Here is a 115,343-nt window from a genome sequence, read left to right as displayed (position 1 = left end):
CTCTGGTTAACGCATGCTCAATTGCCAACCTGGCAAGTGGGGGTGGTCAGTTCGTCTTATTTTACCGGTAACCTGTTGGGTACGCTGGTGGCGGGCAAACTGATCAAGCGGATTGGCTTTACCCGCAGCTATCATCTTGCCTGTTTGGTCTTTGCCTTCGCTACCATGGGTATGGTGCTGTCGCTGGACTTCTGGAGTTGGATCGGCTGGCGCTTCTTTGCCGGGGTAGGGTGTGCCTGGATTTGGGTGATCGTTGAAAGCGCACTGTTGCGCAGCGGCAATCTGAGTAACCGTGGTCAACTGCTGGCGGCGTATATGATAGTTTACTATCTCGGTACGGTTGCGGGGCAGTTGCTGCTAAGCAGTGTTTCAACCCAACTGCTTGATGTGGTGCCGTGGGTGACCGCCGTTGTGATGGCCGCCATGCTGCCGATGCTGTTTGCGCGGGTCAATAACCAGGATGACGAACCGCAGCAGGCCTCTATCTGGCAGATGTTTAAACGTCGTGACGCCCGGTTGGGCATCAACGGCTGTATTATCTCGGGAATTGTGCTGGGCTCACTGTACGGCCTGATGCCGCTGTATTTAAACCATCAGGGGATGAGTGATGCCAACGTGGGTTACTGGATGGCGCTGCTGGTCAGTTCCGGCATCGTGGGTCAGTGGCCGATAGGGCGCCTGGCCGATCGCTACGGTCGCCTGTTGGTACTGCGCATTCAGGTGTTTGTGGTGATCCTTGCCAGCATCGCGATGCTGGGTAACTATGCGATGGCCCCGGCGCTGTTTATCCTGGGCTGTGCTGGCTTTACCTTATACCCTGTGGCGATGTCCTGGGCCTGCGAAAAGGTGCTGCCGCATCAGTTGGTGGCGATGAACCAGACATTGTTGATGAGCTATACCGTCGGCAGCTTGCTCGGCCCATCGATGACGTCGATGCTGATGCAAAGCTACTCCGATCGGCTGCTGTTTGTGATGATTGCGGTAGTGGCGCTGGTTTATCTGGTGATGCTGCTGAAAAAGCCCGACCATCACCACACCCCGTTGGCCGCGGCCTGAAATAAAAAACCCGGCAGATGCGCCGGGTTTTTTGTTCGAGCAGGGAGAGGCTTAATAGATCACTTTATGGCCGTAGCTTTCCAGGATCCCCTTCACGCGATCCATGGTGTCGGCCTTCGGCGGATGGACGCCGTCCAGCTTGTATTCTTCACCCATCGCGATCCATTTGTGCTTGCCTAGCTCGTGGTAAGGCAACAGCTCGATCTTCTCGATATTGGTCATATCCTTGGTGAACTCACCGAGCAGATGCGTCGATTTATCATCATCAGACCAGCCCGGCACCACCACGTAGCGGATCCAGGTGCGTTGATTACGCTTGGCCAGATAACGGGCAAACTCCAGCGTGCGGTGGTTGGAAACTCCCACCAGGTTCTGGTGGATATCGTCATTCATCTGTTTCAGATCGAGCATCACCAGATCGGTGGTATCCAGCAGCTCATCAATCACCGGGTCGTAACGGCGGACAAAACCGTTGGTGTCCAGACAGGTGCTGATCCCTTCTTTGTGACAGGCGCGGAACCAGTCGCGAACAAATTCGGCCTGCAGGATCGCTTCGCCGCCGGACGCCGTTACGCCACCGCCGGAAGCGTTCATGAAGTGACGGTAGGCCACGGTATCGGTCATCAGCTCTTCAACCGTGACCTCTTTGCCGCCGTGGGTGTCCCAGGTATCGCGGTTATGGCAGTACAGGCAGCGCATCAGGCAACCCTGGAAGAACACGATAAAGCGGATACCTGGGCCATCAACGGTGCCACAGGATTCGAAAGAGTGGATGCGGCCTTTCAAGGACATTGCGGGTTTCTCCAAAATCGACTGTCAAACGCAGTCTAAAATAGGCTGGTAACCGCCAGGCAGGGATCAACGATGTGGCGAAAAAAGGCGCCAGGTAAAACGATTCCTGTTGGCCGGTTACGTACCGGATCACTGTTTTGCCAGATATCCATGCAGTATATACCCATCGCAGGCTAAGCAGCAGCGTAGATACCTGGCAAAACAGACTCAAGACCAGAGTCAGGGGGTAGTTAGTAAAAAGGCCGGAATATCCGGCCTTGGTAAGATTTGTTCTGCGGGGCAGAGCGATCCCGCCCCGGAGAAACCGCGATTAGATCGACTGGGTGAAAGTACGAGTAATCACGTCTTGTTGCTGTTCTTTGGTCAACGAGTTGAAGCGCACAGCGTAACCCGATACGCGGATGGTCAGCTGAGGATATTTCTCAGGGTTTTCCATCGCGTCCAGCAGCATTTCACGGTTCATCACGTTCACGTTCAGGTGCTGACCGCCTTCGATGGACGCTTCGTGGTGGAAGTAACCATCCATCAGACCCGCCAGGTTGGCTTTACGCACGTCGTCATCTTTACCCAACGCGTTAGGCACGATGGAGAAGGTGTAAGAGATACCATCTTTCGCATAGGCAAACGGCAGTTTGGCTACGGAGGTCAGAGAGGCTACAGCACCTTTCTGATCGCGGCCGTGCATTGGGTTGGCACCAGGACCAAATGGAGCGCCTGCACGACGACCATCTGGGGTGTTACCGGTTTTCTTACCATAAACCACGTTAGAGGTGATGGTCAGCACGGACTGAGTTGGTACCGCATTACGGTAGGTACGCAGTTTCTGAATTTTCTTCATGAAACGTTCTACCAGGTCACAAGCGATGTCATCTACGCGAGAATCGTTGTTACCGAACTGCGGATATTCACCTTCGATTTTGAAGTCGACAGCCAGGCCGTCTTCGTCACGGATGGTGGATACTTTGGCGTACTTGATGGCAGACAGGGAGTCGGCTGCTACGGACAGACCCGCGATACCACAAGCCATGGTGCGATAAACATCACGGTCATGCAGAGCCATCAGCGCAGCTTCATAGCTGTACTTGTCGTGCATGTAGTGAATGATGTTCAACGAGGTCACATACTGCTTGGCCAGCCAGTCCATGAAGTGGTCCATACGCTCCATGACTTTGTCATAGTCCAGCACGGTGTCCATCATTGGGGCTTCTTTCGGGCCAACCTGCATTTTCAGTTTTTCATCAACGCCGCCGTTGATTGCGTACAACATGGTTTTCGCCAGGTTGGCACGCGCACCGAAGAACTGCATTTGCTTACCGACAATCATCGGGCTGACGCAACAGGCGATGGCATAGTCATCGTTGTTGAAGTCTGGGCGCATCAGGTCGTCGTTTTCATACTGTACGGAGGAGGTGTCGATAGACACTTTCGCGGCGTATTTTTTGAAGTTCAACGGCAGTTTTTCAGACCACAGGATGGTCATGTTTGGCTCTGGAGATGGCCCCATGGTGTACAGCGTGTTCAGGAAGCGGAAGCTGTTTTTGGTTACCAGCGTACGACCATCAACACCCATACCTGCCAGAGATTCTGTTGCCCAGATTGGGTCACCAGAGAACAGCTCATCATACTCAGGGGTACGCAGGAAGCGAACCATACGCAGTTTCATAACCAGGTGGTCGATCAGTTCTTGCGCTTGCAGTTCGGTCAGTTTACCGGCCTTGATATCGCGCTCAATGAACACGTCCAGGAAGGTAGATACGCGGCCGAAGGACATGGCTGCACCGTTCTGGGATTTCACCGCGGCCAGGTAGCCGAAGTAGGTCCACTGTACGGCTTCTTGAGCGGTGCTGGCTGGGCCAGAAATGTCGTAGCCGTATTTGGCGGCCATTTCTTTAATCTGAGCCAGGGCACGGTGCTGTTCAGCAATTTCTTCGCGCAGCTGGATGGTCATTTCCAGATCTTCGCCATTTTCCAGACGGGTCTGCAGAGACTTGAACTGGTTCAGCTTGTCGGCCATCAGGAAGTCGATACCGTACAAAGCAACGCGACGGTAGTCACCGATGATACGGCCACGGCCATACGCATCTGGCAGACCGGTCAGCACGCCAGACTTACGGCAGTTCAGGATGTCTTTGGTGTAAACATCGAATACGCCCTGGTTGTGGGTTTTGCGGTATTCGGTGAACACTTTCTTCACTTGTGGATCCAGTTCACGGCCATAAACCTTGCATGAACCTTCAACCATCTTGATGCCGCCGAATGGGATCAGCGCGCGTTTCAGAGGAGCATCGGTCTGCAAACCAACGATGGTTTCCAGATCTTTGTTGATATAGCCCGCATCATGAGAAGTCACGGTGGAGACGACGTTGGTATCGAAATCAACTGGCGCATGGGTGCGGTTTTCCAGTTTGATCCCTTCCATAACCTTGTCCCACAGAGTGGTAGTGGCTTGACTTGCGCCAGCCAGGAAGGATTCATCACCCTCGTAAGGAGTGTAGTTTTTCTGGATGAAGTCACGTACGTTGACTTCTTTCTGCCAGTCACCTTCGCTGAAACCTTGCCAAGCGGTCGCTAACTTCTCGTTAAGTTCGGTCATTATACACCTACCTTCTAATGTGGATTTCTTTGTAAACCCGGCGCCGTGCCAGCCAACAGATTAGTGATTCTGTTTGCCGCCACGCAGATAAATTACCCAGTAAGTCAACCCAACCAGAAGACCACCGCCAATAATGTTACCGATGGTGACGGGGATCAGGTTGTCGATGATAAAGTTGCTTACGGTCAGATGAGCGAATTGCTCGGGTGCTGCCCCCACGGCTTGCCAAAACTCTGGCGTGGCAAAGTGCTTAACCACTATACCCATAGGGATCATAAACATGTTGGCGATACTGTGCTCAAAGCCGCTGGCGACGAACATGGCTACCGGCAGGATCATGGCGAACATCTTGTCCATCAGGCTGCGGCCGGAGTAGCTCATCCAGACGGCCAGGCAAACCATCAGGTTAGCCAGGATACCCAGACAGACGGCTTCTATAAAGGTGTGGTGCAGTTTATGGTCGGCGGTTTGCAATACGTTCAAACCCCACAGGCCATTGGCTGCCATATACTCGCCTGAGAACCAGATCAGCGCAACGAAGAACAGGGCACCAATCAGGTTGCCAATATAGACGTTTAACCAGTTAAGAGCCAGTTGCCCCCAGGTAATACGCCCGCTGGCTTTGGCAATCACGGTCAGTACGGTGGAGGTAAACAGGTCCGCTCCGCAGACGACGACCAGCATTAACCCCATGGAGAAGCAGATACCACCCACCAGCTTGGCGAGGCCGAAAGGAATGGCGGCGGTGCCGGTGGTCGCTGTGATATAAAAAACAAAGGCGATAGAAATGAACACACCTGCGGTGATCGCTAAATAAAAAGTCGTCAGCGGATGCTTGGTGGCTTTATAAACCCCCGCATCCTCGGCAACTTTCGCCATCGCGGCAGGTAACAGCATATCGAAGGGGTTGTCAGCTCTCACACTAACTCTCGCTCTTAAGGGTTATTACAACACACTGAGATACTAGCAAAGCAGTATAGGGTAAAAATTGACTTGGATCATAACGCGCGGAAGTAAAACGGCTTAAAACCGCAAAATTAGTAGGGTCTATTGACTTATATTATTGAATTTTATGCAAAAAATATTTTTTAATGTTTGCAAAAAATTTTGAAGTTAACGCTGTTTTGGGGTGCGGAGAGTTAAATTTTTGTACTTATTGTCGCTTTTTGATGAATAAGCATTAATTGATGGTTAATTAATATTTCACGCTGACGTAACAATTGGCGATTTAATTATCCTGTTGGCTGATAAGTGCGCTTTTGATAAAAACATTCAACGCCAAGGTTTGCCTGTTTTTTGATCGGCAACCGAATCAAGGCTGCTTCTTTGGGAGTAACGCCGGTAAGGTTCTACCGGCGTATCAATCAGGCTTAAGCCTGCGCCCAGTGACGGCGTTTGGCCGTTTGCAGCTTTTCGTAAGCCGCCAACAGCGCTTGATGGGCCGGCAGGGCTTTCAATTCACTGTCGATGGCAAACAGGCCGTTGAAGCGCTCTTCGCCGCTCATGGCCGCAGAGGCCGCGTCAACCGCATCCTGACCATACATCTTCACGAAGGCCGTGTGATATTGGGCTGGGTCGCGTTCTGGCTCCAACGCCAACAGCAGCAGTGTCTGCAGGCAACGATAGTAGTTGCTGCGCTCCGGGGTAAACAGCGAGGCGTTGAACTCCTGCGTCCACTCGGCCCAGATCAGTGCCTGCTCGAGATCGCCACCGGCCAATGCCAGCATGGATTTCAGTTCGCCAACGCGCAGGGTGTACCAGGCGTTGTCTTTACCAGAGGCAATGCCCAGCAATTCACGTACGCGGGTGAAATCGTCCAACCCTTCATCATCCAACTGCTGGATCAGAGCCAGGTATTCTTCTGTCTCCCATTCGCTGCCCGGCAGTTGCAGCAGGGTTTCACGCAGGTGCGCGCCCATGCTGTTGTTTGCCAATAGCAGGTCCTCTGCCGGATAGATGTCGGACATCCCCGGTACGATGATGCGGCAGGCGTACACGTCCAGGTGCTCGTAATCGGCGATGTACACTTCGGCATCTTCTTTATTAAAGATGCTCATCAGGGTGGCGAACTCTTCCTGCGTGCTGCCGCTGAAACTCCAGTCGACAAACGGATAGTCGGCATCCTGTTTGAACATATCCCAGGAGATCAGACCGCTGGAATCGATGAAGTGAGTTTCCAGGTTGGCGTGCTCGGCCACTTCTTCGTCGTCGAAGGTTGGGGCGGTAAACACATCCAGATCTTTCAAGCCGCGGCCTTGCAGCAGTTCGGTAACGGTACGCTCCAGCGCGACTCCGAAATCGGGGTGAGCGCCAAAGGAAGCAAAGCAGGTGCCGTTGGCGGGGTTGAACAACACCACGCAGATCACCGGATAGTTGCCACCTAACGAGGCATCATAAGAGAGGATCGGGAAGCCTTCGGCCTCCAGCTTGACGATCGCCTCAACCACGTCAGGATAGCGGTTCAGCACTTCGCTCGGGATTTCCGGCAGGCTGATGGACTCGGCGATGATGCGGTTTTTCACATAACGCTCGAACACCTCGGAGAGACCCTGAACCCGCGCTTCGTTGGCGGTATTGCCAGCGGACATGCCGTTGGACACATACAGGTTGCCGATGATGTTCATTGGAATATAAACGGTCTGCTGATCCGATTGGCGGGTGAATGGCAGGGCGCAGATGCCACGATCGCTATTGCCAGACTGCAGATCGATCAGATCGCTGGCAGTCAATTCCTGCTCTGGATCGTAGAAGGCGTGGGTACGCTCATCCAGGATACCTTGTGGCAACGAGTTGTCAGCCGGGATCGGGAACCATTTCTCATTGGGATAGTGAACGAAATCGCCTTCGGCAATCTGTTGACCCAAATAGAAATCGGCGAAGAAATAGTTGGTCGACAGGCGCTCGAAATATTCGCCCAGCGCGGACGCCAGCGCGGCCTTCTTGCTGGCACCCTTACCGTTGGTGAAGCACAGCGGGCAATCGCGATCGCGGATATGCACTGACCAGACGTGTGGCACCGGATTCAGCCAGGAGGCTTCTTCGATATTGAAACCCAGATCGGTTAATTTCTGCTGAAAACGGGCGATGGAGTCTTCCAGCGCAGCGTCTTTGCCAGGAATAAAAGTTTGCGTCATTGTCTTCACTTATGTGGCGTACTAAAAACGCGCAATGATACGGGGTTTTGTTCCCAAGCTCCACGTATTCCTAAAGCCGATCAGATGTCACAGTAATTATGTGGATAAAGACGATAATTCAGCGGGTTATCAATAACGGAGAAACGTAATGAAATCAGTGAAACTCAGCGTGTTGGCACTACTGTTAGCCGGGGTTTGCGGCTCGGCACTGGCGTTACCTAATATCACCTTGCTGGCCACCGGCGGTACTATCGCTGGCGGTGGCGACTCGGCCACCAAGTCCAACTACACCGCAGGTAAACTGGGCGTAGAGGCATTGGTGGATGCAGTGCCAGAGTTGAAAAAGGTTGCCAACGTCCAGGGCGAGCAGGTGGTCAACATCGGTTCCCAGGATATGAATGACGAAGTCTGGCTCAAGCTGGTCAAGAAGATTAATGCGGACTGCGCCAAAACCGATGGCTTCGTGATCACTCACGGTACCGACACGCTGGAGGAGACTGCCTATTTCCTGGATCTCACCGTCAAGTGCGATAAGCCGGTAGTGATTGTAGGGGCGATGCGCCCGGCAACGGCCATGAGTGCCGATGGCCCATTTAACTTGTATAACGCCGTTGTCACAGCCGCTGACCCTCAATCGGCCAAGCGTGGTGTGCTGGTGGTGATGAATGATACGGTGCTTGATGGCCGCGACGTAACCAAAACCAATACCACCGGCGTACAGACTTTCCAGTCGCCTAACTTTGGCCCGCTGGGGTATATCCATAACGGCAAAATCGACTACCAACGTTCGCCACAGCGCAAGCACACCAGCGAAACGCCGTTTAACGTCGACCAGATGAGTACGCTGCCGACGGTCGGTATTATCTATAACTACGCCAACGCATCGGATGCGCCCGCCAAGGCGCTGATCGCCGAAGGTTATCAAGGGATTGTCAGCGCCGGGGTGGGTAACGGCAACCTGTATAAAACCGTGTTTGATACGTTGGCCACGGCGGCCCATAACGGCGTAGCGGTAGTGCGTTCTTCCCGCGTGCCTACCGGCTCCACCACCGAAGATGCGGAAGTGGATGATACTAAACTCGGTTTTGTGGCAGCCGGAACGCTGAATCCGCAAAAAGCGAGAATTTTGCTGCAGCTGGCATTAACTCAAACCAAAGACGCCAAACAGATCCAGGCGATGTTTAATCAGTATTGATCCCTGACTCAAGTGGGGGCGTAATGCCCCCATTTTCCCCGCCCTGACTATGCTGTAGGAAATCTTTTTTCGCAGGAACGATTTCATGCAGGTATTTGATAGCCAAAGAATGGCATTTGACGAGACGATGGTGATGTACGTTTTTTCACCTGGTTGATGAATGGTTCGCGGCCCTGGCCCATAGCCGTGTTAGCTGAATACAGCACAAAAAACCGCGTTAACCCGCTGAATACCCCAGTGTCACAGCGTTTTATGGCATAAATAAACTCTGAGGCCGCAGAGCCTGTTATTTGCGGTCTCGCCAGTTTCCCACCCTTGGAACAATAAGCATTGCAGCCGGGTTACGTGAGTGATAAAACCGATAGAGTTGGTTAACATCAGCGTTAACTTCGGGCATATGTCGAAAGCCGGTTTTTACGGCGCACAGTGAATGTGGTGAGGGGAAATGACTCAGGTTTATAATTTTAGCTCAGGCCCGGCGATGCTGCCGGTTGAAGTGTTGCGTCGTGCGGAACAAGAACTGTGCAACTGGCACGGTCTTGGCACTTCGGTGATGGAAATCAGCCATCGCAGTAAAGAATTCATCGCCGTCGCCGAACAGTCCGAACAGGATCTGCGCGATCTGCTGAAAGTCCCCGCCAACTATAAAGTGCTGTTCTGCCACGGTGGTGCCCGCGCGCAATTCGCCGCGCTGCCACTGAACCTGTTGGGTGATAACACCACTGCCGACTATATCGATGGCGGTTACTGGGCGCACAGCGCAATCACCGAAGCGGAAAAATACTGCCAGCCGAAGGTGATCGACGTTAAAACCACCGTTGACGGCTTAAGCGGCATCAAGCCGATGAAAGAGTGGCAACTGAGCGATAACGCGGCTTACGTGCACTATTGCCCGAACGAAACCATCGACGGTGTGGCTATCGATGAAACGCCAGACTTTGGCGATAAAGTGGTGATTGGCGATTACTCTTCGACCATCCTTTCCCGCCCGTTGGACGTTAGCCGTTTCGGCGTTATCTATGCGGGCGCACAGAAAAATATTGGACCGGCTGGCCTGACGCTGGTGATCGTGCGTGATGATCTGCTGGGTAAAGCACGCCGTGAAGTCCCGTCGATCCTGGATTACACCGTGTTGGCAGAAAATGACTCGATGTTCAATACGCCGCCAACCTTCGCCTGGTATCTGTCTGGCCTGGTCTTCAAATGGCTGAAAGAGCAGGGCGGCCTGGTGGAAATGCAAAAGCGCAACCAGGCCAAGGCCGAGTTGCTGTATAGCACTATCGATCAGTCGGACTTCTACCGTAGCCGCGTGGCCATTGCCAACCGCTCCTGGATGAACGTGCCGTTCCAACTGGCCGATCCTGCGCTGGATAAAGTGTTCCTGAGTGAAGCAGAAGCCATTGGCCTGCAGGCGCTGAAGGGCCACCGCGTAGTAGGCGGCATGCGTGCTTCCATCTATAATGCGATGCCGCTGGCGGGCGTGAAGACCCTGACCGACTTTATGGTCGACTTTGAACGCCGCCATGGCTGATTGCCACCGCCCGCATTGAACGGGCGGTCGTACCGCTGTTGTCCTTTTGCATTAAAGCGGCTCCGGCATTATCCCGGGGCCGTTTCGTTTATCAGATTCTGGAGAGTTTTGTTCACATGGTGGATTCCCTGACGTTACAACCGGTTGCTTTGGTCGATGGCACCGTCAACTTACCCGGCTCCAAGAGCGTATCCAATCGGGCTTTGCTACTGGCTGCGCTGGCGCGGGGAACGACCCGGCTGACCAACCTGCTGGACAGCGACGACGTGCGTCATATGCTGAATGCCTTGCAAGCGCTGGGGGTGAGTTACCAACTCTCCGACGATCGCACCACCTGTTCCGTTGAGGGCAACGCAGGCCCGTTGGTTGCCACGCAGCCGTTGGAGCTGTTCCTCGGTAATGCCGGTACGGCAATGCGTCCATTAGCGGCGGCGCTGTGCCTGGGAGAGGGCGACGTGGTGTTGACCGGCGAACCGCGCATGAAAGAGCGCCCGATTGGCCATCTGGTGGATGCCTTACGCCAGGGCGGAGCGCAAATTGATTATCTTGAACAAACCGATTATCCACCTGTGCGCCTGCGTGGCGGTTTCCGTGGCGGCGACGTCAGCGTTGACGGCAGCGTATCCAGCCAGTTTCTGACCGCCTTGCTGATGATGGCACCGTTGGCGGCCCAAGACACCGCTATCCATATTTTGGGTGAGCTGGTTTCCAAGCCTTATATCGATATTACTCTGCACCTGATGAGTACTTTCGGCGTTGAAGTCACGCACGACAACTATCGCGTGTTCCATATCCGTGGGCAGCAGACTTACCGATCGCCAGGCGACTATCTGGTGGAGGGCGATGCCTCTTCGGCATCCTATTTCCTGGCCGCTGCGGCGATTAAGGGCGGCACCGTGCGTGTTACCGGTATCGGTAAGAAAAGCGTGCAGGGCGATACCAAATTTGCCGACGTGCTGGAAAAAATGGGCGCGCGCATCACCTGGGGCGATGACTTTATCGAGTGTAGCCGCGGCGAGCTCAAAGGCATCGATATGGACATGAACCACATTCCAGATGCGGCGATGACCATTGCCACCACCGCGCTGTTCGCGACCGGGCCGACCACCATCCGCAATATCTACAACTGGCGGGTAAAAGAAACCGACCGTCTGGCGGCGATGGCAACAGAACTGCGTAAAGTTGGCGCCGAGGTTGATGAAGGTGAGGATTATATTCACGTCGTGCCGCCAAGCAAGCTGCAGTTTGTCGAGATTGGTACCTACAACGATCACCGCATGGCGATGTGCTTCTCGCTGGTGGCGCTCTCCGATACACCGGTGACCATTCTGGATCCGAAGTGTACCGCCAAGACCTTCCCAGACTATTTTGAGCAGTTGGCGCGTATCAGCCAGTTGGCCTAATATTCTCCATATCCGTTATCGATGGGCCTCGTTTGAGGCCTTTTTTACGCATTGGTGGCCATCTTTTCGGCAATCAGACAGTTCGCGGTAACAGTAAACTTCACAGGCGCGTATAATACGCCCCCGAATCTGCTCCTACTTGGGCAGAGAGCAGGCGTGTTCCTGTGAGGTTTCTACCTGAAGGAGAGAGAAATGACGGCTACAGTTCCGGTGATAACCGTTGATGGACCAAGTGGTGCAGGCAAAGGCACGTTGTGCAAGGCGCTGGCAGAATCCCTTGGTTGGCGTTTGCTGGATTCCGGCGCGATTTATCGCGTACTGGCCCTGGCAGCGTTGCACCATCAGGTGGATATCACCTCTGAAGAGGCGTTAGTCCCCTTGGCCGCCCATCTCGACGTCCGCTTTGTTGCTCAGGACGGCAAGCTGCAGGTTATTTTGGAAGGTGAGGACGTCAGTAATGAGATCCGCACCGAAACCGTTGGCAATACGGCTTCGCAAACGGCCGCATTCCCACGGGTTCGTGAGGCGCTGCTGCGCCGCCAACGCGCATTTCGCGAGGCCCCGGGCCTGATCGCCGATGGCCGTGACATGGGTACGGTAGTGTTCCCGGATGCGCCGGTTAAAATTTTCCTTGACGCCAGTTCCGAAGAGCGTGCGCATCGTCGCATGCTACAGTTGCAGGAAAAGGGCTTTAATGTTAACTTTGAACGTCTTTTAGCCGAGATAAAGGAACGGGATGACCGTGACCGTAATCGGGCTATTGCGCCACTGGTACCGGCTCTCGATGCCCTCGTGTTGGATTCTACCAGCATGTCGATCGAGGAAGTGATCCAGCGGGCGTTGGCATATGCACATGAAGTTTTGGCGTTGCCGCAGCAATAAGCGCGGCGGCGTTTTTAGCTTTTTGTTATATTTGTCATCGTACTGCATAGCAGTAACTGAATATATCGGGTAAAATTTTACCCCTGTAACCTAAACCTTGTCGGCAGGAAGCCAATGGCAAGGTATGTGAAACAACCCCATTCGGCGGGACGCTAAATGGACGTTAAACTATAGAACCCTGAAGATTAAACATGACTGAATCTTTCGCTCAACTCTTTGAAGAATCCCTGAAAACAATCGAAACCCGTCCGGGTTCCATCGTTCGTGGTGTTGTTGTTGCTATCGATAAAGATGTCGTACTGGTTGACGCCGGTCTGAAATCTGAATCTGCCATCCCGGCTGAGCAATTCAAAAACGCCCAGGGCGAGCTGGAAATCCAGGTTGGTGACGAAGTTGACGTTGCGCTGGACGCTGTTGAAGATGGCTTCGGTGAAACTCTGCTGTCCCGTGAGAAAGCTAAGCGTCACGAAGCTTGGATCACGCTGGAAAAAGCTTACGAAGAAGCTGAAACTGTCGTCGGTGTTATCAACGGCAAAGTTAAGGGTGGCTTCACTGTAGAGCTGAACGGTATTCGTGCGTTCCTGCCAGGTTCCCTGGTTGACGTGCGTCCAGTTCGCGACACTCTGCACCTGGAAGGCAAAGAGCTTGAGTTCAAAGTCATCAAGCTGGATCAGAAGCGCAACAACGTTGTTGTTTCTCGTCGTGCAGTAATCGAATCTGAAAACAGCGCAGAGCGCGATCAACTGCTGGAAAACCTGCAGGAAGGCATGGAAGTTAAAGGTATCGTTAAGAACCTCACTGACTACGGTGCATTCGTGGATCTGGGCGGCGTTGACGGCCTGCTGCACATCACTGACATGGCTTGGAAACGCGTTAAGCACCCAAGCGAAATTGTCAACGTGGGCGACGAAATCACTGTCAAGGTGCTGAAGTTCGACCGCGAGCGTACTCGTGTATCTCTGGGCCTGAAGCAACTGGGCGAAGATCCATGGGTTGCTATCGCTAAACGTTACCCAGAAGGCACCAAGCTGACTGGCCGTGTTACCAACCTGACTGATTACGGCTGCTTCGTGGAAATCGAAGAAGGCGTTGAAGGTCTGGTACACGTTTCTGAAATGGATTGGACCAACAAAAACATCCATCCGTCCAAAGTTGTTAACGTGGGCGATGTAGTGGAAGTGATGGTTCTGGACATCGATGAAGAGCGTCGTCGTATCTCCCTGGGCCTGAAGCAGTGCAAAAACAACCCATGGCAGCAGTTCGCAGAAACCCACAACAAGGGCGACCGCGTTGAAGGTAAAATCAAGTCTATCACTGACTTCGGTATCTTCATCGGCCTGGACGGCGGCATCGACGGCCTGGTTCACCTGTCTGACATCTCCTGGAACGTTGCAGGCGAAGAAGCAGTTCGTGAATACAAGAAAGGCGACGAAATCGCAGCTGTGGTTCTGCAAGTTGACGCAGAGCGCGAGCGTATCTCCCTGGGCGTGAAGCAACTGGCTGAAGATCCGTTCAATAACTACCTGTCTATGAACAAGAAAGGTACTATTGTTACTGGTAAAGTCACTGCAGTTGACGCCAAAGGTGCTACAGTTGAATTAGCAGGCGGCGTAGAAGGTTACCTGCGTGCTTCTGAAGCCTCTCGCGACCGTATTGAAGACGCAACTCTGGTTCTGAACGTTGGTGACGAAGTTGAAGCTAAATTCACTGGCGTTGACCGTAAGAACCGCGTTGTAAGCCTGTCCGTCCGTGCGAAGGACGAAGCTGACGAGAAAGATGCAATTGCTACGGTTAACAACACCAAGCCGGAAGAAAGCAACTTCTCTAACGCTATGGCTGAAGCCTTCAAAGCGGCTAAAGGCGAGTAATGACGGGGGGCGGTTTTTGACCGCCCCGATACGGTAGTTTAGCTGCAAAGCTTGGAGGAACTATGACCAAGTCTGAACTTATTGAAAGACTTGCTGGCCAGCAATCTCATATTCCGGCGAAGGCCGTTGAGGATGCAGTGAAAGAGATGCTCGAACACATGGCAGCTACGCTAGCCGAGGGTGAGCGCATCGAGATCCGCGGATTCGGCAGTTTTTCTCTTCACTACCGTGCTCCGCGCGTCGGCCGTAACCCTAAAACGGGTGATAAAGTTGAGTTGGACGGCAAGTACGTTCCTCACTTCAAGCCAGGTAAAGAGTTACGTGACCGTGCCAATATCTATGGCTAGTCGCTGACCACCCATAGTGTTGTTGCTTGTAAAGAATATAAAACGGTGCCTTAGGGTGCCGTTTTTTTTCGCCTGTAAAACCTTCCATGCCTGCCAAAATTTGCGCTCCGTTACGCAGCTTTTCCTGCAAATGCCCAATAGCCAACCGATTGTTTACGACCTCCTTTCCTGAGTAGCAACCTGCAACTGGTGGTTATCCGTCTGAGAAGTCACATTTGTTGCAGGATAAACTTGGCAAGGAGCGCGGAAATCAGGATCTCACTGGATAGGGCCGCCATCGCTTTGGTGATGGGGATGCTGCCAATACTGTTTTTGCACCACTTACCGTCGTGGCCTTTATTGATGGGGCTAGCCGTCGCGGCTTTGTGGCTATGGCGATATAAACCGAATCCATGGAGTCAGACACTGTGCTGCTGCCTGCTGGGTTTTATCTACGCCACCGGCAGTGCCAGCCTGTTGATGCAGCAAGTCGCAACGTTGACGACCAGCGGCGATAAAACCGTGATTGCTTCCGTGCGTAGCATTTGGCTGAACGGGGCTGAAACGCCACAGGTGCAACTGCGTATCGAGCAGGTGAGTGGGCACTGGCTGGTGCCTGCGTTGTCCTTTACGGCAAACTGGCGCGGCGAAAAGCCCTGTGCAGGGCAACGTTGGGCGATGAAGGTTCGCTTTCGCCCGGTACACAGCAGCTTGAATGAAGGGGGCTTTGACGGGCAGCGTTGGGCCATTGCTAATCGGCAACCGCTACGTGGCTTTATACGTACCGCAACGGCACTGGATAAGGGCTGCAACTGGCGCCAGCAGATTGTCAAACGGATGGATCAATCGCTGGTGCCGCTGACGCAACGGCCGGTGTTGCTGGCGCTGGCGTTTGGCGAACGGACGCTGATGAGTAATGAGCTGCGTGGGCAACTGATGAAAACCGGTGTGGCCCACCTGATGGCGATTTCTGGCCTGCATATCTCGCTGGCCGCCGCCTTTGCCTGGGGGCTGGCGCGTGGCGTGCTGTTTTTATTGCCTGCGCGATATATCGGCTACCGTTTGCCGCTGATCGTCAGTTGGTTGATGGCGCTGTGCTATGTGTGGCTGGCAGGTGGGCAACCTCCGGCAATGAGGGCCTTTATTGCCTTGTCTCTGTGGCTCTGGTTGCGCCTCAAAGGCGTTTCCTGCACTTCCTGGCAAATCTGGCTGTGGTGTATCAGCCTGCTGTTGCTGTGCGATCCTATGTCGGTGCTTTCGGACAGCTTCTGGCTCTCTGCCCTGGCGGTTTCGGCCTTAATCTTTTGGTTTGAATGGGCGCCGTTGCCCAGGCGCTTCAGCACTTCTTGGGGCTGGGCACCTCTGCGTTGGCTACACATGCAACTAGGGATGACGCTGTTGCTGATGCCGTTACAATTTGGCCTGTTTCATGGCTTGAGCTGGACATCGTTACCCGCCAACCTTTGGGCTGTACCGATCGTTTCTCTGCTGTCGGTTCCGTTGATATTGTTGGCATTGATGCTGTTTTTTATTCCGCCGGTAAGCCACTGGTGTTGGCAATTGGCCGATCTTACCGTCAGTTGGGCCTTATGGCCGCTACCTGGGCTCGAGCAAGGGTGGCTACAGGTTGGGGCTGCCTTGCTGCAATTCAGCGTTCTTGGCTGGTTAGCCGTGGTTTGCTGGCGGTTCCGCTGGTGGTATCACTTTCCTGTTGGTTGTGCCGTTGTGGTGTTAGGTTGCCTGTTCTGGCGGGAAAGAACGGCAGATTATCGCTGGCGGGTCGATATGATCGACGTGGGGCACGGCCTGGCGGTAGTGATCGAGCGGGAAGGAAAGGCCGTCATCTTTGATACGGGCAACCGCTGGCAAGCCTCCAGCACGGCAGAGCGTAATATTTTGCCATTCCTGCGCTGGCGGCAGATTTCGCTGGAGCAAATCATTATCAGCCATAGCCATCTGGATCATATCGGCGGGTTACCGATACTAGCAGCGGTGTTTCCACAGGCCAGCGTGCGTACGCCGATCGTTAACGTAGGCCACCTGCCTTGCGTACAAGGGCAACGGTGGGTATGGCGAGAGCTAAACTTTCAGGTGTTGTGGCCACCAGCACGGGTGGATTATGCCGCTAACGATGACTCCTGCGTAGTGCGTGTCGATGATGGCAAGTTCAGCCTGTTGCTGACGGGTGATATTGAACGCCGGGCCGAACAGGCGCTGCTGAAACAACGTGCGAATTTACCTAGTACTATCCTTCAGGTGCCTCATCACGGCAGCAAGACATCTTCAACGCCGCCATTTTTGCGTGCCGTTGCCCCCGAGCTGGCGTTTGCCTCGGCATCCCGCTATAACGCGTGGCGGTTACCGGCAGCAAAAATAGTCAAACGCTATCGGGAAAATCACATTCCTTGGCGTGATACGGCCCGCTCAGGGCAGCTCAGCGTGTTTTTTTATCGTCATGATTGGCAAGTTAAAGGCTTTCGCGAACAACTAAATCCACGTTGGTATCATCAGCGGTTTGGCGTTGAGGGGGATAATGAGTAGAATGGGCCGCTATTTCTTCCGATGCTGGTATTTGCATGATGAATGATAAAGATCTCTCCACCTGGCAGACGTTCCGTCGCCTCTGGCCGATGATCACACCTTTTAAAACCGGTTTGGTAGTCGCTGCCGTGGCGCTGGTTTTAAACGCCGCCGGGGACACGTTAATGCTGTCCCTGCTCAAACCGTTATTAGACGACTTTGGTAAAGCCGATAGCCGAGTGTTGCATTGGATGCCGCTGGTCGTGATTGGCCTGATGCTGATGCGTGGCATCACCAGCTATGTCTCCAGCTATTGTATTTCCTGGGTGTCTGGCATGGTGGTGATGCAGATGCGCCGTCGTCTGTTCGGTCATATGATGCGAATGCCGGTGGCCTTTTTTGACCAGCAATCAACAGGAACTCTGCTTTCACGTATTACCTACGACTCGGAACAGGTAGCGTCATCCTCCTCCAGCGCGTTGGTTACCGTGGTGCGTGAAGGGGCCTCGATCATCGGCCTGTTCATCATGATGTTTTATTACAGCTGGCAGCTCTCGCTGATCCTGATCGTACTGGCACCGATCGTCTCCTTCGCGATCCGCCTGGTCTCCAAACGTTTCCGCAATATCAGTAAAAACATGCAAAACACCATGGGGCAGGTGACGACCAGTGCAGAACAGATGCTGAAAGGGCATAAAGAAGTGCTGATCTTTGGTGGTCAACAGGTGGAAACCGAGCGCTTCAACACCGTCAGTAACCGCATGCGTCAGCAGGGGATGAAGCTGGTTTCGGCTTCTTCTATTGCCGATCCCATTATTCAGTTGATCGCCTCATTGGCATTGGCGTTTGTGCTGTTTGCAGCAAGCTTCCCTAGCGTGATGGATACGCTGACAGCCGGTACCATTACCGTGGTGTTCTCCTCCATGATTGCCTTGATGCGTCCACTGAAATCCTTGACCAACGTGAATGCCCAGTTCCAGCGCGGGATGGCGGCTTGCCAGACGTTGTTCTCGATCCTGGATCTGGAACAGGAAAAGGATACCGGTACTCGTCAGGTTGAGCGTGCGAAAGGTGATATCGAATTCCGTCATGTGACCTTTGCCTATCCGGGGCGTGAGATCCCGGCGCTGCGTGATATCAATCTGAGCATTTCAGAAGGTAAAACGGTGGCGTTGGTTGGCCGTTCGGGTTCGGGTAAATCGACGATTGCCAACCTGTTGACGCGTTTCTACGACGTGCAGGAAGGGCAGATCCTGATGGATGGTCACGATCTGCGGGAATATACCCTGGCCTCGCTGCGCGATCAGGTTGCTCTGGTCTCACAGAACGTCCATCTGTTCAACGACACCATTGCCAACAACATTGCCTATGCTCGTGAAGAGCGCTACAGCCGTGAAGAAATTGAGAAAGCGGCGCGTATGGCCTATGCCACCGACTTCATTGATAAAATGGAGCATGGTCTGGATACGGTGATCGGTGAGAACGGCGTGATGCTTTCCGGTGGTCAGCGTCAGCGTATTGCCATCGCTCGTGCCTTGCTGCGAGATTGCCCAATCCTGATCCTGGATGAAGCCACCTCCGCGCTGGATACCGAATCCGAGCGTGCGATCCAGGCGGCCTTGGACGAACTGCAGAAAAACCGTACCTCATTGGTGATTGCCCACCGTCTGTCGACTATCGAGAAAGCCGATGAGATCCTGGTGGTTGAAGATGGGCGTATCGTTGAGCGTGGCCAGCATGCCGAGTTGATCGAGCAGAAAGGGGCTTACGCACAACTTCACCGCATGCAGTTTGGTCAGTAATGATAGAGCGCATCTGGTCCGGTAGTTCACTGGTTTACCTGCTGCTGTTACCGCTCTCCTGGCTGTATGGCCTGGTGAGCGGCCTGATCCGCCTTAGCTACCGCTGCGGCTTGCGCAAGAGTTGGCGTGCGCCAGTGCCGGTGGTTATCGTGGGGAACCTCACTGCGGGTGGCAACGGTAAAACACCGATGGTGATCTGGTTGGTTGAACAGCTGCAACAGCGTGGCTACCGGGTCGGCGTGGTTTCCAGAGGTTACGGCGGCAAGTCGGCGGTCTATCCGCTGGTGCTGGATGCTCAGACTACCACCCGGCAGGCCGGTGATGAACCCGTGCTGATCTATCAGCGAACCGGGGCGCCGGTGGCTATTTCGCCAAAACGTGCCGAAGCGGTGCAAGCCTTGTTGAATCAGGGCGAGCTTGATTTGATCATCACCGACGATGGCCTACAGCACTATGCTTTACAGCGTGATTTTGAGCTGGTGGTGATCGATGGCGTTCGTCGCTTCGGCAATGGTTGGTGGTTACCCGCTGGCCCGATGCGTGAGCGTGTGTCTCGCTTAAAGACGGTGGATGCCTGTGTGGCAAATGGCGGTGTTGCCCAACCGGGGGAAATCGCCATGAAGCTCCAGGCGCAGGATGCGGTGAATATCGCCAGCGGTGAACGCCGCCCGGCGATCGAATTACCTCACGTAGTGGCGATGGCAGGGATAGGTCATCCCCCAAGGTTTTTCGCCACGCTAGAAAAGTTGGGGGTTGAGGTCGAGCGCGAGGTGGCCTTTGCCGATCATCAGGAATACAACCACGGGCAGTTAGCCGCATTGGCGAGCCAAGGCCAAACGCTGCTGATGACCGAGAAGGATGCGGTGAAATGCCGTTCCTTTGCCCAGCCTGACTGGTGGTATCTGCCGGTTGAAGCGGTACTTCCCACCGAGCAGGCCGAGCAACTGTTGCAAGGGATCCAGAAGTTAATCAAATAATCTAAGCTTCCAAAGCGTGCAAGCCCAAGGCCTGCGCGCAAGCTTGCAGTGAGCGCTGCTGCGTTTGCTGATAAAGCGTCAATTCATCAATCACGCCTGCCCCTAATGCCTGTTCAAACGCCGCACGGCTCGATGACGCCGCGTATTGCGCATGGTGGCTCCCCCCCAGATTAGACTGAAAAATTCCAGCGGCGCTGACCGGCAGGAAATCCTCATACACCAACGGCTGGAAGCGGATGTAGTCCAGTGCGATGAGCTGTTCGAGCGTGCTGTGCTGCTCAACGGTCTCTTTAGCTGCCAGCCCGCATTCGGTAGGGAAATAGCGGAACCAGGCTAATTGCTGCACACGTAGTACATTGTAATCATCCGGGAAGGCCTGGAAATGTTCAGCCAGCAGTTGGTAATAGCGTGGAGCATTATCTTCCGTAGCCGGAACCTGTAATGCATCCTGCGCGGCCTGCAGCAGGCGATCGTAAAGCGCACGCCCTTTGGCGGTTAGGGCGACTCCCCGTTGCTCAATCTCACCGAAACGCGCGGTATGATGCCCCACAACCTGATGACCGTCAGGTTCGATAAACAGGACTTGTTCCTCTAACGCTTTGAAACTGGTCTGGCGTAACAGAATAGGGCAGTGGCGCGTAGGCGGGCCTTCGATCACCGCTTTGGGTGGGATCCCGCGTTCTGGCATTGCCGCCTGTACCCGATCGATATCCAGCGTTCTTGGCGTCAGATGGTTGATATGTGGCCCTTTGAAGGCAACGATATCGGCGATCAGGCGATGTTGATTGTGCAACTGTTGATATTCACTGGCGCTGACGGTGGCCAAACGGTGCCAACGGAAGGTTTCGAGCGCCTGGGCAACGAATTCTTGCGCCTGTTCGGCATCCAGCCCGCCCCGGATTTCATGTAACGCTATCAGCTCCAAAGCCCGCTCGGTAAAAATGCAGCGGCGATCCAGTAGCCGTTGTGCCAGCTCGCGCAGCGCCACATTCTCAATCAGTTCCAGTCGTAGCAACGAAGTAAATATGCGAAACGGGCTGACTTGCAGATCGGCTTCATGTACGGCCCGAAAGGCGGTGGAGTGGACGGGGACGCCAGCAGCTGTCAGATCGTAATAACCCACCGGAGACATGCCCATGACGGCAAACAGTCGTCGTAAGGTCTGCAATTCAGCTGCCGTGCCGACGCGGATAGCGCCGTGGCGCTCCATCGATAATCGACCGATTTCACCGGTAATCTGTAACCCATGGGCCAGGGCTGAATCTTTACTCAGCACCTCCCGGTTGGTTTCAGCGACCAGTTCGATCAAGTCACCGTACAGTGGCACCTCTTGTTGATACATGGCCGACATTGCCAGGGAAAATTTGGCGCGAATGTCATTCGGCGAGACGAAGTGCTGGTCGATCATACTGCTAGCTCCTTAGCTCAATAAAATCTGAAAAATGCGGCTTAGGCCGCCAATAGTGCTGGCTAGATGACCCCTCACCGTGTTTTTGACTCAAGTCTAGACAGTTGGTTCATGATTTGTTATCGATTGGCTAACGATATTAGTGTTTTATGCGTTGGCTCTCATTTGCAGGTATAACTCCAAGTGGTGAGTGATGAGCTAAATGCTCCCTCGATGAGTTTAAAATAAGCTAAATTTTAACTATTAAAATCAGTGCGATAGGAATATTCTGGGCGGATGTAGCTAAAAAGTGTGATAAACCTCTTGTCTTGATGATGAGTTTATGAGTAAATGCATACCGGCCTGTGATGCAGCGCTATTTATGTACGAGTATAGATTAAGTAGTTCCTCCCAAGACGTTATCATCTGATTCCGCTTCAAAGACGAACCTTCTAAGTACCTCCCATAAGTAATGATTCTGAAAAACGGCCAAATTGCCATAGGGCAGGTTTTTGTAAATATTTAAAAGGTAATAGTAATGTCTAAGAAGACTGGTCAGGTTAAGTGGTTCAACGAAAGTAAAGGTTTTGGTTTCATTGAACAACAAGATGGCGGCAAAGATGTATTCGTACACTTCTCTGCAATCATGACCGAAGGTTTCAAGACTCTGGCAGAAGGCCAGCGTGTTGAGTATACCATTCAGGACAGCCCGCGCGGGCCGGCTGCCGCCAACGTTGTTGCTCTGTAAGTTTACAGGGAATAGCGTATAGAGAGCTTAATACAACCATAATGACGCGTTTATGCTGAGTTATGCGGAAGATATTAAGCTCAACAAGCCCGCCGCAGTGCGGGTTTTTTAATTTTTGCTCACGAGAGGTTTGTTACGAAAAACTTTAGGATGGGCTGGTAGCGTCCACACAATAACAAAAATAACGTTGTGAAGGATGCTCAAGTGAAAGGATATAAAATATGTTTAAGAATACAATGCTAAAAATGGGCCAGGTAAAATGGTTTGATCAGGCTCAAGGCTATGGTGTTATTTCACCGGTCGATGGTAGTGACGAAATTTATGTTAGCCGTCGTGCTATCGCCAATACCAAAAATAAGTCATTAAACGAAGGTCAGAACGTCGAGTTCTCGATTTATCGTAGCTCTCACGGGCTGTCAGCGGCAGACGTTATCGCGTTCTGACCCAAACTTTCCTCGCCAGTGCCGGTGCCGCCACCCCATGCACTGGCGAAGAAAATTTCCCCAGGATCCTTTATCATCAGGCCATTGCTCAATGACCCTTGGATATCAGGATGCCAATCCCCGTTATTTCGCTTTCCTCTGCCCGCGCGCTTCATCTTGCCGCTCAAGGGCTGCTATCCCCAATTCAACGCCAGGCTTGCCCCGATGATGTGGTGACCGCCATCGATCGTATGGGCTTGCTGCAAATTGACACCATTAGCGTGGTGGCCCGCAGCCCTTACCTGGTGCTGTTCAGTCGCCTGGGCGATTATCGGCCAGAATGGCTGGAACAGGCGTTGGCTAGTCGCAAACTGTTTGAGTACTGGGCGCACGAAGCCTGTTTTCTCCCCATCGATGACTTTGGTCTGTTACGCCACCGTATGTTGCAACCGCAGGGAATGGGGTGGAAATACTCGCAGGAATGGGTGCAACAGCACCAACAGGCTATCGATGAACTGCTACAGCATATCGCGGTGCAGGGGCCGGTGCGTTCGGCCGATTTTAGCGCCGAAAAGAAAGGCGCTAACGGCTGGTGGGATTGGAAGCCGGAAAAGCGTCATCTGGAAATTCTGTTTACCTCTGGCAAGTTGATGGTGGCTGAACGCCGTAATTTTCACCGTGTCTACGATCTCACCGAACGTTTATTGCCGCAGTGGGATGATGATGTGCATGCTTTACCCGAGGCGATGGCGCAACAACAGATGCTCACCCGCAGTTGCCGCTATCTCGGCGTGTTTAAAGCCGAATGGCTGGCGGATTATTACCGATTGAAACGCGTCGCCCCCAAACCGTTGTTGGCAACGCTATTACAGCAGGGAGAGATCTCCCAGATCGCTATCGACGGGCTGGAAGGGGAATTTTATGTCCATCAGTCGCTGGCGGCCGAGTTGGCGCTGGCGGAACAAGGGAAGTTGAAATCCACGGTAACGGGGTTTCAGGGCCAATGATGTAAAAAACCACTCTAAGGAGATAATTTATTGTTTATGTTGAATTTGATGGCCCTAACAACTATCAGGACCGACTGCCATTGTCTCAGATTGCGTCCGAACTTCACGCTAACCTTTGCCCATAAGGTGCGGCCCGGTTCATTAACAGACGTATTCGCGGAATAGTCGAATCTGCTGTTTCCAGCAAGGTTAAGGTGTTCGCTATAGTCTTTGTTGAGCAGGTTATACTGTTATCACCTATGTTGATGAAGTTTCTTTTCCCTATCACATGTCGACTATTTCTGCTATCGGGAGCAGTTTGATACTGTAGGAGTTGCCTTAAAGAAAGCTTCAATCCCAGTATTTAAACCCATATTATATTGTAGCGATACTTATAATTTCAAAGAGGCTTCGCAATAAAAAGATCACCCATATTGTCTGTTTTTATCAATGAAAATACGACCCCATTAACAATGATTTCACTTCCATTACTGGTTAATTTCATAATAATAGTTATTGGAATAGGCGTATCCAAAGCATCATCACCCAATAAAGCTGAAAACAAAGAGGTCAATATTTCTAAAAGATTTCTATTGGAGTCTGATATTTCATCACCTGAAGTAATTATGGTCACCTTATTTAACATTCCAGTTTTCTTATCCACTCCTCCAATTAACCTATTATACTTGCTAAATCTAATCTCAAAGTATTTCCCGTTTCCTTCAAGCTTTAAGCTCACTAAAAATGAGCCTCCCATCTTCTTGAGGTTTTTATTAACTCTATTAACAAAAATCTGTGGGGTGATATTAAATGTTTTATTTTCCACACCAATATTACTAGTTGAACTTAATAATGAATCAGAGATATTAATGAAGGCATCACTCTTACTAAAACTGACTGCATATGGAGTTAATACAAACAGAAATAGAAGAAGGCTGCTTTTAATTATGATTGTAATTCTCGTAAAGATTTTATATCTTAAATTAACCTGGCTGAAAAATGAAGTAGTCATTTTAGAATATTCTTAGAAAAGGTTGTTCCTGTTAGTGTATTTACAATAAGCTACCATTGTGCTTACTGAGTTCGCGTGTCGGCCAAATTTGTAAATATTCTCTCAGAGCGTGAAAATGATATTTTTCCTTGATGGAATATGAGGGCGTTTTTATTTTATAATATAAGTTATTGTGGATGAATAAGTATACTTGATATGCATTATCCTTTTTCACATATGTCTCCTCGTGGTGTTTATGTATAACCGCCTGTTTTCAGACGGTTTTAATCTAGGTGTTAACGTACAAGATGCAGAAAATGTAGATGTTTTTCGTACTGGTCAAGAATATCATGGATAATCTGCTCTTGTGTCCACCCCATGACGTCGTAGTCTTGGCCACCTTCTTTTAGGTGTATTTCAGCACGATAATATTTGTGTTTATCATCCTGTACTTCATGTCCCAGTCCTGCCAACGCAAAGGCTGGTTGAATATAAGCCCGTAATCGCACTTCATAAACAAAATTCAGGTCATTACCCAGATCCACTTCAAAATGAATACGATCATTCTTTTCAGCTGCTATAGAAGATGGGGTCCCTTGCTTGGCTAGTTCTGCAACCACCAATGTCATGGCTGGCTCAATGACTTCGCTCATAAAACGCTTCACTTGCGAGCTTTTAGGAAAGTAAGCAATGTTGCGTAAGCGGCGTTGCCACGAGATAGGATTGCGCGCTGCTGTGGGGGCGATGGTGGTCATTTGCTGACTGTCACGTTTGTAGGCATCAATTCGTAATGCTTTGAGCAAACCGTAAATGGATATCAGAAGAATAACTGAGAATGGCAGTGCACTGGCAATGGTTACCGTTTGAAGTGCACTCAAGCCGCCGACCAGCAACAGTACTATGGCGACTACACCCATCATGCCAGCCCAGAAGATACGTTGCCATACGGGCGTTATACCGCTACCACCAGAGGCTAACGTGTCAACGACCATGGCTCCAGAATCGGCAGACGTAACAAAAAACACTACGACCATTAACATAGCGATAAATGAAAGAACATTAGAAAATGGGAAGTGTTCCAGAAAATTGAACAGTGCCAGGGCGACGTCGTTCTGAACCGTATTGGCCAAATCACGAGCGCCTTTGTTCATGATCATATAAATGGCGCTGTTACCAAAGACCGTCATCCATAACAATGTGAACCCTGCAGGCACAAATAAAACGCCGGTCACGAATTCACGGATCGTACGCCCTCGTGATACTCGGGCGATAAACATGCCGACAAACGGCGACCAGGAAAGCCACCATCCCCAATACAACAATGTCCACCCACCTAACCAGTTACTGGATTTGGGCTCATAGGCATACAGATTAAAGGTTTTGCTGACAATTTGTGACAAGTAGCCTCCGGTATTTTCCACGAAGGACTTCAACAACAGCACTGTTGGACCGAGTGTGGCCACCAGTATCAGAAGTAAGACAGCCAGACCCAGATTGATTTCGGAGAGAATGCGAATACCTTTATCCAATCCTGAGACAACAGAGAGGGTGGCCAGACTGGTGATCCCCACGATTAACATGACCTGTACAGTTTCATTGATAGGTAAACCGAACAGATGATTCAACCCTGCATTCACCTGCAAAACACCATACCCCAACGAGGTCGCCACCCCAAACACAGTGCCAATGACCGCGAAGATATCAACAGCATGACCAATAGGACCGTAAATACGGTCACCGATAATCGGATAGAGCGCAGAGCGCAACGTCAATGGTAAACCATGACGATAACTGAAAAAAGCAAGAATAAGCGCGACAATCGCGTAAATAGCCCAGGCATGCAGGCCCCAGTGGAAGAAGGTGAGGCGCATAGCCTCTTTTGCTGCTTCCACTGTCTCCGGTGTACCGACGGGAGGTGAAAGATAGTGCATTACCGGTTCAGCAACACCAAAAAACATCAACCCAATGCCCATTCCGGCAGAGAAGAGCATGGCGAACCAGGAGAAATAGCTGAAATCTGGCTGCGCATGGTCAGGGCCAAGTTTGATATTACCGTAGCGAGAAAGTCCTAGGAAAGTGACGCTGAGCAGGATTAATGCTACCGCCAGAATGTAAAACCAACTGGCATTAGCGAAAATCTCCTGCTGTAACATTTTGAACTTGCGATCGGCAAGCTCGGGGTATGCAGCAGCGGCAGTGACCAACACGATGATCAAAATAGCAGAGATGAAAAATACGGGGGGATTGATATGGTTGCGAAATATCCTCTTGTCAGTATCATTTTGACTCATAGCATTTCCTTAATTGACACTTGAATGATCATACATAGCACAACCATTCTATACAAATCATAGTGATATGTAAAAACGTACACATATTGGTATTATGATAATATCACTATAGTTGTGACAGGCATCCTTTAGCAGGTTCCCTTCCAAGACTGTGATAGCAAAAAAAAGCCCTGAATAGACAATCAGGGCGAAATCGCATTTTTATACGAGGGAAAATATATACAGCACTTCCAGTGTAGCCCACTCTTTGAAATCTGACTCTGTGCCCCGCCATAAGTACTAACCAAACAAGCCCTATTGATAATGACGTTACTCACTAGTCACTTGGGGGAATCCCCTTGTTAAGCTCGAATATCTGTAGCGGCCGGGCAATGCCTTACTACTGGCATTGGCTTAGGGGGATTTATCTTTTTTTGGTAAACTTATTGACGTTTTCATCCTTTCAATTCAATGGATTTTGAGCATTATCACCTTAAAAGAAGTGGTCAATCTTTTTCGAAGTACAGTAGAACAAAAAAGCGCTAATAAATTTAAATGAAGATGTAAGCCCGTAGCCTCTACGGGCAACGTAAGTTATCACAGCATCAACAGCGGGATAGGTGTTTTCGCCAGCATCGCCGTTGTGTTACTGCCAATGAAAAACTGACGGAGCCGGGAGTGGCCGTACGCCCCCATAATCATCAGGTGGATATTGTTTTCCAACGCATAGCGACACAATGACTCTGCGATATCCCCTCCCGAAATCAGATGAACCTGACTGTTAATACCGGCACTTTTTAACGTAATCTGAGCAGCCTCAAGGGCGGTGGGCTCATCGCCATTCATCACCAGGTGGCAATCAATCCCCTGTAGTAATGGGCTGATGGCTAGTCGCTCCAGGAGTTTTTTGCCTTCAGCACTGCCGTCATAGGCGAGCATGATTTTCCTCGGAGGCACAAAATCTCCCGTGCTGACCAGGATCGGGCACTTCTGGAGCCGGATAACGCTCTCCAACTGACTCCCCACATGCCCACGGGTTTCAGACTGCTCGCCTTTACGGCCCAGGACCATCATTTTGGCGTCCGGGATCTCACCCAGTATTTCGGCGAGGACACCGTGTTTCTGGACGGTATTGACCTCATTGACACCCGGGCTTCTCGCCATTTCTTGTGCAACACGAAGAAGCTGTTTTCCCTGCTCTTTCATCAGGCGCGCTCTTTCACCTTCAATCTGAACCAGTTCAGTCAGTAACACCTCTCGGCTGTCAAACCCGATGCTCCCACTCAGGTCCTTGGAGGTTGAAACATCTGCTTTCTCAATAACATGCAATAATGTGAGTGGTACATTGAGCTTACTGGCAACCCACGCACCGTATTGGCAAACGGCGGTAGCAGACGATGAACCATCAATACAACCAATAATAGTCTCTTTCATAAATGCTCCTTCAAGGATTAATGACCACCCATTATTTTCTCAACATCTTCAGGCTTATCATGCACACCAAACCGATCAACAAGGGTGGTGGTGGCTTCATTCATCCCCCTGATTTCAACGTCCGTTCCCTCTCGACGGAATTTAATCACCACTTTATCCAGTGCGCTCACCGAGGTGATATCCCAGAAGTGGGCGTGACTGACATCAATCACCACCGTGTCGATCGCCTCTTTAAAATCAAATGATTGAGTAAAACGTTCTGCCGTCGCAAAGAAAACCTGTCCGCGCACAGTATAAACACGTCGGCCTTCATCTAACTCGGTATCGACAAGCATAAAGCGGGCAATTTTATTGGCAAAGTTCATGGCCGCAATCAGGACGCCGACCAGAACCCCATAGGCCAGGTTATGGGTGGCGACTACCACCACGACCGTGGCGATCATCACGACGCTGGTTGACAGGGGGTGTATCCGCAGATTGACGATTGAGCGCCAGGAGAACGTCCCGATAGACACCATAATCATCACGGCCACCAGGGCTGCCATCGGGATACGGGAAACCCAATCATTGAGGAAAACCACCATACAAAGCAGAACCACACCGGCAGTTAATGTTGAAAGTCGCCCTCTGCCACCGGATTTGATATTGATGATTGACTGGCCGATCATCGCACAACCTGCCATCCCCCCGATGAATGCCGTACAGATGTTGGCGATCCCTTGAGCTTTGCACTCGCGGTTCTTGTCGCTGGCCGTATCGGTTAAATCATCAACAATGGTTGCCGTCATCATGGATTCCAGTAGCCCGACTACCGCCAGCCCGGCAGAGTAAGGCAGTATAATCATGAGCGTGTTGAGATTGAGTGGTACATCCGGTATCAGGAACATCGGCAGGCTATCAGGCAGTTCGCCCATATCACCAACGGTACGGATTTCAAGCCTCAGGCCGATTGAGAGCGCGGTCAACACCACAATGCACACCAGGGGAGATGGGATGGTTTTATTGAGCAAAGGAAACAGATAAATGATCGCCAATCCGGCGGCAGTCATGGCATAAACATGCCAGGTTACATCCGTCAGCTCAGGTAACTGAGCCATAAAAATAAGGATGGCCAGTGCATTGACGAAACCGGTAACGACGGAGCGAGAGACAAAGCGCATCAGGTTACCCAGTTTGAGATAACCCGCAACCAGTTGAAGGATACCCGTCAACACGGTAGCCGCAAGCAGGTATTCAAGCCCGTGTTCTTTTACCAGCGTCACCATCAGCAACGCCATGGCTCCGGTCGCAGAGGAAATCATTCCCGGTCTGCCGCCGACAAAGGCGATGATGACGGCGATCGAGAACGCGGCATAGAGCCCCACTTTGGGATCGACACCGGCAATAATGGAGAAGGAGATAGCTTCAGGGATTAAAGCAAGAGCAACGACAATACCGGCCAGCACATCCCCACGGATGTTACCGAGCCAGTCCTTACGTGTTGAGGACAACAGCATTTTTACTATCCTGATAGTTATTTCCCCGATAGCGGGGCTGTTTTAGTCAAATTTCAGATACAAAGAACATCCCTGGGGTGGGATTGAGTGTAAAGGCATTGAAACGATAGGGCTTCAGCCTGTCAGAGGGGCGGGGGCTTAGGGTGGCGTAAGACGCATGATAATGTAATTCTTATCCATTTGTTATGTCGCTGGAAGTCTAGCGGCATAGGCGTTCCCAGGCAAGTATCGCAAATGTGCGAGATTATCCCTCCTCACCTTCAACATGGGTGGCTTTCACCTGATTTCGCCCAGACCTTTTCGCTTCATAGAGCTTTGAGTCAGCCACTTTCAATAAATCATCAAAGTGAACAAGCTCCCCTTCTTTCGGATGGCATGTCACTGCACCAATACTGATCGTGACCGTTCTTCTGAGTGAGGTCAAATTTTCAACGCTTTTGCGTAATCTTTCACAGGCCAAAAGGCAGCCTTTTTCATCTGTTTCAGGGAAAAGCATGATAAATTCCTCCCCGCCAAACCGTGCGACTTTATCCTGGCTTCGTAGGGTATGACTGAGTTCTCTGGCGATACTCTTTAGGGCAAAATCGCCTTCCTGGTGACCATAATCATCGTTATACGATTTAAAAAAATCGATATCGGCAATGGCAAGTGATACAGGGACGGGATGGCGTGCCATTCTGGTCATTTCACGCTCAAACCAGAGCATGAATTTTCGACGATTGGCGATTTCCGTCAGACTGTCTTCCGTGGCCATGCGCTCCAGAATAATATTGACCTTATGCAGCGCCTCTTTTTGGTTTTTGAGCTCTATCTCCATCGTTTTACGCTCATCGATACTTTGAATCTGAGCGATATAATATTTGACATCACCGTTATCTTCACGCACCAGAGAGACACTCAGAAGGATCCAGATATAATGGCCTGACGCCGTCAGATATCGTTTTTCCAATTGATAGAACGGAATATTGCCTTGGGAAAGTGCCTCTAATTGCTGTAAGTCCGTGGTTAAATCATCAGGATGTGTGATGTGCTGAAAATTGATGGAAAGTAAATAATCTTCAGTGTACCCCAGCATACGGGTCAAGGCGCCGTTAATCTTTACCCACTGGCCTGAAGGGGCTACCAGCGCCATCCCGATGGTTGAGTTTTCAAAAATACTTTCGAGAATGTCGTTATTTTTTCGTAGCGATGAGATGACATTTTTATTTTCACTGGTTAACAAGTTCATCTCGATTAACGAGCCAACACCCTCAGCCATTAAACTAATGAATTCATAGTCATCCTCAGAGAAAAATATTGTTCTTACCTGAGTGGAAGAAAAATTAAGTGTACCCCATAAGTTTTCTCTCACCCATATTGGTGCCGAGATATAACTTTCAAGCCGCATGCCAATGTAGACGGGGTGAGTATTAAAACCAGGGTGCTCTCCTGCATGTTCAACGCTTATTATCCTACTTTCGCTGACCACTCGCTGGCAATAGGTGTTTTTTAACTCAAAAACCATGCCAGCTGAAATATCTCCTCCTGTTGGTGAAACTGCAAGCAGAGAGTAACAGTCCCCCTCTATCTGACTGATAATACCCAGTGACAGGTTAAAAGCTTTTAATCCTTCATTGAGGATAGCGTGGTAGGTCTCTTCAGGCGAAGCATGTCTCTTGACCAACGCCTCATAAAGGAAGTGAACTCGGTTGATATTAATTTTGCTTTCTTGCATTTTTAACACCACCTTATCTTTTCGTCTTTTCACGTATAACCCCGGTTTGCTCTGTCAGAGTCCTTTTCTTCAGTCTGTAAAAGGTCGCCCGCGATACGCCCGTTTTTTCCAGTATAGTTTTCTCTGGTGCATCTTGTGTGATTAACTCCCGCACCATGTCAGACTGACGGTGCGGTTTACGTCCGAATTTTACTCCAGATGCCATAGCCGCTATTCGACCTTCATTAGTCCGCTCCAGAATGCGCTTCCGTTCCGCCTCAGCCACAGCAGCCAGTATTTGAATGACCATCTTGCCCATCGTCCCCTCGGTGCTTAGGCCATTTTCAAGAAATCGAATAGCGATACCCTTTTTATAGCAGGTATCAACGATAGTGATCATATCCGCAGTATTGCGGCCAAGGCGGTCCATTTTGGTACAAAGAATAATGTCATCTTTTTCTGCTCGAGCAAGAAGCCGCTGCAACCCTTCTCGCCCATCGGTTGCTCCCGACATCATGTCGGTGAAAATCCGATCATCTCTCACGCCCGCCACTTTGAGTTCAGAAATCTGTGCGGTCAGTTTCTGATGGCTGGTTGATACCCTTGCATACCCCAACAATGCCATTTATGTCTCACAAATCGATATTGATACTGTGTAGTATCATAATGCATAAATCACGATTTTTGATACTGACATTCAGTACCGTTTGGGGTGGTATCAAAACTCATAATATCTGATACCGCCAAAATAATACGGATCAATAAATAACGAAAGGATGCGTGATGGCTGCTGATTTTCTGACCGACAAACAGACACAGAACTACGGGCGTTATGCCGCAGAGCCAAACGAGATCCAACTGGCACGGTATTTTCATCTTGATGAGCGAGACCTTACTTTCATCAACCTACGTAGGGGCAGGCATAACCGGTTGGGGATTGCCCTTCAACTCACAACCGCCCGCTTTCTGGGAACCTTCTTGCCCGATCTCATGCAAATACCGCCCGGTGTCCAGTTTTATGTCGCAAGGCAACTTAACATCCGCTATCCAGAGATCATCTCCCGCTATGCTCAAAGGGAAAATACACGTTGGGAGCACCACGGACTTATCAGGCAGCACTACAGCTATCATGATTTCGGTGATTTCCCGTGGTCGTTCAGACTGAAGCGATTGCTGTATACTCGTGCATGGCTCAGTAATGAACGCCCCGGACTGATGTTCGATTTTGCCACCGCGTGGTTGCTTCAAAATAAAGTGTTGTTGCCAGCCGCATCCACCCTTACGAGGGTCATTGGTGAAATCCGTGAGCGTGCGACCCGCCGCTTATGGCGAAAATTGGCCGCGCTGCCAAACCGTTGGCAGGCCGCACAACTGGCTGGGTTACTTGAAATCCCCGAAGGACAGCGACTCTCAGTGATGGAGCACCTAAAAAGAGGCCCTGTCACTATCAGCGGCCCCGCGTTCACTGAAGCACTTGAACGTTACACTCGCCTGCGCAGCCTGGAATTTTCCTGCCTGAATTTCACTGGGCTGCCTGCCATACAGCTCCGCAACCTGGCACGCTATGCCGGAATGGCATCGGTGAAATATATCAGCAGAATGCCAGAAGAACGGCGGCTGGCTATCCTTACCGCGTTCGTGAAAGCGCAAGAAATCTCGGCGCTGGACGAGGCCGTTGACGTGCTGGATATGCTGATCCTCAATATTACCAGGGAGGCGAAGAAAACCGGGCAGAAAAAGCGACTTAGGACGCTCAAGGATCTTGACCGTGCGGCGTTGTTGCTGGCGCGGGCATGTGCACTTTTACTTGATGAAGATACTGGTGATGATTTGCTGCGAAAGACCATATTCAGCAGTGTACCTGTCGCCAGACTGGCAGAGTCAGTGGAAAAAGTGAATGAACTGGCCCGCCCCCAGGATACAAACTTTCAGGATGAAATGGTGGAGCAGTACGGACGGGTAAGGCGTTTTTTGCCCGCACTACTGCGCGATCTGCACTTCCGGGCGGCCCCAGACGGTGAACATACCCTCGCGGCCATCCATTACCTGGCAGAGCTAAACGGCTCGAAAAAACGGATCCTGGACGATGCACCTGAACATATCATTTCAGGCCCTTGGAAACGCCTGGTGTACGATGCTGAAGGTCGGATACAGCGAGCGGGTTACTCGTTGTGTCTGCTGGAGCGACTTCAGGATGCGCTACGCCGTCGTGACATCTGGTTGGAAAACAGCGATCGTTGGGGTGATCCGCGCCAAAAACTTCTTCAGGGGGAGGAATGGCAGGCGCAGCGGGTTCCAGTGTGCCGGGCATTGGATCACCCCACCAATGGCAGTAAAGCATCGGTGCAATTGGCAGCACGGTTGGATGAAACCTGGAAAACGGTGGCATCACGTTTTGACCGCAATACCGCCGTAGACATCTGCAATGAAGGTAAACATCCTTCGCTGACCATCAGCAGCCTGGATAAATTGGATGAGCCACCGGCGCTGATACGACTGAGCAGCCGAGTCAGACAATTGCTCCCACCCGTTGACCTGACAGAACTGTTGCTTGAGATTGACGCCAGAACGGGTTTCACCCGTGAATTCAGCCATGTCAGCGAGTCAGGTGCCCGCGCGCAGGATCTGCATATAAGCCTGTGTGCGGTGATGCTGGCTGAGGCCTGCAATATCGGACATGAGCCGCTGATCAAGCACAATATCCCTGCACTGACCCGCCATCGCCTGAGCTGGGTGAAACAGAACTACATCTGAGCAGAAACGCTGGTCAGCGCCAATGCGCGGCTGGTTGATTTTCAGTCCTCGTTAGCGTTGGCAGGATACTGGGGTGGCGGTGAGGTGGCCTCCGCTGATGGTATGCGTTTTGTCACACCAGTGAAAACGGTGAATTCTGGCCCCAACAGAAAATACTTTGGTTCAGGGCGCGGCATCACCTGGTACAACTTTGTCTCTGACCAATATTCGGGTTTTCATGGCATAGTGATCCCTGGAACGCTGCGGGATTCCATTTTTGTGCTGGAGGGACTACTTGAGCAACAAACGGGACTAAACCCGGTTGAAATCATGACGGACACAGCAGGTACCAGTGACATTATCTTTGGCTTGTTCTGGCTACTGGGATACCAATTTTCACCTCGTCTGGCGGATGCTGGTGAGGCGGTGTTCTGGCGGGCTGACAAAGCAGCGAATTACGGGGCGTTGGACGAACTGGCTCGGGGTTGTGTTGACCTTTCTAAAATCGAAAGCCACTGGGATGAGATGATGCGGGTTGCAGGTTCGCTGAAGCTGGGCACAATTCATGCGTCAGAACTCATTCGATCGCTATTGAGAAGTACCCGACCGTCAGGGCTTGCTCAGGCAATAATGGAGGTCGGAAGAGTTAACAAGACACTGTATCTTCTCAACTATATTGATGATGAGGACTATCGCCGCAGGATCTTAACACAGCTTAACCGGGGCGAAGGTCGCCATGCCGTGGCAAGAGCCATTTGCTACGGTCAGCGTGGTGAGATCAGAAAACGTTACCGCGAGGGGCAGGAAGATCAGTTGGGTGCGCTGGGTCTGGTGACAAACGCAGTGGTGCTGTGGAATACGCTTTATATGCAGGAAGCCTTGTCGCACCTGCGTAGCACTGGGGAAGGGCCAGAAGATGAACATATCGCGCGGCTTTCGCCTCTGATGCATGGTCATATCAACATGCTGGGACATTATACGTTCACACTACCGGAGGATATTATGAAGGGGGAATTGAGGCCGTTAAATCTCAATTTAAACAATGAATTATCTCCTTAGCGTGGTTTTTTACATCATTGGCCCTCAAACCCCGTAACCTGCCTGCTGTCTCCTTTTGATCCGGTGGTGTGGGATCGGCGGCGCGCGCTGGAACTGTTCAGCTTTGACTATAGGCTGGAATGCTACACGCCAAAAGAAAAACGCCAGTACGGCTATTTCACCTTGCCGCTGTTGCAGCGGGGCGAACTGATTGGCCGAGTAGATGTGAAAATGCACCGCAAGCAGGGCGTTTTTGAAGTGATCAGTTTCCATCTTGAAACTGGGATCAAACTGGGTAAGCAGCGTTGTCAGGATATTCGTCAGGCAATTACCCGTACGGCGAAATGGCACGGGGCGCAGCAGGTCTCGCTAGGAGATGTACCCGCATCGCTGGCAGCAGAGTGGGGGCAAGGCTGGGGAATAGAATAACGAACGACGTTGTCACCGAGGGTAAAACGAATTTCAACGCCGCCCGCTAACTTGTAGGGGCGCATATACTCGCCCCGCGTTCCTCAGTTGCTGTAGTTGGCAAACAGCGCGATGATTTTATGGAGACGTTTGATCATTTGCAGGTTCTCATTTTTTTGTGATGTAAGTCACAAAAAATTCTACGCCTGCCAATGGAGTGATTCAACCCCCGCAGAAAAATTTCCCGTTCGGCAACCCTCTGAGCAAATCAGGCGGTGATTAACCGGCCCTATGGCGTTATGCTATCCTCACGCACTTTCCTTGTTAGCATATCTTCCCCTGGAGGAAGCATGGATCACCGTTTACTCGAAATCATTGCCTGCCCAGTTTGCAACGGTAAGCTCTATTTCAATAAAGAACATCAGGAACTGGTCTGCAAACTGGACGGCCTGGCCTACCCACTGCGTGATGGTATTCCGGTATTGCTGGAAAACGAAGCACGCACCATCCCACTGGACGAGAAGCACGCATGAGTTTTATCGCTATCATCCCGGCGCGTTACGCGTCCACCCGCTTGCCGGGTAAACCGTTGGCGGATATTCACGGTAAGCCGATGGTGGTGCATGTGATGGAACGAGCCCGTGAATCAGGGGCTTCCCGCGTGATTGTCGCCACCGATCACCCAGAGGTGGCCAAAGCGGTCGAGGCTGCCGGCGGTGAAGTTTGCATGACCAGCCCGGACCACCATTCCGGCACCGAACGCCTGGCAGAAGTGATCGAGAAATGTGGCTTTGCCGATGATGAAATCATTGTCAATGTGCAAGGCGATGAGCCGATGATCCCGCCGGTTATCGTGCGTCAGGTAGCAGAAAACCTGGCGGCCAGTAGCGCAGGGATGGCCACGCTGGCGGTGCCGATCGAAACCGCAGAAGAAGCCTTCAACCCGAATGCGGTCAAGGTGGTGATGGATGCGCAAGGCTATGCGCTCTATTTCTCACGCGCCACCATCCCTTGGGATCGTGAGCGTTTTGCTCAGTCAAAAGAGAGTATTGGCAATAGCCTGCTGCGGCATATCGGGATTTATGCCTACCGTGCCGGTTTTGTCCGCCGCTACGTCAGTTGGCAACCAAGCCAGCTGGAACAGATTGAACTGCTGGAGCAGTTGCGTGTGCTGTGGTACGGCGAAAAGATCCACGTCGCGGTGGCGCAGGCCATTCCGAGCGTCGGTGTCGATACTCCAGAAGACCTGCAACGAGTGCGGGACAGCATCAAGCGTTGAGTCGTCTATTGGCCGGAGACCCCGGCCATCTCAATTCCCTTATTCCCCCCTTTTATTGATCTGCATTGAAGAATTTCTCCGCTCACCGTTCAATGATGACTGATGCTTATCCTTAATCTGGAGGGTTTCGTCCCATGGAGCAGCTGCGTGCCGAATTGAGTATTGTGCTGGGAGAGTCCGTCGGTCGTCTGGAACGCGTCAGCGAACAGCCTTATGCCCATCTTTATTCACTGTACGATCGCCAGGATCATGCGATCCCACTGATGGCGAAAAGCTTCGTCTGTGAGGGCATTGCCCAGCAGGAAGCTTACAAGCTATCCATGCTGGCGCGTGAAGGAGACATTCGTCTGCCAACGGTGTTTGGCGTGGTTTACACCCGGCAAGCGCCCTACAAAGAGATTTTGCTGATCGAACGGCTGCGTGGCGTGTCGGTCGAGGCGCCAACCCGGACTTTGGCCCGTTGGGAAGCCTTGATGGACCAGATTGTCGACGGCATGCTGGCTTGGCACCGTATTGACAGCCACGGCTGTGTGGGCACGGTAGACAGCACGCAGGAGAATGATTGGTGCAGCTGGTACCAGCAGCGTATCGAGGTGCTTTGGTCAACTCTGGGTAATCTTAACTCGCCGCTGTTAAGCATGGCAGATCGCCGTCTGTTGTACCGCACGCGCGAAATGCTGATCGACTTCTTTGCCGATTTTGACGACCCTTGCGTGCTGGTGCACGGCAATTTGGGCTTGCGCAGCATGTTGAAAGATGCCAAAACCGATCAACTGCTGGCGATGCTCAACCCAGGCATGATGCTGTGGGCGCCACGGGAATATGAGCTGTTCAGGCTTTGCGAGGCGGGGATGCCGGATCAACTGCTGTTCCACTACCTACAGCGTGCGCCGGTGGCAGAGTCCTTCCTGTCTCGTCGTTGGCTTTATGTGGTGTGGGAGGCGGTAGCCAGGATGATCCATACCGGCAAGCTGGATCGCCCGGCGTTCGATCAGGCCGCACAACAGCTACGGCCGTGGTTGGCTCACTAATCGCTGCTGGTCTCACCGTCACCTTTTAGCTGCTGCCACAGGCTGCCCAGCGTTTCGTATGCGACCCGTTCGCTGTGCCCAAGGAACATCGCGGAAGGCATCACCCGATCCCAGATATTCAGCGGAGAGGTAATGGCCAGTTGATTGGCCGGAGCCGGGATTGGATGCAGGCCCTGAGCCTCAAAGAAGCGCATGGCACGCGGCAAGTGATTGGCGGATGTCACCAGCGCAAACGGCTGTTGCCCTACCAATTTGGCGACCTCTGCGGCTTCCTGTTCGGTATCCCGCGGGCGGTCCACCAGCACGATGTCGTTGGCAGGCACGCCCAGGCTTTCCGCCACCAGTGCTGCGGTGGCCGCGCTGCTTTGCGTTTTCGCGCCTTTTCCACCGGTAAAGACCATCTTGCTACCCGGGTGCGACAGGTATAGCCTGACGCCTTCGGTCACCCGTGGCAGGCTGTTGTTGAGCAGGTTAGAGCTAGGAGCCCAGTCTGGGTTATAGGTATAACCGCCGCCAAGCACCACGATATAGTCAATCTGGCCGTTGCCTCTATAGGTCGGGTAACTGGATTCTAACGGCCTCAACAGGCGATCGGCGACCGGTTGCAGGCTGAGCAACAGCAACAGCAGCCAGCTCAGGCTTAATATGACTTTGCCGCTTTTCTGCCAACGGGTAAACCACAGCAGCAATAATGCCAGCCCCATTAACAACAGCAGGGCGGGTAGAGGCATCATCAGGCCACCAATAAATTTTTTTAAGTGAAATAACATCAAAAATCAGGTCCTTTTGGGCGAAAAAACGACATCTGGCCGCATTCATGCTGCAAGAAGATTTATTCTAAGCCAGTCTGTGCCAAAATAGCAGGTTTGAATGGGCAGGCGCTTTGCCGTCGGCCAAGATAGAATCAGCGGAGCCGTTGTCCATGCAGGATCGCAATTTTGATGATATTGCCGAGAAGTTTGCGCGTAATATTTACGGCACCACCAAGGGGAAAATCCGTCAGGCGGTAGTCTGGCAGGATCTGACCACGCTGCTGGCCCAGTTGCCACAGCGGCCGCTGCGCATTCTGGATGCTGGTGGGGGCGAAGGCCACATGGCTTGCCAACTGGCAGAATTAGGACATCAGGTCTTGTTGTGCGATCTTTCTGGTGAGATGATCCAACGCGCTGCGTTGCTGGCCGAGCAGAAAGGTGTGAGCCAGAACATGCAATTCATACAAAGTTCGGCGCAAGAGATTGGTCAGCATTTGGCACAACCGGTCGATCTGATATTGTTTCATGCGGTTTTGGAGTGGATCGCCGAACCACAGGTGGCATTACAGGCGTTGTTTGATTGCCTGGTGCCCGGCGGCGCACTGTCACTGATGTTCTTTAATGCCAACGGTTTGTTGATGCGTAATGTGGTATTGGGCAATTTCCAACTGGTAGATCCCGAGGTCAGGCGGCGTCGCAAGCGCTCGCTGTCGCCGCAGTATCCTCATAGCCCACCGCTGGTCTACGGCTGGTTGGAGCAGATGGGTATGCAGATTTCAGGCAAAACCGGCGTGAGGGTTTTCCATGATTATCTGCAAAGCAGGCAGCTACAGACCCAAAAATTTGAAGAGTTACTGGCGCTTGAACAGCTTTATTGTCGGCAAGAGCCTTACGTGAGTTTGGGGCGCTATATTCACGTCTCGGCGCATAAACCGAACCTGAAGGACGAACTATGAGTGAATTTTCCCAGACAGTACCCGAACTGGTCGCCTGGGCACGGAAAAATGATTTCTCTATTTCGCTCCCCACTGAGCGTCTTGCGTTTTTGCTGGCTATCGCCACGTTAAATGGTGAGCGGCTGGACGGCGAGATGAGTGAAGGTGAGCTGGTTGATGCATTTCGCCATGTCAGCAAAGGGTTTGAACAGACGCATGAAACGGTGGCGATACGCGCCAACAATGCGATTAACGACATGGTGCGCCAGCGCCTGTTGAACCGTTTTACCAGCGAGTTGGCGGATGGCAATGCCATCTATCGCCTGACGCCGCTGGGCATTGGGATTACCGATTACTATATCCGCCAGCGTGAGTTTTCGACCCTGCGCCTTTCCATGCAGTTGTCGATCGTGGCGGAAGAGTTAAAGCGTGCCGCAGACGCTGCCGAAGAAGGCGGCGATGATTTCCATTGGCACCGCAACGTCTTTGCCCCGCTGAAATACTCGGTAGCGGAGATCTTCGACAGTATCGATCTGACCCAGCGCCTGATGGATGAACAGCAGCAGAGCGTGAAAACCGATATTGCGGCGCTGCTCAACCAGGATTGGCGTGCGGCGATCTCCAGCTGTGAGATGTTGCTGTCGGAAACCTCCGGTACCTTGCGTGAACTTCAGGATACGCTGGAGGCCGCAGGTGATAAACTCCAGGCCAACCTGCTGCGTATTCAGGATGCCACGCTGGGTGAGATGGAGCTGGGCTTTGTCGATAAGCTGGTGTTTGATTTGCAAAGCAAGCTGGATCGCATCATCAGTTGGGGCCAACAGGCGATTGACCTGTGGATCGGCTATGACCGCCACGTGCACAAGTTTATCCGTACCGCCATCGATATGGATAAAAACCGCGTGTTCGCCCAACGCCTGCGCCAATCGGTACAAAACTACTTCGATAACCCTTGGACGCTGACCCATGCCAACGCCGATCGTCTGCTCGATATGCGAGACGAAGAGCTGGCGTTACGCAGTGAGGAGGTCACCGGGGAACTGCCGCCAGATCTGGAATATGAAGAGTTCAGCGAAATTCGCGAACAGCTGGCAGCGATGATCGAACAGGCGCTGAAGGTTTACCAGGAACAAAAAATGCCGCTCGATTTAGGGGCAGTGATGCGCGATTATCTGGCGCAATATCCGCGTGTGCGTCACTTTGACGTTGCCCGCATAGTGGTCGACCAGGCAGTGCGCCTTGGTGTGGCTGAAGCTGATTTTTCAGGGTTGCCCGCGCAGTGGCAGGCAATCAATGATTACGGAGCCAAGGTACAGGCCCATGTCATCGACAAATATTGAACAAGTAATGCCAGTCAAGCTGGCCAAGGCATTGTCTAATACGCTGTTTCCGGCGTTGGACAGCCAATTGCGCGCAGGGCGTCACATCGGTATCGATGAATTGGACAACCACGCATTCCTTATGGATTTTCAAGACGAGCTGGAAGAGTTTTATACCCGTTACAGCGTCGAGCTGATCCGGGCGCCGGAAGGCTTCTTCTATTTGCGCCCGCGCTCGACCACGCTCATTCCACGCTCGGTGCTTTCCGAGCTGGACATGATGGTCGGCAAAATCCTGTGTTACCTCTATCTGAGCCCCGAGCGCCTGGCGCACGAAGGTATTTTCAGCCAGCAGGAGCTGTACGATGAGCTGCTGAGCCTGGCGGATGAGAGCAAGCTGCTGAAGTTCGTCAACCAGCGCTCCACCGGTTCGGATCTCGATCGTCAGAAGCTGCACGAGAAAGTGCGCTCCTCGCTCAATCGCCTGCGCCGTCTGGGCATGGTGTATTTCATGGGCAATGACAACAGCAAATTCCGCATTACCGAGGCGGTGTTCCGCTTCGGTGCCGATGTGCGTAGCGGTGACGACCCGCGCGAAGCCCAGTTGCGGATGATCCGCGACGGTGAGGCGATGCCGGTTGAAAACAGCCTGTCACTGAACGATGACGTTGATGCGGAAGATGCGCAGGCAGAAGCCACCCCGGACAGTGCAGAGGATGAACAGGAATGATTGAACGCGGTAAATTTCGCTCACTGACGCTGGTTAACTGGAACGGTTTCTTTGCCCGAACCTTTGATCTCGATGAGCTGGTCACCACGCTTTCGGGCGGTAACGGGGCCGGTAAGTCCACCACCATGGCGGCCTTCGTCACGGCGCTGATCCCGGATCTGACGCTGCTGCACTTTCGTAACACCACCGAAGCCGGTGCCACCAGCGGTTCACGCGACAAAGGCCTGCACGGTAAATTGCGTGCAGGTGTCTGCTACTCAACGCTGGACGTCGTCAACTCACGCCACCAGCGTGTGGTGGTCGGGGTTCGTCTGCAACAGGTAGCGGGGCGCGATCGCAAGGTCGATATCAAACCTTTCACCATTCAGGGGCTGCCAACGGCGGTGCAACCGACCGAACTGCTGACCCAAACCGTGGGCGAACGTCAGGCTCGAGTCCTCTCGTTGCAGGAACTGAAAGAGCGTGTGGAAGAGATGGAAGGGGTGCAGTTCAAGCAGTTCAACTCCATCACAGATTACCACGCCCTGATGTTTGATCTGGGGGTGCTGCCCAAGCGCCTGCGCACTTCTTCCGACCGCAGCAAGTTCTATCGCCTGATCGAAGCCTCGCTGTACGGCGGGATTTCCAGCGCCATCACCCGTTCTCTGCGTGATTACCTGCTGCCGGAAAATGGCGGCGTGCGTAAAGCGTTCCAGGATATGGAAGCTGCGCTGCGCGAGAACCGCATGACGTTGGAAGCGATCCGCGTCACCCAGTCGGACCGCGATCTGTTCAAGCATCTGATCTCCGAAGCGACCTCGTACGTTGCCGCAGACTACATGCGCCACGCCAATGAACGGCGTATCCATCTGGATGGGGCGCTGGTATTGCGCAACGAGTTGCTGAGCAGTCGCAAACAGCTGGCCGCCGAGCAGTTCCGCCACGTTGAAATGGCGCGTGAGCTGGCTGAACAAAGCGGTGCCGAATCCGATCTGGAAACCGATTATCAGGCCGCCAGCGATCACCTCAATCTGGTGCAAACCGCAATGCGCCAGCAGGAAAAGATCGAACGCTATGAAGGCGATCTGGAAGAGCTGACCTACCGTCTGGAAGAACAGAATGAGGTGGTCGCCGAAGCGAGCGAGCAGCAGGCGGAAAACGAAGCGCGTGCCGAAGCCGCAGAGCTGGAGGTGGATGAGCTGAAAAGCCAGCTCGCCGATTACCAGCAGGCGCTGGACGTGCAGCAAACTCGCGCCATTCAATATCAGCAGGCACTTCAGGCTCTTGAACGCGCCCGTGCGCTGTGCCAGGTGCCGGAACTCACCGCCGAAAATGCCGAAGAGTGGCTGGATACCTTCCAGGCGCGTGAACAGGAAGCGACAGAGTCCCTGTTGCAGTTGGAACAAAAGTTAAGCGTGGCGGATGCCGCTCATAGCCAGTTCGAGCAGGCCTATCAGTTGGTGGGTAAAATTGCGGGCGAAGTCAGCCGTAGTGAAGCCTGGCAAACTGCGCGTGAGCTATTGCGTGACTGGCCTTCGCAGCAGCATCAGGCCGAGCGTGTGCAGCCGTTGCGGATGCGTTTGAGCGAGCTGGAGCAACGCTTGCGCTCGCAGCAGGATGCCGAGCGTCTGTTGCAGGAGTTCTGTAAACGTCACGGGCAAAGTTATCAGCCGGATGAACTTGATGCCTTGCAGCAAGAGCTGGAAGAGCGTTTGGAATCGTTTTCGCAAAGCGTCAGCGAGGCCGGTGAGCGCCGGATGGAAATGCGCCAGGAGCTGGAGCAGATCCAACAGCGCATCAAAGAGCTGACCGCCAGGGCACCGATTTGGCTGGCCGCGCAGGATTCACTGACCCAGCTCAGCGAGCAGAGCGGTGAAGCCTTCGAAGATGGTCAGCAGGTTACCGAATACATGCAGCAACTGCTGGAGCGCGAACGCGAAACCACGGTTGAACGTGATGAAGTGGCCAGCCGCAAGCGCGAAATCGAAGCGCAGGTTGAGCGCCTCAGCCAGCCGAGCGGGGCAGAAGATCAGCGTCTGGTGACGCTGGCGGAGCGCTTTGGCGGCGTGCTGCTGTCGGAAATCTATGACGATGTCACCATTGACGATGCCCCTTACTTCTCCGCGCTGTACGGCCCGTCGCGCCACGCCATCGTGGTGCCGGATCTGTCGCTGGTGCGTGAGATGCTGGAAGGGTTGGAAGATTGTCCGGAAGATCTCTACCTGATCGAAGGGGATCCGCAGTCGTTTGACGACAGCGTGTTTGCCGTCGAAGAGCAAGAAAAAGCGGTGGTGGTGAAAATCGCCGATCGCCAGTGGCGTTACTCGCGCTACCCTGAGGTGCCACTGTTTGGCCGTGCTGCCCGGGAAAATCGCCTGGAAGTGCTGTACGCAGAACGTGACTCATTGGCCGAACGCTACGCCACCTTGTCATTTGACGTGCAGAAAACCCAGCGTTCTCACCAGGCGTTCAGCCGCTTTATCGGTTCACACCTCGCCGTGGCGTTTGACGCGGACCCTGAAGCGGATATCCGTGCTCTGAATAGCCGGCGGGGTGAAATTGAGCGAGCGCTCAATAACCACGAAGCGCAGAACCAACAACAGCGTCAGCAATACGATCAGGCCAAAGAAGGCATTTCCGCGCTCAACCGCCTGATGCCGCTGGTCTCACTGTTGAATGATGAAACCTTGCAGGATCGTGTCGAAGAGATCCGCGAGGAAATGGAAGAGGCGCAGGATGCTGCGCGCTATATCCAACAGCACGGCGTTTCCTTGGCCAAGCTGGAGCCCATGTTGTCGGTGCTGCAAAGCGATCCGGAGCAACATGAGCAGCTACAGCAGGACTATGTACAAGCCCAGGCCACCCAACGTCAGGCCAAACAGCAAGCCTTTGCCCTGACAGAAGTGGTGCAACGCCGCGCGCACTTCAGCTATACCGACTCTGCCGGTATGCAGAATGCGGATAACGATCTCAACGATAAACTGCGTCAACGCCTGGAACATGCGGAAGCGGAACGTACCCGCGCCCGCGAGCAACTGCGCCAGTATCAGACCCAGTTTACGCAATACAGCCAGGTGCTGGCCTCGCTGAAAAGCTCTTATGACGCCAAACGCGACATGCTTAAAGAGCTGAGCCAGGAGCTGGTGGACATTGGTGTGCAGGCCGATGCCAATGCTGAAGCCCGCGCGCGTCAGCGTCGGGACGAATTACATGCCTCGCTGAGTAATAACCGTAACCGCCGTAACCAGTTGGAGAAACAACTGACCTTCTGCGAAGCGGAAATGGACAGCCTGCAAAAGAGACTGCGCAAGCTGGAGCGTGATTATTACCAACTGCGTGAGCAGGTGGTGACCGCCAAGGCGGGCTGGTGTGCCGTGATGCGTCTGGTGAAAGACAACGGGGTTGAACGCCGTCTGCACCGTCGTGAACTGGCCTACATGGACGGTGACGAGCTGCGTTCGATGTCGGATAAGGCATTGGGTGCGCTGCGTCTGGCGGTGGCGGATAACGAACATCTGCGTGACGTGCTGCGCCTGTCGGAAGATCCGAAACGCCCTGAGCGCAAAATCCAGTTCTTTATCGCGGTCTATCAGCATCTGCGCGAGCGTATCCGCCAGGATATTATCCGCACCGACGATCCGGTCGAAGCTATCGAACAGATGGAGATCGAACTGGGTCGCCTGACCGAAGAGCTGACCGCGCGCGAACAGAAACTGGCGATCAGTTCGAAGAGCGTGGCGAACATTATCCGCAAGACCATTCAGCGCGAGCAGAACCGTATCCGGATGCTCAACCAGGGGCTGCAAGCGGTTTCCTTCGGTCAGGTGAAGAGCGTGCGCTTGAATGTCAACGTGCGGGAAGCTCATGCCACCTTGCTGGATGTGCTCTCCGAGCAGCAGGAACAGCATCAGGACCTGTTTAACAGCAACCGTCTGACCTTCTCGGAAGCGTTGGCCAAGCTGTATCAGCGCCTGAATCCGCAGATCGATATGGGTCAGCGCACGCCGCAAACCATTGGTGAAGAGCTGCTGGATTACCGTAACTACCTGGAGCTGGAAGTGGAAGTCTTCCGTGGCTCCGACGGTTGGCTGCGGGCAGAAAGTGGCGCGCTGTCTACCGGGGAAGCTATCGGTACCGGCATGTCAATTCTGGTGATGGTGGTGCAGAGCTGGGAAGAGGAATCACGCCGCCTGCGGGGTAAAGATATTTCGCCTTGCCGCCTGCTGTTCCTTGATGAAGCCGCGCGTCTGGATGCCAAATCTATCGCCACGCTGTTTGAGCTGTGCGATCGTCTGGAGATGCAGTTGATTATCGCCGCGCCAGAAAACATCAGCCCGGAAAAAGGAACCACCTATAAACTGGTGCGTAAGGTGTTCCAGAACCATGAACATGTGCACGTGGTTGGCCTGCGAGGGTTTGCCAGCGAACAACCGGCTTTAGACCCGGTGTCGGAATAAACGTCACAAAGCTAAAAAAGTGCACTATAAATCTGAAAATAGCCGCCTGAAGGTGGCTATTTTTTTGCATGACGAGGATGATAGGCGTGTTTTTTTGCCGGTGGTAAGCTGGGATGAAACAGTTATTTACGGCGCCGAGAGCAAAAGCGCCGTTCTGTTTGTATACTGAAACTAATAATAGTCTGTGCGGTATTTTTGTGAGCCTACAGGGGGCAAGGGATGTTGCTTAAAAATGGAAACTCAGTACGACGTCTGGCATTGAGTTGCGCAATAGCGTGTGGTTTTGCCGTGTCGTTTTCCGCATGGGCAACCGTTCCGGCGTTACCGGTGGCGTCATCGTCATCGGGAATGTCCGTGGCACAAAGTCGTGCCGAACTGCTTGCGGCATTGCCGAAAAGCGTTGTGCCATATTATCTCTCCACTTTGGCACCGCTGTACGCTGCCAACCAGATGCAGCCTATGTGGCAAGATCGGGAAGCGGTACAGCAATTTCAGCAGCAGCTGGCTGAGTTGGCAATTTCTGGCGTACAGCCGCAGTTTACGCAATGGGTAAAACTGCTGACCGACCCGCTCATCACCGATATGGCGCGTGATATTGTGCTGTCGGATGCGATGCTGGGTTATTTGCAGTTTGTTTCCTCAATCGGGGCCAATGGCAACAACTGGCTGTACAGCAACATTCCTTACAAGCTGAAGGTGCCGGCGAATACGGTGATCAACCAGTGGCAGCTCTCGATGCATCAGGGCAAATCGCTGGCCTACATCAATTCGTTGGCCCCGCAGCATCCTCAGTACGCCAAAATGCACTTGGCGCTGCGCGAGATGCTGGCTGATGGGCGCCCGTGGCCACAAATGACCAATGGTGCAAGCCTGCGCCCAGGTCAGCTCAGCGACGATATTCCTGCACTGCGCGATATTCTGGCGCGTACCGGGATGCTGGTCGCCACTCCGGCGGTAGCAGCCGCTTCATCTGAACCTGAAGTCACCAACGCCAACGCGGCCACTCCGGCGGTGGATGATGACCTGTCGGTGGATGAAGAGAAGAATCGTGCGACCGCAGGCGCTGTTGTCAGCCCTGGAGCAGCACCGATCAAAGATCTTGCGCCATCTCCAGAAGTGACCACGCAAGTACAACCTGCCAGTCCAGTTTCCGTAACGGATAATCGTTACACCGAAGATCTGGTGGAAGGGGTCAAACGTTTCCAAACCTGGCAGGGGCTGACGCCTGATGGTGTCATCGGTACCCGGACGCGTGAGTGGCTGAACGTTTCGCCACAAACGCGTGCTTCACTGCTGGCGTTGAATATCCAACGCCTGCGCATTCTGCCAGGGCACGTTGATACCGGCATAATGGTCAACATTCCGAACTACTCGCTCACCTACTATCTGAACGGTAATGAAGTGTTATCTTCGCGGGTGATTGTTGGCCGTCCTAGCCGCAAAACGCCGTTGATGAGCAGCGCGTTGAATAACGTGGTGGTCAACCCGCCGTGGAACGTGCCAACCAAGCTGATCCGTGAAGATATCGTGCCCAAGGCCATGCATGATGCCAGCTACTTCCAGAAACACGGCTACCGGGTGTTCTCGGGTTGGAGCAACGATGCGGAAGTGATCGATCCGGCCATGATTGATTGGGCCGTAGTTTCACCACGCAATTTCCCTTACCGCATCCAGCAGGCGCCAGGTACCAGCAACTCGTTAGGGCGTTTCAAGTTCAACATGCCGAGCTCGGATGCCATCTATCTGCATGACACCCCGAACCACGGTCTGTTCCAGAAGGATATCCGGGCGTTAAGTTCTGGCTGTGTGCGCGTTAACAAGGCTTCCGATTTGGCCAATATGTTGTTGCAGGATGCCGGTTGGAACAACGCGCGTGTTTCCTCCACGCTGAAAGGCGGCAATACGACGTATGTGAACATCCGCCAGAACATCCCGGTGCAGCTGTATTACCTGACGGCCTGGGTCTCTGATGATGGTAAGCCACAGTTCCGCACAGATATTTACAATTATGATGCGACAGTGAGATCGGGTGCACAAATTTTGGCTCAGGCCGAAAAATTGATGCAATAAATGCAGTAATTCTAGATAAATAACGGTCTGAATGTCTGGCCAGTAACAGGCACTGTTTTTTGTGAGTGCTGGTAAACCACAGCGTATCGCGGGTTGACTCCGCATACGCTGGCGGTTATGGTTCGGGCAGTGCGCAGTTTTGTGCATATATTTTGACATTCTTGCCGGGTTTAAAGAGTCATGGACAAAATTGATCATCATCGCCGTAAATGGCTGGCGTTAGGTAGCGCCGCCGTGGGTATCGCACTGCTTCCAGGGCAGGCGTTTGCCAGTCTTTCTACCTCTCGCCCACGTATTCTGTTGTTGAACAACCTCAATACCGGCGAGTCCATCAAGGCCGAGTTCTTCAACGGTAAGGGTTACAATAAAGAAGAATTGGCGCGCCTGAACCACATCTTCCGTGACTATCGGGCCAATAAGGTCAAGAGCATCGATCCGGCTCTGTTTGATCATCTCTATCGCCTACAGGTGATGCTGGGTACCAGCAAACCGGTACAGCTGATTTCCGGCTACCGTTCAATGGCGACCAATACCGAAATGCGTGAGCACAGCCGTGGCGTGGCCAAGCAGAGCTACCACACCAAAGGCCAGGCGATGGATTTCCATATCGAAGGGATCCAGCTGAGTAATATCCGTAAGGCCGCGTTAAAAATGCGTGCTGGCGGGGTAGGCTATTATCCACGTAGTAACTTTGTGCACATCGATACCGGCCCGGTGCGGACCTGGTAATCATTGTGCATCATGATCGCTGAATGGCACCCGCCCCTTGGGCGTGGTGCCGTTGTCGTTGGAGCTTTATGAAATACCATATTATCCCCGTTACGGCGTTCAGTCAGAACTGTACGCTCATCTGGTGCGATGTGACCAAACAGGCCGCTCTGGTCGATCCTGGTGGCGATCCGGAAAAACTGAAGGCCGCCATTGCCGAAAAGGGCGTGCAGATCAGCCAGATCTTACTGACGCATGGCCATCTCGATCACGTAGGTGCAGCGGCAGAAATGGCCGAGCATTATCAAGTGCCAATCTATGGGCCGGATAAGGAAGATGCCTTCTGGCTTGAAGGTTTGCCAGCGCAGAGCCGTATGTTTGGCCTGGATGAATGCGCCGCTCTAACGCCGACCAAATGGCTGGAAGAGGGGGATAAAGTGCAGGTGGGCGAAATGTCGCTGAACGTACTGCATTGCCCTGGCCATACGCCCGGTCACATCGTTTTTATCAACGAACAGGCGCGTTTGGCATTGGTGGGTGACGTGTTGTTCAACGGTGGCGTTGGCCGCAGCGATTTCCCGCGCGGTGACCATCAGGCGCTAATCGCTTCAATCCGCAGCAAATTACTGCCTCAGGGCGATGATATGGCGTTTATTCCAGGACATGGGCCGATGTCTACCTTTGGCCATGAACGTCAAACCAACCCGTTCCTGCGCGAAGAGCCAGCCATCTGGTAGAGCTCTCCCATACAAAACAACAAAGGGGCGCATATGCGCCCCTTTTCAATGCTAAATCCGCTTACAGCACGGCAACGATGGCTTCGCACAGCGGCGCCATATTGTCCGGCGTCATCCCCGCCACGTTAACGCGGCCGGAGTTAACGGCATACACGCCAAATTCATCACGCAGACGCAGAACCTGTTCTTTGGTCAGGCCGCTGAAAGAGAACATGCCGTTCTGGTTGATGATGAAGCTGAAATCCTGCTGCGCCCCTTTTTCCTGCAGGGTATTAACGAACAGCTGGCGCATACGGTGAATGCGTTGACGCATGTCGGTCAACTCTTGTTCCCAAATGGCGCGCAGCGCTGGGTTACCCAAGATGGTGGCAACTACGGCGGCACCGTGTGATGGCGGGTTCGAGTAGTTGGCACGGATCGCGGCTTTCACCTGGCTGAAGGCACGCTCGGCGGTTTCTGCATCGGCAGCCACCACGGTGCAGGCACCGACACGCTCGTTATACAGGCCGAAGTTCTTCGAGTAGGAGCTGGCAACGATCAGTTCCTGATGTTTGGCTGCAAAGATACGCAGACCCTGCGCATCTTCTTCCAGGCCCTTGGCGAAGCCTTGGTAAGCGAAGTCGAACAGCGGCAACCAGCCCTTGGCTACGGACAGTTCAGCCAACTGAGCCCATTGTGCTTCGGTTGGATCGATACCGGTAGGGTTATGGCAGCAGCCGTGGAATAGCACCACGTCGCCAGCCTGAGCCTGGTTCAGGCTGGTGAGCAGGCCGTCGAAGTCCAGCGCATGGTTGGCTGCGTCGTAATAATTGTATTCCAACACTTCCAGGCCAACGGCACCAAAGACGTTTTTATGGTTTGGCCAGCTTGGGTTGCTGACCCAGATACGCTTGGCGCTGGTCTGGTTGGCAATAAAGTCGGCCGCTACGCGCAGGGCACCGGTACCACCAGGGGTTTGCGCGGTACGGGCACGCTTGTCGGCAATGATTGGGCTCTGCTTGCCGAACAATAGCTCTTGCGTGCAGCTGGCAAATTCAGGAATACCTTCAATGCCCAGGTAGTTTTTGGTGGTCTCATTTTCCAGCAGATACTGCTCAGCTTTCTTGACGCTGGTCAGCACCGGCGTTTTACCCGTTTCGTCTTTATAGACGCCAATACCCAGGTTGATTTTATTCTCACGCTTGTCGGCGCGGAAAATGTCGGTCAGACCCAGAATTGGGTCGGCAGGTGCAGCGATGATTTTTTCAAACATGTCAGATGCTTCCATGGCCTAGAGTTAAGCAGACAGAAACATCAGGGTAGCGCCAGTTATCGCCTTTGCCAACCGTTTGCGAGAAAAACACCTCGATCTTGTGACGGCGGCAGATTCAGCACAAAAAATGACGGGGAAGGGCGGATTGGCAGAATAAAAAATGGCGCAAAGCGCTAAAAACAAAAACAGGGCCGAAGCCCTGTTTTTTAACTTAGCTGACGGTAAACCGTCATCAAGTGCAACAACTTAGAACTGGTAAACCAGACCGGTAGCTACGATGTTGTCAGTAGCGATGCCGTTAGCACGAGTGAAGTCGTTGTCGTCCAGCAGGTTGATTTTGTAGTCAACGTAGGTAGACATGTTTTTGTTGAAGTAGTAAGTAGTACCTACATCAATGTATTTAACCAGATCGTTGTCGCTGCCAGTAGTACCAGTCAGGTTCTTACCTTTAGACTGCAGGTAAGCGATAGATGGACGCAGGCCGAAATCGAACTGGTACTGTGCTACCACTTCAAAGTTCTGAGTTTTGTTAGCAACGGTGAAATCTGAGCTGCCGTATGGAGTCATGTTGCGAGTTTCTGCATACATGGTCGCCAAGTACACGTTGTTCGCATCATATTTAGCACCAACGGTCCATGCTTCAGCGGTATCGCCTGTAGCAGTAGTACCTGGGCCAACGCGGCCAGTTTGGTAATCAGTACGGTCAGAGGCAGAGTAAGCAGCACCTACGCTGATCCCGGTATCCAGGATTGCATAGGTAGTAGACAGGCCGAAGCCGTCGCCGTTTTGTTTCTTCAGGTCGCCTTTACGATCATATTCGTTCTTGCCTTGATACTGCAGAGCGAAGTTCAGGCCATCAACCATACCGAAGAAGTTGTTGTTACGGTAAGTAGCAACACCGTTAGCACGGCCGGTCATGAAGTTGTCGGTAGTGGTGTAAGTATCGCCACCGAACTCTGGCAGCATATCTGTCCAGCCTTCAACGTCATACACTACGCCGTAGTTACGGCCGTAATCGAATGAACCGAATTCAGCAAATTTCAGACCCGCGAAGCCCAGACGAGTCTTAGTACCTTCGGTACCTTGTGACTCAGCGTGGTTAGCTTGAACGTTGTATTCCCACTGGCCATAACCGGTCAGTTGGTCAGTAATCTGGGTTTCACCTTTGAAGCCAAAACGCACGTATGACTGGTCGCCATCGTTGCCTTTGTCTTTAGAGAAGTAGTGCAGACCGTCAACTTTACCGTACAGATCCAGTTTGTTGCCGTCTTTGTTGTAGATTTCAGCTGCGTTGGCTGCACCAGCTGCTAACAGAGCTGGGATCACTACTGCAAGAATGTTGCGCTTCATCATCATTATTACCCTCATTGGTTTTATTCGGACACCTTGCCACTGCCGCCAATAATTCTTTTGGAACTATTGTTGATAGATTGGTGTCGTCCTGTGTCTGCACGCAGTGTTCCATTCACGGGCAGGTTTATCTAGAACGAAAATGCTACCAATGTCGCAATCTGGTTTCAGAAAGCAACGATGTGTAACAATTTATTTATTTTAGGGAACTTTGTGATGTAGGTCAATAATCAAAAATGCGAAAGGCCAGCTAAGCTGGCCTTTATTATGTAAAAAAAATGTTTAAATTATGCTGGGTTTTATGACTTAGAAGCTGGCGTTACGTGGCGTTCTTGGGAACGGGATCACGTCACGGACGTTCTGCACCCCGGTGACATAGGCGATTAAACGCTCAAAACCTAAGCCAAAACCGGAATGTGGCACGGTGCCATAGCGGCGCAGGTCACGATACCACCAATAATCTTCTTTATTGAGGCCCATCTCTGCCAGACGCTGATCCAGCACATCCAGACGTTCTTCACGCTGTGAACCACCGATGATTTCACCAATGCCCGGTGCCAGCACGTCCATCGCCGCGACGGTTTTGCCATCTTCGTTCATGCGCATATAGAAGGCTTTGATATCTTTCGGGTAGTTTTTCACCACTACCGGAGCTTTGAAGTGTTGCTCGGCCAGATAGCGTTCGTGTTCAGATGAAAGATCGATACCCCATGAAACCGGATTCTCGAAGGTCTTGCCGGAAGCGATCAGGATCTCGACCGCTTCGGTGTAGTCCACCTGGGCGAAATCAGAAGAGACAAAGCGCTTCAGGCGGTCAATAGCGTCTTTATCTACCCGTTCAGCAAAGAATTGCAGATCGTCGGCACGTTCATCCAGCACCGCCTGGAAGACATACTTCAGCATGCTTTCGGCCAGCCCGGCAACGTCGTCCAGGGTAGCAAAGGCGACTTCCGGCTCAATCATCCAGAATTCCGCCAGGTGACGGCTGGTGTTCGAGTTTTCGGCACGGAAGGTGGGGCCAAAGGTATAAATTTTTGACAGTGCACAGGCGTAGGTTTCGCCGTTCAACTGGCCGGATACGGTCAGGAAGGCTTCTTTACCGAAGAAATCCTGGCTGAAATCGACCGCACCTTTATCGGTGCGCGGCAGGTTTTCCATATCCAGCGTGGAGACGCGGAACATTTCACCGGCACCTTCGGTGTCAGAGGCGGTGATCAACGGGGTAGAAACCCAGAAATAACCGTTCTCGTGGAAGTAGCGGTGGATAGCCTGTGCCAACGTGTGGCGAACGCGGGCAACCGCGCCAATCAGGTTGGTGCGTGGGCGCAGGTGGGCAACTTCACGCAGGTATTCGATGCTGTGGCGTTTGGCCGCCATTGGATAGGTGTCCGGATCGTCAACCCAACCAACCACCTTGATGGCCGTGGCTTGCAGTTCGAAACTCTGGCCTTCACCCGGCGATGGCACTACGGTACCGGTCACTTCAACGGAACAGCCGGTGGTCAGGTGTAACACTTCGTCCTGATAATTCGGCAGAGAATCATTAACGACGGCCTGTAACGGATTAAAGCAGGAGCCGTCATAAACGGCGAGGAAGGAGATACCAGCTTTAGAATCTCTCCGGGTACGTACCCAACCGCGCACGGTGACTTCACTGTCAACCGCAGCACGACCTTGCAGTACGTCGACTACAGGCACTACGCTCATAGATTTCTCTCTTATAAGTTTTTCAGAAATAGGCTAACAACCCAAGAATTTGGGGATATTGCTATGTTACTTGCCGCGTTGCAGAGCACAAGCAGAAATCATCAGAATGGGACAACATTTATTGCAGTGGGATAAAAAACAGGAGGTATATAAAGGAAGAGAGGGATCGCTGGTGAGAAATGCCACACGGCTTGTATCACCGGTTGGCTCCTGTTCCTTAATGCACCTCCATACAGTTCCCTCTCCCAGTGGGAGAGGGTTGGAGAGAGGGGGCACCTTAACTGGCTTTCTTCACCAGTGGCAGATCGAAGGCTTTGCGCAGTGCTTTGACAAACGCAGGGTCCTGGCAGATGGTTTTGCCTGGGCTATCGGACAGTTTGGCCACCGGCTTGCCTTTACACTCGACCAGCTTGATCACGATATTCAATGGCTTGACGCCGGGGATATTGCAGGTCAGACGCGTGCCGATACCGAACGCCAGGTTGATACGCCGATCAAAGTGGCGATACAGCGCCAACGCCTTATCCAGATCCAGATTGTCTGAAAACACCAGCGTCTTGCTCATGGGATCGATACCCAATTGCTGGTAATGGGCAATGGCTTTTTCACCCCATTCGATCGGATCGCCAGAGTCGTGGCGCAACCCTTGATAACGCTGGGCAAACTGCTTGCCGAAATCACGCAGGAACGCATCCATGGTGATACAGTCGGTAAGTGCTATGCCGAGCTGATCGGGATATTCATCCAGCCAGGCCTGCAAGGCGGCACGCTGGCTGTTGGCCAGCACCGGGCTAATCTGTTGATGAGCCTGGAACCATTCATGGGCTTGTGTGCCAACCGGTATCAGATCCAGTCGATGCGCCAAATCGTAGTTACTGGTGCCAACCAGATAGGGGAATTCGTTTTTCAACGTGCTGACAATGGCCTGTTGCACCTCGCGGGAGAAGCGACGACGGCTGCCAAAGTCCATCAGCTTGAAGCGTGAGATATCAATATCTCCGCTCAGTTGCTTGAACTGTGCCAGGTTCTGGCGCAACTGGCTGATTGCCATCTCTGGCGTGGCCTGTGGAGAGCGCTGGCGGTGCACGACTTCGCTGATCACTGCCAATAACGGCACTTCCCACATAATCACTTCGCGCCAGGGGCCAGCGATACGGATATGCAATTTGCCGTCGTGATTGCTAATGCTGACCTGTTGCGGATCGTAGCGAAACTCCCGAAGCCAGCTCAGGTAATCCTGATGGAAGAAAGGCAGGCTGGAGAGATAGCGGTGTTCGGCTTCGGTTAGCGCCAACTCGCTCATCATGGCAACCTGCGCGCGGATCTCGTCGGCATATTCGCCTAGCAGTTCGTCGCCACGGCAACGAAACTCCGCCGCAACGGTAATTGCGGGGTAGCGATGGAACACTGCTTGCTGCATATGAAGCTTGTAGGCGTCAGTATCAAGCAGTGAAGTCAAAATCGGGGAAGCGTATAGAGTCATATCGCGTTACAGCATCCTCGTCAGGCGCGTGTCCAAATCCGGATAATCAAAAAAGTGGGGGGAGTATACCCGGATTATCCTGTTATTGAAGCCTCATCACACCACAAATGGCCTGAACGGGTCGAGGATAAAACGTGCCTTTATTTTACCGGGGGCGCAACCTCAGACAGAAAAAGCCATTTAATCCAATAAACTGAATGGCTTAGTTGATTTACTCATAAAAATTATGAGGTTAATTATTTTAAACACCGATTCAGATAAAACCGGTTGGCGTATAAATACTGACCCGATTGCGCCCGCTCTTCTTACAAAAATAGAGCGCTTCGTCGGCCTGCTTGATGGCTGGATGCAGTTCTGCCAGGTTGCCTACGGCAGCGATGCCACAGCTGATGGTAAAGCGCACCCGTTTTCCGTTGACCAACTCCAGGCACATCTGTTGGGTTTGCTCACGCAGGGCTTCCATCATGCTGCGGGCATTTTCCAGGGAACAGTGACCGAGCAGCAGGGCAAACTCCTCACCGCCATAGCGGCAAAAGATATCGCTGGAACGGAAGGTGTTACTTAACGACTGGGCGAACATCACCAGCACTCGGTCGCCGACATCGTGGCCATAGGTATCGTTAAGACGCTTGAAGTTATCGATATCGATCAGACAGAACGCCAGCGGATAGCTATTCTGGGCGAGCATTTCACACTCGAGGAAAAATTTGCGGCGGTTATAAATGTTGGTCAACGGATCGAAGAATGACGAGACTTCCAGCTCTTTGATTAGCTGTTGCTTTTCGTTTTCCAGCGCGAGCTTGACCTGATTGTATTGTTTGAGCTGGGTGATGGCATCACTGATGGCGATCAGCTCTTTGCTGTAAAAAGCGTCGTTGTCATCAATATTCGTATCGCCTTGTGACAGGCGCAGAATATTTTTATGCGTTTTGGTCAGCCAGCGGGTAATGTTGGAACAGAAGATCATGGAAGGCAGCAGGATGAACAGGGCAATCAGCCCACTCAGAGAAATCATGCCGTAGATGGCCGTCTGGCTATCATACTTTTTGGCTTCGGAAGCGGCCATCTCCAGCTCAAAGCTGCGCTCATAGAGTCTTTGGGAAAGCTTGTCCATCTCCTCGATATAGCTGGCGATCAGGTTGATGTCATAGACGGTATTGTGGGTAATGGCTTGATATAACCCGTCTGAAATGCTGCTGATCCGATTGTTGGAGATGTTACGCAGTATCTCATCCACCAGTTCGGCAATCTGCGGATCGTTATAGGCCAGCTTTAAGAACGCCAAACGGGTACCGAGCGGGGTGAATACCCCGGTCAATTGGATGGCTTTCAGATAAGCATTCTTGCGTTCCAGGCTGCTGAGATTGACGTCGATAATCTGATCGATCAGTTCGGTCAGCGACATATTCAGCCGATTATTAAGGCGAACAGCCTCCAAAAACAGAAAAGAGTCCGCATTGATCAGCCGGGTGTCGTAGGTATAGCGGTAGAAGGCTTTGGTGGTCTGGACGATATAATAGGCGCTGTTGATATTGAACAGATTGCTGTTGGCAGTGTCGACTTGCGTGACCTGACGTGAATCGTTATCCAGCAGCCTTTCCATCCAATCGAGCATGGACAGTATGGCAATCTTTTGCCGAATGCCCAGGCGCAGGGCGAGATCGGCGTCAACATTGGATTTAACAATCGCGATTTTTTCACGCGCCTGTTTATCGGCCTGTTGCCATTGGGCTTGGGTCACGGATTTATCCGCCAGGCCTAATCTTTTTAACCGGTGTGCCAGCAGCGTAGCCTGAAAGGCCTCGGCCACTTCTTTGGTTCTGCTGATTTTATACAGATTTTCCAGACTTTGGTCATAGCTAGCCCGGGCTTTTATCAGCCCATTGGCGATAAAAACCGCAAAAGACAGCATGATGGCAAAGGTGAAGAAATAGATCAGGTATTTTACTTTCATGCCAATCCGTTTCTCCTACTGGCTCTTGGATAATTATATCATTGCTAGCGCTGGTTTTCCTCCGCAATTCGGTTGCCAACGGGGACGGAACCGCGCCTGTTAAAGCATAAAATGCTGAGTTTGACGTTAAGCGAAGCGCCAGGGTAGCTGGAGCATAGCAAACAACAGCGAATGTCTGCGTGAGTCGCGTGATTTCTTGGTGCGATTTGCTGCCATTTCTGGGTTTTTTTTATAGCTGTGATACAGTTTATTCACAATCGGGCCATTGAGATACCACGTCGTCCTGCACGGCGGTACGCTCCGAGTCCGGGATCTGTAACTCACTGAGACGTCAAAGGGTTTTTATGACACAACAGCCACAGGCGAAGTATCGCCACGATTATCGCGCCCCAGATTATACCATCACCGATATCGACCTGGATTTTGAACTGGATGCAGACACCACGCGTGTGACCGCCGTCAGCCAGATCAAACGGCAGGGTGCCGCTGGCGCCCCGTTAACGTTGAATGGCGAAGACCTGACTCTGGTGAATATTCAAGTGGATGGGCAGCCTTGGAGCGCCTATCGTCAGCAGGAAAACCAACTGGTCATTGAACAGCTACCGGCTCAGTTTACCCTGACGATCGTCAACGACATTCATCCAGCCAAAAACAGCGCATTGGAAGGGCTATACCTGTCTGGCGAAGCGCTGTGTACCCAATGCGAGGCCGAAGGCTTCCGCCATATCACCTTCTATCTGGATCGCCCAGACGTGCTAGCCCGTTTTACTACCCGCATCGTCGCCGATAAAGCACGTTATCCTTTCCTGCTGTCGAACGGCAACCGGGTGGCTGAAGGTGACCTGGCAGACGGCCGTCACTGGGTACAATGGCAGGATCCGTTCCCGAAACCTAGCTATCTGTTTGCGCTGGTGGCGGGGGATTTTGACGTGTTGCGTGATAGCTTCACCACCCGTTCTGGTCGTAAGGTGGCCTTGGAGCTGTTTGTCGATCGCGGCAACCTGGATCGTGCCGATTGGGCCATGACCTCGCTGAAAAACTCGATGAAGTGGGACGAAACCCGCTTTGGCCTGGAATACGATCTGGATATCTACATGATCGTCGCCGTGGATTTCTTCAACATGGGGGCGATGGAGAACAAAGGGTTAAATATCTTTAACTCGAAGTATGTGTTGGCCAAGGCCGAAACCGCCACCGACAAGGATTACCTGAATATTGAAGCGGTGATTGGCCACGAATATTTCCATAACTGGACCGGCAACCGCGTGACCTGCCGTGACTGGTTCCAACTTAGCCTGAAAGAAGGGCTGACGGTGTTCCGCGATCAGGAGTTCAGCTCCGACCTGGGCTCCCGTTCGGTCAACCGCATCGATAATGTGCGGGTGATGCGTGGGGCGCAGTTCGCCGAAGACGCCAGCCCGATGGCACACGCGATCCGGCCGGATAAAGTGATCGAGATGAACAACTTCTACACCTTGACGGTGTATGAGAAAGGATCCGAAGTGATCCGCATGCTGCATACGTTGCTGGGAGAACAACAGTTCCAGGCGGGGATGCAGCTCTATTTCGAACGCCACGACGGCAGTGCGGCCACCTGCGATGATTTTGTACAGGCAATGGAAGATGCTTCCAACGTCGATCTGTCGCTGTTCCGCCGCTGGTACAGCCAGTCCGGCACGCCGCTGCTGACGGTGCGTGATGACTATAGCGCCGAGGATCAGCAATACCGCTTGCACGTCAGCCAGAAAACCGCGCCGACGGCCGATCAGCCAGAAAAACTGCCGTTGCATATCCCGCTGGATATTGAGCTTTACGACAGCGAAGGCAACATCATTGCCTTGCAGAAAGACGGTTCACCGGTCAATAACGTGTTGAACGTCACCGCCGCCGAACAGACTTTTGTGTTTGATGGCGTCGCGCATAAGCCGGTTCCTTCGCTGCTGCGTGAGTTCTCGGCACCGGTCAAGCTGGATTATCCGTACAGCGATCAGCAACTGACCTTCCTGATGCAGCATGCACGCAATGAGTTTTCTCGCTGGGATGCCGCGCAGAGCCTGCTGGCCATCTACATCAAGCTGAACGTGGCCAAGTATCAGCAGAAGCAGCCATTGTCGCTGCCGCTGCACGTGGCAGATGCCTTCCGGGCGGTGCTGCTGGATGAGAAGCTGGATCCGGCCCTGGCCGCGCAGATCCTCACGCTGCCATCGGAAAACGAAATTGCCGAGCTGTTCGCCATTATCGATCCACAAGCCATTTCGGCGGTGCATGAGGCGATCACCCGTTGCCTGGCTAAAGAACTGGCCGATGAGTGGCTGGCGGTGTATCACGCTAATAAAACCGAAGGGTACCGGGTTGAGCACGGCGATATTGCCAAGCGTTCACTGCGTAATATTTGCCTGCATTATCTGGCCTTCGGCGATGCAGAACAGGCCGACAGGCTGGTGGTGCAACAGTTCCAGCAGGCCGACAACATGACCGATTCGCTGGCGGCACTGGCAGCGGCGATGGGGGCACAGCTGCCTTGCCGTGATGCCTTGATGGCCGAGTTTGATGAGCGCTGGCATCACGATGGTCTGGTGATGGACAAGTGGTTCATCCTCCAGGCCACCAGCCCGGCGGCAGACGTACTCGGTAAGGTGCGTGCGCTGCTGCAACACCGTTCATTCAGCCTGAGTAATCCAAACCGCACCCGCTCGCTGATTGGTGGATTCGCCTCGGCTAACCCGGCGGCGTTCCATGCAGCAGACGGCAGCGGTTATCAGTTCCTGGTGGAGATCCTCAGCGATCTGAACAAGCGTAACCCACAGGTTGCCGCGCGGCTGATTGAACCTCTGATCCGCCTGAAGCGCTATGATGCCTCTCGTCAGGCGTTGATGCGTCAGGCGCTGGAGCAGTTAAAAGGGCTGGAGAACCTGTCTGGCGATCTGTTTGAGAAGATCACCAAGGCGCTAGACGCGTAAAAAGCAAGGGGACGGCATTTGCCGTCCCCTGATTAATTCGCCACCTGGCGGGAGTTCTCGACAGCTTGCGGTGGTGCCAACACTCTTGCCAATACCTCTGCTTCCAGCTCCGCCAGTTTTGCCGAGCCTTTACGACGTGGCCGTGGTAAATCGATGGTCAAATCCAGCCCGATACGTCCTTCTTCGATTAACAGCACCCGATCGGCCAGCGCGATCGCCTCACTAACGTCATGCGTGACCAGCAATACGGTGAAACCATGCTGTTGCCAAAGCGTTTCGATCAGCCCCTGCATTTCAATACGGGTTAACGCGTCCAGTGCCCCCAACGGTTCATCCAACAGCAATAGCCGTGGGCGATGGATCAACGCACGGGCCAGGGCGACACGCTGTTTCTGCCCGCCAGACAGCGCGGCTGGCCATTCATTGGCACGATCGGCCAGCCCAACGGTGGTTAACGCCTGCAATGCAGCATCACGCCAGTTGCCGCGCAGGCCAAGCCCCACGTTATCGATCACCTTTTTCCACGGCAGCAGACGAGCATCCTGAAACATCAGACGGGTATCGTCTTTGGCGTGGCTGAGCGGGGCATTCCCACTCAACAGTGTCCCGCTGTTGGCCGTTTCCAGCCCTGCGAGCAGGCGTAATAAGGTGCTTTTACCACAGCCGCTGCGGCCAACCACGGCCACAAACTGGCCTGCGGTGATGCGGAGTTGCAGATCGTCCAGCACGGTGCGATTGCCATAACGCTTGGTGATGGCTTCCAGGGTAATGGGGGTGCCTTGCGGGATGCGAGTCGGTGCCGTCATTATGCTTCTCCTGATTTCAGTTGATAGGCCGGATGCCAGCGTAACCAGACACGTTCGAGCAATTGTGCGCAGGCATCGGCCAGTTTGCCGAGCAGGGCATATAGAATGATGGCGACCACCACCACGTCGGTCTGTAGGAATTCACGGGCATTCATCGCCAGATAACCGATGCCCGAGTTGGCGGAGATGGTTTCGGCGACGATTAGCGTCAGCCACATAAACCCGAGGGCGAAACGCACGCCGACCATGATCGAAGGCAGCGCGCCGGGTAGCACCACCTGCGTGAACAGGCTAAAGCCGCTCAGGCCGTAGCTGCGTGCCATTTCCAGCAGGCCACGATCGATATTCTTGATGCCGTGATAGGTATTCAGATAGATCGGGAATAGCGTACCCAGCGCCACCAGGAAGATTTTGGCGGACTCGTCGATGCCGAACCATAAGATCACCAGCGGGATCAGCGCCAGATGCGGCACGTTACGGATCATCTGTACCGAGCTGTCGAGCAGACGTTCTCCCCAGCGGGACAGGCCAGTAATGAATCCCAGCACCAGGCCAATGCTGCCACCGATACTGAAGCCAATCAGCGCGCGCCAACTGCTGATGGTCAGGTGTTGCCACAGCTCGCCACTCTGGGTTAAAGCCCAAAAGGCAGCCACTACGGCGCTCGGCGCGGGTAAGATACGGTTAGATAACCAGCCAGCCTCAACGGAGATCTGCCAGCCAATCACCAGCGCGACCGGCAAAGCCCAGGGGGCTAGCCGATGCAGAATTTGTTGTGCACCGATCGCCATCACTGTTCTCCTCAGCTTTGTGACACTTTTTGTGGGACATAGATATTGGCGACCACTTCACCCTGCGGTTTGATCGCACGCAGCTGGGTCGGTTGTTCGCTGGCCGCCAGATCGAGATGCGGGAACAGCAGTTCACCTACGCGATAGGCCTCTTCCAGATGCGGGTAACCGGAAAGAATAAAGGTATCGATACCCAGATCGGCATATTCCTGAATGCGTTCCGCCACCGTTGGGCCATCTCCCACCAAAGCCGTGCCAGCACCGCCACGCACCAATCCGACACCGGCCCACAGGTTAGGGCTGATTTCCAGATTGTCTTTCTTGCCGCCATGTAAGGCCGCCATTCGCTGTTGGCCAACGGAGTCGAAGCGGGCAAAGGCTTTCTGTGCATCCGCAATGGTTTGATCATCCAGATTGGCGATCAAACGATCGGCCGCTTGCCAGGCTTCTGCGGTGGTTTCGCGCACGATGACGTGCAAACGGATACCGAAGCGGACTTTACGCCCCAGGGCTGCCGCTTTGGCTCGTACTTCCTCTATTTTTTCTTTTACCTGGGCAGGGGGTTCTCCCCAGGTCAGATACAGTTCGACCTGCTCGGCTGCCAGATCCTGTGCCGCCTCTGAAGAACCGCCAAAATACAGCGGTGGGCGAGGTTGCTGCACCGGGGGAAACAACAGCTTGGCGCCTTTTACCTGAATATGCTTACCGGCGAAATCGACGGTTTCACCTTCCAGCACTTTGCGCCACACATGGGTAAATTCGGCGGAGGCCTCATAGCGTTCGGTGTGGTTAAGGTGCAAACCTTCCGCTGCCAGCTCTTCCGGATCGCCACCGGTCACCAGATTGAAGAGGGCGCGGCCATTGGAAAGGCGATCCAGCGTGGCGGCCTGCCTGGCTGCCAACGTCGGGGAGATGATGCCAGGGCGAAGGGCCACCAGGAATTTCAGCCGTTGCGTGACAGGAATTAATGACGCGGCAACCAGCCAAGAGTCTTCGCAAGAGCGCCCCGTTGGGATCAGCACGCCGCCGAAACCGAGCCGGTCAGCAGCCTGGGCGATCTGCTGAAGATAACCGTAATCGACCGCACGTGCCCCTTCCGAACTTCCCAGATAGTGGCCATCTCCGTGAGTCGGTAAAAACCAGAATACGTTAATGCTCATAGGGTTCTCTCCTGATTATTGTGCGGCTGGATGCCAGACGCGTTGAGAAATATCGACCTGCACCGGAACCAACCGGTTGGCGAAAAAGAGATCGGCGGTTTTTTGCTGGGCAGCAATGGTGGCGTCCCCCAAGGGTTTGATGGCCGTTGGCGGGCGATGATCCAGATAGCTGGCAATCACCGCTTCCGGTAAGCCCATCGCCTTGGCCAGCAGGGTAATGCTCTGCGCCCGATCGCTATGCGTCAGCGCATCTGCCTGGGTCAGTACCGCCAGCACCTGCTGGATGAACGGGCCGTTGGCTTCGGTATAAGGGCGAGCGGCCAGGTAGAAAGAGCCGGTCTGGTTCAATTCGCTGCCATCGGTCAATACCCGCACACCGCCTTGCAGCAGCGCGGCAGAATAGTAGGGATCCCAGATCACCCAGGCATCGACATTGCCCTGTTGGAAGGCTGCTCTGGCATCAGCGGGCGTCAGATAAACCGGTTGGATATCGGTAAACTTCAGGCCGTCCCTTTGCAGTGCCCGCAGCAGCAAGTTGTGTGAGCTGGAGCCTTTCTGGAAGGCTACTTTGTGGCCTTTCAACTCGGCGACGCTGTGGATCGGGCTATTTTCCGGCACCAGGATCACTTCCGCCTTGGGTTTTGGCGGCTCTACGCCGACGTACAGCAGGTCGGCCCCGGCAGCTTGGGCAAAGATTGGCGGGATATCGCCGGTGCTGCCCAGATCGATGCTGCCGACGTTCAGCGCCTCGAGCATCTGTGGGCCCGCCGGGAATTCGATCCAACTGATGTTGGTCGTGGGGAAGCGTTGTTCCAGCAATTGATGGGTTTTGGCCAACACCAGACTCACCGAGCCTTTTTGGTAGCCGATACGAAACTGAGCAGGCGCGTTATCTTGTGCGACGACGGTATTGGTCAGCGCCAGCGCCATGATGGTGGCCAGCGCACCGGTGCTAAGCCAACGGCGGAAAGAGAGTGGCATGATGATTTCCTTAGGCGGTTAGGCAGTTTGCCGGGTTAACAGAGAGGCGGCGGTGTTTAGCGCCGGCGGTTTACGGCGGCTGAGCGCCAGATAAAAACTGTCCAACGCTTCGTTCAGACGCGCGGCCACCCCATCGGATAGCTGGGCCTGTTCACCGTTAAGCACTATCTGGCCGTCATCGGCAAACACGCCGTGCAGCACTTCCTGGGCTTTCAGCGCCGTTAGCACCGGTTTCAACGCATAGTCCACCGCCAGCATGTGGCCGATGGAGCCGCCGGTGGCCAGCGGTAGAACCACTTTGTGTTCCAGCGCTCGTTCAGGAAGCAGGTCGAGTAAGGTTTTCAGCGCGCCAGAAAACGATGCCTTATAAACCGGCGTGGCGATCAAGAGGCCATCCGCAGCGGCCAGTTGCGCGGCAAAGGCTTTAATATCAGGGCTGTTAAAATTGGCGCGCAGCAGGTCTTCAGCCTGGAAATCGTGCAGGGTATAGGGGATCACTTCTACCTGCTGCTGTTGTAGCCAGCGTTGGCACAGTTGTAACAGCGCCGCCGAGCGTGAGGGGAGCCTTGGGCTGCCAGCCAGAGAAATAACGCGCATCGCCACTCCTTATATCGAAAAGTTATCAATGTTAAATTAATGTTCGAAAAGTGTTTTAAAGCTAACAGCAAAAGGGGGCGTTATTTAAATCTCTTTTTTTGATTTTGATATGCGCAAAGGGGGAAAAGCAGGGAAGTAGCTCCATACAAGGGAAACGATTGCGCTAAACGCGCTTTTTTTGCCTTTAATCAATTCCAATTGGCGAGGGGATACCGGATAATACGCCCCCGGTCGACAGGCCTATCCTGCTGACTTGAGGTTGTCGCTAAATAACCGCAACACCTGTATCCCCATCAGGCACAGCGATTTACTTGCGACCTCAAGTCAGCAGGATATCACCGGGAAATCAGGAGAGTACATGTACTACCCCATCGTCAGGAAAGCCTTGTTCCAGCTCGATCCCGAGCGCGCACACGAATTGACCTTCAGTCAACTGCGCCGTATTACCGGCACCCCACTAGAGTTTCTTATCCGTCAGTCGGTGCCGAGCAAACCGGTGAGCTGCATGGGGCTCTCCTTTAGCAACCCATTAGGTTTGGCTGCCGGTCTGGATAAAGACGGCGAGTGCATTGATGCCTTTGGCGCGATGGGCTTTGGCTTTGTTGAGGTCGGTACCGTTACACCGCGTCCGCAAGCGGGCAATGATAAACCTCGTCTGTTCCGCCTGGTCCCGGCCGAAGGGCTGATCAACCGCATGGGGTTCAATAACCACGGCGTAGACAATCTGGTTGAAAACGTTAAAAAATCCCATTTTGGCGGCGTGCTGGGGATCAATATCGGCAAGAATAAAGACACGCCGGTCGAGCAGGGCAAAGACGATTATCTGATCTGTATGGATAAGGTTTATCCGTATGCCGGCTATATCGCGATTAATATCTCATCACCCAATACCCCAGGATTACGATCCTTACAGTATGGTGAAGCGTTGGACGATCTGCTAGCGGCGATAAAAAATAAGCAGGCCCAATTGCAGGCTCGCCATCACAAATATGTGCCGGTTGCGGTAAAGATCGCGCCGGATCTTTCAGAGGAAGAACTGATCCAAATAGCGGACAGTTTAGTGCGTCATAATATAGATGGGGTCATTGCCACCAATACCACCCTCGATCGTAAACTGGTTCAGGGATTGAAATACTGCGATCAGGCAGGGGGATTAAGTGGCCGTCCGGTACAGTTACGCAGCACCGAAGTGATCCGTCGTTTGTCACAGGAGTTGCAAGGGCGCTTACCGATTATCGGCGTTGGTGGAATTGATTCCCTGACGGCGGCACGGGAAAAAATGGAGGCCGGGGCAACTTTGGTACAAATTTATTCCGGTTTTATCTTCCACGGACCGCGTTTGATTAAAGATATCGTTACCCATATCTAATATTTTGCCTTTCATTTTCGACCGGGGGTTTATTTCTGCCCCCGGCTCGTCTATATTTTGTTCGGTAGCGGAATTATCCGATGTTTAAGCAACCTTTCTGGTGATAAAATCGCCCTTTGCGTAATACTGCGTTGGCATGTGGTGAGAAGGATAAGTAATGAAGATAAAACCTGATGACAATTGGCGTTGGTATTTTGACGCTGAGCACGATCGACTGATGCTCGATTTAGCCAATGGTATGATCTTTCGTTCACGCTTTCCGGCAAAAATGCTAACCCCGGATGCCTTCGCTGAAAGCGCATTCTGCGTCGATGATGCGGCGCTTTATTTTGATTATGAAGAACAGTGCAAACAGATAAAGCTCAGCCATGAACAACGTGCCGAGTTGGTATTAAATGCGCTGGTGGCCTTTCGTTTTCTTAAACCTCTGATGCCCAAGAGCTGGCATTTTGCTCAGCAACACTATCCGCTACGCCCTAAAAATGGCGAGTTGGCGGCGGTGAAGGTGATGGATAGCGGTGTTGATGCGCGTTTGCTGGTGGTGGAAGCCGGGGATAATGCCAGCCTGTGCTTGCTGGCACAAAATCAGCTGGCGTTGGCTGGGCGAACCATGGTGCTGGGGGATGCGATCAAAGTAATGCACGATCGCCTGAAACCCTGCATTCCGGATGAACAGTCTGCCCCGGCTTACGACAGGGCAGTGTAATAAGCGTTACGCCAGCTTCACATCGCTTTTAGGAATACAGCTGCAACAGAGGATGGTGCCGTTGGCGGCCACTGCGCTTTTCTTTAGCGGTGCAACTTCGCCCTCCACCAACGTTATCTTGCAACTGCCGCACAGGCCAGCCCGGCAGGAGTAAGGGATGCGAATGCCTTGCTGCTCCAACTGCTCTAACAAGATCTGCTGGTTATTACCGGCAAACACCTTTCCTTGATATTCAATGCTCACGCTGGTGGTGCTGTCCTGCGGTGCCTGCAGGCTTTCGACGACCTTGCCTGCCCCATAAGGCCGCGGCGGTTTGGTTGACAACACTTCAACACTATCGCCGACGCGGATAATACCGCTGTTACGGGCAATCATGTTTTGACCAAAGTCGACGTCGCCATTATCGGCAGTGCGGAACTGTTGCAGCGTACTCAACGGCTCGCCGCTCGGGTGCTTGCGGCCACGCTCGACGCTGACCGTGGTCAATACGCAGCGGCTGCAGGGTTTTACCAGATCGAACATCACGTCGCCGACGCGGATCACCTGCCAACCATCTTCTGCCCAGGCCGGGCTACCGGTCACCACCAGGTTCGGGCGGAACTGCTCCAGCCTGATGCTGCTCGGGCAACGTTGTTGCAGATCCTGGAATGAGGCTTCATTAATCAGCAGATAAGGGTAACCGTCGGCAAAGGAGAGCGGAATTTCCGGGTGTTTCTTTACCCTGCGGGTTAATTCAGGCCCAACCCAGCGTAGCTGGACCTCGCGCTGAAAATAACCACTTAACCAACTGTTGATGGCCATCGGCGCGATCAACGCGGTGAAATGGTTACCCCACACCTCGGTCGGCTGCGCATCGGGGGCGAAATCAATGAAGCGGATCGCCGCGCTTTCACCGTCCGGTGCGGTCAGAAACAGGCCATCGGCCAACAACGCCGGGGTAAACAGCACCATCTGCGGGTATTGGCGGGCGGTGATGAAGGTACCGTCTGGCTCGGTGATCATGAAGGAGCGATCAAAAGCCAGGCCGTGACTGGCCACCTGGGCGTGAGAAAGCTGCAAACCCCGTAGTGATTTGACCGGATGAACGTAAAGTCGGGAGAGCGTGATCACCCCTGCCTCCGTGCGATAAATGAAATAGAAGGGAGCAACTTTATGACAAGCGGTCTGGATTAGCTATAATGCGCAACAATTTTCTTTTTGGTGATAAGCACGATATGAACACTCTGTTTGCCAGCACGGCGCGTGGATTGGAAGAACTGTTAAAAAGCGAACTGGAGCGGCTTGGCGCTCACTCCTGCAAAGTGGTGCAGGGGGGAGTACATTTTCAGGGTGACGATCGTCTTCTGTACCAAAGCCTGCTCTGGAGCCGCCTGGCCTCACGTATTCTGTTGCCGCTGAATGAATTTCGCGTGCACAGCGATTTGGATCTGTACCTCGGTGTGCAGGCCATTGACTGGCCATCGATATTTGGCCTGGATAAAACCTTTGCGGTGCACTTCAGCGGCCTCAATGAAGAGATCCGCAATAGCCAATATGGCGCGTTGAAAGTCAAAGACGCCATTGTGGACAGCTTTACCCGCAAGCTCAACGATCGGCCAATGGTAGAGAAACAGCAGCCGGACATTCGCGTGAACGTTTTTCTGCAGCGCGATATGGCCAGCGTAGCGCTCGATCTGAGCGGCGAAGGTTTGCACCAGCGCGGCTATCGCGATCTGACCGGCCAGGCTCCGCTGAAGGAAAACCTGGCGGCGGCGATTGTCCAACGTTCCGGTTGGCAGCCAGGGACGCCGATGCTGGACCCGATGTGCGGCTCCGGTACGCTGTTGATCGAAGCGGCGATGATCGCCTCCGATCGTGCGCCTGGCCTGCATCGCCAACATTGGGGCTTTACCGCCTGGAACGGCCACAATGCCGAACTGTGGCGTGAAGTGATCACCGAAGCGCAGGTCCGGGCGAAACGTGGTCTGCAGGAAACCCCGTCACGCTTCTTCGGTTCGGATATCGATCGCCGCGTCATTGAAATGGCGAAGGGGAATGCCCGCCGCGCTGGCGTGGCCGAATTGATCACCTTTAACGTTAATGACGTCAGCAAACTGACCAATCCACTGCCGGAAGGCCCGGTAGGCACGGTGGTCAGCAACCCGCCATACGGTGAACGCCTCGAGAGCGAACCGGCACTGATTGCGCTGCACAATATGTTGGGGCGCATTATGAAGAGCCACTTTGGTGGCTGGCAGCTTTCGCTGTTCAGCGCCTCACCGGAATTGCTCAGTTGCCTGCAACTGCGCGCCGAGCGCCAGTTCAAAGCGAAAAATGGCCCGCTGGATTGCGTACAGAAAAACTACCAACTGGCAGAAAGCCCACAGGGTGCGGGTGGCGTACAGGTGGCGGAAGACTTCGCCAACCGTCTGCGCAAGAATCTGAAGAAATTGGACAAATGGGCAAAGCAGCAGGGAATTGAGTGCTATCGCCTGTATGATGCCGATCTGCCAGACTATAACGTGGCGGTGGATCGCTATGGCAGTAAGGTGGTGGTACAGGAGTACGCGCCGCCAAAAACCATCGATGCGCAGAAAGCCCGCCAGCGCCTGTTTGACGTGATTAACGCCACGTTGGCGGTGTTAGAGCTGCCTTCTAATCAGTTGATCCTGAAAACCCGCGAACGCCAGAAGGGCAAGAATCAGTATGAGAAGCTGGCGCAGAAGGGTGAGTTCCTGCTGGTAGAAGAGTTCAATGCCAAGCTGTGGGTCAACCTGACGGATTATCTCGATACCGGGTTATTCCTCGATCACCGCATCGCTCGCCGTATGCTGGGTGAAATGAGCAAAGGTAAAGACTTCCTCAACCTGTTTGCCTACACCGGCACCGCGAGTGTACATGCCGGGTTGGGGGGCGCACGTAGCACCACCACGGTGGATATGTCGCGCACCTATCTGGAATGGGCAGAAAAGAACCTGCGGGTTAACGGCCTGACCGGTAGACAGCACCGCTTGATCCAGGCAGATTGCCTGTCCTGGCTGCACAATGCCGACGAACAGTTCGATGTGATCTTTATCGATCCGCCGACGTTCTCCAACTCCAAGCGTATGGAGAACACCTTTGACGTACAGCGCGACCATCTGGCGCTGATGAAAGATTTACAACGGATACTGCGGCGTAACGGAACCATCATGTTCTCCAACAACAAACGCGGTTTCCAGATGGATCTGGCAGGTCTGAATGCACTGGGTCTGGAGGCGAAAGAAATTACCGCCAAGACGCAGTCAGAAGACTTTGCCCGTAACCGTCAGATCCACAACTGCTGGCTGGTCACCCACGCCGGCGAAGGAAAATAATTACTATGTCGTTAATCAGCATGTCCGGTGCCTGGCTCTCTTTCAGCGATGCACCTTTGTTAGACAACACCGAAATTCATATTGAAGACAATGAACGCGTCTGCCTGGTTGGGCGCAACGGGGCCGGTAAATCGACCCTGCTGAAGATCCTCGGAAAAGAGATCCCATTGGACGATGGGCGCATCATTTACGAGCAGGATCTGATTGTGGCGCGTTTGCAGCAGGATCCCCCGCGCAATATCGGCGGCACAGTGTTCGACTTTGTGGCCGAAGGCGTGGCGGAGCAGGCGGAACATCTGAAGGCGTATCACGCCATCTCGCATCAGGTGGAGCTGGATCCGAGTGAAAAGAACCTGACGCGTATGGCACAGGTCATGGAGATCCTCGATCACCAGGGCTTATGGCAGCTAGACAGCCGTATCAGTGAAGTCCTGTTGCAACTGGGCCTGAACGGTGATGCGGAACTGTCCTCTCTTTCCGGTGGTTGGCTGCGCAAAGCGGCACTGGGCCGGGCGTTGGTCAGTTCACCGCGCGTGTTGCTGCTTGATGAACCTACCAACCACCTGGATATCACCACCATCGACTGGCTGGAAGGATTCCTGAAAGAGTTCCAGGGCAGCATCGTCTTCATCTCGCATGACCGTTCGTTTATCCGCAATATGGCCACGCGCATTGTCGATCTCGATCGCGGCAAGCTGGTGTCATGGCCGGGTAACTACGAGCTGTACCTGGAAAGCAAAGAAGAAGCGCTGCGGGTCGAAGAGCTGCAGAACGCCGAATTTGACCGCAAACTGGCACAGGAAGAGGTTTGGATCCGTCAGGGCATCAAGGCGCGCCGTACGCGTAATGAAGGCCGGGTGCGCGCTCTGAAGGCGTTGCGTAACGAGCGTTCACAACGTCGTGAAGTGATGGGCACCGCCAAGATGCAGGTGGAAGAGGCCGTGCGTTCGGGCAAGATTGTGTTCGAAATGGAAGACGTCAATTATCAGGTCGCCGACAAAGTGTTGGTCCGAGGCTTCAGCGCCCAAGTGCAACGCGGTGACAAAATCGCGCTGGTGGGGCCAAACGGCTGTGGTAAAACCACCTTGCTGAAATTGATGCTCGGTCAACTGAAAGCCGACAGCGGGCGAGTGCACTGCGGCACCAAGCTGGAAGTCGCTTATTTTGACCAACACCGTGCCGAACTGGATCCAGAACGTACGGTGATGGACAACCTGGCGGAAGGGAAGCAGGAAGTGATGGTCAATGGCCGTTCGCGCCATGTGCTGGGCTACCTGCAGGACTTCCTGTTCCACCCTAAACGGGCAATGACGCCGGTCAAAGCGTTGTCGGGCGGGGAGCGTAACCGCCTACTGCTGGCTAAACTATTCCTTAAGCCGAGTAATTTACTGATCCTCGATGAACCAACCAACGATCTGGACGTCGAAACGCTGGAACTGTTGGAAGAGATGATCGATAGCTACCAGGGCACCGTATTGCTGGTGAGCCACGATCGTCAGTTTGTTGATAACTCAGTGACCGAATGCTGGATTTTCGAAGGCAATGGCGTGATCGACACTTACGTTGGGGGCTACTACGATGCACACCATCAACGTGCCACCGCCAAGCCGATCCGCACGGTTGCCGCCAGCCAAACCAAGGCGGCGGTGGAGAAAAAAACCGAGCAGCCCAAGAAATCAGCCGCCAAACTGAGTTATAACCTGCTGCGTGAACTGGAGCAGTTGCCACAGCGCCTTGAACAGTTGGAAATGGATATTGCAGCCTTGCAGGCACAGGTGAGCGACGCAGGATTCTTCTCGCGCCCGCACAGCGAAACCCAGCAGGTGCTGGCCGATCTTGCCACTGCGGAGCAGGCACTGGAACAAGCCTTTGCCCGTTGGGAAGAGCTGGAAGCAATGAAAAACGGCTGATCGGTAACGGGTTGCCCGCACGCTGCTGCTGTGGGCAACCCAGGCTGTACCGATGAGCGACACGGTTAAGGAGGATAATGGTGTGTTCCCACGAAAGTCATAAGCAGCAGAGTCATGCGATGCATGGCGAGCGTCAACAGGATAACCTGATACTGTGCCCACAATGCGATATGCTGGTGGCGTTGCCGCCTTTGCAATCAGGCTCCAAGGCCGTTTGTCCCCGTTGTAAAACGACGCTCAGCGCCCGCTGGGCAGAACCGCGTAAACAACCAATTGGCTTTGCCCTCAGCGCGTTATTCATGCTGGTGTTAGCCAATATATTCCCGTTTATCAATATGCGCGTTGCCGGTCTGGGCAATGAAATCAAACTGATCCAAATTCCTCAGGTGATGGTGGCAGAAGACTATGCCAGCATGGCCACCCTGTTTATGGTGTTTGTGCAACTGATCCCGGCGTTTTGCATGTTGGCGATTATTCTGTTGTGCGCCAGGGTGCGGCTGCCACGACAATGGAAGATATGGATGGCCAAGGTGCTGTTCCAGTTGAAGACCTGGTGCATGGTCGAGATCTTTCTGGCTGGCGTGCTGGTCAGCTTCGTGAAACTGATGGCCTATGGTGATATCGGCATTGGTTCCAGTTTCATCCCTTACTGTCTGTTTTGCCTGCTGCAGGTGCGAGCCTTCCAATGCGTCGATCGTCGCTGGCTGTGGCAAGATATTGAACCGGCCCCGTTGATCGAACAACCGTTGCAGGTTGGGCGTACTGGCCTGCGGCAAGGCGTTCGTTCCTGCTCCTGCTGTACGGCCATCCTGCCCGCCCAGCAGTCCAAATGCCCGCGTTGTCACACGATGGGCTACGTACGCCGCCGCCACAGCCTGCAATGGACGATGGCGTTATTGGTCACCTCGATCATATTGTATATTCCGGCGATGCTGATGCCGATTATGATCACCGAGGCGTTGGGCAATAAAATGCCATCAACGGTCATGGCCGGGGTGGTGCTGCTATGGGGAGAAGGGTCCTATCCGGTGGCGATGGTGATTTTCATTGCCAGTATTATGGTGCCCTCGCTCAAGATGTTGGCGATTGGCTGGCTATGCCTGGATGCCAATGGCAAAGGCAAGGCCAATGCCGATAGCGAGCGTATGCATCTGATTTATGAAGTGGTGGAGTTTGTTGGCCGTTGGTCAATGATCGACGTGTTTGTGATCGCCGTGCTTTCGGCGTTGGTACGTATGGGACAGTTGATGAGTATTTATCCAGACATTGGGGCGCTACTGTTCGCCATGGTGGTCATTCTCACCATGTTTGCTGCTATGGCGTTTGATCCCCGTTTAACCTGGGATCGCGCAAGTGAAACAATAAAAAAGGAGCCGCAAGGTGACGGAAAGTAATCATGGCGTCGCGGATGTTGAGAAGATCAAGCGCTGGTCGCCGGTGTGGATCATTCCCATTGTCACCGCGTTGATCGGTGCGTGGATCCTGTTTTATCACTTCAGCCATCAAGGGCCGGAAGTGACGTTGGTCACGACCTCTGCCGAAGGGTTGGAAGCGGGAAAAACCAAGATAAAAAGCCGTAGTGTGGATGTTGGTACGGTGGAAAGCGTCACCCTGAGTGAAGACTTGAGTAAAGTGCTGGTGCAGGCTCGCCTGAATTCCGGCATGGAAAAGCTGCTGCGTGACGATTCGGCCTTCTGGGTGGTGAAACCGCAGATTGGCCGTGAAGGCGTCTCCGGGCTGGGGACCTTGTTCTCAGGTGCCTACATTGAATTGCAACCGGGCAACAAGGGCAAGGCAGGGAAAGCAGATTATCAACTGCTGGATGCTCCGCCGCTGGCCTCTCCTGATGCCAAGGGGTTGCGCGTCATACTGGACAGTGACAAGTCCGGCCAGTTGAACGCTGGCGATCCGGTGTTGTTCCGTGGCTACCGCGTCGGTTCAGTGGAAACCAGTTATTTCGATCCCAAGCTGCGCGCCATGCGCTATCAGCTGTTTATTACCGCGCCTTACGATCAGTTGATCACTACCAACGTCCGGTTCTGGAAAGACAGCGGCGTTGCCTTCGATATGTCCGCACAGGGTATGCGTGTGGAAATGGGATCTTTGGCGACGCTGTTTAGCGGTGGCGTGAGCTTTGATGTGCCTGAAGGTTGGGATCGTGGCCCTGCGGTGAAAGAAAAGGCCGAGTTTGCCTTGTTCGATAACCAGCGCAATATTCAGGATTCGCTGTATACCGAGCATACCGATTATCTGGTGTTCTTCTCCGAATCGATCCGTGGGCTGCAACCGGGGGCGCCAGTCGAGTTCCGGGGTATTCGCCTGGGTACCGTAGGCCAAGTGCCATTCTACAAAGAAGGTATGCGCCAGCGGTTGGATAACGATTACCGTATTCCGGTACTGATCCGTATTGAGCCTGAGCGCTTTAATCAACAGTTGGGCAAGAACTTCGATATCGCGCAGCATTTGAAAGATGCTGAGTCGCGTGGCCTGCGTGCTGCGCTGAAGTCCGCCAACCTGCTGACCGGCGCGTTGTATATCGATCTGGACTTCTATCCAAATGAGAAAGCGTGGAAGGGGCCGCGTGAGCTGTTCGGCTATCCGCTGTTGCCAACTACCGGCAGTGGCCTGGCGCAGATCCAGCAAAAGTTGATGCAGACGCTGGATAAGATCAATTCGATGCCGATCAATCCAATGATCAACGAAGCGACCAAAACGCTGGCAGAAAGCCAGAAGACCATGAAAGAAACGCAGAAAACCCTGCAGTCGCTCAATGACATCATCAGCAGTAAAGAGATGAAGGCATTGCCTGAGGATATGCAGAAAACCCTGCAAGAACTCAATCGCAGCATGAAAGGGTTCCAGCCAGGTTCACCGGCCTACAACAAAATGGTTGGTGATATGCAACGTCTCGATCAGGTGCTGCGTGAGCTGCAACCGGTGCTGCGTACCCTGAACGATAAGAGCAACGCCCTGGTATTTGAAGCCGCGGGCAGTAATGACCCTCAGCCGAAGAAGGCCAAAAAATGAAAAAGTGGATCCCGGTAGTTCTGGCACTGATGCTGAGTGCCTGTAGCAGTACGCCCAACAAGACTTACTATCAGTTACCGGCGTTGGGGACCCCGGCTCCGGTGAGTGGTACCCAGGCGTCACGCCAGCTGTGGCTGGAGCACGTTAGCGTGGCGGATTTCCTGGCGCAGAGTGGGGTGGTCTACCAGACTAACGACGTGCAGTTTGTGATTGGGCAAAACAACCTGTGGGCCAGCCCGTTGGATCAGCAATTGCAACAGACGTTGGTGACCAACCTGGGCAGCGCTTTGCCGGGTTGGGTGGTGTCATCACAGCCGATGAGCAGCGATCAGGATGTGCTTAACGTCACCATCAGCGGCTTCCATGGCCGCTACGATGGTAAAGCGATCGTTCGGGGTGAATGGGTGCTGAGCCATCAGGGCAGGCTGATCAAGCGACCATTCAACCTGGAATTGAAACAGGGTGATGATGGCTATGACGCCTTGGTTCGCACCTTGGCCCAGGGCTGGTTGCAGGAAGCGCAGGAGATTGCCGCGCAGGCAGCTCGCCTTTAATCATAGCTTGTAATAATTCGTTCTAAAGCCATCCCGGTAAGGCAAAGTAAAAGCCTTGCCGGGATTTTTTTGTTTTATTATCATGCAATTAAATCCAGCTCAACAATATCAGCCACTTAGCTTATGCGCCGTGCATAGCTCACAAATATGACAGCGGTATGAAATTTGAACATTGATCTTCTCGCCATTTAGGGCTATTTCTTAAATGTGGCTGTATTTCGTGCAGCCATTGTTTTCTTTCCACAAAGTAACAACGAGGGAAGTGAGGCATGAAGAGACAGAAAAGAGATCGTTTGGAACGGGCTGAATCACGTGGTTACCAAGCCGGTATTGCAGGGCGTTCAAGGGAACTTTGTCCCTACCAATCTTTAGACGCCCGGGCTAACTGGCTGGGAGGTTGGCGACAAGCCATGGAGGACAGGGCTGTGACCGCTTAAGCGGCTCTCTGTCATGAATTAAGGAACGACCTCCGCCAAACAAGCGGAGGTTTTCGTTTTAAGCGTAAAATTATTCCTGCCAGCGTTTTAGCAAAATACTCGCGTTGACTCCCCCAAAACCAAATCCGTTCGACAGGGCATAGGTCATTGCCATCGGTTCCGCCTTATTGGCCACCAGATGTAAACCGGCGGCGGCAGGGTCTGGATTATCCAGATTCAGCGTGGCCGGAGCGATTTGATCGCGCAGTGCCAGAGCGGTGAAAATGGTTTCCAGGCCACCTGCGGCTCCCAGCAGATGGCCGGTGGCCGATTTGGTGGAGGTGATAGCGATATGCCCATCGGTGCCGAACAGGTGTTTGATGGCGTTGATTTCACCCAGATCGCCAACTGGGGTTGAGGTGGCGTGTGCATTCAGATGCTGAACCTGATCTGGCGTGACGCCAGCCTGTTTCAGCGCAATCTTCATCGCCCGATAGGCGCCGTCGCCATCTTCAGCCCCGGAAGTCATATGGTAGGCATCCGCACTGGTGCCGTAACCGACAATCTCAGCTAATGGCTTGGCACCGCGTGCCAACGCATGTTCCAACGTCTCGATCACCAACATCCCGGCACCTTCACCCATCACAAAGCCGTCGCGGGCACTGTCAAACGGGCGTGACGCTTTGGTTGCGGCATCCGCAGGCGTGGTTGACATGGCTCGGGCAGCGGCAAAGCCCCCCAGGCTAACGGTATCGATAGCGGCTTCCGTTCCGCCGCATAAGGCGATATCGGCTTCATCGTTGCGGATCATCCGCACCGCATCGCCAATGGCCTGTACGCCTGCTGCACAGGCGGTGACCGGTGCGCCAATCGGCCCTTTGAATTGATGCTTGATGGAAACATGGCCGGCGGCCAGGTTAACCAAGAATGAGGGAATGGTGAAAGGAGAGAGGCGCTTTGGCCCGCGGCTATCCGTGGTGCGCACCGCATGGGCGATAGCGGGGAAGCCACCAATGCCGGAGGCGATCACGGTGGCCGTCCGCTCCTGTTTCTCCTCACTATCGGCGTTCCAGCCAGCCTGCTTGATGGCTTCGTCAGCGGCGGCCATTGCCAGCAGAATGAAGCGGTCCATTTTCTTTTGGTCTTTCGGTGCCACGCTCAGGTCTGGATTAAAACCGGCAGCGGCATCCTGCTCCAGAGTGGGCACCTGGCCGCCGATCTTGACCTGCAAATCCGCCACCATCTCTTCGGGCAGTGGGCCGATCCCTGACTGACCAGCCAACAGGCGTTGCCAGATCGGCTCTACGCCGCAACCCAAAGGAGAGACGGCCCCCATACCGGTGATAACTATACGACGACTGCTCATAGTGACTCCTTGGATGATTCATTAAGTAAGGCGTAGTGATGCTGCATCAGAGAAGCACGGCGTGACATGGCTTCTCCGGCCGCAGGACCTGCCGCCAACGTGATGTGCTGTAGGGCGATAGGTTGCTGGGTTAGCGCATCGATTAATTGAGGCTGTATCGGTTGACCGCTGCGCCGATCAACCAGTTCCGCGCTGTGCGTCCCTTCGGTCAGATGGGTATTGCCCCACTGGAACAACGTCACCAACACCGGGAAGAAATCCTTGCCGCGATCGGTGAGCAGATATTGATAGCGTACCGGGCGTGTCTGGTAGCGTTGCTTATACAGAATGCCGCTTTCCACCAGAAATTTAAGCCTGCGGGTCAGCAGCGTGGGGGATAGCCCCAGGCTTTGCTGAAACTCGTCAAATTTGCTCAGGCCATGAAAGGCATCGCGCAGGATCAGGATGCTCCACCATTCCCCCACGCGCCCCAACGAACGGGCGATTGGGCAGGGGGTCGTTGCAAAACTGGTTTTTTTCATGCTGCCCTCTTAGTGGATACATTTATTGTAGTCACTGAGCGGCGATTAAACGACCGGAACAGTAATAACACAGGGGAAATAAACGGCGACCGAGAGAGGCCGCCGTAAGGCGTTAGAACGCCGCAGCGTCCTTGAACAGGCCCACTTTCAGATCGCTGGCGGTATAGATCACTTTGCCATCGCACAGCACTTCGCCATCAGCCACGCCCATAATCAGCTTGCGGATGATCACGCGTTTGAAGTTGATGCGGTAGGTGACCTTTTTGGCGGTTGGCAGTACCTGGCCGGTGAACTTCACTTCGCCGACGCCCAGCGCACGGCCTTTGCCTTCGCCGCCCATCCAGCCGAGGTAGAACCCTACCAACTGCCACATGGCATCCAGACCCAGGCAGCCTGGCATGACCGGATCGCCAATAAAGTGGCAATCGAAGAACCACAGATCCGGATTGATATCGAGCTCAGCTTCTACGTAGCCTTTATTGTGGCTACCACCGTCTTCGGTCATCTTGACCACGCGGTCCATCATTAACATGTTGCCTGATGGCAACGGTGGGCCACCGGCGCCAAACAGTTCGCCACGGCCCGATGCTTCGAGATCTTGTTTCGTATAGGATTCGCGTTTATCTACCATGTTCTCAGTAAACCTTATTTTGATGAAGGACGCAGATTAACTTACACGTGTACGCTGAACAAGTCCGATCAGCCACGGCTGAACCAGTTAAGCCAGCGCAATGGCCACGGCAACGGACGCCGTTCTGGCAACATAGCCTGTGCAATTCGCTCCTGGATGGCGGCCAGCAGGCTAGGCTGCTGCTCATCGGCGAACGGATAGCCGGTCAATAACGGCAAGGCTTCCGCAACGCTATCTACCGCCCACAGATGGAATTGCCCTTCACGTACCGCTTCGACGACGTCTGGGCGCAGGCAAAGGTGCCGCACGTTGCTGGCTGGCAGGATCACGCCCTGTTTACCCGTCAGGCCGCGGCGTAGACAGACCTCGAAGAAACCTTCGATTTTTTCGTTAGCGCCACCGATTGGTTGCACATTACCAAATTGGTCAACGGAGCCGGTTACGGCGATTTGCTGGGTGATCGGCTGCTGTGACAATGCGCTGATCAGGGCGCAGAGTTCCGCCAGCGAGGCGCTGTCCCCGTCAACTTCGCCGTAAGATTGCTCAAAAACGATCGAGGCGGAGAAGGGGAGTTGCTGATCGAGATCCAGTTCGGCGATCAGGAACGCCTGCATGATCATCATGCCTTTGGCGTGCAGGTTGCCTCCCAGCTCGGCTTTGCGCTCCACATCGGTGAATTCGCCATCACCCAGGTGGACCACGCAGCTGATGCGTGAAGGTTCGCCAAAGCTGCGCGGATGTCCTGGATAATCCAGCACCGACAGACCGTTAATCTGACCAATCACCTCACCTTCGGTTTCGATCATGATCTGACCCAGTTCAATCTCGTCCTGCATGCGTTCTGCCAGATAGCTTTCACGCCACTCGCGGGCATTTAGCGCCGCTTCTAACGCTTTAGCGGTGATCTGTTCCTCTTCGGCATACAGAGCGGCCTCAGACAACTGCTGGCTGACCCACAACGGCGATAGCGGCAGGTTACCCTGGTCACCGGTATAGCGCACCGCCTGGACCATCAGAGGCTGCCAGGCGTCGGCTGCCAGCGGTGGTAATTGCTGCTCGGCGACCACGCTATTGATATAGCCGCACCATTGCACCATATCGTCTGGCTCGGTGAGCTGCAGATCGTCTTCATATTCACCGTAGACGGCCTGCTCGCAGACTTCAGGCTCCATATCGTGGAAATCAGCCAGGCCATGGCGATCGCCCACCACAATCAGACGTAACTCCAGCGGCATAGGAGGGATGGAGACCGGCAACGGCCGGGTTTCATCTGGCGTCAGCCACTGGAATTGGCGCTGGGTAATCATCTGCTTGAGACGCAGCCACAATAGCGGTTGTGCCAAGAGGGCTCGCGCCGACAGGATCAGCACGCCGCCGTTAGCCTGATGGACCAGGCCCGGCTGTAAGGCGATCGCACCGTTGTGCATTCTGACGCAGCCAAATAACTGTTCTGGCTCAACCCATTCCTGGTAAACGCAAGCCCCGCCGGCGGCAAAAGGTTCATCGCCGCGCATGGCATTTTTAATGCTGACGGTGTCGCCTTCAATCACGTAGTGACTGCCTTTAACGGTATTCTGCGGTTGCAACTCTTCTGCCGCTCGGGCGATCAACGCCAGATACTCACGTGTTTCCTGTGCTTTCAACAGCATAAAACGTGGCAGAGACAGCGGATGCAAAAACAGCGTCAGCGCATTCTCCAAACGGGGCTGGATTGCAGAAAAGGCCACGGGTGCCAATTGAGCAGCGGAATCGAAAATCGCCTGATAAGGCGTAGCAGCAGGCAACAGAGATTGCCATTCAAGTCGGTTATTGGTCAAAGTGTTAGATGCAATCGTCAAAAAGGGAAAGCGCGATTATACAAGAATAACGCCAGCTTGATACCTCCAGAGTCATTGTTGAGCATCGGAGTTTGACATTGCCCGATGACTGTGCAAAAAACAGTCAAAAACGGAGGGTAATTGCCGAGGAAAAGTTGGCTAAAGCTGTTATGCTTATCAAAGTTACACGGTCACAGCAGAGTTCACGATGAAATATCAGCAACTGGAAAATCTGGAGAGCGGTTGGAAATGGAAGTACCTGGTGAAAAAGCACCGGGAAGGTGAAGCGATCACCCGCTACATTGAAAACAGCCTTGCTCAGGAGGTCATTGACGAACTGCTGAAGCTGGAAAATGAACCGGTAAAAGTGCTGGCGTGGATAGATGAGCACATGAATCCGACGCTGGATAACCGGATGAAACAAACCATCCGTGCTCGGCGTAAGCGTCATTTTAACTCAGAACATCAGCATACGCGCAAGAAATCGATCGATCTGGAGTTCCTGGTCTGGCAACGTTTGGCTGCGCTGGCACATCGCCGTGGTGTCACCCTGTCGGAAACCGTCGTACAGCTGATCGAAGATGCCGAGCGCAAAGAGAAGTATGCCACCCAGATGTCATCGCTGAAACAGGATCTACAGGCGATCCTGGGTAAGGATGATAAATAGCCTTACCTAACGTTTAGGCCAAAAAAAACCCCGCAATGCGGGGTTTTTTACTAAGAAGCGCTTACTTAGCCCTGAGGCTGAGAAACAACTTCTTTGATACCTTTAACTTCGATCTCTACGCGACGATCTGGAGCCAGACATGCGATCTGAGCTGCAGTTGCGCGGCCTGAACGATAGCCACAGGTGTCACCAGTGATTGGGTTAGCTTTACCCATGCCACGTGCAGAGATCTTGTCTGAAGGGATACCTTTAGAGATCAGGTAATCCACAACGCTTTGTGCACGTTGCTCAGACAGGCGCAGGTTATATTCTGCTGAACCTACTGCATCGGTGAAGCCCAGAACTACAACAGAACCGTCTTTCGGATCCAGTGAGCTCAGTTGGGTGTACAGCTGATCCAGAGCGTGTTGGCCTTCTGGTTTCAGGGTCGCTTTGTTGAACGCGAACAGAACGTCAGAAGTCAGAGTGAACTTCTTGGTTTCAACAACTGGAGCTGGGGCCGGAGCTGGAGCTACTACTGGAGCAGCAACTTCCTGGCCAAAGCGGTAGGAAACACCTACGCTCAGCATGCCGTTGTCTGGACGTGCACCAACGGTACCTGCGTCACCGATGTTGTTAACCCACTGGTAGTCCAGGCGGGTAGCCCAGTCACGGTTCAGTGCGTATTCAACACCCACTGCTGCCAATGGAGAAACGCCAGTGTCATGGTTGCCACCGTTAGAGCCGGCACCATCACTGTCAGCACGCCATACCATGCCGCCCAGACGAGTGTAGATGTCCAGATCGTTCATGATTGGGTAGCTCAGTTTAGCTGCCAGTTGAACGCCTTGAGCTTTGAAAGAACCGGTGTTAGCGCCGGTATATTTCATACGACCTAACCAGTCGTAGCCCATTTCGAAGCCCAGGTATTGGTTTGCCTGATAGCCAACGAACGCACCAGCACCAATCTGGTCTTTACGTGCGTCGTTATCAACGGTGTAACCGTTACCGTAGAAACCGGTGTCATGGAACTGGGACCAGCCCAGTTTGGCACCAGTGTACCAAGTGTCGTCTTTTGGTGCGGCTTGCGCTACTGTAGCGAAACCTGCCAGTGCCACTGCTAATGCGATAGCTGTCTTTTTCATTTTGCGCCTCGTTATCATCCAAATAGGCAATGAGCTTTAAAGCTGCTTTAAGCCCTTGGTTTAAATTCCTTCGCCAAGGTTTGAGCCCTCGTTTGTTACTCTGCCAGTTTTTCTGGCGTTATAGAGCAACCTTGGCGATGTAAAGTCTACAACGTGGCGCGAAAGTTACAAGTGTGATGTGATAAAGCTCTAAAAAAAAACATGGAATTAGACATATCCTCTAACATATCGGGGTGCTAAACGAGTCTTTTTTTCACATGGAAGGCGGCGCCGAACCGCAGCCAACCTCGCTTTGCGCCTGATCTGTCTGCGGTTGCCAGACCAAGCGATAAAATTGATGGGAAAAGTCCTAAATTTACTTAATGATACAAAGAAGAGTGAATTTTTAAGGTTGAACAGTGTCTGTCGGCAGCAACGATGTCACGTTGGGGTCGCATAATGAACCCATAGGCATTCCCCAATTCTGCCGCTCGACTCAGCCTTAGGCGATCCTCTTGTGTCAATTCTGGTAACCAGCCAAGCACCACACTGTAATTTCCCGTCAATAAAGCCTTCTCCATGGCGTCTACGGTAGCCAGTGGATTGATCTGATTAAGCTGTACAACCTTATCAACCGGCAGGCTGGCCTGTTGCAGCCAGGTTTTGCTCAGTTTCTGCTGCGGGGTCAACCACAGTAACCAACGTGATTGCTTGCCTAACTGCTGCAACAAAGGCACCAATAACTGGGCTACGGCGGGTTGCCGCTCATTGTAAACAAGCTCACTGATTAGGCCATTTTCGGTGCCCGCTTGCGCAGGGATCACCGCTTGCTCCGCCGGCATTGAGGATTGGCTAAAATGAGGTTGATAAAGTGATTGAGTACGCATGTCGTCTCCCGCCCGTAGTGTTACTGTATGTATATACAGTATAGCCATCGAAACAGAAGATCAACCCAAATTTTCGTAACGCTTCGCATAATTGAGATTATTTATTGTACGTCTTGAATTTATGATTGGCACGACTAGGGATAATGCGTATTTTTTTTAATTAGTTGTTCCAGTTACGTTTATTCCAACCAAAACATGCCTAATGGCTGTGGCTTCATATAAGGAGAGGTAAATGAATGGAGGATCGTTAAGGAGGATCGAGCAGGCAAAGTCCTGCTTTGCCGCGCTGGGAAATATTGCCATACGCTCGCAGTTTGGCGGCTATGGCCTGCTGGCGGACGGCACAATGTTTGCGGTCATTACCGAAGGTGAGCTGTATTTGCGTGCAACAGAAAGCCTGGAAACCGCGTTCCGTGAGCGTGGCATGGTGAATATGACCTATTTAAAGCGGGGAGTTCCCATGGTCATGCGCTATTACTGGGTGAATGAAGATCTGTGGCGGCAGCGTCGCGAACTGTGTGCGCTTGTCTGGCAGGCTATCTGTGAGACGCGTAAAGAGATTAAGGTAAAAAAACGCTGCAATGGCAGATTGAAAGATTTACCGAATATTGATGCTTCATTAGAGCGGCAGCTGTGGCGAGCAGGCATATGCAATATTTATGATTTTCGCCTGTTGGGAGTCAGAGATAGCTATCTGAAGTTGCTGCAACAGCAAAAAAATCTGGGCATGAAAGTGCTGATGTCACTGGCGGGGGCCATGGCGGGCTACCATCATGCCGCCTTGCCTAATCTGCAAAGGGAGGCGTTGATCGAGTGGTTCGAAAACAACGCGCTCTTTCCCTGCTTTGAGGCGCGGTCAGAAGACCACGCCTGCGGCTCACATCCTTGAACTATCAACCGGCTTGAGCAATTTGCGCATTAAGTGCCGTCAGCTCTGGTAGTAACTCGAGCACCAGACCAATTTGCTGCAACACCAGCTGTTCTTTGCTTTCCGGCTCCGGAACCAGCGCAGTAATACGCTTGGAGAGGCCTTCCAGTGCCTGCGTGATACGCTGACGATCATGAGCGTCGTGGTGTAATGCACCATCAACATAGCAAACCGCATCGTTGAGCAAGTCCAGCACGGCGGCACTTTCCAGGCGCTCACGGTGGGCACCCAGGGCGGAAATATAGCTCAGCAAGGTATGGTTAAGGCACAGCAGGCGGAATGCCGCTTCCTGAATGGTTTTATCGGCCTTGGGATCAACAGACATGTTAGAGATCACCGACGCCAATTCGGCATCGCTATTATGAGCATCGCGGCGGGCAATACGATAAGGCAGGCTGTTATCCTTGCCCTGATGGTACTGCACCAGAATGGCATCCAGATAGCGGCAGTCGGCATTCAGTGTCTTGCGCACCATGGCCGGTAACTGACGGAACTTCCAGTCTGGCCAGATAAAACTCACCGCTGCCCAGGCGATGGCACAACCCAGCAGGGTATCGTAGACGCGCGGGGCAGCCACTTCGAACCCTTCGCCCAGCAGGTTAAAGCATAGCAAGACCAACAGGGTGATAAACATCGTGGCGTGGGCATATTGCACGGTTCGGAAGGCGAAGAACAATACTCCGGAGATCACGATCAGGATCAATTGCCCTTCCAGTGAGGGCACAAAATACAGGATCGGCAGGCCGATCAAAATGCCAGCCAGAGTGCCGATGATCCTTAACGCCAAGCGCCTGCGTGTGGCGTTGTAGTTGGGCTGGCAGACAAACAGGCTGGTCAGCAGGATCCAATAACCGTGCTGCATTCCGGTCAGTTGAATAAACGCATAGCCCACGCATAACACCACGGACATACGGATGGCGTGGCGGAATAGGGCGGATTGTGGTGTCAGGTGGCGGCTGATACGCAGGCGAATATCACTCCAACCGGTGAGCCGGTCGTCTGACAGGTTGTTTTCCTCGGCCTGGCCACTCGCCAGGGACTGCTCAGACTCGATATTGGCCAACTGGGCGTCAATTGCCCGTAAATTCTTTAGCAGATGGGATAGCGCTCTGGTCAGTTCGCGATTTTCTGGAGTAACGGTAATCCGGGTCAGCGCCTCTTCCAGGCGCGAAAAAGCGGGTTCAAAACGCGGGCTATGCAGATATTTCTGCCGTAGCAGTATTGATTGCGCCAGTTGCTGGCAGGCACGGGCCTGCTTGGCCAGTAGCCGCTGGAAGCGAAACAGAATATCGCTGTGGCGAAACTGTTGGCTTAGCGCCTGATACTGTACGTGAGAAGAACTGGCGCGTTCATGGATATCCTGAGCGACAAAATAGTAGTGTAGCGTTCTGCGGGTGCCGCGTTGGCCACGGTCGCCTTTCAAGCGGGTCAGCAGTGAAGCCTTGGTCAGGTTAAGCGTGGTGACCAGCGTGCTGTTGGCCATTGCCACGTCCACCCACGGCAGATCGGCGTCCGATTCGGCATCTGGATCGAACAGGTTGGCCTTGGCATCCAGGTAGTTGGCCAACTGTTCATAGCAACGGGCCAGGTTTTCCTGCAGGGGCTTGATAGGAAATAGCAGATGGCCGATCAGCGTCAGCAAGTTGTACCAAATGGCACCGATGATCAACAGAACCGGTTGCTGGTACCAGGCGTCATACATGGAGGTGCCAAGCATGGTGTAGACGGCGATCAGCAAGGCACCGAAGGCGATAGTGGCGTAACGCTGTCCTAATGCCCCCAGCAGAATAAAGCCGCAGGTTGAGGTCGTCAGCCCGAGGGCAAACAGCCAGGGGTAAGGAAACAGCAGTTCAATCGATGTCGAGGCCACAAAAAAGCAAACTAGCGTAATGAGCAGGTTTCGCAATCTTCCTGCCAGCCGGTCGTCAAGATCCGTTAGCGCCGCAGCAACGACACCCAGCGTTAGCGGAATGGTCAGTGTAGGGACCCCCAACCACCACGGCACCGCAGAGGCTCCGGCCAGCGCGATAAAAATACGCAGGTTATAAAGCAGGTTGCTGTTATAGGTATAACGCCGAATTTTGGGTGCAAAAGAGAGCACGACAAGCTCCTAAATGGGAGAAAAGTTAACGCGTTTAAAAGCGGCGGCGGGCGTTCTCGATCCGCGCCTGTTGTGCAACCTCAACGGGAACGACGCGGCGGCCAACTGGCCACAGGGCGATAGCGGCTATCTTGAAATTGGCGATGCCTACCGGAATACCAATAATGGTGATGCACTGGGCTATGCCCGCAATAATGTGTGACAGGCACAACCACCAGCCGAACAGGACCAGCCAGACGATATTCAGCAAAGAGCCGCCGGCAGCCAGCAGGGCATTGCTTTTCTCAGGGTATAATTCATCGACATGGATCGCTTCGTTGCCAAATGGCAGCAGGGAGATTTTGGTAATTTCCCAGCAGGAGCGGGTCAATGGCAGGGTGAAAATCAGCACGACGCTGAAAAAGGTGGCAATCAGCCAGCCAAGCGTGGTGAAAAAACCACCCAAAACGAAATTAAGAATGTTCAATACAGTACGCATAGTCGTCATTCTGCTCTAATGATGGCCAAACGGCACGAGGGGGAAGTATTCATCAGCATAACGCTAAAACTATTCTACCCTTTTTTTAACGCTAGAGTGCCATTGCTTAACGCGGGTAAACTGGTAGCAATGCTACCCTATGGATTTCAAGCTGCAGCTTGAAAGACGACGGGTATATCTCAACATGATTATGGCGTGGGTATATGGAACTAAAGGCGACATCGCTGGGTAAACACCTGGCACAGCATCCTTACAACCGCGTACGGTTGTTGCATGCCGGCGTTGAGGTGAGCGGCGAGAAGCATGAATACCTGATCCCTTTCAACCAGTTGATTCAGGTGCGTTGTAAACGCGGGATCGTCTGGGGGGAACTCGAGTTCGAACTGCCGGATGAAAAGGTCGTACGCCTGCACGGTACCGAATGGCAGGAAACCCAGCGCTTTTACCACTATCTGCAGCAGTCCTGGCAGCAGTGGAGCAGCGAGATGAGTGAAGTGAGCGCCGAGGTATTGCAACAGCAGGTCGATCATATCCGGCAAATTGAGCAACAGGACAAGTGGTTCAAGCGTGCCGAATTGAGCAACCTGCAGCAGCAGATCCGCCAGTCGTTTGGCGCCTTGCCAATGCCGGTGGCGCGGCTGGAAGAGTTTGAAAACTGCCGTGAAAGTTATCACTTGTGCCTGCAGTGGCTCAAGTCTGGCCTGCGCAGCGTGGCGCAACGTAATCAACGGTGGTGCGACCGGATGCTGGAAACCCACCAGGATTTCTTCCAGAGCGTTGAAACGTCACCGTTGAATGAATCGCAAAGCCGGGCCGTGGTGAACGGCGAGGATGCCGTGCTGGTACTCGCAGGGGCTGGCAGTGGCAAGACCTCGGTGTTGGTGGCGCGGGCGGGTTGGCTGCTACTGCGTCAAGAGGCCGAGCCGGAGCAGATCCTGTTGCTGGCATTTGGGCGTAAAGCCGCCGAAGAGATGAACGAACGCATCCAGGAACGTTTGGGCAGCGTGGCGATCCAGGCGAAAACGTTCCATGCGTTAGCGCTGCAGATTATCCAGCAGGGTAGCCGCAAAGCGCCGGTGATCAGCAAGCTGGAAAGCGACAGTAAAGCGCGCCGGACGTTGCTAATCACTCACTGGCAACTGCAGTGCAGCGAGAAGAAAGCGCAGGCCAAAGGCTGGCGGCAATGGTTAACTGAGGAGCTGGAGTGGGAATTGCCCGAGGGCGATTTCTGGCATGACAAGCGTCTGGCGGAGCGTTTGAGCGGGCGCCTGGAGCGCTGGCTTGGCTTGATGCGCACCCACGGAGGTAGCCAGGCAGAAATGATAGAGCAGGCCGACGAAGAGATCCGCGATCTGTTCAGCAAACGCATTCGCCTGATGGCACCGTTGCTGAAAGCGTGGAAAACCGCGCTGAAGGATGAGGGAGCGGTCGATTTTGCCGGGCTGATCCATCAAGCCGTTAATCTGTTGGAAAAGGGGCGTTTTATCAGCCCGTGGAAGCATATTCTGGTGGACGAGTTCCAGGATATCTCACCCCAGCGTGCGCAACTGCTGGCGGCACTGCGTAAGCAAAACAAGCAGACCAGCCTGTTTGCCGTCGGCGATGATTGGCAGGCGATTTACCGTTTCAGCGGGGCAGAGCTGTCGCTGACCACCGCCTTTGCCGAAAACTTTGGCGTAGGCGATCAGTGTGCGCTGGATACCACCTACCGCTTTAACGATCGGATCGGTGAAGTGGCCAACGGCTTTATACAGCAGAACCCGCACCAGTTAAAAAAGCCGCTCAATAGCCTGACCAAGGGCAACAAAAAGTCGGTGGTTATCTTGCCGCAGGAGCAGTTGGAAGCGTTACTGGACAAGCTAAGTGGTTATGCGAAGCCGCAAGAACGGATCTTGGTGCTGGCGCGCTACCACCATCTCAAGCCGGAGGTGTTGCAAAAGGCGGCGACGCGTTGGCCGAAGCTGAATATCGAGTTTATGACCATTCATGCCAGCAAAGGCCAACAGGCCGACTACGTGATCATTGCCGGGCTGTATGAAGGCAAGGATGGATTCCCGGCGGAGGTCCGTGAATCCGTGCTTGAAGAGGTATTATTGCCTCAGCCTGAGGATTTCCCGGATGCTGAGGAGCGGCGTTTGCTCTATGTCGCTCTCACGCGGGCCAGGCATCAGGTTTGGTTATTACAAGATCGCGAGCGCCCGTCGGTATTTATCGAGCAGTTACAAGATATTGGCGTGCCGTCGCAAAGAAAGCCGTAAACCACAAGCCTGGCACTACACCAGGCCTTGGGCATTATTTCAGGCGTTCGGCAAGGTACTTTTCGTAATCCGGAATGGCGATCACCACTTCGCTCTTGAACAGCGAGGAGTCGATCAGGAAATCGGCGGTGGAGCGGTTGGTCGCCACCGGGATGTTCCAGACCGTGGCCAGGCGCAGCAAGGCTTTGACATCGGGATCGTGGGGGACGGCGTTTAGCGGGTCCCAGAAGAAGATCAGCATATCAATTTTGCCTTCGGCGATCAGAGCACCCACTTGCTGATCGCCGCCCATCGGGCCACTCAGCATGCTTTGCACTGGGATACCGCTAGCCCGCTGGATCAAATTACCGGTGGTACCCGTGGCATACAACTGATGCTGGGCAAGTATCTCTTTATTGTCTTCAACCCATTTCAGCAAGGCCTGCTTGCGGTGGTCGTGAGCAACGAGCGCAATATGCTTGCGGGTTGCGATGGTGCGGGTGGTTTGTTCCATGTCGCTATCCTTGGAAAATCGAATGATGCGCCACAGATTACTGAAACTGTATTTCACTGCCTAGTGCTAACGTGGGAAATTGCGAACAAACCACGCCTTTACGGCATAAAGGCGTGGTTGGCAGCCTTTAACGGTTGCGAGATTGGCCAGTCCAGGTGATAAACCGTTTTTGCGTTTCGGGATCGGCGCGCAGGAACCAGTATTGCAGCATTTTCTCGGCAACGTTGTCGCCGTTCAGGGGGATAATCGCTGGGCTACCCTGTGCCGCCGAGATCACGCTGGCACGCAGATGTGCTAACGCCGGAACGGAGGCCTGGCGATTTTGAGCGTTATAATCGGCAACGATCTTTTCCAGGTCATTCTCATTGGGTGCGTTGGTTAGCGGTAATACATCACGTTTGATCGCCAACGGCTTGCCGTGGTTACCCAGAATTTTATAATTCGGCGCTTTATCAAAGCGCAGGGCATCCTGCTCATTCTCGATACGCGGTAGCTCAATAGTGACGGCGCTGACGTTTTGGCTGTTGAACACCACAATCTGCGCGGATGAAGTGTAAAGCACCTGAGACCGTGGCTCTTTACGTACGGATTTGGTGACTTTGAACAATAGCTGATGCTGCCCGTCATTCAATTCCAGACTATCGGCCCCTTTTAACAACGAGCCCGTCATTTGCTTGCCGTCGACCACCATCAGCTCGATGTCCGGGGAAAGCTTCAGGGTCGTAGCTGCGGCCGAAACGCTCAGCGATATTCCAAGCAGCCCCGCAACCACCAGACCAAATTTCATCGTTACTTCCTTTTCGTGGAACAGATGACTAGTGTTGGATACGCCACTAGTTATGTCAAATCTTTTCAGAAAGCCGTTTAATTTACATTTACACATATTTGGATAACATTTGAAATGGTGCGCCAGGTCAAACCTACCTGCGAATAGTATAGCCGCGGACCGATAACAAGTTTTAACCGATGCTGGCGTTTCGGTTACACTGATGAAAAGGCATTCCCGGCAAAATATCAGGAGCAAAAAATGCAAGACCTAGCAATTGCAGAGGTACTGACGCAGGTCAAAACCATTGCGCTGGTGGGCGCCAGTGATAAACCGGCTCGAGCCAGCTATGGCGTAATGGCTTATTTATTGGCGCAAGGCTATCAGGTCATTCCGGTGAGCCCGAAGCTGGCCGGGCAGACGCTGCTTGGCCAGGCGGTTTATGCCACATTGGAGGATATTCCTCACCCTGTCGATATGGTGGATGTGTTCCGTAACTCGGAGGCGGCGTATGGGGTGGCACAGGAGGCCATTGCGATAGGTGCCAAGGTGTTGTGGTTACAAATCGGGGTGATCAACGAACAGGCGGAAGCGTTGGCCAAACAGGCCGGGTTAAAGGTGATTATGGATCGTTGCCCGAAGATTGAGATCCCGCGACTGGGGTTGGCACGCTGATTGAATGAAAACGCCAGGGTTGGCCCTGGCGTTTGAGACTGCTGATAGACTCCAACCCGTTACGCTACGGGGGCGCTATACGCTGCGCCCGCTCGGCGTTGGTTTCTCAGGCTTGACGCTTAGTTACGCAGCCGTGGGGCTTGCAACTGGCTGCGAATGGATTCCGCCAGCTCATCCAGAGAAGGCTGCTCAGGGTGTGCATCCTGTGCTTCTCCCGCCAACTGCGCTTCGGCCAGATAAGTGTGAACCGGCTGGCCTTCATCGTCTTCCATCACCACGTGATACCACGGGGCGAGGCGCAACTCGTCGTTGGCTGCAATCTCGTCTGCTTTTGGGTGTTCCAGAGAGTATTCTGGATCGACATCAATCACTACCCCCAAATACCCCAGCAGCCGGTGGCGAACCTGCTGACCGATACCGAATTTGCTGGCTATCATATGACCTCCTGAGAAACAGTGCATTGAACTCTATATGAGGACAAAAACAGCGCATTTCAAGTTACATCACCCGGCACGCAAACCCTTTCAGATACAAGCCTTCAGGATAAGTCGCAATCACCGGGTGATCGGCAGCCTGTCGGAACTGCTCTACAAATTGTACATCACGCCCGGCATCTACGGCAGCATCGGCCAAAATTTTCTGGAACAGATCGGTCGGCATCAGGCCAGAGCAGGAGAAGCTGAGCAGAATGCCGCCTGGGTTCAGCAACTGGAAGGCTAACATATTGATGTCTTTATAACCGCGACAGGCGCTGGCCAACTGATTTTTATTTTCGACAAACTTCGGTGGATCCATGATGATCAGGTCGAATTTCTCACCCTGTGTGCGGTAGTTGCGCAGCAGTTGGAATACGTCATCACGTACAAACTCGGCCTTGCTCAAATCCAACTGGTTCAGTTCGACGTTCTGCTTGGCGATGTCCAACGCAGCCTGTGAAGTATCTACGCTAATGACCTGCTCACATCCGCCCATCAAGGCTGACACGGCGAAAGCGCCGGTATACGAGAAGCAGTTGAGCACGCGACGGCCTGCGGAATAGTTACGTGCTGCCAGGCGGCTGTCACGCTGATCGAGATAAAAACCGGTCTTGTGGCCTTGTTGAATGTCCACCAGCAGTTTCATACCATGCTCGGTGATTGGCAGCAGGGCTGGGGGCAGATCGCCCAGTACCGGGCCTTGGGTGAGCGGCAAGCCTTCTTTCTTACGTACGGCAACGTCTGAACGATCGTAGATCGCGCATTCTGGGTAGCAGTGCTGGAGAGCAGAAAGCAGCGGGGCGCGCTGATATTCGGCACCGGCCGAAAGTAGCTGTAAAACCAGGAAGTTCTGGAAGCGATCGATGGTGATACCCGGCATACCGTCAGATTCACCAGCGATCAGGCGGTAACCGTCCAGCCCATCACGCTTTGCAACCCAATCACGCCAGCTCTGCGCTTGCTGCAAGCGGCTGATAAAGAAGGCGATATCAATCTCTTCATCCTGCTTGAAGGTCCAGACGCGTGCGCGAATTTGCGATTCTGGTGAATAGGCACCGCGTGCCAGCCATTTACCCTGGCTGTCATGGATATCGATGGTTTCGCCGGACTGGGCTTTACCTTCGACACGGAGAACAGCGCCAGAGAAAATCCACGGATGGCGACGGAGTAAGGACTTTTCACGTCCTTTGGCAAGGATCAAGCGTGCGGTCATAATTAAGTATGCTGCCAGATAGAGAAAAAAGAGTGACACACTCTGGGCATCAGCGCAGAGAATGCCTGTAATGAAATCGATCAGGAGCCGATTATGACACAAGTTTGTATTGCCGCGTATGTCTATGGTGTGGTGCAGGGGGTCGGGTTTCGTTATAACACCCAATACCAGGCTACTGCGTTGGGGTTAACCGGCTATGCGCGTAATCTGGATGATGGCAGCGTGGAAGTGCTGGCCTGTGGAGAGCAACAGGCCGTTGACCAACTGATGGCGTGGCTGAAAAGTGGCGGCCCACGCAGTGCCCGCGTTGACCGCGTGCTGGTGGAGCCGCGTGGGGTTGCCGAATATAAGGGCTTCAGTATCCGTTATTAACCCGTGGCTAGATACACTTCACCGGCTTTGGCAACCCGGCGATCTTGGTCGCCTGTTTGGCCGGGCCTTTCGGGAACAGGCGATACAGGTAGCGGCTGCTGCCTTTCTCTTCGCCGTATTTTTGCGCCATTGCCTTGACCAGCATGCGAATGGCCGGTGAGGTATTAAATTCCTGATAGAAGCTACGCACAAAGCGTACGACTTCCCAATGCGCTTCGCTTAGTTCAATCTCTTCCTGTGCCGCTAACAGTGGGGCCAGCCCTTCGTGCCAGTCGGCGCTGTTTTTCAGGTAGCCCTGGGCATCAGTTTCAATCGTCTGACCTTCAAACTCCAACATACAGCCTCGGTGATCGGTAATTCATTGCGGGCCACAGTCTAGCAAACTTTTGCTCCGGCAAAAATAAAGCCCCGCATTGCGGGGCTCAGGTCAAAACCAAAGCGCTGTATCAGTTGCTGCGGGCGAAGCCCAGAATGCTCAGCAGGCTGATAAACATGTTGTACAGCGAAACATACAGGCTGACGGTGGCACGGATATAGTTGGTTTCACCGCCATGAATGATGTTGCTGGTTTCCCACAGCATGGCTCCGGCAGAGAACAGAATAAACAGTGCGCTAATGGCCAGGTGCAGGGCAGGGATCTGCAGGAACAGGTTGGCGATAACCGCCACCAGCAGCACCACGAAGCCCGCCATCATCATGCCAGACAGGAACGACATGTCTTTACGGGTGGTCAGCACATAGGCCGAGCAGCAGAAGAACACCACTGCGGTACCGCCCAGCGCCAGCATGATCAGGTCACCCGCGCCAGCGTTCAGGAACGAGCTCAGGATCGGGCCAAGGGCGTAGCCCATAAAGCCGGTGAAGGCGAAGGCCGCCAGAATGCCGGCAGGGCTATTGGCCAGTTTATGGGTCAGGAACATCAAACCATAAAAGCCGACCAGCATTAACAGCAGCCCAGGAGCCGGTAAGCCCAGCATGGTGCTGGCGGTTGCGGTCAGTGCTGAGAAGGCCAGCGTTAATGACAGCAGAAAATAGGTGTTACGCAGGACTTTATGCGTGCTTAGCAAAGAGTCGCGCGAGGAGGATGAGACGACAATGCGGTCCATATGATCTCTCTTATCAGGTCATCACAAAATTGATCATGATGATAGTGCAGTGCAAGCCATTGATTAAAGATTGTTTACCATTCTTTACCCTACGTGACGACTAGGGTATTGCCGTACCCTGATTGCTGATTTCTTCATCGGTCAGATTGCAGATGCCGTTTTTTCGTTCGGTTGAACGGTTTCAGGCTTTACAACGGGATCGGCTGTGTTTATAGTTCGCTGCATTACGGAGGGGTGGCCGAGTGGCTGAAGGCAACGGTCTTGAAAACCGTCGACGGGAAACCGTTCCAGAGTTCGAATCTCTGCTCCTCCGCCATATTATGAATGACCCCAAGCTCAAAAGGCTTGGGGTTTTTCGTTTTTGGTGATTCTGGGTATGCTATCCAGTAAATATAGTATCCGCTCCAGACCGGCCAATAGTAGGGATAAGACGGTATCTGGAAGTAACGTCATCAAGCCGGCGATCGCCATCAAAAAACCCATCCAAAGCGGCGATCGCGGACTGAAACAAAAGCTGACGCACAGGCCGCTGAGCAAGGAATCAACGACATTACCCTGCGTGATGACGGAAATGTGTAAGGTATTGACCCAGGGCCTTTCGTTCGCAGTACGCATTACGCGTGAAACCATGACGGGGCTCATCGTGACGCCCAACAAACCTATATCCCCACCAACGCTAGAGCGGCTATCAGTTTACTGTCTGCGAACTAGGCAAATAACACCAGGTTTTGAACAAGTGGTTTGGGAAGTAACGGAACCAGAAACGTTGTTAATCGCTAATTCAAATAACTAATGATTTTAAAATCATCTCACTAGTCTTTGTTAAATGCTGTTGGCTGTAGTGATTCGGCCAGAGAAGAGGATTCGCAGCATGAAGAAATAACAGCTAGGATATTGTATGGGATGAGATCACGTGTTTGCTCATCGACTCCTGACTCCTTATTCGCCCCGCATAGGCAGCCCCAAGCGCTGTGATGGGAGGTTCAACGTCAGGCTAGCGACATATTGAATATATTGTGGGGTAACCTCATGACTAACGGAAAGAAAACCAAAATCGTACCCGCAGCCAGTCTTTCAAAAGAAAAGAACCCCAAGCGCATATCAGGCAACAGTGTGCCACAAAGAAAAGGCACGGTAAAAATACCGGAAAAAAAATATCAGCAAGAGCTCAGGTTGTTACACGAAGAACTTGTTCATTTACAAAGTTGGGTGATAGCCAAGGGGCTGAAAGTATGCATCGTATTTGAGGGGCGCGATGGGGCTGGCAAGGGCGGCACGATAAAAGCACTGACCGAAAGGGTCAGTCCGCGAGTGTTCCGTGTTGTTGCCCTTCCTGCCCCAACCGAACGTGAAAAAACCCAAATGTACCTGCAACGCTACATGTCATACATGCCAGCAGCAGGAGAGGTCGTTATCTTCGATCGTAGTTGGTATAACCGAGCTGGCGTCGAGCGAGTTATGGGTTTTTGTACGCAAGAGCAGACGCATCAATTTTTGGAGACGGTTCCGATGGTGGAACGATTAATGGTGGAGTCTGGCATCATTCTCATCAAATACTGGCTGGATGTAAGCCCAGAGGAACAAGAACGTCGATTGCGTGCACGTATTGATGATGGCCGCAAGACATGGAAGCTTTCAGAGATAGATATCCGTTCTTTCGAACTCTGGGACGACTATTCCCGAGCCAGGGACGACATGTTCGCCGCCACAGACAGCCTTTGGGCTCCTTGGTTTGTGGCTAATTCAGAAGACAAAAAGCGGGTTAGACTAAATGTTATCCACCATTTTTTGCAGCATATTCCCTACAAGCGGTTGCCGAAAAAGAAGATTAAATTGCCTAAACGCAAAATCGGAAAATATCATTCACCAGACTATCCTTTGAAACATATTCCTGAGATTTTTTGAACAAAGGAGCCATTCTAATTCATGGTGATTTGCTGTTTAAAAACGCATGGCGTTTTTATCCATTGAGTAGCAAAAACTGACGGCGAAAACGATGAGCCTGTAAAATCAGAGGGCTGACGGATAGTGACGGAATATGGCTGATATAATGGGGATTGTTATGGAATGATGCTGGTTATTCTAACCTCGGCAGGCGAACCATTCGCGACTTTCCCACATTTTTTTATGTCCTCTGATCACATCCTGCAAAAATCCTCGTACACACCAGCCAGACAATAATCGTCCGAAGCACAAAGGTTGCTGGTGCGGATCGCGTCATAAAGCCCTAGATGCCGCTTACCCTCAGGCTGTTCGCTGAATCGCTGCAATAATCATCCCTCCTTAAAGAACACAATTGGATCCCTCAAGTAATCGTGATTGGCACTCGTTTATAGGGCCGTACACTGTATAACCAAGTGATGTTGTTTCATATTTGTGAACAAAAAGTAACAACTAACCCTCTAGACGCTAACTTTTCCTGGTCATTAACGCTACCGGGTATCAAAGGATGATATATGTCTTGCGAAAACATCGGCATTTCCCCGGCATTAGCCGCAGGGGAACGGACTTTTGCACCCGTCAAATCACTGACTTTTCTTGAAGGGGTAGCAATGATAGTCGGCACTAATATCGGTGCAGGCGTGCTTTCTATCGCGTACGCTTCCAGTAAGGCGGGTTATTTACCTTTGCTATTCTGGTTGGTACTGGTTGGCTGTGTAACCACCATCACTATGCTGTATGTCGCTGAATCCACCCTTCGTACCCGAGAACATCTGCAGCTAAGCGGCTTGGCACGGCGGTATGTCGGTGGTTTTGGTTCATGGGTCATGTTCGCTTCAGTATGTGTCAATAGTGTCGGTGCGCTTACTGCTTACATGTCAGGTAGCGGCAAATTATTACAGTCTCTGCTTGGTATTTCACCTGCGCTCGGCAGCCTGCTGTTTTTTATCCCGGCGGCGTTGGTGCTGTATCTTGGCTTGAAGGCGATAGGCCGTGGCGAAAAGTTTATCAGTATCGGCATGGTTGTCATGCTGAGTGCTCTGGTTATCGCGACGCTATTGAAAGAGACTACCCAGATGCGCAACCTGCTTGACGGTGATTGGCTCTTTATGGTGCCCGTGTTCAGTGTGGTGGTGTTCTGCTTCTCTGCCCAATATATTGTGCCTGAGATGGCGCGCGGTTTTGCGGATAAGCCAGCACAGCTTCCCAAGGCCATTATTGTCGGGATGGTAACGACTTTTGTGCTGTTGGCGGTGGTGCCGATGTCGGTGATCGCGCTCAGTGGGTTGGGTAATATTTCTGACGTGGCGACGATCTCGTGGGGGCAGGCGCTTGGCCAATGGGCCTTCTTCTCTGCTAATATCTTTGCGCTATGTGCCATGCTGACATCCTACTGGGGGCTGGGTGGCAGCTTCGTGAGCAATATTTTCGATAAGTTCAGGTTAGGGGACGATGAACGACCGTTGCGCCGCTTCGGTGTGTTGATGGTGGTCGTTTTGCCACCGTTCGCGCTGGCCTACAGTGGTCTGGTTTCATTCGTCAATGCGTTGTATTTCGCCGGTGTATTCAGTGGAGTGATCTTGTCGATCATGCCGATACTGATTTTGCGCGGTGCCCGCAAGCATGGCGACCAGGTACCGCTCTGGCAGTGTAACTGGATCACGCATCCGCTGTTGCAGGTGAGTATTGTACTGCTGTATCTGGGAAGTGCGGTCTATGCGATTGCGTCACTGTTTGGTTATTTGCCGGCTGGCTGGTGATTGTTGCAAGGCTAGTGGCAACGATTGCTGCTATGGTTATCTTTGCCATGTTCGGCCAGGATGTTAGATAAAACAGTCGAGGTACAAGATGGAAGAGAAAACGGAAATAAGTACTCCTCAGCGCGATGCCTTTTTGGATGAGAGAACCTTCAAGTCGCGAACTATCCTGCTGTTTGGGCAGATCAACGACACGGTGGCCTACAATGTCGTCAAGCAACTGGTGGCGCTGTCCGACGAATCCTCCGCGCCGATTAATTTCCTGATTTGTTCACCTGGTGGTCATGTAGAGTCGGGTGATGTGATCCACGATGTCATACGCTTTATTAGCGCTCCGGTAAATATGATCGGCAGCGGTTGGGTAGGGAGCGCCGCGGTTAATGTGTTCTTATCGGTGCCCAAGGAGCGTCGCTTCTGCCTGACCAATACCCGTTTTCTGATCCACCAACCTAGCGGTGGTATCGGTGGTCAGGCTACCGATGTGGCGCTTCAGGCCAGAGAAATTATCCGCATCCGGGAAAGAATCGCTACCTTGATCGCCAAGGAAACCGGGCAAAAGCTGGAAAAGGTCTTGAACGACATTGACCGCGATTTTTGGATGCCGGTGGCAGAAGCGATCGACTATGGCCTGGTATCAAAAGCCATTGTCAGCGAAAAAGAAATAGCCTGAGCATAGCGCAACAGCCCACCGCATCATCCAATCCACAAATTACCCCATCAGGCCATTTTGTTCAGTTCCATAACCCACAAGCTGTGCGGGTTATGGACGCTGTAAACGGCCTGCGTATTATCAAGCCCAATAGCCCACTCGTGAGGGATGTCACCAAGGCCGTGAACCGAACATAGAGAGGCTAAAAGTGGCGGTTTGTGACCCGAATCACTGCCCCGTGTAAGCGTAGAGGGTGTTTTCTTTTAATTCTGTATGTTAACCACATGATAACAAAACGTTATCCGATAGATGGCGGTAAAACACTGTGCTAGGATGATTAATCACCACCTCTGGCACCAACGCCAACTTGAAAAGGATATGACTATGCCTTTGAATAATAAAAATATTTTTGTAGCTCTCGCCGCTGCCTTATTTGCAGTCAGCAGTTACGCGGCTGCGCCGAAATCCGTGGCGATCCTCTCTATCGTTGACCATCCGGCATTGGATGCCACCCGTGATGGGGTGATTGATGAGCTAAAGGCTGCGGGGTATGACAAGGATAAGGTCAAGATCCAGTTCCAAAGCGCGCAGGGAAATACGGCCACCGCTGGGCAGATTGCACGTAAATTTATCGGTGACAAGCCCGATGCGATAGTGGCGATTTCAACACCGGCGGCCCAGTCCGTGGTGGCGGCTACCAAGACCATTCCGGTGGTGTTCACGACGGTAACCGATCCGGTAGCGGCCAAGCTGGTGAGTAGCTGGCAGCCGAGCGGCACCAACGTTACCGGCGTTTCAGACAGCGTAGCCATCGGCCCCCAGGTCGATCTGATCTTGAAGGTTAAGCCCGATGCCAAACGAGTCGGCATGGTCTTCAGCCCAGGGGAAGTCAACTCGACGGTGGTAGTCAAAGAGCTGAAAGAGGAATTAACCAAGCGTGGGATGACGTTGGTTGAGGTTCCTGCCGCACGTACCATCGACGTAGCCCCAGCGGCGAAAAGCCTGGTAGGCAAAGTCGATGTGATCTACACCAATACCGATAACAACGTTATCTCCACCTACGAGTCGCTGGTTGGCATTGCCAATCAGGCAAAAATCCCGTTGATCGCCGGTGACAATAGCGTTGCCAAACGTGGTGCGGCTGCGGCGTTGGGGATGAGCTATTACGATCTGGGCCGTCAGACCGGTAAAATTGTTGTCCGCCTGTTAGAGGGCGAAAAGCCCGGCACTATCGCACCTGAGGTAGGTAACAAGCTCAGCCTGAGCGTCAACCCTGCTGCTGCTCAGAAGCAGGGTGTCACTCTGCCAGCGGAACTGGTGCAATCAGCACAAGAAGTCATCAAATAACGATCTGCGTTGAATGATGGTTTACATCGGGTGTAAATGGCCTGCCGCAGGTGGCGGGCCAAGATGTTTATGAGGTACGCATGTCGTTAATTTCCCTGATGGGCGCTTTGGAGATCGGCCTGATCTTTGCGCTGGTCGCGTTGGGCGTATTGATCTCCTTTCGCTTGCTCAATTTTCCCGATCTGACGGCCGATGGCAGCTTCCCTTTAGGGGGGGCAGTAGCCGCGGTGATGATTGTCAGCGGTTATAACCCTTGGCTGGCGTGTTTACTGGCGGCTATCGCGGGTGCCGGTGCTGGCTGTTTGACGGCCTGGCTGCACGTGCGGCTCGGTATTTTGCAACTGCTAGCCAGCATTTTGGTGATGATTGCCCTGTATTCCATCAACCTGCGCATTATGGGGGCACCAAACCTGGCCCTGATCGGCTTACCTAGCGTTTTCACTCCTTTCATCAGTCAGGTTGAGGACAACGCCTGGCTCATCCAGCCGCTATTGCTGCTGGTGGTGGTGGTGGTCGTCAAACTGGCACTCGACGCGTTCTTGACCTCCGAGGTGGGCCTTGCGCTGCGGGCTACCGGAGCGAATCCGCGCATGGCACGTGCTCAGGGGATTGCGACCAGTCGGTTGACGGTGATCGGCATGGCGGTGTCCAATGCGCTGATAGCGCTGGCGGGGGCACTGTATGTACAGACTCAGGGGGGCGCCGACATCTCCATGGGGATCGGCACCATCGTGGTTGGGCTGGCGGCGGTGATCATCGGTGAGACGCTGTTGCCTGCCCGTAGCCTGTTCCTGATTACTATGGCGACCCTGTTAGGGGCATTGCTGTACCGCCTGATGATCGCTCTGGCCTTGAATGCAGACTTTATCGGCTTGCAGGCGCAGGATCTGAATCTGATCACCGCGCTACTGGTTACGTTGGCGCTGGTCCTGCCTAAGCTGAAACAAAAATTGAAAAGCAAGCGGGGGAGGCAGCCATCATGATGCGTGCCGAGCAGTTGTTTAAAACCTTTAACCCTGGAACCCCGCTGGAGAACCCGGTATTACGTGGCCTGTCGTTGAACATCGAGGCAGGGCAGTTTGTGACGGTCATTGGCAGTAATGGGGCAGGGAAGTCTACCTTGCTCAATGCGGTCAGCGGTGATATTACCCCCGATCGCGGCCAAGTGTTTATTGGCGAACAGGACGTTACCTTGATGCCCGCCTGGCGCCGTGCCGGTATGGTCGCCCGTGTGTTCCAGGATCCGCTGGCGGGAACCTGTGAAGGGCTGAGCATTGAGGAGAATCTGGCACTGGCTCTGCAGCGCGGCCAAACCCGAGGATTTCAGCGTGCCGTCAAGAGCAAACAGCGGCAGCTGTTCCGTGACAAGCTGGCCACGTTGGAACTGGGGCTGGAAAATCGTTTAGGGGATCACATGGGCCTGCTGTCTGGCGGGCAGCGTCAGGCGGTCAGCCTGCTGATGGCGTCGCTACAGCCTTCTCGTCTGCTCTTGCTGGATGAACATACCGCCGCGCTCGATCCTAAAACGGCGGCCTTTGTGCTGGCACTAACCGACCGTATTGTCGCCGAGCAGCAATTGACCGTACTCATGGTGACGCACTCCATGCGCCAGGCGCTGGATCATGGCCATCGAACCGTGATGTTGCACCAGGGGCGGGTGGTGCTGGATGTTGTCGGTGAGCAGCGGGCCAACATGCAGGTCACCGATCTGCTGGCGATGTTTGAGAAAACACGTGGTGAAAAGCTGGATGATGATGGGCTACTGCTGAGCTGAGGTTGCTCACTTTGTTGGGGCGCGGCTTGCTGCGCCCACGCAGCTGAATAAAACAGCAAAAACAACGGTTTTGGCATAACCTGAGAGCAATTGGTTATTTGCCTGGGTTCCCTGTCCGTGCTGAGATTGTCGCCTGATAAAAAAGTCAAACAAGGCGATGACCATGTCTACAGGGAAAACGCTGCTCGCGCTGGCGCTGAGCACACTCTTACCGGCAAGCGCTGCCATCGCGGCAGCTAACGATACGCTGATTTATTGCTCCGAGGCGTCACCGGAGTCGTTCAACCCGCAGATTGCCAGTTCTGGCCCAACGTTTGTTGCCAGCTCGCAGGTGCTGTATAACCGCTTAATCAATTTCGATCCGGTTAACAACACGCCAACGCCGTCATTGGCAACCGAATGGAAGATTTCTCCGGATGGTAAAACCTACACCTTTACCCTGCGCCAAGGGGTGAAATTCAACAGCAACAAAAACTTCAAGCCGACCCGCGATTTTAATGCTGACGACGTAGTGTTTTCGGTGTTACGCCAGAAAGATCCAAATCACCCCTACCACAAGGTATCGCAGGGTAATTACGAATATTTCCACGACGTAGGTCTGGATACGCTGATTAAGGAAGTGAAAAAGCTGGACGATTACCACGTTCAGTTCGTTCTGAGCGAGCCGAACGCCGCGTTTCTGGCCGACTGGGGGATGGATTTTGCGTCGATCCTTTCCGCCGAATACGCCGATGCGATGCTGAAAAAAGGCACGCCAGAATATGTGGATACCTGGCCAATCGGCACCGGCCCTTACGTCTTGCAGCAGTATAAAGTCGATTCACTGATCCGCTATGCTGCCAACCCCAATTACTGGGATGGTGAGGTGCCGACCAAGCATCTGATCTTCTCCATAACGCCGAACGTACAGACGCGCCTGGCGAAACTCCAGACCAATGAGTGCCAGATTATCCCCGCACCGGCTCCGGTACAGTTTGATGAAATCAATAAAAACCAAGATCTGACCCTGCATAAGGTAGATGCGCTGAACGTCGGTTACCTGGCGTTTAACACCGAGAAAAAGCCGTTGGATAACGTGCTGGTGCGCCAAGCCCTAAACTATGCCACTGATAAAAAGGCGATAGTTAACGCGGTGTTTTTAGGTTCGGCCACGGTGGCGAAATCGCCGCTGCCGCCAAATATGCTGGGTTTTGATAAAGACCTGCAGGATTACGGCTACGATCCACAAAAAGCCAAGGCGTTGCTGAAACAGGCCGGGTTGGAAAAAGGCTTTGAGATCACGTTGTGGTCGATGCCGGTTCAGCGCCCGTATAACCCGAACTCCAAGCGTATTGCAGAGATGCTGCAAAGCGATTGGGAAAAGGTCGGCGTGAAGGCGAAGATCGTCTCTTACGAGTGGGGGGAATATCTTGCCGGGATGCGTAAGGGCGAGCATGACACCGCGCTGTTTGGCTGGATGTCCGATAATGGCGATCCGGATAACTTTGCCGAGGTATTGCTGGGCTGCAACAGTATCAAAACCGGCTCGAATGCCGCGCGCTGGTGCGACAAAACCTATGATGGACTGGTACAGCAGGCCAGGTTGACTAGCGTCCCTGCCGAGCGTGCGAAACTCTATGGTCAGGCGCAGGAAATCTTTTACCAGCAGGCTCCGTGGATTGCGCTGGCGAATGGTAAAACCTTCTATGCCACGCGCAGCAACGTCAGTGGTTATAGCGTCAGCTTGATGGGCAGTGATTTCTCCAAAGCCAAACTGAATTAACCGCAGGCCAGATTGAAAACGGGGGGCTGCAACGGCGCCCCCAGAACACAATGAGACGGTTGAGGTTATTTAGGCTGCCGAACAACTCTGGAGCCAGCAAGTACGGCGGCCAACACCATAAACAGATGACCTTCGGCGGAATCCAGCAGGAACGAGTTGAACAGGTGGCAGGCCAGATAACTGCCGAGCACGGCAACCAACAGGTTGCGGCAGGCTGTTGGTTGCTGCCAGGCCGCTCGGAAGCAGCACCACATCCAGCCCAAAAACAGCGCCAACCCCAGCAAGCCATTTTGTACCGTTTCCAGCAGGTACTCATTGTGCGGGTTATGCACGCCGTAACCGGTCTGCGCGTTGCCATACCAGAAGCTCCCGGCCCCGTTCCCCAGCAGCGGGGCCTGTTTTATCAGGCGTAGTGATTCGCGGGCAAAGGCGGTGCGTTGCCCCATCGAGTTGTCGCAAGCTTGATAGGCCTGGTCTGCCGGGGCCAGCACGCAATTGCGCACCTCCGCAAGGCCGAGCGTCAGGCGCTCCGTCGCTCTATTGGGGATAAAGATCAGCATAATGGCCAGCAGCAAGCCACAGGCTAGTACCCCCAACCGCTGCCAGCGGGGCAGCGTCAGCAGCAACCAAAGCCCCACGCCGACCAATAGCGCCACATAGCCGGTACGCCCCTGTACCATCAGCAGCACGTTCGCCGTTGCCAGTAGAACCCATGCCCCATAACACCAGCGCAGCACGCCTGATTGCCCAAAAGCACGGGTTAGCCATATCAACGCAGCAAACGCCATAAACACGTTCTGGGTTATCTGCAGTTTAAACACCGTTGGATTCTGCGGATCGAGGCCACCCAGCGTCACATGCCCGACCCCCGAAGCCAGGCTGATCGCCAGTATCACGGCATTGGCGAGCAGAAAACCGCTGATAAACCGGGTGATAAGCCTGGAGTCGCTGAGAAAGAACAACGCCAAGGGCAATACATACAACAGCTTTTGATACTTGCCGACCATCTTCGGGCCGTATTCGTGGTGCTGGGTCAATAGCGAGGCGGCCAGTAGTGAAAACATCAATGCGGGCAGCCACACCAGCGGTTGTTTGAGCAAAGGTATCAAATGGCTAAAGTCACGCTGCCACAGTAGACATATCGCCGCCAACACCAGCGAAGCATTCATCAGCGCATTGGACGTCGGTAGGGACGCACCGAGCAAAAACGCCGTGAAGCCAAACAGCCGAAGGCGGGCAGGGGAGAGTAACGATACAGAACACGGTTCGGTGGATGGCATGGAGTGGCTCAAATCAGGGTTAATTAAACACGGTGTCATTCACCGTGCGGGAAGTTGGTATTTCCAGGCAGGTAAGCTGGCGGTTTATGGCCCGGATAACCTCATTGGCGGGAATAGCGTCCAGATAACGTTCCGGGGTAGCGGTGTCCACCTCGTCGGGTTGCGGTAATGAGCGGTAGTTGCCTGCCCATAACAGGATGTGCTGAGCCTGCCAGGGGGACCACTGTTGCAGATTGCTGGGGCCGAACAGCACGACGGAAGGCGTCTGCAAGGCGGCGGCCATATGCATTGCTACCGAATCCACACCGATAAACAGCTTCGCCCGATCGATCAAGACGGCAAGCTCCGGCAGGTCCAGGCGACCGGCCAGATTGACCACCCGTTGTGGCATGGAACAGTGGGCCAGAATGGCGGCTATCATGGCGATCTCATCGGCAGAACGCCCGCAGGTCAGCACTACGGTTTCTCCGCTGGCGGTGAGATAGTCGATAATCCGTGTGAATCCCGCCACCGACCAGGTTTTGAACGCCCAGCGCGCGGTAGGCTGGATCAGCACGAAATCCGTCAGGTGATGATGTTGGCTGAGGCGGTCGATCTCATCGACATCGCGCTGCCGGTAAGCCTGGGTGACCTTGGTCACCAAGGTCGGTAATGCCAGCGGGGCCAGAATAGCGAGGTTATTGAGCACGGTGTGCCGTTGGTCATGCCCGTCCACCGGCACCAACAACGAATGGCAAGCTCGCCACAGCCGGTTATTACGCTTGGGGTAAGCAAACCCCAGGCTGAACGTCGGTTTGAGAAAGCGGCAATACAACGCAGCCCGCCACTGGTCGGACAGATTAATCACCAGGTCGTAGTGGCCAGTGTTGAGGCTGTTCCACAGGGCTTGCTCACCGCGATACTGTGCCTTGCAGCCCTGCCGTTTTAGGCTTCGATCGACGGTATAGGTCAGATAGACATCTCGATTACCTGCCAGCATCGCCTCGGTGCCGTCATACACCAGCACGTCAATCAGGGCGCTGGGGTAATTGGCGCACAGCGTACTGAGCAACGGAGTAGTTAGCAGGACGTCACCAAAGTGACGCAGCTTGATAACCAGGATGCGCTGTACCCGTTCGCGGTGCAGTAATCGGTTGGGCAAGCGGCGATCGGGTAACCCGGCTTTGCCAGCACTCGTCACGAACGTCATATTTTGCTGATGTATCCCAGAGATCGATAATCTGCCGTGCGGACCTTTTCATCTGTCATCTTCACTTTTCCTGTTTATTGAAAGCCCGTGATTTCGACGCTTGTGGCCGACGTGTTATGCATGGGGTTCAAGATGCAGCAAGCCTCACGACACCCAAGGCGATCTTATAGGTGGCGGAAAGACAAAGATAATTGGTTGTACAGATCAATACGATCAGACCGATCGTTGAAAACGATCAATCCTTGACAAAGTAAGGGGGTATTGTGCGGGGTTGCTAGCCACGGGATAAATCGGGTATTGGGAGTTTTAGTATGGCAGCCACTGGCAGACGTGTGGGGATGAATAGCGGGTGGTGAGAGATGCGTGGAAAGCCGAACCTCGTCCCTGAGGTTCGGCTTTTACAGATTAGCCCGCAGCGGCCTCGCGTAGGCGCTGTTTAATCTTGCTGTACTCCTGCTGAACATAGTGTTCTGCCTGCCCTTGATCCTTAATCGGCTCAATCTGCACGGCGCAGTATTTGTATTCCGGCGTTTTGGTTATCGGGCTGAGGTTTTCCGCCACCAGCTCGTTACAGGCACCGATCCACCATTGGTAGGTCATGTAGATCGCACCCCGGTTAGGGCGTTCGCTGACGTTGGCACGGGTAATGACCTTGCCCTGACGCGAACGTACCCACACCAATGCCTGATCCTCAATCCCCAACCGTGCGGCGTCTTCCGAGTTGACTTGCACATAGCCCGGTTCATCGGCCAACGCGACCAGTGCCTTACAATTGCCGGTCATCGAACGGCAGGAGTAATGGCCCACTTCGCGTACCGTCGACAGCACGAACGGGAACTCATCGCTGAGCTGATCGATCGGCGGAGCCCACTCACAGGTAAAGAACTCCGCTTTGCCACCGGGCCGAGAGAATTCCCCGCCTTCGTACAGATAAGGCGTACCCGGGTGATCCAACGTTGGGCAAGGCCACTGAATGTAGGCCAGGTCCGCCATTTTCTCGTAGGTAGCGCCGTAATAGATCGGGCACAGCTCGCGCAGTTCATCCCAGATTTCCTGCGTATTGTTGTAGTGCATCGGATAACCCATGGCCGTCGACATCAGGCTGATGATTTGCCAGTCCGTCTTCACATCGCCCACCGGCTCCACTGCTTTATAGAAGCGTTGGAAGCCGCGGTCTGCCGCGGTATACACCCCTTCATGCTCGCCCCAGGAGGTTGCCGGGAAAATAACGTCGGCAATCGCGGCGGTTTTGGTCATGAAGATATCCTGCACGATCAGCAGATCCAGCTTCTCAAAGGTTCTGCGGATGGTGGCTAAATCCGGCTCCGTTTGCAGCGGATCTTCCCCCATGATGTAGTGCGCTTTGAGTTTGCCATGGTCGATATTGTGCGGCACTTCGCTCAACGCATAGCCGATTTCGGCGGGCATTGCGTCGATCCCCCAAGCGCTGGCAAACCTTTCCCGCGCCTCGGCATCCGTTACCTGGAAATAGCCGGGCAGGGTGTTAGGCAACGCGCCCATATCACAGGCACCCTGAACGTTGTTCTGTCCGCGCACCGGGTTGACCCCGACGTTCGGCTTGCCCAGGTTACCGGTCAGCATCGCCAGGCTGGTCAGCGCACGCACGGTTTCCACGCCCTGATAGAACTGGGTGACGCCCATGCCCCACAGGATGGTGGCCGTTGGCGCACTGGCATACATGCGTGCCGTTTCACGGATCTGCTGGGCATTGAGACCCGTGGTTTTTTCAACCGACTCCGGTGGGTAGCCCGCCACGATGGCGCGATACTCATCGAACTGCTCGGTATGCTGTTCAACAAACGTCTGATCGTACAGATTCTCCTCAATCATCACATGAGCGAGTGCGTTGATCAGGGCGATGTTGGAACCGTTTTTCAACGGCAAATGGATATCCGCAATACGCGCCGTTTCGATATAGCGTGGATCGCAAACAATGACCTTGGCTCCTTTCTCCTTCGCCTTGAGAATGCGGCGGGCGACAATAGGATGCGAGTCCGCAGCGTTATAGCCGAAGACAAAAATACACTGGGTATCCTCAATCTCGCAGATGGAGTTACTCATGGCGCCGTTACCGACCGATCGCTGCAGACCTGCAACCGAGGGGCCGTGTCAGACGCGTGCGCAACAGTCGATATTGTTGGTACCGACGGTGGCGCGAGCAAATTTCTGCATCACATAGTTGGCTTCGTTACCGGGCCCGCGTGAGGAACCGGTCGTCATAATCGCATTCGGGCCGTATTTCTCTTTAACGGCCAGCAGGCGCGAACTGGCGAACTCAATGGCCTCTTCCCAAGACACCGATTCCAGTTTGCCACCCCGTTCCCGGCGGATCATCGGCGTTTTCAGCCGTGGCGTCAGGATCTTGGTATCGTGAACGAAATCCCAGCCGTAATACCCTTTCAGGCATAGCTCGCCCTGATTGGTCACGCCGTTAGCGCCTTCGGCCTTAACGATCCTGCCGTTGTCGACTATCAGGTTGATTTTGCAACCTGAAGCGCAATAAGGGCAGACCGTGATGACTGTTTTCATCTCCTGCACTCCTTGTTAAACCTGTTCGACATTGCTTAACACGCCACTGGACCAGCAAATCTCCCCGGTGACGAAAAATGTGTCTCACTTATTTGAAGCATAAATTGTGCCACGCTGACTTGATGTGGATTAATGACTGGCATTTATTGTCATCATTCCCCCCCAAGCTTTCGTGCTGCGGTATTAGGCGCTGCTATTCAGAGCCACTCAAAGCTTTCCCCCGTATCCCATATTGATAACCGTTGATAAATCACCTGTACCGCCTGCGTCACTTTCTCCGTCATCGGGAAATAAAACATCACCACGTCCGGCTGAACGCCGAGAAATATCACTTCCTCAATATCCTCACGTAGCTGATCGATCAGGAAATTGAGCGGCATATTGTGGGTGCTCATAAAGAACATCTCGGCAATATCGTCAGGATTGACGATGCGGATCTCGCCGGGCGCCAATTCCATATCGGTAGCATCGACAATCACCAGCCGGTTAGGCTTAAGATCGCGGATCTGATGGGTCACGTTTTCCGGTGTGGAGCCGCCGTTAACGGCGATCCAGCCCTCGATCGGCGTTTCGGCCATCATCTCGGCCAGCAAGGGGCCGGCACCGTCGTCCCCCATCATGCTGTTGCCTACGGTAAGTACCACATTCATGGGTTCGTCACCTTCTTCACAATCAGATAGATAGCAGGCTCTCGCTCAATCTCGGCGAGCAAGCCGAGCAGCTTGCTACTCCATTCGCTAAAGGGCGCCGGTTGGCTATCAATCAACGGGGCCAGGGCATTGGCCAGCAGACTGGTGTGGGTGGAGTCGATGGTGATTTCGCCGAAGGTCAGCAGGCCACGCATCTTGCGTTGGGCCTCACCCTCCGGGAACTGCTCAACCCAGGTTTGATATTGCGGCAATGGGCAGCTCAGCTCGGTATTCAGGCAGTCAATCACCCCTACGTGGTGGCCAATCGCCAGCGAGTAATACATCACCTGCTGCGCCTGGGCAGGCATGTCGTCATCGCTATCAAGGAACTTCTGGCGTAATGACCAGAACACCGCTTTACCTTCATTTTGCATGGGGCAACTCCCGTTGTAGGCAGTCAACCAGGCAAGTGACAATCTCGCGCAGGCGAGGATCGCTTTCCTGTTGCAACCATTCCTCCAGGCGCAACGTGGCCGCATCCATGCTGGCACCGGCCAACAGGGAGAGGAACCGGTCACTGATGATGCGGCCTTGGTAGTAGCCCGCCAGACGGCGTGCCTCGCGTTCAATCAGGACGCGGGTATGCAGTGGGATGCCTGGCAGCAGCAATGCAGCCTTTTCGTCTACCTGCTCAAGGTGGTTTTCGCCCTTCAGCTTTTGCTCCAGTAGGCCCAGGGCCACGGCAAAGCCGTAGATCGTAGCGGCAGGTGTCGGTGGGCAGCCGGGGATCCACACGTCAATCGGCACGATCGACTCGCTGCCGCCCCAGACGCAGTACAGATCGTGGAAAATCCCGCCGCCGCAGCCGCAGGCCCCGTAAGAGATACAGATTTTTGGATCGGGGGCTGATTCGTAAGCTCTGAGCGCGGGCACGCGCATGGCTCGGGTGACCGCGCCGGTAAACAGCAGAATATCGGCATGGCGCGGTGAGGGGACTACCTTGATACCAAAGCGCTCGGCATCAAATACCGGCGTGATGGCGGAGAAGATCTCGATCTCACAGCCGTTACAGCCGCCGCAGTCCACGCGATACACATAGGCCGAGCGTTTGATATCCTTCAGCAGCTTGCTCTTGAGTTTGGCGGTCTGTTCATCAACGGTGATCGGCGTGCTGCGGTGATGATTAACCTTGATATCGGGCATCGTCATATTATTTCGCTCCCGCTGGCTGGCTTAGTTTCATCGGCCGATGCTGACTCAAAGACTGTTTACGCTTGCAGGCGGGGCAGGTTTCGAACTGGGGCCGTAAGGCCTCAATGCTGTCTGCCCCCATGCCTGCGTGGGCCAGCAAAGCCAGGGCGTAATTCACCGATTTGGTTGGCGTAAAGGGCTGTTGGCAACTGCGGCAGTTGAGCAGGGTAAAGGTGGCGCGGATATACAGATCGGGCTTGTGCATCACCGCCATTTCAAACTCTTCCGACAGCCTGATTGCCCGCGTCGGGCAAACCTCTTCACAGCGTGCGCAGAAGATGCAACGGCCAATGAACAACTGCCAGACGCGCTCGCCGCTGGCTTCATGGGTTTCCATGGTTAACGCATTCGCCGGGCAGGCCACGGTGCAGGCGCCGCAGGCGATACACTGCTCAGGATCGTACTCTGGCTTGCCACGAAAACCCGGGCATACCTCCAGCGGCTTAAACGGGTATTTCACCGTGACTTCACCGGCCTTCAGGATGGTTTTAAACAGTTTCAGCATGATCCCTCCCTCACTTGCACGGTGAATTGGTGCGTTCGATCCCGTAGCGTTCAATCTCCTTGTACGGCACGGTCTTTGCCTTACGCTTGTTGATATCGATCAGCGTGACGCGGTCGGTACAGGAGTAGCAGGGATCGAGGCTGCCGATAATCAGCGGGGCATCGGAAACCGTATTGCCGCGCAGCATATAACGCAGCACCGGCCAGTTGGCGTAGGTGGCCGCCCGGCAGCGCCAGCGGAACAGCTTCTGGTTATCCCCCAGCATGCTCCAGTGGATATCTTCACCGCGCGGGGCTTCGGCATAGCCCAAGGCAAACTTGTGCGGCTGATAGCGGAAACCTTCGGTGAGCAGCGGGCCGCCCGGCAGGTTATCCAGGCCGTATTCGATCATCGCCAGTGAATCCAGCACTTCCTGCACGCGCACCATCACGCGCGAATACACGTCGCAGCCGTCGAAGGTGAACAGCGTTTTCGGCAATGAACCGTAGTTGGCATAAGGGTGGTCAAAGCGCATATCGCGCTTGAAGCCGCTGGCGCGGATCATCGGCCCCACCGGGCTGTAGTCGCGGGCAATCTGCCGATCCAACAGGCCAATGCCTTTGGTGCGCTGCTCTATATTTGGCGTGCCGAGCAGCATCTCTACCAGTTGCGTCACGTCGGCGCGCATCTCATGGATCAGCTTGATGGTTTTCACCCTCTGTTCTTTCAGGATGTCGCGGCGCACGCCACCGATCAGGTTGAGCCCATAGGTTTTACGCGATCCGGTTAACAGCTCCGCCATGGTCATCGACTTTTCACGCACGCGGAAGAACTGCATAAAGCCGGTATCAAAGCCGACAAAGTGGCTCGATAGCCCAATGTTCAGCAGGTGGCTGTGCAGCCGTTCGACCTCCAGCAGAATGCTGCGGATGGCATGGGCGCGGGGCGGCACATAGATCCCCAACGCATTTTCCACCGAGGTGGTGTACGCCACGCTGTGGGTAAAGCCGCAGATCCCGCAGACCCGGTCGGACAGGAAGGTGACCTCCTGATAGCCCATACGGGTTTCGGCCAGCTTCTCCATGCCACGATGCACGTAGAACAGCCGGTAGTCGGCATCGACAATGCGCTCGCCGTCAACAAACAGGCGAAAATGCCCTGGCTCATCGGAGGTAATGTGCATCGGCCCGATCGGCACCACGCGCGATTCACCGGTGGCCGCATTTTCAAACGGGTAGGTTTCCACGTTAGTGGTTGGCTCGGGGCGCTGGCGGTAATCCATGGTGTCTTTACGCAGCGGGTAAAGATCGTCTGGCCAGTCGTCCGGCAATACCAGGCGGCGTTCGTCCGGGAGCCCCACCGGGATTAAACCGTACATATCACGGATTTCACGCTCGCCCCACACGGCGGCGGGAACGCGTGGAGTAACCGACGGGAACTCCAGCGTAATGGCGCTAACCTGAGCCTTGACGGTGATAAAACACTTTTCCCCTTCCTCCATCGACAGCACGTAGTAGACGGCGAAATCCCCGGTCAAAGTACGTTCGTCATTGCCAAACAGCACCGGCAGCCATCCGCCTAACTGGTAATAGAGGTATTCCACGATCTCGGGTAACGAATTCAGCTTGACCGTGATGGTGACCTGGTTGGCGGTTTGCCACTCGGCATCCAGCAATGCGGAGGGGAACTTCTCGCGCACTTTGGCCAGGTAGCCTTTGCCGAGTTTTTCGTCGTTGTTGAGGGTCAATACGTGGGTTTCGTAGCTCACTTTACTTCTCCTGCCTGAGGTTCGGCCGCAGAGGAATGATTCTGAACGGCCCATGGCCAGCTCAATGGCTGGGCATGAGTGCCAGGCTTGTTGTTCATCACGATGTGGACCGCGTTTTCCAGCAGTCGGCTGACCGGTTGAGGGATATGGGTGCCCATCACCAGCATCAATACCAGCAGGATCAGCATCGGTAAGGTTGTCAGTATTCCCAGTTCGCCTTTGTTGACCTCTTCTGGTTTTGCGCCGAACAGCACGCTGGCCACCATGCGGACTAACCCGGCTAATACCACCGTCAGCAGCAGCAACAAGACGATGGTCAACGTAATATGGCCAGCCGCCAGCCCGGCGGTGACCGTCATAAATTCACTGAGGAAAATGTTGAACGGCGGCATACCGCCCAGCGCCAGGGCTCCCCCTGCCAGCAACACGGCGCTGAACGGCATGCATTTCAGCATCCCTTTCGCCACGGTAATATCGCGGGTGCCATACTTCAGCAGCACGTTGCCAGACCCACAGAACAGCAGGGTTTTTGCCAGGCTGTGGTTCAGGGTATGCAGCAGAGCCGCCAGAATACCCAGCGGGCCACCGATGCCGATCGCCACGGCGATCAGCCCCATGTTCTCCACGCTGGAGTAGGCCAGCAGCCGCTTGATATCGCGCTGCACCAGAATAAAGAAGGCCGCCACTGCGACAGAAAGGAAGCCAAACACCATCAACAGAGTGCCGGTAAAGTCATGGCCCAGGGTGGTGCTGATAATGATGTAGTAACGGATGATGATCAGCAGCGCGCAGTTGAGCAGTACGGCAGAGAGCAGGGCGCTGGTGGGGCTTGGCGCCTCACTGTGGGCGTCCGGCAGCCAGGCGTGCATCGGGAACAGCCCGGTTTTGGTGCCAAAACCAATCAGGATAAACACGAACGCCAGATGCATCAGCATCGGATCCAACTGCGTAGCGTGCTTGAGCACTTCCGTCCAGAAGATGGCGTCGTTGGGATCGGGCATAAAGCTGGCCGCGTTGGCGTACACCAGAATGGTGCCGAACAGCCCGAAGGCCACCCCGACGGTGCAGATAATGATGTACTTCCAGGCCGCCTCCAGCGAGGAGCTCTGCCCGTACAACCCCACCAGAAACGCCGAACTGAGCGTGGTGGCTTCGATGGCCGCCCACATCAGGATCAGGTTATTGCTGGTGATCACCAACAGCATGGTGAACAGGAACAGGTGGAAGAAGCCGTAGTAGTGACACAGCGTCGCTACCGAAATCTCGCCTTCATCAACCTCATGGCGCATATAGCCAATGGAGTAAAGCCCGGTAAGGCAGCCGATAATACCGAGGATCGCCAGGAATAGGGCGCTCAGGCTATCCAGATGCAGCCAGCGTCCGGCAGCCAGAATATCGCCTTGCTGGTACACCTGCATCACCACCCATAGGGAAATCGCCAGCAGCAGCATGATAGCGACAAAGTGCAACAGCGTGACGCAGACCCGCGCAGCATTTCCCAGCAATCGACAGGCAAAGGTCAGCAGCGAGAAGGCCAGCGGCGTCAGCAGTAATAGAAACAGCATGGTGGTATTACTCATCATCTCACCCCTTCAACGCCGTCAGTTGTTCAACATTCAGCGTGTTGAGCGTGCGATAGATTTTGCGCGCCAGCACGGCCATCACGATCACCGCAAAAATGGCATCGGTGGCGATACCAATCTCCACCAGCTCCGGCGCGCGATTCGCCAGCAGCGCCAGCGTCAGGTGCGAACCGTTTTCCATCAGGCAGTAGCCAAACACCTGCTTGAGGATGTTGCGCTGGGTGACGATACACAGCAGACCGAGCATAAAATGCCCCAGCGATACCGCCAGCGCCGGTTTCAGCGAGGCCAGCAGCGGCACCTGCACCGGCTCCACCACAAACCAGCACAGCAGTACAATCACCGCCGCGGCCAGCATCAGCATCACCGGGCCGATCAGGCTGCCGTTCGCCGAGGGATCGTCCATTTTGCGAAAGGCATAGGCCATGATCACCGGCACCAGCACCACCTTGGTGATAAAGGCGCTGATCGCCCACAGTGTGAGCTGGTGGGCGCCCAGGGTTTGCCCCAGCGTAAAGAAAATCAGCACCAATAGCAGCGACTGCAAGGCATAGAGCCAGCACGAGGCCACGGGCCGTTTGGCGCCAATTACCAGCAGCGAGGTGACCATCATCAGCCCCGCGAGGTTATTGACGATAAGTGAACCAGTCATAATCAACTCCCTTATCCAAGCCAGGCGACGGCAATCACGCTGGAACCTACCGACATCGCGATCAGAATCACTAACACCACGCTCATCACCAGCGGCAGCGGAGCGGCCTGTGCCACCTCATCACTGGGTTTGCCGGGAATAACGCGCCCAAACCAATAGATAAACCAGGCAAAGCTGGCGACCGATTCGATCAGCACCAGCACCATCAGCGGCGTCATCAGCCAGAACTCGTGCGACAGTGCAAAACCGGCGGCAAAAATCGGGAACTTGCTGAAGAAGCCGTTAAACGGCGGCACCCCGGTGATCGCCAACGCGGCTACACAGAACCCCACGCCCAGCAGCGGCATCTTGTTCATCACGCCCTGCAAGCGCGGCAACATCCGGGTGCCGCAGCTGTAGCTCAGCGCCCCGGCCACCAGGAAGAACAGGCTCTTGGCAAACGCGTGGTTAAAGATGTAGGCCACGCCACCGATAAAGGCGGTTTTGGAACCGAAGATGGAGATGGATAACGCCAGGAAGATATAGGAGAGCTGGGTGATGGTGGACCACGCCAGCAGACGCTTCATATCCTTTTGCGGTAGGTACATCAGGAAACCGTAAATCAGGGTGATAGTCGCCATGACGATGCCGACCCAGCCGATAATATGCGGCACCGTATCCGCAGACAGGATGGCGCGGGCATAGATGTAGACGCCCACCTTCACCATCGAAGCCGCGTGCAGATAGGCGCTCACCGGAGTAGGGGCTTCCATGGCATCGGGTAGCCAGGCCTGCAACGGAAGCTGGGCCGATTTCCCCCAGGCTGCAAACAGGATGCCGCCAAACACGA

91 protein-coding genes, 1 tRNA gene and 3 pseudogenes (2 of these 95 only partly in view) are annotated in these 115,343 nt (G+C 53.6%); 47 read left to right on the top strand and 48 right to left on the bottom strand.

The window, feature by feature from the left end; genetic code table 11:
- Positions 1–1,056, top strand: the 3' portion of a protein-coding gene (locus N6G83_RS17905) for an MFS transporter (protein ID WP_074028963.1). The gene continues 90 nt to the left of window position 1, outside the view; 1,056 of the gene's 1,146 nt are visible here — the last part of the coding sequence; its start codon lies off the left edge, out of view; it ends in the stop codon at positions 1,054–1,056.
- A 51-nt stretch (positions 1,057–1,107) separates the two neighbouring features.
- Here N6G83_RS17905 and pflA read toward each other — a convergent pair whose 3' ends face one another.
- The 4 genes from pflA to ycaO form a co-directional block, all read right to left on the bottom strand.
- Complete coding sequence (gene pflA, locus N6G83_RS17900) at positions 1,108–1,848, bottom strand: pyruvate formate lyase 1-activating protein (RefSeq protein ID WP_024484611.1); 741 nt, start codon at positions 1,846–1,848, stop codon at positions 1,108–1,110.
- A 310-nt stretch (positions 1,849–2,158) separates the two neighbouring features.
- Positions 2,159–4,441, bottom strand: a complete 2,283-nt coding sequence (gene pflB, locus N6G83_RS17895) for a formate C-acetyltransferase (protein WP_024484610.1) — start codon at positions 4,439–4,441, stop codon at positions 2,159–2,161.
- A 60-nt stretch (positions 4,442–4,501) separates the two neighbouring features.
- Positions 4,502–5,362, bottom strand: a complete 861-nt coding sequence (gene focA, locus N6G83_RS17890) for a formate transporter FocA (RefSeq protein ID WP_024484609.1) — start codon at positions 5,360–5,362, stop codon at positions 4,502–4,504.
- A 449-nt stretch (positions 5,363–5,811) separates the two neighbouring features.
- The gene (gene ycaO, locus N6G83_RS17885) at positions 5,812–7,575 is read right to left on the bottom strand and encodes a 30S ribosomal protein S12 methylthiotransferase accessory factor YcaO (protein ID WP_211136145.1); all 1,764 of its coding nucleotides are present in this window, start codon (positions 7,573–7,575) and stop codon (positions 5,812–5,814) included.
- Between the two features lie 148 nt (positions 7,576–7,723).
- Here ycaO and ansB point away from each other — a divergent pair, with 148 nt between their 5' ends.
- The 9 genes from ansB (at position 7,724) to lpxK (ending at position 20,079) form a co-directional block, all read left to right on the top strand.
- Positions 7,724–8,770 (top strand): L-asparaginase 2, encoded by a 1,047-nt coding sequence (gene ansB, locus N6G83_RS17880; protein ID WP_024529856.1) that lies wholly within the window; start codon positions 7,724–7,726, stop codon positions 8,768–8,770.
- Between the two features lie 445 nt (positions 8,771–9,215).
- Positions 9,216–10,301 carry a 3-phosphoserine/phosphohydroxythreonine transaminase gene (serC, locus tag N6G83_RS17875; RefSeq protein ID WP_024529855.1) on the top strand — a complete coding sequence of 362 codons (1,086 nt, stop codon included), beginning with the start codon at positions 9,216–9,218 and terminating at the stop codon, positions 10,299–10,301.
- Positions 10,302–10,417: 116 nt separating this feature from the next.
- Complete coding sequence (gene aroA, locus N6G83_RS17870) at positions 10,418–11,704, top strand: 3-phosphoshikimate 1-carboxyvinyltransferase (protein ID WP_211136147.1); 1,287 nt, start codon at positions 10,418–10,420, stop codon at positions 11,702–11,704.
- A gap of 192 nt (positions 11,705–11,896) precedes the next feature.
- On the top strand, positions 11,897–12,586 hold the full coding sequence (gene cmk / locus N6G83_RS17865) for a (d)CMP kinase (RefSeq protein ID WP_021804920.1): 690 nt from the start codon (positions 11,897–11,899) through the stop codon (positions 12,584–12,586).
- A gap of 191 nt (positions 12,587–12,777) precedes the next feature.
- A complete protein-coding gene (gene rpsA / locus N6G83_RS17860) occupies positions 12,778–14,454 on the top strand; it encodes a 30S ribosomal protein S1 (protein WP_021804919.1) in 1,677 nt (558 codons plus the stop codon).
- A gap of 62 nt (positions 14,455–14,516) precedes the next feature.
- Positions 14,517–14,801, top strand: a complete 285-nt coding sequence (gene ihfB / locus N6G83_RS17855; protein ID WP_004928264.1) for an integration host factor subunit beta — start codon at positions 14,517–14,519, stop codon at positions 14,799–14,801.
- Between the two features lie 231 nt (positions 14,802–15,032).
- Positions 15,033–17,321, top strand: coding sequence for a ComEC family protein (locus tag N6G83_RS17850; RefSeq protein WP_260524011.1), 2,289 nt, complete (start codon positions 15,033–15,035; stop codon positions 17,319–17,321).
- Between the two features lie 35 nt (positions 17,322–17,356).
- The gene (gene msbA, locus N6G83_RS17845) at positions 17,357–19,102 is read left to right on the top strand and encodes a lipid A ABC transporter ATP-binding protein/permease MsbA (RefSeq protein ID WP_024529852.1); all 1,746 of its coding nucleotides are present in this window, start codon (positions 17,357–17,359) and stop codon (positions 19,100–19,102) included.
- Positions 19,102–20,079 carry a tetraacyldisaccharide 4'-kinase gene (gene lpxK, locus N6G83_RS17840; RefSeq protein WP_074028966.1) on the top strand — a complete coding sequence of 326 codons (978 nt, stop codon included), beginning with the start codon at positions 19,102–19,104 and terminating at the stop codon, positions 20,077–20,079. Before msbA ends, lpxK begins: the two co-directional genes overlap by 1 nt.
- A 1-nt stretch (position 20,080) precedes the next feature.
- Here the strand turns inward: lpxK and N6G83_RS17835 are convergent, their stop codons facing one another.
- Positions 20,081–21,487, bottom strand: a complete 1,407-nt coding sequence (locus tag N6G83_RS17835; RefSeq protein WP_260524010.1) for a VOC family protein — start codon at positions 21,485–21,487, stop codon at positions 20,081–20,083.
- A gap of 517 nt (positions 21,488–22,004) precedes the next feature.
- On the opposite strand from N6G83_RS17835, the gene N6G83_RS17830 reads away from it, so the two are divergent.
- The 3 genes and pseudogenes from N6G83_RS17830 to N6G83_RS17820 form a co-directional block, all read left to right on the top strand.
- On the top strand, positions 22,005–22,214 hold the full coding sequence (locus N6G83_RS17830) for a cold shock domain-containing protein (protein ID WP_021804914.1): 210 nt from the start codon (positions 22,005–22,007) through the stop codon (positions 22,212–22,214).
- Positions 22,215–22,435: 221 nt separating this feature from the next.
- Complete coding sequence (locus tag N6G83_RS17825) at positions 22,436–22,657, top strand: cold-shock protein (RefSeq protein WP_021804913.1); 222 nt, start codon at positions 22,436–22,438, stop codon at positions 22,655–22,657.
- A gap of 110 nt (positions 22,658–22,767) precedes the next feature.
- Positions 22,768–23,625, top strand: a pseudogene (locus N6G83_RS17820) (winged helix-turn-helix domain-containing protein); the annotation flags it as partial.
- Between the two features lie 397 nt (positions 23,626–24,022).
- Here the strand turns inward: N6G83_RS17820 and N6G83_RS17815 are convergent.
- The 6 genes from N6G83_RS17815 to N6G83_RS17790 form a co-directional block, all read right to left on the bottom strand.
- Positions 24,023–24,634 carry a hypothetical protein gene (locus N6G83_RS17815; RefSeq protein ID WP_211136916.1) on the bottom strand — a complete coding sequence of 204 codons (612 nt, stop codon included), beginning with the start codon at positions 24,632–24,634 and terminating at the stop codon, positions 24,023–24,025.
- Between the two features lie 275 nt (positions 24,635–24,909).
- Positions 24,910–26,904, bottom strand: coding sequence for a BCCT family transporter (locus N6G83_RS17810; protein ID WP_211136915.1), 1,995 nt, complete (start codon positions 26,902–26,904; stop codon positions 24,910–24,912).
- A 576-nt stretch (positions 26,905–27,480) separates the two neighbouring features.
- Positions 27,481–28,317: a universal stress protein gene (locus N6G83_RS17805; protein ID WP_211136914.1), complete on the bottom strand. Its 837-nt coding sequence runs from the start codon at positions 28,315–28,317 to the stop codon at positions 27,481–27,483.
- A 17-nt stretch (positions 28,318–28,334) separates the two neighbouring features.
- Positions 28,335–29,813 carry a SulP family inorganic anion transporter gene (locus tag N6G83_RS17800; protein ID WP_260524009.1) on the bottom strand — a complete coding sequence of 493 codons (1,479 nt, stop codon included), beginning with the start codon at positions 29,811–29,813 and terminating at the stop codon, positions 28,335–28,337.
- Between the two features lie 244 nt (positions 29,814–30,057).
- On the bottom strand, positions 30,058–31,560 hold the full coding sequence (locus N6G83_RS17795) for a sensor domain-containing diguanylate cyclase (protein ID WP_248006703.1): 1,503 nt from the start codon (positions 31,558–31,560) through the stop codon (positions 30,058–30,060).
- On the bottom strand, positions 31,541–32,131 hold the full coding sequence (locus N6G83_RS17790) for a recombinase family protein (RefSeq protein ID WP_211136803.1): 591 nt from the start codon (positions 32,129–32,131) through the stop codon (positions 31,541–31,543). The genes N6G83_RS17795 and N6G83_RS17790 overlap by 20 nt, the downstream gene beginning before the upstream one ends.
- Before the next feature lie 158 nt (positions 32,132–32,289).
- Here N6G83_RS17790 and N6G83_RS17785 point away from each other — a divergent pair.
- The 5 genes and pseudogenes from N6G83_RS17785 (at position 32,290) to N6G83_RS17765 (ending at position 37,995) form a co-directional block, all read left to right on the top strand.
- A pseudogene (locus N6G83_RS17785) lies at positions 32,290–35,298 on the top strand (Tn3 family transposase).
- Between the two features lie 33 nt (positions 35,299–35,331).
- Positions 35,332–35,706 (top strand): annotated as a pseudogene (locus tag N6G83_RS17780) (DNA glycosylase AlkZ-like family protein); the annotation flags it as partial.
- A gap of 329 nt (positions 35,707–36,035) precedes the next feature.
- Positions 36,036–36,218: a Trm112 family protein gene (locus N6G83_RS17775; RefSeq protein WP_021804911.1), complete on the top strand. Its 183-nt coding sequence runs from the start codon at positions 36,036–36,038 to the stop codon at positions 36,216–36,218.
- Positions 36,215–36,964: a 3-deoxy-manno-octulosonate cytidylyltransferase gene (kdsB, locus tag N6G83_RS17770; RefSeq protein ID WP_024530368.1), complete on the top strand. Its 750-nt coding sequence runs from the start codon at positions 36,215–36,217 to the stop codon at positions 36,962–36,964. The genes N6G83_RS17775 and kdsB overlap by 4 nt, the downstream gene beginning before the upstream one ends.
- A gap of 134 nt (positions 36,965–37,098) precedes the next feature.
- The gene (locus tag N6G83_RS17765) at positions 37,099–37,995 is read left to right on the top strand and encodes a YcbJ family phosphotransferase (RefSeq protein ID WP_024530369.1); all 897 of its coding nucleotides are present in this window, start codon (positions 37,099–37,101) and stop codon (positions 37,993–37,995) included.
- Here N6G83_RS17765 and elyC read toward each other — a convergent pair.
- A complete protein-coding gene (gene elyC / locus N6G83_RS17760; RefSeq protein WP_211134851.1) occupies positions 37,992–38,765 on the bottom strand; it encodes an envelope biogenesis factor ElyC in 774 nt (257 codons plus the stop codon). The two genes, N6G83_RS17765 and elyC, sit on opposite strands and share 4 nt — an antisense overlap.
- 152 nt (positions 38,766–38,917) lie before the next feature.
- Here elyC and cmoM point away from each other — a divergent pair, with 152 nt between their 5' ends.
- The 7 genes from cmoM (at position 38,918) to N6G83_RS17725 (ending at position 49,682) form a co-directional block, all read left to right on the top strand.
- Positions 38,918–39,703 carry a tRNA uridine 5-oxyacetic acid(34) methyltransferase CmoM gene (gene cmoM / locus N6G83_RS17755; protein WP_024484594.1) on the top strand — a complete coding sequence of 262 codons (786 nt, stop codon included), beginning with the start codon at positions 38,918–38,920 and terminating at the stop codon, positions 39,701–39,703.
- A complete protein-coding gene (gene mukF, locus N6G83_RS17750) occupies positions 39,700–41,022 on the top strand; it encodes a chromosome partition protein MukF (protein ID WP_024484593.1) in 1,323 nt (440 codons plus the stop codon). Before cmoM ends, mukF begins: the two co-directional genes overlap by 4 nt.
- On the top strand, positions 41,003–41,731 hold the full coding sequence (gene mukE / locus N6G83_RS17745; RefSeq protein ID WP_024484592.1) for a chromosome partition protein MukE: 729 nt from the start codon (positions 41,003–41,005) through the stop codon (positions 41,729–41,731). The genes mukF and mukE overlap by 20 nt, the downstream gene beginning before the upstream one ends.
- Positions 41,728–46,167: a chromosome partition protein MukB gene (gene mukB / locus N6G83_RS17740; RefSeq protein WP_211134850.1), complete on the top strand. Its 4,440-nt coding sequence runs from the start codon at positions 41,728–41,730 to the stop codon at positions 46,165–46,167. The genes mukE and mukB overlap by 4 nt, the downstream gene beginning before the upstream one ends.
- 219 nt (positions 46,168–46,386) lie before the next feature.
- Positions 46,387–48,237 carry a L,D-transpeptidase gene (ldtD, locus tag N6G83_RS17735; RefSeq protein ID WP_211134849.1) on the top strand — a complete coding sequence of 617 codons (1,851 nt, stop codon included), beginning with the start codon at positions 46,387–46,389 and terminating at the stop codon, positions 48,235–48,237.
- Between the two features lie 180 nt (positions 48,238–48,417).
- Positions 48,418–48,966, top strand: a complete 549-nt coding sequence (locus N6G83_RS17730; RefSeq protein WP_021804901.1) for a YcbK family protein — start codon at positions 48,418–48,420, stop codon at positions 48,964–48,966.
- 68 nt (positions 48,967–49,034) lie between these two features.
- Positions 49,035–49,682: an MBL fold metallo-hydrolase gene (locus N6G83_RS17725; protein WP_074028978.1), complete on the top strand. Its 648-nt coding sequence runs from the start codon at positions 49,035–49,037 to the stop codon at positions 49,680–49,682.
- Positions 49,683–49,743: 61 nt separating this feature from the next.
- Here N6G83_RS17725 and N6G83_RS17720 read toward each other — a convergent pair whose 3' ends face one another.
- From N6G83_RS17720 to N6G83_RS17700, 5 genes are all read right to left on the bottom strand, one after another.
- Entirely contained in the window at positions 49,744–50,934 is a 1,191-nt protein-coding gene (locus N6G83_RS17720; RefSeq protein ID WP_024530374.1) for an amino acid aminotransferase, read from the bottom strand.
- Positions 50,935–51,180: 246 nt separating this feature from the next.
- Positions 51,181–52,287 carry a porin OmpC gene (gene ompC / locus N6G83_RS17715; protein ID WP_282440798.1) on the bottom strand — a complete coding sequence of 369 codons (1,107 nt, stop codon included), beginning with the start codon at positions 52,285–52,287 and terminating at the stop codon, positions 51,181–51,183.
- A 303-nt stretch (positions 52,288–52,590) separates the two neighbouring features.
- A complete protein-coding gene (gene asnS / locus N6G83_RS17710) occupies positions 52,591–53,991 on the bottom strand; it encodes an asparagine--tRNA ligase (protein WP_024530376.1) in 1,401 nt (466 codons plus the stop codon).
- Positions 53,992–54,268: 277 nt separating this feature from the next.
- A complete protein-coding gene (gene pncB, locus N6G83_RS17705; protein WP_260524008.1) occupies positions 54,269–55,474 on the bottom strand; it encodes a nicotinate phosphoribosyltransferase in 1,206 nt (401 codons plus the stop codon).
- Between the two features lie 253 nt (positions 55,475–55,727).
- Positions 55,728–57,428, bottom strand: a complete 1,701-nt coding sequence (locus N6G83_RS17700; RefSeq protein WP_211134847.1) for a GGDEF domain-containing protein — start codon at positions 57,426–57,428, stop codon at positions 55,728–55,730.
- A gap of 344 nt (positions 57,429–57,772) precedes the next feature.
- Between N6G83_RS17700 and pepN the strand changes: the two genes are divergently transcribed.
- On the top strand, positions 57,773–60,388 hold the full coding sequence (gene pepN / locus N6G83_RS17695; RefSeq protein WP_211134846.1) for an aminopeptidase N: 2,616 nt from the start codon (positions 57,773–57,775) through the stop codon (positions 60,386–60,388).
- Positions 60,389–60,420: 32 nt separating this feature from the next.
- Here the strand turns inward: pepN and ssuB are convergent, their stop codons facing one another.
- The 5 genes from ssuB to ssuE are packed head-to-tail and all read right to left on the bottom strand — an operon-like array spanning position 60,421 to position 64,723.
- The gene (gene ssuB / locus N6G83_RS17690) at positions 60,421–61,194 is read right to left on the bottom strand and encodes an aliphatic sulfonates ABC transporter ATP-binding protein (protein ID WP_211134845.1); all 774 of its coding nucleotides are present in this window, start codon (positions 61,192–61,194) and stop codon (positions 60,421–60,423) included.
- Entirely contained in the window at positions 61,194–61,985 is a 792-nt protein-coding gene (ssuC, locus tag N6G83_RS17685) for an aliphatic sulfonate ABC transporter permease SsuC (RefSeq protein ID WP_024530380.1), read from the bottom strand. Before ssuC ends, ssuB begins: the two co-directional genes overlap by 1 nt.
- An 11-nt stretch (positions 61,986–61,996) precedes the next feature.
- A complete protein-coding gene (ssuD, locus tag N6G83_RS17680) occupies positions 61,997–63,145 on the bottom strand; it encodes an FMNH2-dependent alkanesulfonate monooxygenase (RefSeq protein WP_211134844.1) in 1,149 nt (382 codons plus the stop codon).
- A gap of 15 nt (positions 63,146–63,160) precedes the next feature.
- The gene (locus tag N6G83_RS17675; RefSeq protein ID WP_211134843.1) at positions 63,161–64,126 is read right to left on the bottom strand and encodes a sulfonate ABC transporter substrate-binding protein; all 966 of its coding nucleotides are present in this window, start codon (positions 64,124–64,126) and stop codon (positions 63,161–63,163) included.
- A gap of 18 nt (positions 64,127–64,144) precedes the next feature.
- The gene (gene ssuE, locus N6G83_RS17670; protein ID WP_211134842.1) at positions 64,145–64,723 is read right to left on the bottom strand and encodes an NADPH-dependent FMN reductase; all 579 of its coding nucleotides are present in this window, start codon (positions 64,721–64,723) and stop codon (positions 64,145–64,147) included.
- 358 nt (positions 64,724–65,081) lie between these two features.
- Between ssuE and pyrD the strand changes: the two genes are divergently transcribed.
- Together pyrD and N6G83_RS17660 are read left to right on the top strand one after the other, a co-directional pair.
- A complete protein-coding gene (gene pyrD, locus N6G83_RS17665; RefSeq protein WP_024530384.1) occupies positions 65,082–66,092 on the top strand; it encodes a quinone-dependent dihydroorotate dehydrogenase in 1,011 nt (336 codons plus the stop codon).
- A 157-nt stretch (positions 66,093–66,249) separates the two neighbouring features.
- Entirely contained in the window at positions 66,250–66,798 is a 549-nt protein-coding gene (locus N6G83_RS17660) for a cell division protein ZapC (RefSeq protein WP_211134841.1), read from the top strand.
- Between the two features lie 6 nt (positions 66,799–66,804).
- On the opposite strand, the gene N6G83_RS17655 is transcribed toward N6G83_RS17660, so the two are convergent.
- Positions 66,805–67,908, bottom strand: coding sequence for a YcbX family protein (locus N6G83_RS17655; protein ID WP_199061820.1), 1,104 nt, complete (start codon positions 67,906–67,908; stop codon positions 66,805–66,807).
- A 104-nt stretch (positions 67,909–68,012) separates the two neighbouring features.
- On the opposite strand from N6G83_RS17655, the gene rlmKL reads away from it, so the two are divergent.
- From rlmKL to rmf, 6 genes are all read left to right on the top strand, one after another.
- A complete protein-coding gene (gene rlmKL, locus N6G83_RS17650) occupies positions 68,013–70,133 on the top strand; it encodes a bifunctional 23S rRNA (guanine(2069)-N(7))-methyltransferase RlmK/23S rRNA (guanine(2445)-N(2))-methyltransferase RlmL (RefSeq protein ID WP_211134856.1) in 2,121 nt (706 codons plus the stop codon).
- Between the two features lie 5 nt (positions 70,134–70,138).
- Entirely contained in the window at positions 70,139–72,043 is a 1,905-nt protein-coding gene (locus N6G83_RS17645; protein WP_065685305.1) for an ABC transporter ATP-binding protein, read from the top strand.
- A 119-nt stretch (positions 72,044–72,162) separates the two neighbouring features.
- Complete coding sequence (gene pqiA / locus N6G83_RS17640; RefSeq protein WP_230326627.1) at positions 72,163–73,437, top strand: membrane integrity-associated transporter subunit PqiA; 1,275 nt, start codon at positions 72,163–72,165, stop codon at positions 73,435–73,437.
- A complete protein-coding gene (gene pqiB, locus N6G83_RS17635) occupies positions 73,424–75,070 on the top strand; it encodes an intermembrane transport protein PqiB (protein WP_161712260.1) in 1,647 nt (548 codons plus the stop codon). Before pqiA ends, pqiB begins: the two co-directional genes overlap by 14 nt.
- A complete protein-coding gene (gene pqiC / locus N6G83_RS17630; RefSeq protein ID WP_211134840.1) occupies positions 75,067–75,624 on the top strand; it encodes a membrane integrity-associated transporter subunit PqiC in 558 nt (185 codons plus the stop codon). Before pqiB ends, pqiC begins: the two co-directional genes overlap by 4 nt.
- Positions 75,625–75,893: 269 nt before the next feature.
- Complete coding sequence (gene rmf, locus N6G83_RS17625; RefSeq protein ID WP_071784464.1) at positions 75,894–76,061, top strand: ribosome modulation factor; 168 nt, start codon at positions 75,894–75,896, stop codon at positions 76,059–76,061.
- Between the two features lie 70 nt (positions 76,062–76,131).
- Here rmf and fabF read toward each other — a convergent pair whose 3' ends face one another.
- The 4 genes from fabF to N6G83_RS17605 all read right to left on the bottom strand — a co-directional run bounded on the left by fabF (position 76,132) and on the right by N6G83_RS17605 (position 80,375).
- Positions 76,132–77,406 (bottom strand): beta-ketoacyl-ACP synthase II, encoded by a 1,275-nt coding sequence (gene fabF / locus N6G83_RS17620; protein ID WP_024530392.1) that lies wholly within the window; start codon positions 77,404–77,406, stop codon positions 76,132–76,134.
- Complete coding sequence (locus N6G83_RS17615; protein ID WP_211134839.1) at positions 77,403–77,927, bottom strand: winged helix-turn-helix transcriptional regulator; 525 nt, start codon at positions 77,925–77,927, stop codon at positions 77,403–77,405. Before N6G83_RS17615 ends, fabF begins: the two co-directional genes overlap by 4 nt.
- 112 nt (positions 77,928–78,039) lie before the next feature.
- Positions 78,040–78,558, bottom strand: a complete 519-nt coding sequence (gene fabA / locus N6G83_RS17610; RefSeq protein WP_024485665.1) for a bifunctional 3-hydroxydecanoyl-ACP dehydratase/trans-2-decenoyl-ACP isomerase — start codon at positions 78,556–78,558, stop codon at positions 78,040–78,042.
- 68 nt (positions 78,559–78,626) lie between these two features.
- Complete coding sequence (locus N6G83_RS17605; protein WP_024530394.1) at positions 78,627–80,375, bottom strand: Lon protease family protein; 1,749 nt, start codon at positions 80,373–80,375, stop codon at positions 78,627–78,629.
- A 208-nt stretch (positions 80,376–80,583) separates the two neighbouring features.
- Here N6G83_RS17605 and matP point away from each other — a divergent pair, with 208 nt between their 5' ends.
- Entirely contained in the window at positions 80,584–81,042 is a 459-nt protein-coding gene (matP, locus tag N6G83_RS17600; protein ID WP_024530395.1) for a macrodomain Ter protein MatP, read from the top strand.
- 65 nt (positions 81,043–81,107) lie between these two features.
- Here matP and ompA read toward each other — a convergent pair whose 3' ends face one another.
- Together ompA and sulA are read right to left on the bottom strand one after the other, a co-directional pair.
- Positions 81,108–82,166, bottom strand: coding sequence for a porin OmpA (gene ompA / locus N6G83_RS17595; protein WP_211134838.1), 1,059 nt, complete (start codon positions 82,164–82,166; stop codon positions 81,108–81,110).
- Positions 82,167–82,525: 359 nt separating this feature from the next.
- Positions 82,526–83,032 carry an SOS-induced cell division inhibitor SulA gene (sulA, locus tag N6G83_RS17590; RefSeq protein WP_024530397.1) on the bottom strand — a complete coding sequence of 169 codons (507 nt, stop codon included), beginning with the start codon at positions 83,030–83,032 and terminating at the stop codon, positions 82,526–82,528.
- A gap of 232 nt (positions 83,033–83,264) precedes the next feature.
- On the opposite strand from sulA, the gene N6G83_RS17585 reads away from it, so the two are divergent.
- A complete protein-coding gene (locus tag N6G83_RS17585; RefSeq protein WP_074029001.1) occupies positions 83,265–83,921 on the top strand; it encodes a TfoX/Sxy family DNA transformation protein in 657 nt (218 codons plus the stop codon).
- 4 nt (positions 83,922–83,925) lie between these two features.
- Here N6G83_RS17585 and yccS read toward each other — a convergent pair whose 3' ends face one another.
- On the bottom strand, positions 83,926–86,061 hold the full coding sequence (gene yccS / locus N6G83_RS17580) for a YccS family putative transporter (protein WP_211134837.1): 2,136 nt from the start codon (positions 86,059–86,061) through the stop codon (positions 83,926–83,928).
- Between the two features lie 34 nt (positions 86,062–86,095).
- Complete coding sequence (locus N6G83_RS17575) at positions 86,096–86,539, bottom strand: YccF domain-containing protein (protein WP_024529621.1); 444 nt, start codon at positions 86,537–86,539, stop codon at positions 86,096–86,098.
- A 203-nt stretch (positions 86,540–86,742) separates the two neighbouring features.
- On the opposite strand from N6G83_RS17575, the gene helD reads away from it, so the two are divergent.
- Positions 86,743–88,797 carry a DNA helicase IV gene (gene helD / locus N6G83_RS17570; RefSeq protein ID WP_211134836.1) on the top strand — a complete coding sequence of 685 codons (2,055 nt, stop codon included), beginning with the start codon at positions 86,743–86,745 and terminating at the stop codon, positions 88,795–88,797.
- Between the two features lie 34 nt (positions 88,798–88,831).
- Here helD and N6G83_RS17565 read toward each other — a convergent pair whose 3' ends face one another.
- Positions 88,832–89,290 (bottom strand): methylglyoxal synthase, encoded by a 459-nt coding sequence (locus N6G83_RS17565; protein ID WP_024529623.1) that lies wholly within the window; start codon positions 89,288–89,290, stop codon positions 88,832–88,834.
- Between the two features lie 127 nt (positions 89,291–89,417).
- Positions 89,418–90,077 (bottom strand): DUF2057 family protein, encoded by a 660-nt coding sequence (locus N6G83_RS17560; RefSeq protein WP_199061808.1) that lies wholly within the window; start codon positions 90,075–90,077, stop codon positions 89,418–89,420.
- Between the two features lie 240 nt (positions 90,078–90,317).
- Here N6G83_RS17560 and N6G83_RS17555 point away from each other — a divergent pair, with 240 nt between their 5' ends.
- Positions 90,318–90,731 carry a CoA-binding protein gene (locus N6G83_RS17555; RefSeq protein ID WP_024529625.1) on the top strand — a complete coding sequence of 138 codons (414 nt, stop codon included), beginning with the start codon at positions 90,318–90,320 and terminating at the stop codon, positions 90,729–90,731.
- A 119-nt stretch (positions 90,732–90,850) separates the two neighbouring features.
- On the opposite strand, the gene hspQ is transcribed toward N6G83_RS17555, so the two are convergent.
- Positions 90,851–91,168, bottom strand: coding sequence for a heat shock protein HspQ (hspQ, locus tag N6G83_RS17550; protein WP_021182046.1), 318 nt, complete (start codon positions 91,166–91,168; stop codon positions 90,851–90,853).
- A gap of 61 nt (positions 91,169–91,229) precedes the next feature.
- Positions 91,230–92,420 carry a 23S rRNA (cytosine(1962)-C(5))-methyltransferase RlmI gene (gene rlmI, locus N6G83_RS17545; RefSeq protein ID WP_199061807.1) on the bottom strand — a complete coding sequence of 397 codons (1,191 nt, stop codon included), beginning with the start codon at positions 92,418–92,420 and terminating at the stop codon, positions 91,230–91,232.
- 93 nt (positions 92,421–92,513) lie between these two features.
- On the opposite strand from rlmI, the gene yccX reads away from it, so the two are divergent.
- Positions 92,514–92,792, top strand: coding sequence for an acylphosphatase (yccX, locus tag N6G83_RS17540; protein WP_024529670.1), 279 nt, complete (start codon positions 92,514–92,516; stop codon positions 92,790–92,792).
- 7 nt (positions 92,793–92,799) lie between these two features.
- Here the strand turns inward: yccX and tusE are convergent, their stop codons facing one another.
- Both tusE and yccA read right to left on the bottom strand, forming a co-directional pair.
- Positions 92,800–93,129, bottom strand: coding sequence for a sulfurtransferase TusE (tusE, locus tag N6G83_RS17535; RefSeq protein WP_024485653.1), 330 nt, complete (start codon positions 93,127–93,129; stop codon positions 92,800–92,802).
- 109 nt (positions 93,130–93,238) lie between these two features.
- Entirely contained in the window at positions 93,239–93,898 is a 660-nt protein-coding gene (gene yccA, locus N6G83_RS17530) for an FtsH protease modulator YccA (protein WP_021181987.1), read from the bottom strand.
- A gap of 228 nt (positions 93,899–94,126) precedes the next feature.
- Here yccA and N6G83_RS17525 point away from each other — a divergent pair.
- The 8 genes from N6G83_RS17525 (at position 94,127) to N6G83_RS17490 (ending at position 103,128) form a co-directional block, all read left to right on the top strand.
- Positions 94,127–94,214: transfer RNA gene (locus N6G83_RS17525), tRNA-Ser, on the top strand.
- Between the two features lie 713 nt (positions 94,215–94,927).
- Complete coding sequence (gene ppk2 / locus N6G83_RS17520) at positions 94,928–95,803, top strand: polyphosphate kinase 2 (protein WP_211134835.1); 876 nt, start codon at positions 94,928–94,930, stop codon at positions 95,801–95,803.
- A gap of 551 nt (positions 95,804–96,354) precedes the next feature.
- Positions 96,355–97,599 carry an amino acid permease gene (locus N6G83_RS17515; RefSeq protein WP_024529673.1) on the top strand — a complete coding sequence of 415 codons (1,245 nt, stop codon included), beginning with the start codon at positions 96,355–96,357 and terminating at the stop codon, positions 97,597–97,599.
- An 88-nt stretch (positions 97,600–97,687) separates the two neighbouring features.
- A complete protein-coding gene (locus tag N6G83_RS17510) occupies positions 97,688–98,266 on the top strand; it encodes an ATP-dependent Clp protease proteolytic subunit (RefSeq protein WP_024529674.1) in 579 nt (192 codons plus the stop codon).
- Between the two features lie 363 nt (positions 98,267–98,629).
- Entirely contained in the window at positions 98,630–99,592 is a 963-nt protein-coding gene (locus tag N6G83_RS17505) for an ABC transporter substrate-binding protein (RefSeq protein WP_024529675.1), read from the top strand.
- Between the two features lie 80 nt (positions 99,593–99,672).
- The gene (locus tag N6G83_RS17500; protein ID WP_021178435.1) at positions 99,673–100,575 is read left to right on the top strand and encodes an ABC transporter permease; all 903 of its coding nucleotides are present in this window, start codon (positions 99,673–99,675) and stop codon (positions 100,573–100,575) included.
- Positions 100,572–101,366 (top strand): ABC transporter ATP-binding protein, encoded by a 795-nt coding sequence (locus tag N6G83_RS17495; protein ID WP_024485284.1) that lies wholly within the window; start codon positions 100,572–100,574, stop codon positions 101,364–101,366. Before N6G83_RS17500 ends, N6G83_RS17495 begins: the two co-directional genes overlap by 4 nt.
- Before the next feature lie 163 nt (positions 101,367–101,529).
- Positions 101,530–103,128 (top strand): ABC transporter substrate-binding protein, encoded by a 1,599-nt coding sequence (locus tag N6G83_RS17490; protein WP_024529676.1) that lies wholly within the window; start codon positions 101,530–101,532, stop codon positions 103,126–103,128.
- A 65-nt stretch (positions 103,129–103,193) separates the two neighbouring features.
- Here the strand turns inward: N6G83_RS17490 and N6G83_RS17485 are convergent, their stop codons facing one another.
- From N6G83_RS17485 to N6G83_RS17435, 11 genes are all read right to left on the bottom strand, one after another.
- Positions 103,194–104,408 (bottom strand): O-antigen ligase, encoded by a 1,215-nt coding sequence (locus N6G83_RS17485; protein ID WP_211134834.1) that lies wholly within the window; start codon positions 104,406–104,408, stop codon positions 103,194–103,196.
- A 19-nt stretch (positions 104,409–104,427) separates the two neighbouring features.
- The gene (gene rfaQ, locus N6G83_RS17480) at positions 104,428–105,597 is read right to left on the bottom strand and encodes a putative lipopolysaccharide heptosyltransferase III (protein ID WP_211134833.1); all 1,170 of its coding nucleotides are present in this window, start codon (positions 105,595–105,597) and stop codon (positions 104,428–104,430) included.
- A 405-nt stretch (positions 105,598–106,002) separates the two neighbouring features.
- A complete protein-coding gene (gene fdhF / locus N6G83_RS17475) occupies positions 106,003–108,147 on the bottom strand; it encodes a formate dehydrogenase subunit alpha (protein ID WP_211134832.1) in 2,145 nt (714 codons plus the stop codon).
- A 197-nt stretch (positions 108,148–108,344) separates the two neighbouring features.
- On the bottom strand, positions 108,345–108,797 hold the full coding sequence (hycI, locus tag N6G83_RS17470) for a hydrogenase maturation peptidase HycI (RefSeq protein WP_211134831.1): 453 nt from the start codon (positions 108,795–108,797) through the stop codon (positions 108,345–108,347).
- Positions 108,794–109,210: a formate hydrogenlyase maturation HycH family protein gene (locus N6G83_RS17465; RefSeq protein WP_024529681.1), complete on the bottom strand. Its 417-nt coding sequence runs from the start codon at positions 109,208–109,210 to the stop codon at positions 108,794–108,796. Before N6G83_RS17465 ends, hycI begins: the two co-directional genes overlap by 4 nt.
- On the bottom strand, positions 109,200–109,985 hold the full coding sequence (locus tag N6G83_RS17460; RefSeq protein ID WP_211134830.1) for an NADH-quinone oxidoreductase subunit B family protein: 786 nt from the start codon (positions 109,983–109,985) through the stop codon (positions 109,200–109,202). The genes N6G83_RS17465 and N6G83_RS17460 overlap by 11 nt, the downstream gene beginning before the upstream one ends.
- A 1-nt stretch (position 109,986) precedes the next feature.
- Entirely contained in the window at positions 109,987–110,532 is a 546-nt protein-coding gene (gene hyfH, locus N6G83_RS17455) for a hydrogenase 4 subunit H (RefSeq protein ID WP_211134829.1), read from the bottom strand.
- Positions 110,533–110,542: 10 nt separating this feature from the next.
- On the bottom strand, positions 110,543–112,333 hold the full coding sequence (locus N6G83_RS17450; RefSeq protein WP_173409487.1) for a hydrogenase large subunit: 1,791 nt from the start codon (positions 112,331–112,333) through the stop codon (positions 110,543–110,545).
- Positions 112,276–113,859: a hydrogenase 4 subunit F gene (locus tag N6G83_RS17445; RefSeq protein WP_211134855.1), complete on the bottom strand. Its 1,584-nt coding sequence runs from the start codon at positions 113,857–113,859 to the stop codon at positions 112,276–112,278. The genes N6G83_RS17450 and N6G83_RS17445 overlap by 58 nt, the downstream gene beginning before the upstream one ends.
- A 4-nt stretch (positions 113,860–113,863) precedes the next feature.
- Positions 113,864–114,514, bottom strand: coding sequence for a hydrogenase 4 membrane subunit (hyfE, locus tag N6G83_RS17440; protein ID WP_024529686.1), 651 nt, complete (start codon positions 114,512–114,514; stop codon positions 113,864–113,866).
- A gap of 11 nt (positions 114,515–114,525) precedes the next feature.
- Positions 114,526–115,343 carry the 3' portion of a hydrogenase 4 subunit D gene (locus tag N6G83_RS17435; protein WP_282440797.1) on the bottom strand. Its footprint extends 640 nt past the window's final position, so only the last 818 of its 1,458 coding nucleotides appear in the window; its start codon lies off the right edge, out of view; its stop codon occupies positions 114,526–114,528.

The organism is Serratia sp. PL7 (assembly GCF_945957435.1).
The sequence above is the reverse complement of the archived record's forward strand: the minus strand, read 5'-3'. Positions and strand labels throughout refer to the sequence as shown.

Excerpts from the sequence above, each read along its gene's own strand:
- N6G83_RS17575 (WP_024529621.1), bottom strand. The coding sequence starts at position 86,539 with ATGCGTACTGTATTGAACATTCTTAATTTCGTTTTGGGTGGTTTTTTC.
- ycaO (WP_211136145.1), bottom strand. The coding sequence starts at position 7,575 with ATGACGCAAACTTTTATTCCTGGCAAAGACGCTGCGCTGGAAGACTCC.
- N6G83_RS17515 (WP_024529673.1), top strand. The coding sequence starts at position 96,355 with ATGTCTTGCGAAAACATCGGCATTTCCCCGGCATTAGCCGCAGGGGAA.
- msbA (WP_024529852.1), top strand. The coding sequence starts at position 17,357 with ATGATGAATGATAAAGATCTCTCCACCTGGCAGACGTTCCGTCGCCTC.
- asnS (WP_024530376.1), bottom strand. The coding sequence starts at position 53,991 with ATGAGCGTAGTGCCTGTAGTCGACGTACTGCAAGGTCGTGCTGCGGTT.
- elyC (WP_211134851.1), bottom strand. The coding sequence starts at position 38,765 with ATGTTATTTCACTTAAAAAAATTTATTGGTGGCCTGATGATGCCTCTA.
- N6G83_RS17725 (WP_074028978.1), top strand. The coding sequence starts at position 49,035 with ATGAAATACCATATTATCCCCGTTACGGCGTTCAGTCAGAACTGTACG.
- N6G83_RS17830 (WP_021804914.1), top strand. The coding sequence starts at position 22,005 with ATGTCTAAGAAGACTGGTCAGGTTAAGTGGTTCAACGAAAGTAAAGGT.
- N6G83_RS17720 (WP_024530374.1), bottom strand. The coding sequence starts at position 50,934 with ATGTTTGAAAAAATCATCGCTGCACCTGCCGACCCAATTCTGGGTCTG.
- mukB (WP_211134850.1), top strand. The coding sequence starts at position 41,728 with ATGATTGAACGCGGTAAATTTCGCTCACTGACGCTGGTTAACTGGAAC.
- mukF (WP_024484593.1), top strand. The coding sequence starts at position 39,700 with ATGAGTGAATTTTCCCAGACAGTACCCGAACTGGTCGCCTGGGCACGG.
- pflB (WP_024484610.1), bottom strand. The coding sequence starts at position 4,441 with ATGACCGAACTTAACGAGAAGTTAGCGACCGCTTGGCAAGGTTTCAGC.
- N6G83_RS17805 (WP_211136914.1), bottom strand. The coding sequence starts at position 28,317 with ATGAAAGAGACTATTATTGGTTGTATTGATGGTTCATCGTCTGCTACC.
- N6G83_RS17505 (WP_024529675.1), top strand. The coding sequence starts at position 98,630 with ATGCCTTTGAATAATAAAAATATTTTTGTAGCTCTCGCCGCTGCCTTA.
- N6G83_RS17800 (WP_260524009.1), bottom strand. The coding sequence starts at position 29,813 with ATGCTGTTGTCCTCAACACGTAAGGACTGGCTCGGTAACATCCGTGGG.
- N6G83_RS17790 (WP_211136803.1), bottom strand. The coding sequence starts at position 32,131 with ATGGCATTGTTGGGGTATGCAAGGGTATCAACCAGCCATCAGAAACTG.
- N6G83_RS17560 (WP_199061808.1), bottom strand. The coding sequence starts at position 90,077 with ATGAAATTTGGTCTGGTGGTTGCGGGGCTGCTTGGAATATCGCTGAGC.
- sulA (WP_024530397.1), bottom strand. The coding sequence starts at position 83,032 with ATGCGTACTCAATCACTTTATCAACCTCATTTTAGCCAATCCTCAATG.
- pepN (WP_211134846.1), top strand. The coding sequence starts at position 57,773 with ATGACACAACAGCCACAGGCGAAGTATCGCCACGATTATCGCGCCCCA.
- N6G83_RS17465 (WP_024529681.1), bottom strand. The coding sequence starts at position 109,210 with ATGCAAAATGAAGGTAAAGCGGTGTTCTGGTCATTACGCCAGAAGTTC.
- kdsB (WP_024530368.1), top strand. The coding sequence starts at position 36,215 with ATGAGTTTTATCGCTATCATCCCGGCGCGTTACGCGTCCACCCGCTTG.
- N6G83_RS17445 (WP_211134855.1), bottom strand. The coding sequence starts at position 113,859 with ATGAGTAATACCACCATGCTGTTTCTATTACTGCTGACGCCGCTGGCC.
- rpsA (WP_021804919.1), top strand. The coding sequence starts at position 12,778 with ATGACTGAATCTTTCGCTCAACTCTTTGAAGAATCCCTGAAAACAATC.
- hyfE (WP_024529686.1), bottom strand. The coding sequence starts at position 114,514 with ATGACTGGTTCACTTATCGTCAATAACCTCGCGGGGCTGATGATGGTC.
- N6G83_RS17460 (WP_211134830.1), bottom strand. The coding sequence starts at position 109,985 with ATGACGATGCCCGATATCAAGGTTAATCATCACCGCAGCACGCCGATC.
- N6G83_RS17555 (WP_024529625.1), top strand. The coding sequence starts at position 90,318 with ATGCAAGACCTAGCAATTGCAGAGGTACTGACGCAGGTCAAAACCATT.
- ssuB (WP_211134845.1), bottom strand. The coding sequence starts at position 61,194 with ATGACGGCACCGACTCGCATCCCGCAAGGCACCCCCATTACCCTGGAA.
- N6G83_RS17615 (WP_211134839.1), bottom strand. The coding sequence starts at position 77,927 with ATGAAAAAAACCAGTTTTGCAACGACCCCCTGCCCAATCGCCCGTTCG.
- N6G83_RS17660 (WP_211134841.1), top strand. The coding sequence starts at position 66,250 with ATGAAGATAAAACCTGATGACAATTGGCGTTGGTATTTTGACGCTGAG.
- ompA (WP_211134838.1), bottom strand. The coding sequence starts at position 82,166 with ATGAAAAAGACAGCTATCGCATTAGCAGTGGCACTGGCAGGTTTCGCT.
- yccX (WP_024529670.1), top strand. The coding sequence starts at position 92,514 with ATGACACAAGTTTGTATTGCCGCGTATGTCTATGGTGTGGTGCAGGGG.
- ansB (WP_024529856.1), top strand. The coding sequence starts at position 7,724 with ATGAAATCAGTGAAACTCAGCGTGTTGGCACTACTGTTAGCCGGGGTT.
- N6G83_RS17825 (WP_021804913.1), top strand. The coding sequence starts at position 22,436 with ATGTTTAAGAATACAATGCTAAAAATGGGCCAGGTAAAATGGTTTGAT.
- cmoM (WP_024484594.1), top strand. The coding sequence starts at position 38,918 with ATGCAGGATCGCAATTTTGATGATATTGCCGAGAAGTTTGCGCGTAAT.
- N6G83_RS17485 (WP_211134834.1), bottom strand. The coding sequence starts at position 104,408 with ATGCCATCCACCGAACCGTGTTCTGTATCGTTACTCTCCCCTGCCCGC.
- N6G83_RS17810 (WP_211136915.1), bottom strand. The coding sequence starts at position 26,904 with ATGAGTCAAAATGATACTGACAAGAGGATATTTCGCAACCATATCAAT.
- ihfB (WP_004928264.1), top strand. The coding sequence starts at position 14,517 with ATGACCAAGTCTGAACTTATTGAAAGACTTGCTGGCCAGCAATCTCAT.
- ssuC (WP_024530380.1), bottom strand. The coding sequence starts at position 61,985 with ATGGCGATCGGTGCACAACAAATTCTGCATCGGCTAGCCCCCTGGGCT.
- hycI (WP_211134831.1), bottom strand. The coding sequence starts at position 108,797 with ATGAATGTGGTACTTACCGTAGGCAACAGCATGATGGGGGACGACGGT.
- ssuE (WP_211134842.1), bottom strand. The coding sequence starts at position 64,723 with ATGCGCGTTATTTCTCTGGCTGGCAGCCCAAGGCTCCCCTCACGCTCG.
- rmf (WP_071784464.1), top strand. The coding sequence starts at position 75,894 with ATGAAGAGACAGAAAAGAGATCGTTTGGAACGGGCTGAATCACGTGGT.
- pqiC (WP_211134840.1), top strand. The coding sequence starts at position 75,067 with ATGAAAAAGTGGATCCCGGTAGTTCTGGCACTGATGCTGAGTGCCTGT.
- N6G83_RS17510 (WP_024529674.1), top strand. The coding sequence starts at position 97,688 with ATGGAAGAGAAAACGGAAATAAGTACTCCTCAGCGCGATGCCTTTTTG.
- rfaQ (WP_211134833.1), bottom strand. The coding sequence starts at position 105,597 with ATGACGTTCGTGACGAGTGCTGGCAAAGCCGGGTTACCCGATCGCCGC.
- helD (WP_211134836.1), top strand. The coding sequence starts at position 86,743 with ATGGAACTAAAGGCGACATCGCTGGGTAAACACCTGGCACAGCATCCT.
- ppk2 (WP_211134835.1), top strand. The coding sequence starts at position 94,928 with ATGACTAACGGAAAGAAAACCAAAATCGTACCCGCAGCCAGTCTTTCA.
- rlmKL (WP_211134856.1), top strand. The coding sequence starts at position 68,013 with ATGAACACTCTGTTTGCCAGCACGGCGCGTGGATTGGAAGAACTGTTA.
- aroA (WP_211136147.1), top strand. The coding sequence starts at position 10,418 with ATGGTGGATTCCCTGACGTTACAACCGGTTGCTTTGGTCGATGGCACC.
- matP (WP_024530395.1), top strand. The coding sequence starts at position 80,584 with ATGAAATATCAGCAACTGGAAAATCTGGAGAGCGGTTGGAAATGGAAG.
- pncB (WP_260524008.1), bottom strand. The coding sequence starts at position 55,474 with ATGACTCTATACGCTTCCCCGATTTTGACTTCACTGCTTGATACTGAC.
- pqiA (WP_230326627.1), top strand. The coding sequence starts at position 72,163 with ATGCATGGCGAGCGTCAACAGGATAACCTGATACTGTGCCCACAATGC.
- ldtD (WP_211134849.1), top strand. The coding sequence starts at position 46,387 with ATGTTGCTTAAAAATGGAAACTCAGTACGACGTCTGGCATTGAGTTGC.
- N6G83_RS17565 (WP_024529623.1), bottom strand. The coding sequence starts at position 89,290 with ATGGAACAAACCACCCGCACCATCGCAACCCGCAAGCATATTGCGCTC.
- N6G83_RS17835 (WP_260524010.1), bottom strand. The coding sequence starts at position 21,487 with ATGATCGACCAGCACTTCGTCTCGCCGAATGACATTCGCGCCAAATTT.
- ompC (WP_282440798.1), bottom strand. The coding sequence starts at position 52,287 with ATGATGAAGCGCAACATTCTTGCAGTAGTGATCCCAGCTCTGTTAGCA.
- tusE (WP_024485653.1), bottom strand. The coding sequence starts at position 93,129 with ATGTTGGAGTTTGAAGGTCAGACGATTGAAACTGATGCCCAGGGCTAC.
- N6G83_RS17765 (WP_024530369.1), top strand. The coding sequence starts at position 37,099 with ATGGAGCAGCTGCGTGCCGAATTGAGTATTGTGCTGGGAGAGTCCGTC.
- pflA (WP_024484611.1), bottom strand. The coding sequence starts at position 1,848 with ATGTCCTTGAAAGGCCGCATCCACTCTTTCGAATCCTGTGGCACCGTT.
- N6G83_RS17585 (WP_074029001.1), top strand. The coding sequence starts at position 83,265 with ATGAATGGAGGATCGTTAAGGAGGATCGAGCAGGCAAAGTCCTGCTTT.
- mukE (WP_024484592.1), top strand. The coding sequence starts at position 41,003 with ATGTCATCGACAAATATTGAACAAGTAATGCCAGTCAAGCTGGCCAAG.
- yccA (WP_021181987.1), bottom strand. The coding sequence starts at position 93,898 with ATGGACCGCATTGTCGTCTCATCCTCCTCGCGCGACTCTTTGCTAAGC.
- N6G83_RS17495 (WP_024485284.1), top strand. The coding sequence starts at position 100,572 with ATGATGCGTGCCGAGCAGTTGTTTAAAACCTTTAACCCTGGAACCCCG.
- pyrD (WP_024530384.1), top strand. The coding sequence starts at position 65,082 with ATGTACTACCCCATCGTCAGGAAAGCCTTGTTCCAGCTCGATCCCGAG.
- N6G83_RS17815 (WP_211136916.1), bottom strand. The coding sequence starts at position 24,634 with ATGACTACTTCATTTTTCAGCCAGGTTAATTTAAGATATAAAATCTTT.
- N6G83_RS17700 (WP_211134847.1), bottom strand. The coding sequence starts at position 57,428 with ATGAAAGTAAAATACCTGATCTATTTCTTCACCTTTGCCATCATGCTG.
- fabA (WP_024485665.1), bottom strand. The coding sequence starts at position 78,558 with ATGGTAGATAAACGCGAATCCTATACGAAACAAGATCTCGAAGCATCG.
- fabF (WP_024530392.1), bottom strand. The coding sequence starts at position 77,406 with ATGAGCAGTCGTCGTATAGTTATCACCGGTATGGGGGCCGTCTCTCCT.
- rlmI (WP_199061807.1), bottom strand. The coding sequence starts at position 92,420 with ATGACCGCACGCTTGATCCTTGCCAAAGGACGTGAAAAGTCCTTACTC.
- N6G83_RS17675 (WP_211134843.1), bottom strand. The coding sequence starts at position 64,126 with ATGCCACTCTCTTTCCGCCGTTGGCTTAGCACCGGTGCGCTGGCCACC.
- N6G83_RS17645 (WP_065685305.1), top strand. The coding sequence starts at position 70,139 with ATGTCGTTAATCAGCATGTCCGGTGCCTGGCTCTCTTTCAGCGATGCA.
- hspQ (WP_021182046.1), bottom strand. The coding sequence starts at position 91,168 with ATGATAGCCAGCAAATTCGGTATCGGTCAGCAGGTTCGCCACCGGCTG.
- hyfH (WP_211134829.1), bottom strand. The coding sequence starts at position 110,532 with ATGCTGAAACTGTTTAAAACCATCCTGAAGGCCGGTGAAGTCACGGTG.
- serC (WP_024529855.1), top strand. The coding sequence starts at position 9,216 with ATGACTCAGGTTTATAATTTTAGCTCAGGCCCGGCGATGCTGCCGGTT.
- N6G83_RS17500 (WP_021178435.1), top strand. The coding sequence starts at position 99,673 with ATGTCGTTAATTTCCCTGATGGGCGCTTTGGAGATCGGCCTGATCTTT.
- N6G83_RS17775 (WP_021804911.1), top strand. The coding sequence starts at position 36,036 with ATGGATCACCGTTTACTCGAAATCATTGCCTGCCCAGTTTGCAACGGT.
- ssuD (WP_211134844.1), bottom strand. The coding sequence starts at position 63,145 with ATGAGCATTAACGTATTCTGGTTTTTACCGACTCACGGAGATGGCCAC.
- N6G83_RS17490 (WP_024529676.1), top strand. The coding sequence starts at position 101,530 with ATGTCTACAGGGAAAACGCTGCTCGCGCTGGCGCTGAGCACACTCTTA.
- cmk (WP_021804920.1), top strand. The coding sequence starts at position 11,897 with ATGACGGCTACAGTTCCGGTGATAACCGTTGATGGACCAAGTGGTGCA.
- N6G83_RS17450 (WP_173409487.1), bottom strand. The coding sequence starts at position 112,333 with ATGGGCCGTTCAGAATCATTCCTCTGCGGCCGAACCTCAGGCAGGAGA.
- lpxK (WP_074028966.1), top strand. The coding sequence starts at position 19,102 with ATGATAGAGCGCATCTGGTCCGGTAGTTCACTGGTTTACCTGCTGCTG.
- N6G83_RS17730 (WP_021804901.1), top strand. The coding sequence starts at position 48,418 with ATGGACAAAATTGATCATCATCGCCGTAAATGGCTGGCGTTAGGTAGC.